The organism is Pseudoalteromonas sp. S2721 (assembly GCF_005887425.1).
Lineage (GTDB): Bacteria > Pseudomonadota > Gammaproteobacteria > Enterobacterales > Alteromonadaceae > Pseudoalteromonas > Pseudoalteromonas simplex.
This window is the reverse complement of sequence record NZ_PNCZ01000004.1, coordinates 115,343-199,274: the sequence shown is the minus strand read 5'-3', so window position 1 is coordinate 199,274 and position 83,932 is coordinate 115,343. Positions and strand designations below refer to the sequence as shown.

Below are 83,932 nucleotides of genomic sequence, written 5' to 3'. Positions count from 1 at the left end.
GAAGGTAAATGTGGCGCAGACAAAAAGAAAGCTAAAGAAGGTAAGTGTGGCGAAGGTAAATGTGGTTCTAATCACTAAGCGCTCATTTAGCTTTTAAAAGGGCCGTAAAGGCCCTTTTTAGTAGGAGGTAGTATGTTAAATGAATCAGTAGCTGATTTTGGGCTGATTGGCTTAGGTTTGCGCCGAGAAATGCTTGATGAAATGCTCATTGATGTTCCTAAACCTATTGAGTTTTTAGAAGTTGCACCTGAAAACTGGCTAAAGCTTGGGGGGCGTTTTGGTAAACAATTTAAACAGCTTACCGAACAACATGCCTTTGTTTGCCATGGTTTATCGTTATCGATTGGCTCACCAGCAGCGCTTGATATTGAATTTGTGCAATCGCTTAAAACCTTTTTTAAAGAGCATAATATTCGTTTATTCAGCGAGCACTTAAGTTACTGCTCGGGCGAAGGACATATGTACGATTTAATGCCTATACCATTTACTGAAGATGCTATTAAACATGTTGCTTCTCGTATTAGGCAAGTACAAGATATTTTAGAACAGCCAATTGCTATTGAAAACGTGTCTTACTATGGCGCCCCTGGGCAACAAATGACAGAACTTGAATTTACTAATGCTGTTTTAGAAGAAGCTGATTGTAAACTGCTGCTCGACGTGAATAATATTTACGTTAATTCGATTAATCATGGTTATAACGCTGAGCAATTCCTAGCTGAATTACCAACAAAACGGATTGCCTATGGGCATGTTGCGGGCCATTACACTGAGGCTGAAGATCTACTGGTTGATACCCATGGTGCGCCAGTTATCGATCCTGTTTGGCAATTGCTTGAAAAAGCTTATGAAGTTCATGGCGTATTTCCCACCTTATTAGAGCGTGATTTTAATATTCCGCCGATGAGTGAGTTGTTAACCGAGCTAAAAACCATTGAAGCACTGCAGCAAACAGCGAGCAAGCAAAACCAAGCAAGGGTGAAACACAGTGCCTGAACATTTTACTCAAGTACAGCAAGCGTTTATGGCGCATATCCGCGACCCCCAGCAACATGCTAAGCCTAGCGATGTTGAAGAGCGCCGGATGGCGATTTACCGCGACTTATTTTTTAATAATGTGGATGGCTTTGTTAGCTCTGCGTATCCAGTACTAAAAAGTTTATATTCAGAGCAAGCTTGGCATGCCCTCGTTAGACAGTTTTTTAGTCAGCATGATTGTAAATCTCCTTATTTTTTAGATATTGCAGGGGAGTTTTTGGCTTTTCTTGCTAATGACTATGAAGTGCAAAGCGATGATCCCGCGTTTATGTTAGAGCTAGCGCACTATGAATGGGTTGAGCTTGATGTATCGGTTGCTCAAGAGGTGGCAGAAGAAGTCAGTTTATCGGCTCATCAAGTGACAAGCTCTGCATTATTCTTAAGTTCACTTGCCCGTAACTTGAGTTACAGTTTTCCTGTTCATACCATCAGTGCAGATAATCAACCAAGTGAACCGGTAGGACAACCCAGTTACTTTGTGGTCTATCGTGATAGCGATGACGAAGTACAATTTTTATCGACAAATGCGATGACCGCATTACTTCTTAATATCATAGAATCTCAGCCAGGTGCCGATTTAAATGATGTATGCCAAGCAGTTGCAGAGCATGCGCCTCAATTTAGCCAAGAGCAGCTGTATCAGGGAGCGCTCAATACCTTAAGTGCAATGGCAGAACGCGGCATTGTGGTTTCTAATACCTTGGTTTAAAAATCAGCTAAAAGTCTTTATTGATGTATTTAGTTCGACTATTATGAGCGCCTTATTTTGTCGTGCTTAAATAAAGGTAGTAATTATGTCGAATGATAAAGACTTTAAAGATCCGTTCAATGCAACTTATTTCATTGCGTTTTTAGCTGTATTCGGTGGCATTGGCTGTCTAAACGCTATTCTTGGTTGGATCACTTCTTTATCTTAATCTGCGTAAGCAAATTAAAGACAATAGGCTGCATTATGCAGCCTTTTTTATAGCTGATATTTCTTGTTAAGTGATTAATTTCGAAACTTGCTACCGACTTTCTACTAAGGTGATGTTATACTCTCGAGCTTTGTTAGATAAACTTTTTGAGCAGTATAATTATGACTCAAGCAACTTCAACGCTCATCAAACAGAGCATTGCAACGATCGCTGATTACCCAAAGCCGGGCATTATGTTCCGCGACGTAACTACTTTAATGGCTAATGCTGACGCATTTAAAGCAACCATCGACAGCTTTATTGCAGCATATAAAGACCAAGGTTTTACAAAAATCATCGGTACTGAATCTCGTGGTTTTATCTTCGGTGCACCACTTTCTTACGCACTAGGTATTCCATTCATTCCAGTTCGTAAACCAGGCAAACTTCCTCGCGAAGTGATTTCACAAAGCTACCAATTAGAGTATGGTGAAGATATTCTTGAGCTTCATACAGACGCAATTGTCCCTGGTGATAAAGTGTTACTGGTAGATGATTTACTAGCGACAGGTGGCACAATCGAAGCAACTGCAAAATTAGTTGCTAAACTAGGCGGAAACGCAACTGATGCCGCATTTGTTGTTTCTTTACCTGAGCTGGGTGGTGAGCAACGAGTTGCTGATATGGGCATCAAAATCTTAAAGTTGGTTGAATTCGAAGGCGAATAATTAATGAGTTATCAGGTTCTAGCAAGGAAATGGCGACCACAAACCTTTCACGAGTTAGTGGGGCAGTCTCATGTTAAACAGGCATTGGTTAATGCATTAACACAAAATAGACTCCATCATGCTTATCTCTTTACTGGAACCCGTGGGGTGGGTAAAACAACCATCGCACGTATATTCGCTAAAAGCCTCAACTGCGATAAGGGTATCTCTGCTGAGCCATGCGGCCAATGTTCAAGTTGTACTGACATTGAAGCAGGCCGTTATATCGATTTATTAGAAATCGATGCGGCATCACGTACCAAAGTAGAAGATACCCGCGAAATCCTTGATAACGTTCAATACGCACCAACACGTGGTCGTTACAAGGTATACCTAATCGATGAAGTTCACATGCTGTCAAAGCACAGTTTCAATGCATTACTTAAAACATTGGAAGAGCCGCCAGAGCATGTGAAGTTTTTATTAGCGACAACCGATCCGCAAAAACTGCCAGTGACGATTTTATCGCGTTGCTTACAGTTTAATTTAAATGCTTTGTCGCAATCAGAAATTCATGATCAGCTTGCCCATGTTCTTAATCAAGAACAGCTAAGTTTTGATGATAAATCATTGTCTATTTTAGCTAAGGCTGCCGATGGTAGTATGCGTGATGCATTGAGTCTTACAGACCAAGCAATTGCGCAAACCAATGGCAATATTAATCATCAGGCTGTGCAAACTATGCTTGGCTTGATGGATACTCAATATAGCCAAACCATGTTAGCAGCGTTATTGTGCCAAGATGGCGATGCATTACTTCAAGAAGTAAAAGCGGTCGTTAGCCGAAACCCTAACTTTGTAGCCTTGCTCGACGATTTAATTGCCCTGACGCATCTTATTCAGCTTGTGCAACTTGTGCCTAGTGCAGCGGCACTTGATGATACTAACCGAGATTTTATTGAACAGGTGGCACAAACCACTGATGCACAGCAGATGCAGGTTTACTACCAATTGCTACTCAATGGTAAAAAAGATTTGCAGTGGGCACCCGATGCTAAACTTGGCTTTGAAATGATCATGTTGCGACTGCTTGCATTCCAACCTACGCAATTTGCACAAAGCCAAACACCAACGAATACCCAGCAACAGGTTAAGCCAAGTGGTGCCGGTGCATTGCGTGATATTTTGAAAAAATCTACGGCGCAACGTGAACAAGCAGCTTCAGAGCAAGCACCAGTTGCACATAGCTCTGCACAGACAACTGCTGTTCCTTCAGAGCCTCAGCCAACACAAGCTGAGCCTATTCAAGCAGCCAAGGCAGAAACGGCACATAGCCATGAGCCTGCCCAGCAAGTTGAAGCAACAGCAGTAGAGCAGCTTGATGTTGGTCAACAGCCTCAGCAATCAGTTGAAACTGCAATGGCCGCTGAAGTTCAACCTGCGCCACAACAGCAAGAGCCAAGCCACTCAGAGCAAGTGCCTGCAGCTGAGTACTCATCACCAGAGTATTCTTCGCAAGATTACATGGACGATAATGATGCGCAAATGGACTCATCACTTGCAGCGCAATACGATGATGTGATGAATAGCGCCTATGATCAGGGCTTTACTGCCAATGAAGCATCTGCGCCTCAGCAACAGCAAACAGCACCAGCACAATTACAACAGCAGCAAAGTCAGGCGCAATCGGCTATCGCACGTATTTTACAAGATCGCAATATTTCAGGTGCTGGGCGTTTAAGTGCTGCAGCAACGCAAACTCATGCTAAAGCAGAACCACAGCCTGAAGCTAAGCCCAAAGCAAAGCCGCCAGTGCAACAAAGCACAGCCGCGACCAACATTCAGCCTCAGCAGCAAGCAATGGCTGCTGAAGTAAAAAAGCCCATCCCCCAGCAAACGGGGGAGAGCAGTAGTAAAGTAAAAAAAGTCGACTTTCGAGAAAAGCATCAAACAATCACCGAAAACTTAGCGCCAGAGTTACTTGAGCAGATCAATCCACAAAAAGCGCCAGAGCCAGTAGTTGAAGAAGCCAGTATTCCGATACCTGATGATTTTGAAAGCCCGATCAGCAGTATTAAATTTGCACACGAACAAGACGAATGGGCGTATTTAATTAAACGCATGGGACTGGGTGGTCGCATGCGCCAATTTGCGCTGCATTCAATCTTTACCAAGCAGAATAATCAGCTGCACATTGAAGTTGATTCATCACAGCGCCATTTAGATAGCGCTGTGCTTAGACAAAAGCTCAATGCTGCATTAAGTGAAATTTACGGCCATAATGTAGAGCTTAGTATCGAGTTTGCTGATGGCGTAATTGATTCACCGTATTTGATTCAACAAAAAATTGATGCGGGACGTCATCAACAAGCGATTGATGTAATAAATAGTGATGAAAATATAGTGCAATTTCAGCAGTTGTTTAGCGCTATAATCGATGAAAACAGTATTCAGGCATTGTAATTAGTTACAATAGCCCTTATCTTCATGCCAATTAAAGTAGTTTAGAAAGAGAGACAGTTATGTTTAAAGGTGGAATGGGTAACATGATGAAGCAAGCGCAGCAAATGCAAGAGCGCATGCAAAAAGCCCAAGAAGAAATCGCAAACCTTGAAGTTGTAGGTGAAGCAGGTGCAGGCCTAGTTAAAGTAACTATGCTTGGTAACCACAATGTTCGTCGTGTTGAATTAGATGACAGCCTAATGGAAGACGACAAAGACATGATCGAAGATTTATTAGCGGCAGCGTGTAACGATGCTGTACGTCGTGTTGCTGAAGAAACACAAGAGCGCATGAGCAAAGTAACTGGCGGTATGCAATTACCACCAGGTATGAAAATGCCATTCTAAGTGATTTTGTATGCAACTATCTCCTAGTTTAACACAGCTAATTGAAGCGCTACGATGCCAGCCGGGCATAGGCCCTAAGTCGGCACAGCGCATTGCTTTCCATTTGCTTGAGCGTGACCGTCAAGGTGGTAAACAGCTTGGCCATGCATTAACCAAAGCAATGGATGAAGTAGGGCATTGTCAATCTTGTCGTACTTTTACAGAGCAAGCGGTATGCGATATTTGTTCAAGTGTTAAACGCCAAGATAGTGGTTTATTGTGTGTGGTCGAATCACCAACCGATGTACTCGCGATTGAGCAAACAGGTCAATACCAAGGTCTTTACTTTGTTTTAATGGGTCACTTGTCGCCAATTGATGGCATAGGGCCAAAAGAAATTGGCCTTGATATTCTTGAAAGCAAGTTGCAACAAGGTGGCATTAATGAGGTGATCCTCGCAACCAATCCAAGTGTTGAAGGTGAAACCACAGCCCACTACATTGCTGAGCTTTGTCATAAGTATCAGGTAGGTGCATCTCGTATTGCTCACGGTGTCCCTGTTGGTGGAGAGCTCGACTTACTCGATGGTATGACATTGATGCATGCATTTAGCGGACGACGCGCCGTAAACCAAAACTAATATCTGATATGGTATCAAAAGCCTGCTTTAAGCAGGCTTTTTTGTTTGCAGGTCGTAACTTAACTGGGTACGGTTTAATTTGTATTTTAATTGTAGTATTGTCTTATCAAATGGTTTGATAAGGATTTTAAACAATGAAAATACTGATATTACTTAGCTTCTTAATTCCATTCTCTTCAGCTGCATTTGCTACAAATACAAAATGCCATCAGGTTAATCAGAAACCTGAATTTTACAAAGAATGCCCATTAAAACTTTTGGCTACTGCTAAAAATACATTTATGGTTGAGGGTGAACATGTAAATGAAGAAAATAAATTTATCATAAAATACTTTTTCACAGTTACTACAGAGTCTAAGTCAAAAGGCGCTTGGTTAATTAGTAATAGAGAAAGTATTAAGTTAAGCAATGTTAATATTGAAGTACCACTTAAAAACTGTGTACTCAGTGAATGTAAATTTTCAGATTATATTAATTACCTAGAGGTAAATTATAGCAACTTAAAGTCATTTGAAAAATCAATAGCTAATAATATGGATAGACAAGAATTTATTAAAAAAGTTGATGGGAAGCTAGTTGAGTTAGGATCTGAGCTTACCCCTTCTGATGTGCAAACCTCGCTGGATATTTTCTTAAAAGAATCAAACAAACCAGTGTTTTTTAAGTTCCTAGACTCGCAAGGGGGTTTTACTGCCTACTTCAGGTACAATAGTGACTCTGACGGAAAAATGTATCCTTCTGAATTTATATATAAAGTTTATAGTCAAGGTGATAATACTTGGCTAGGTAACCGAAATTATGACCTTGAAGCAAGTCTTGCAATGTGGACTTTTCTAGGTCAGAAAAATTTAAGAAGAGTTAAAGAGTGTTCTCATTTGAACGTTTCTGTATTGCACTTGAATAAAGAATTACAGACCTTACCTGCTACTCAGTGCTCATATTTTTGATGCAATTGCTAATTCATAAATAGAATAAATATCAATTAGAGATCATGTTTAAGGTTGGAATCAGTGTCAAACCCTCCAATGTTAATATCTTAAATAGAATTGATAAATTTTACTCGTAACTGCCGATATGAAAGTTACTAATTAATTGGAGCAAACCGAATTTAACCTTAAATTTAAATTTTTGCCTTGAAGTTCAAAAAGCCTGCCCCATATAAAGAGTCATAGTGCAGATTAGACACTTTGTTAATTGGAGATTTACACAATGACTGCAGCACAAAAAGAAACATTAGGCTTTCAAACAGAAGTCAAACAACTATTAAACCTGATGATTCATTCTCTTTACTCTAATAAAGAGATTTTCCTACGTGAGCTTGTATCAAACGCGTCAGATGCGGCAGATAAATTACGTTTCCTTGCGCTTTCTAATGGCGATTTATACGAAAACGATGCGGAACTAAAAGTACGTATCAGTGCCGATAAAGAAGCAAACACGGTCACCATTACTGATAATGGTATTGGTATGAGCCGTGAAGATGTGATCAATTCACTAGGTACAATTGCAAAATCAGGCACCGCAGAATTTTTCCAAAACCTAACTGGTGACCAAAGCAAAGATTCACAATTGATTGGTCAATTTGGTGTTGGTTTTTACTCAGCGTTTATCGTTGCTGACAAAGTAACAGTGCGTACGCGTAAAGCAGGTGAAAGCCAAGGTATTGAATGGCAATCTGCAGGCGAAGGTGAGTACACATTACAAGAGATTGATAAACCATCACGTGGTACTGAAATCATTCTTCACCTTCGTGAAGACGAAACAGAATTTGCTGATGAGTTCCGTTTACGTAGCATCGTAACTAAATATTCAGACCATATTTCTATTCCAGTTGAGATGTATAAAGCAGAGGTACCTGAATCTGAAGGTCCTGACGGCGAGAAAATTCCAGCACAGCCAGGCGAGTGGGAAGGTATTAACCGCGCGACAGCACTATGGACCCGTGACAAGTCAGAAGTAACAGACGAAGAGTACAAAGAGTTTTATAAGCATATCGGTCACGATTGGGAAGAGCCACTAAGCTGGGCACATAACAAGGTTGAAGGTAAAACAGAATACACCAGCCTGTTATACATCCCGAAAAAAGCACCTTTCGATTTATGGAACCGTGAGCGTCAATCAGGTTTAAAACTGTATGTACAACGCGTTTTCATCATGGATGACGCTGAGCAGTTCATGCCAAGCTACTTACGTTTTGTGAAAGGTTTACTTGATTCAAACGACTTACCACTAAACGTGTCGCGTGAAATCTTACAAGACAACAAAGTAACACAAGCAATCCGTAAAGGGTGTACGTCGCGCGTACTTAAGATGCTTGAGCGTATGGCGAAAAACCGCGAAGAAGATTACCAAACGTTCTGGAACGAGTTTGGTCAGGTGTTAAAAGAAGGCCCAGCTGAAGATGCGGCTAACAAAGAAGCCATTGCTAAGCTACTGCGTTTTGCTTCTACACACACTGATGAAAGCACACAAAATGTATCGCTTGAGCAATATATTGAGCGTATGAAGCCAGAGCAAGACAAGATCTACTATGTAGTTGCTGACTCATTCGCTGCAGCGAAGAACTCACCACACTTAGAGATCTTCCGTAAGAAGGGCATCGAAGTATTGCTATTAAGCGACCGTGTTGATGAGTGGATGATGAGCTACTTAACAGAGTTCAACGAAAAATCATTCCAGTCAATTACTCGTGGTGACTTAGATTTAGGCAACATGGATGACGAAGAAACTAAAAAAGCGCAAGAAGAGTCAGAAAAAGAAGTTGCAGGCCTAGTTGAGCGCATTAAAACTGCACTAGGTGATAACGTTAAAGACGTACGCTTTACGCACCGTCTAACTGACTCTCCTGCATGTGTTGTTGCAGATGAGCACGATATGAGCTCGCAAATGCAAAAGTTAATGGAATCAGTTGGTCAAACAGTGCCTGAGCAAAAGCCAATTTTTGAGCTTAACCCAGAGCATCAGCTTGTTAAACACTTAAATGTTGAACAAGATGAAGACAAGTTTGCCCAGTGGTCACAAGTGCTTCTAGATCAAGCATTACTGGCTGAGCGCGGTACGTTAAAAGACCCTGCAGGCTTTGTAACTCGTTTGAACAAACTTATGCTAGATTTAAGCAAATAAGCGTTTTAGCGCAATGAGTTGAAAAAGGGAGCAAGGCTCCCTTTTTTATTGCCGCTAATATAGGCAATTGGTATAAGTTACTTGAGGTATAGCCTTAGTTGTGGAAGAATTCAGGCTCTAAAAACAAAACTCCACTGATCGACCATTTTTAAGATTAGTATCACACAGAGGACAATGATATGCGCATTATTCTTTTGGGCGCGCCGGGTGCAGGTAAAGGTACTCAAGCTCAGTTTTTGATGGACAAATACGGTATTCCACAAATTTCTACGGGCGATATGCTGCGTGCAGCAATCAAAGAAGGTACACCACTTGGTCTTGAAGCTAAAAAAGTAATGGATGCAGGTCAATTAGTATCTGACGAAATTATTATCGGTCTAGTTAAAGAGCGCATTGCTAAGCCAGATTGCGAAAAAGGTTTCTTACTAGACGGTTTCCCTCGTACTATTCCTCAAGCAGATGCAATGAAAGAGAATGGCGTGGTGGTTGATCACGTTATCGAATTTGACGTTGCTGACGAAATCATCGTTGAGCGTATGGGCGGCCGTCGCGTACACCCTGGCTCTGGTCGTGTTTATCACGTTGTTTATAATCCACCTAAAGTTGATGGCAAAGATGACATCACAGGTGAAGACCTAATCATTCGTGATGACGACACTGAAGAGACAGTACGTAAGCGTTTAGGTATTTACCACGACCAAACTAAACCATTAGTTGATTACTACCAAGCAGAAGCAAAAGCGGGTAACACTCAGTACCACAAGTTAGACGGTACTCAAGCTGTTGAAGCTGTTAGCCAACAACTTGGTGAGCTTTTAGGTTAATAGCCTAATTGCTGATATGAAAAAACCGCCTTGGGCGGTTTTTTTGTGTTTGTATCACTGCAAGTTAAAATTGCGCTTTTACAGTTTCTTTAATGCCGCAATAGCACTGTCGTAATCAGGCTCTTTTGAAAGGTTATCGACAAGCTGCTTGTAAACGATGTTATGGTCTTTATCGAGCACAAATACGGCACGGGTTAACAAGCCCATATCTTTGATAATCAAACCGTAGTTCTTACCAAAGTCACGCCATACAGAGTCAGATAAGGTCACTATTTTGTCTATATTCTCGGCTTTACAAAAACGCTTCTGTGCGAACGGTAAATCTGCGCTTAAGGTCAGCATCGCCACACTTGGGTATTCTGAAGCTACTTTTTCATTGAAGTGTTTGGTTTGAATACTACATACACCTGTGTCTAAACTTGGCACAACGCTTAAAAGCACGGCTTGGCCTCGATAGTTGTCTAGTGTGACGGGGGTAAAGTTGCCATCTACTACTTTAAAATTAGGCGCTTGTTGGCCAACTTCAACACCTTGCCCTAGTAAAGTAACCGGTTTAGACTGGGCTGAAACCTTACCTGCGTCTAAACTATTTTCTGATAAATCACCTGCATAACTAAACGTGCACACAGCGCCTAATGCAAACATTAGCGGACGTAACATAATAAAATTCCTTTAAATTAACGCATTTAACTTCAGTGTATTATACTCATGAAGTGGCTCCAAGGATTAGTACAATTTAAAATTGTAAATAACCATTAGTTTGATTAACATGTGCCTGTGACCCTATTTTTTACATATAAAAATAAGAATAAAGTTACTAGTTAATGTTTTTGCTAGTTAGAAAGTGTGGATTTAGAGAGAATATATGTCAACATCGGTATTAGTTTGTGATGATTCAAAGTTAGCACGTCGACAATTAGCACGCTCTTTACCCGATGATTGGGATATAAAAATTGAGTTTGCTGAAAATGGTGTTCACTGTATTGAGCAAATCAAAAAAATTCAGCCGGAAATTTTATTTCTCGATTTAAACATGCCTGAAATGGATGGTTACGAAGTACTGCAAGCCATTCAAGAACAAGACCTTCATGTTCTCACTGTTGTTGTATCTGGAGACATCCAACCTAATGCTCATCGACGTGTGCTTGAGTTAGGCGCAATCGACTTTATTCAAAAACCTTGTTCCGCCGAGAAACTAGCGAGTATTATTGAACATCATGGTATTAAAGATAAAGCCATGCGTGAGCGCCTTGCTAATAAGCTAGGTGAGCAAGTTGATCCCGATGTGCGTGATATCTACCAAGAACTCACCAATGTCGCAATGGGGCAAGCTGGAGACTTATTAGCGCGTCTTCTTAATGTATTCGTAAAGCTTCCTATTCCTAATGTAAATGTTTTAGAAGTCAATGAACTAGATATGGCTTTGCGCTCGATTGATGCCAATGCCGCAACCTCAGGTGTATGTCAGGGTTTTATTGGCGGTGGTGTTTCTGGCGAAGCACTATTGCTGTTAAATGATTCAAGTTTTAAAGAAATCGCCTCGTTAATGAATTATGAGGGTGAGCTCAACGATAAAGTTGAATTAGAGCTATTAATGGATGTGAGTAACATATTAATAGGGGCTATTCTGACAGGACTGTCGCACCAATTAGATATGCGTTTTAGCCAAGGTCATCCTGTGGTGCTAGGACAACACTGTGATGTATCTGATTTAGTAAAGGCGAATAAATCTCGCTGGCAACGAACGCTGGCGATTGAGATCAGCTATGGCATCGAAAATCACAATATTAACTGTGATTTGATGTTGCTGTTCACCGAGGACTCATTAAAAACCCTTAAGTACAAAGTAGCTTATTTATTAGAAGACTAAACTATGCCTGCAGCCGATTTTAATATGAATGAACTCCATTGGTTAATGGATATGTTTAATACCGTTGATGTAGGCCTAGTGGTGCTCGATAGAGACTACAAAGTATGCATCTGGAATGGGTTTATGGAAAACCATTCTGGCCTATTGCCAAGCGCGGTGAAAGATAAAGACCTGTTTGATTTGTTTCCATCAATCGATGAAAAGTGGTTTCGCAGCAAATCTGAGTCTGTGTTCATTTTAAATAATCGCTCATTTACTATTTGGGAGCAGCAGCCATATATTTTCCGTTTTAAGAATTATCGCCCAATTACCGGTAAAGCGGATCATATGTATCAAAATGCCACTTTTATTCCACTGACGACGACCACAGGTGAAGTATCGCATATCTGTATCATTATCTATGATGTAACCGATGAAGCGGTGAATAAAAAAGAGCTAGAAGAAGCGAATAGCAAGCTTGAACAAATGAGCCGTACCGATGCACTTACTAAGCTTACTAACCGTGGTTATTGGGAAGAAAAGCTACGCAAAGAATACATGCGCATAGTGCGCAGTGGCGGGTGCAGCACCTTGTTAATGTTTGATATTGATCACTTTAAAAAGGTCAATGATGAACATGGCCATCGCGGCGGTGATGAGGCGCTGCGTCATATTGCAGACTTACTGCGTAAAACTCTGCGTGAAACAGACTTAGCAGGTCGCTATGGCGGTGAAGAGTTTGCGGTAACCTTGCTTGATACTGATCATGAAGGTGCACATATATTTGCTGAGCGATTAAGAACACTGATTGAGAACTCATCAATTTACTTTGATGGCAAACAAATTCAACTGACGGTCAGTATTGGCTTTGCCTGCTTCGACGAGAAGTTTGATCGCTACGAAAAGTGGGTTGAAGCCGCCGATAAAGCCTTATATCACTCAAAAGAAAACGGCCGTAACAAGGTTACAGCTTACACAGATTTATAAACAAACAAGGGGCAATTAAGCCCCTTTTTCATAGTAACTCTATTCAGTTAAGCAAATTAAACCCCAAGTGGCGGTAAAACAAGAATATCTGTTTTAAGTAGCTTCATGACTTTTTCGGCGGTATTACCAATTAAATGACCTTTAATACCTGTATTACCCACCGAACCCATAATCACTAAGTCAGCATTTAATTTAGCTGCAACACTTGGGATCACTTGCTCAACCACACCGGCTTTGATTTTAAGCTTGTCTTTTAAGTCGTGCGCTTCGATTAAGGTTCGCTGTGCTACGGGTAGCTTTTCAAAGGCGTTAATCACTTGCTCATCTGAAAATACAATGCCTAAATCACGTAAAAACGGTGATACATGTACGGTATAACAGGCATAAAACTCGCTGTCGTAGTCTTTTGCATAGGCTAAGCCTGCTTTGATAATTGCTTCGTTTAAACAGTATTTAGTCGCCTTCTCACTGCCTAAATCAAGGGCTGCCAGCACATTGGTATTGTTACGCCATTTGTTATCGGCGGCCAAATAAAGTGGCAGCGGGCTAAAGCGAATAAGCTGCCAGTCTAGCTCTGTAAATTGCGTTTCTTCGTCGATGTGGCGAGTTTTAATCACCATTTCATAATCTGACGTATCAAGCTCATTGGCTAGCCATTGTACTGGGCTTTCATGCCACAGGGTTTGCAAAGTATAGCTACCATCATCTAAATACTCGCTGATAAGTGGACCAAGTGCTGCACGTACTTTAGCAAGCTCTTTGTCTTGAATAGCCAGCGCTTCATCAGGTGGAATAGAGAATAAAATGTTATTGGTGTCTTCGTAGCTAAAAGCAACAATATCAATATGCTTCATGCCTTTGGCTTTTTGTCTTGCATGTAATATAGATGTTTTAGCATCGGCCGTTGAGTCGATGATCACCAATATCTTTTTATTCATTTTTGGTTACTCTGTTGTGTGTCGGGCATCACTGCTTGGGCATTCACCCAATAATGAAACTTCACCTGTTGCGCTTTCTTGTTCCAGTTTTACCTTAAAGCCCCATAGCCTGTAAAGGTGTTTTAGTACTTCATCTTTAGACTTGTTTAAAGGAATATTGTTATGGGGTACATAACGCAGAGTAAGTGAACGATCTCCTCTAATATCAACATTATAGACTTGAATATTTGGTTCGTGATTACTTAGGTTGTATTGTGCCGACAGGGTTTCACGAACTTGGTGATAACCCATTTCATCATGAATGGCACCGACATTGAGGGTTGGCTCTTTTTCATGATCAATAATGGTAAAGAGCTTAAAATCACGGATAATTTTTGGCGATAAAAACTGGCTAATAAAGCTCTCGTCTTTAAAGTTTTGCATTGCAAAGTGCAAGGTTTCTAACCAATCACTGCCGGCATACTCTGGAAACCACTTCTTGTCTTCTTCTGTTGGGTTTTCGCAAATACGGCGAATATCAACCATCATGTTAAAGCCAAGAGCATAGGGGTTGATGCCTGAATAATAATTGCTGTTGTAGGGCGGTTGATACACCACATTGGTGTGACTTTGTAAAAACTCGAGCATAAAGGCATCGGTGAGCTTACCTTCGTCGTACAGATGGTTCAAAATGGTGTAATGCCAAAACGTAGCCCAGCCCTCATTCATCACTTGAGTTTGTTTTTGTGGGTAAAAATATTGCGAAATTTTACGCACAATTCGAATTATTTCTCGTTGCCATGACTCTAGCAGCGGCGCATTTTTTTCGATGAAGTACAAAATGTTTTCTTGTGGCTCTTCTGGAAAACGGCGTTCTCGTTTTTTTGACTCTTGCTGCGAAGTAGGGATTGTGCGCCACAACTCGTTGACTTGAGATTGTAGGTAGTCTTCACGTTCTTGTTGGCGTTTTTGCTCTTCATAAAGAGAAATACGTTGCGGGCGCTTGTAGCGGTCTACACCATAATTCATTAATGCATGACATGAATCAATCAGGTTTTCGACCTCGGTAATACCGTATTTCTCTTCGCACTTGGCAATGTAGTTTTTGGCAAATAATAAGTAATCGATAATTGAGCTGGCATCAGTCCAGGTTTTAAATAAGTAATTGCCTTTAAAAAATGAGTTGTGACCATAACAGGCATGGGCCATTACCAAGGCTTGCATTGGCAGGGTGTTTTCTTCCATTAAATAGGCAATGCAAGGATCTGAGTTAATGACAATTTCATAAGCGAGGCCCATCTGCCCTCGCTTATAATTCTGCTCTGTTTGAATGAATTTTTTACCATACGACCAGTGGCTATAGCCAATCGGCATACCCACACTCGAATAGGCATCCATCATTTGTTCAGCAGTGATCACCTCAATTTGATTAGGGTAGGTATCGAGTTTATAAATTTTCGCTACCCGTTCAATCTCAGTTTGATACTCTGTTAGTAGATCAAATGTCCAATCAGGACCGTCGCTAATACGTTTATCGGCCATACTTTACCTCACTGGCAAGGCTATGCGGCGCCTTGCTGCTGACGATTCTTTTTAAATAATTCACGGAAAATAGGGTAAATGTCCTCAACGCCACGAATGTGTTGCATGGCAAAATTGTCGTGGGTTTGCACTATTGATTGATACTCTCGCCATAAACTTTGATGAGCACGGGCTGTAATTTCGATATAGGCGTAATAGCGCACCGCCTTTAACAGTTTATTACGTAAAATTTCGCCACAGTTTGGCGAATCATCAGCCCAGTTATCACCATCAGAGGCTTGCGCTGCGTAAATGTTCCACTCTTCAGGGTTATAACGTTCAGCGATGATTTCGTTCATCAGTTTTAATGCACTTGATACTATGGTGCCACCCGTTTCTTGAGAATAGAAAAACTCTTGCTCATCAACTTCTTTCGCTTGGGTATGATGACGAATATAGACAACCTCTATATTTTTGTAGCTACGAGTTAAAAATTGATAAAGCAGAATATAAAAGCGTTTTGCCATGTCTTTCGTGGCTTGATCCATCGAGCCAGACACATCCATTAAACAAAACATCACAGCTTTGCTTGTTGGGTGTGGTTGCTTTTCATAATTACGAAAACGTAAGTCGTAATTATCAATAAATGGCACTGCTTTTATGCGGTTTTGCAGCTCCTCAATCTGACGTTCAAGTAAAGCAATGGCTGCCTTGTCTGGCTGCTCTTCAGCTTGTAGCAGAGCGAGCTGACCTTCAAGCTCTGCAAGGTGACGTTTTTTGCCTGCAGTCATCGCCACTCTTCGAGCAAGCGAGCCTTGTAATGAGCGAACAATATCAATATTGCTTGGCATGCCGTCGTTACAAAAACCAGCGCGATGGGTTTTCATTTGCACCAGTTTATCGAGCTGGTTTTGTTGCAGGTTGGGCAGTTCAAGATCTTCGAACAGTAAATCTAAGTATTCATCTTTTGAAATAGAAAATACAAAGTCGTCTTGTCCTTCACCAGAGTCACTGGCTTCACCTTCGCCGCTACCACCCCCTTGACCGCCTCCTTGCGGGCGCTTGATTTTGTCGCCCGTAGAAAACTGGTCATTGCCTGGGTGGATCTGTTCACGGTCGCCACCACGTCCTTGATGAAAAATAGGCTCACTGATATCACGTTGCGGAATAGAGATACTCTCGCCGCTGGTGGTATCGGTTACGCTGCGCTTATTAATGGCATCAGATACCGCTTCTTTAATCTGTTTTTTATAACGCCTGATGAATCGTTGACGATTCAAGGTACTTTTGTTTTTTCCATTCAGGCGTCGGTCAATAAAATGCGCCATAACAACCCCCTTAAAACAAACGTTTTTTACTGCGATTTTCTAACGCGTAAATACCATTCAGAAAGTAAACGTACTTGTTTTTGGGTATAGCCTTTCTCAACCATACGATTGACAAAGTCTTCGTGTTTTTTCTGATCTTCTGCAGAGGTTTTCGCATTGAAGGAAATAACCGGCAGCAGATCTTCGGTATTTGAGAACATTTTCTTCTCAATAACTGTGCGAAGTTTTTCGTAGCTGGTCCAAAGCGGATTCTTGCCTTGATTGTGGGCACGCGCCCGCAGTACGAAGTTAACTATCTCATTACGGAAATCTTTAGGGTTTGAAATACCCGCAGGTTTTTCAATCTTCTCAAGCTCTGCGTTAAGCGCAGCACGGTCAAATAACTGGCCAGTATCTGGGTCGCGGTATTCTTGATCTTGGATCCAGAAATCTGCATAAGTGACGTAGCGGTCAAAGATGTTTTGCCCATATTCAGAGTAAGACTCTAAATAGGCTGTTTGTAACTCTTTCCCGATAAACTCTACATACTGAGGAATGAGGTAGCCTTTTAAGTGGCTTAAGTAACGCTCTTCAACATCGGCGGTAAATTGCTCTCGCTCAATTTGCTGTTCAAGAACATAAAATAAGTGCACTGGGTTGGCTGCCACTTCAGTGGTATCGAAGTTAAATACCCGCGATAGGATCTTAAACGCAAAGCGGGTAGAAAGCCCGGTCATGCCCTCATCAACACCCGCGTAATCGCGGTATTCTTGATACGACTTCGCTTTCGGGTCAGTATCTTTTAAGCTTTCGCCGTCATACACCCGCATTTTTGAATAAATACTTGAGTTTTCAGGCTCTTTAATACGCGAAAGAGTGGTAAATTGTGCCAGTGTTTTTAATGTGCCCGGTGCACAAGGTGCATCATGTAATTCACTGTTTTCAAGAAGTTTATTGTAAATTTTGACTTCTTCAGATACACGTAAACAATAAGGCACTTTGACGATGTAAACACGGTCTAAAAATGCTTCATTGTTTTTGTTATTCTTAAATGTTTGCCACTCAGATTCATTTGAGTGAGCTAAAATCATGCCATTAAACGGCAGGGCACTAATGCCTTCTGTACCGTTGTAATTGCCTTCTTGCGTGGCTGTAAGCAGTGGATGTAGCACCTTGATTGGCGCTTTAAACATTTCCACAAACTCCATTAAGCCTTGGTTTGCTAAGCAAAGTGCACCTGAGTAGGCGTAGGCATCAGGGTCGTTCTGCGCAAAGTGCTCAAGCTGGCGAATATCGACTTTACCCACTAACGCTGAAATGTCTTGATTGTTTTCATCGCCGGGCTCAGTTTTCGCAATCGCGACTTGATTTAAAATAGATGGGAAGCGCTTAACCACTCTAAATTGGCTAATATCACCGTTAAATTCACTTAAGCGTTTTGCAGCCCACGGTGACATCACCGTTTTTAAATAACGCGGTTTAATGCCGTATTCTTTTTCTAAAAGCTCAGCGTCTTCATTTGGGTCAAATAACGCTAAAGGGTGGTCGTTAACAGGCGAGCCTTTAATTGAGTAAATAGGTACCTGCTGCATTAAGTATTTTAGTTTTTCAGCAATGGATGATTTACCGCCACCTACTGGGCCAAGTAAATACAGTACTTGCTTACATTCTTCTAAGCCTTGCGCAGCATGTTTTAAATAAGAAACGATTTGTTCAATGGCATCTTCCATACCATAAAAATCGTGAAATGCAGGGTAGCGTGCGACTACGCGATTAGAAAACAGCCTGCTTAAGCGCGCATCGGTTGAAGTGTCGATAATCTCCGGCTCACCGATGGCCATCAATAGCCGCTCTGGTGCGCTGGCATAAGCTGATTTATCCTTCTTACAGATCTCGAGAAATTCCTCAATACTGTATTCTTCTTCTTGCGCTGCTTCGTATCGTGATTGGTAATGCTCAAAAATACTCATAGAGACCTCCGAAAACCCGCTAAAATGACGTGTAATTAGATTAAGAGAAAAGCAAAGGCTAATTAAAGCTTAGTCACGATTTTGAATTTTTGCGCAAGAAAATTAAGAATTTAATTGAAAAAAGCTCATCTTGATTACGCTTTTTGGCTGAGGGCTTGGCTGCGACTTAGAAGGGGCGTGCACTGGCAATAAAAAAGACGCCGAAGCGTCTTTTTTTGATTACTGCTAGTAACAGAAGATTAAGCGAAGTTAGCGTTCGCGAAGTCCCAGTTAACTAATGCCCAGAAACCTTTTAGGTAATCTGGACGAACGTTACGGTAATCGATGTAGTAAGCGTGTTCCCAAAGATCCACAGTTAGGATTGGAGTAACACCTTCATCAGTTAATGGCGTTGCAGCATTTGATGTGTTAACGATATCAAGAGTGCCGTCAGCTAGTTTAACTAACCAAGTCCAGCTTGAACCGAAGTTGTTTACTGCTTTGTCGTTTAACGCTTCTTTGAATGCGTCGAAAGAACCCCATTTAGCGTTGATCGCGTCAGCGATTGCGCCTGTAGGCTCGCCACCACCGTTTGGAGATAGGCTGTTCCAGTAGAACGTGTGGTTCCAGATTTGTGCAGCATTGTTAAATACGCCACCTTCTGAAGAACATACGATTTCTTCTAGAGATTTGTTTTCGAATTCTGTGCCTGGGATCAGACCGTTTAATTTCACAACGTAAGTGTTGTGGTGTTTACCGTGGTGAAACTCTAGAGTCTCTTTTGAAATATGTGGCTCTAATGCATCGATTGCGTATGGTAGTGACGGTAGTTCAAATGCCATTTTTTATCTCCATCTTCTTGGTTGATAGTCCACTCAGTTATAGGTAATAGCAAGGTAAACAGCGTACTTCCCTATACCAAGTGGTATTATAGTGTTACTATAATTGTTGAGTATTTTACTCAAGTTTTAGCAAACAGCAATGCTATTGCTAAAGACTATTTAAAATTGTGGCTACGAATGCCGATTTTAAGTTATATATCTGAGGCCACAGTGAAACTTTTTCAAGGCCAATGTAGTAAGCCAATGTCTTTTTTGAGGTTGTAAATGGAAACCATCGATAAAATTAAACAGCAAATTTCTGAAAATCCAATTCTTCTTTACATGAAAGGATCACCAAAGTTACCTAACTGTGGTTTTTCTTCACAAGCATCACAAGCACTTATGGCGTGTGGTGAGCAGTTTGCTTACGTTGACATTCTACTTAACCCAGATATCCGTGCAGAGTTACCTGCATACGCAAACTGGCCAACATTCCCACAGTTATGGGTAGAAGGCGAACTTATCGGTGGTTGTGACATTATTATCGAAATGTTTCAACGTGGTGAATTACAGCCACTAATCACTGAAACAGCTGCAAAGTACAAAGAAAAAGACGCTGATTAATTATATTTAGTGTTGAAAGAAGCCGCTGATTGCGGCTTTTTTGTATCTGTTGTATTACGCGGGCAGCAAAACATGCACGCTTAATCCACCTTGCTCGCGGTTATGCAAGCTAATTTGCCCGTGGTGCGCTTCAACTATTTCCCTGCAAAGTGCTAACCCTAGGCCACTGCCTGTTGCTTTAGTGGAGTAAAAGGGTATAAGTGCGTTAGCCATTACAGCTTCACTCATACCTTTACCTTTATCACTCACCGTGATGTGAGTGCCACTTGCTTCTTGTTGCACTGTTAAGCTGACATCTTCGGGGTTTGACCCTGACTCATAGGCATTTTTTAATAGGTTTATAAGTAACTGTTCGAGCTGAGTGTGATCAGCATCAGTTGTCACTCGCTCATCAAGTGAGACCTCGACCTGCCACTGACTTTTTAATTGCTCAATCAGCGTCGGCCAGTTAATCGTTGATAGTTGAGGGGTGGGTAACTTGGCAAATTTACCATAGCCTTGCACAAACTCATTAAGGTGTTTTATGCGCTCTCCAATGGTGGTAAATACCCGTTTTAAGCGTGGCTCGTCAACTTCTTTTGTTAAAAGTTGCGCGCTATGAAGCATAGACGACATTGGTCCAAGGGAGTTGTTAAGCTCATGGCTAATAATACGAATAACTTTTTTCCAAACCTCTACTTCTTGGCGGCTTAGTTCACGGGTCAGTTGTTTAAAAACATACAGTTGGTGAAACTGATTATTAAGTAATAATCGACCTGTTGCCATATGCCAAGTTTGTGATTCTTGATCTGCTTTGTCGAGGGTAAATAAGCCATCAACGCCTTTGTGAATGGCACGCGTTAATTGCTCGCAGCTTGAATCTAATAAATGTTCAAGCTTGGCGCCTTCAAGGGCTGATTTAGCATCGAGTAAACTGCGAGCACTGTGGTTGCTATACACAATAAAGCCTTGGTCGTTAGTCAAAAGTACAGCTTGTGGCGAGCTTTGCAGTACTTTGTCGAGCATTAGCTCACGCTGATAAATCCATTGCTTTTCTTGGCGAAGCTGTTTTGCGGTTTGGTTATAAAGCCGGCATAAATCACCTAGCTCATCACTGCCATCATAGGCTAATAATGTAGCCAGCTCACCATCTTTAAAATTAAGCAGCCCGGTTTCGAGCGAGTTCATGCCATCAATGAGCGGAGCTGATAATTGCGCGGCAAAAAATCCGCTGATCAAGGCGCAAGCACTCAGGGCTAATAGGCTGTAAAGCAAGTTTATGCCCGCAAAATAACAAACCAATATAAGCGGCAATGCAGACGCTGCAATACACAAAGTTATGATTTTATATCGAAACGAAAAACGCATTAGTATTCAATCTTAAATTTATCAAGCCTGCGATAAAGTGCTTGGCGGCTTAAGCCAAAATGGCGAGCCACTTTAGCAATCACACCTTTGTATTCGCGCATGGCAAGCTCAATCTCTTGTTTGTTAGGCTCTGCTCTTGTTTGTGTTGGGCTGTTTGTTTCAACTTGTAAGCCAAAATCAGCAAGCTCAATCACCCCTGTGGGTTTTAAAACGCCAGCGCGTTTACAGGCATTTTCAAGCTCACGAACATTACCCGGCCAACTATGGGCGAGCAGGGCTTTTTCTGTACTTAGCGACAGTGTGCGCTCAGGTAAAAAGTGTGCGACTAAAGCTAAAATATCATCTGGGCGATGGGCAAGGCTTGGTAAATTTAACTCAATCACATTTAAGCGGTAGTAAAGGTCTTCACGAAATTGACCTGTTTTAATTGCATGGCTTAAATCTTCATTGGTAGCTGAAATCACCCGCACATTCACTTTACGAGTTTGTGTTGAACCTAAACGTTCAAATTCACCGGTTTGTAAAATGCGTAATAATTTCATTTGCCCAGAAAGTGGTAAGTTACCAATTTCGTCTAAAAATAGGGTGCCACCATCGGCCGCTTCAAAACGGCCAATGCGTTGTTTAGTAATACCGGTGTAGGCGCCCGCTTCGGCACCAAATAATTCAGCCTCAATAAGCTCGCTTGGCAAAGCACCCGCATTAACAGTGATAAAGGGTTTATCAGCTAATAATGAATTAGCCTGTATTATTTGCGCAATTCGCTCTTTACCACTGCCGTTGGGGCCTGTGATCAGCACTGAAATATCCGATTTAGCCACTTGAACCGCAAGATTAACAATGTGCTCCATAGCGGTACTTTTATAAACCAAGCCCACCAAATTTGCTTGTTGCACAGATGCGTCACGCTCTTGCTGGTGGCGTGTAAAGGTTTCGTTTTGCTGTTTTGCTTTACCTAGCTCGATTAGGTTATTTACACAAGTAAGTAGCTTGGCATCGTCCCATGGTTTTGGTAAATAATCAGCAGCCCCTGCTTTGACAAGTTCAACGGCAGTAGAAAGCTCTGTCCATGCGGTGATCAAAATAATCGGTATGTGAGGATTAATGTCTCGTAAGGCATAAAAAAGTTCTTTGCCTTCTTCGCCGGAAGTGGTGTCGGCGGTGAAGTTCATGTCTTGAATAACAAGCGCTATGCGTTGGTATTGTACGGCTTGAATTGCCTCAAACGGGTTACTTGCTGTAACAACATCAAAACCGTGAATTTCGAGTAATAACGACAATGCATCCAAAATTGCTGGGTTATCGTCGACGATAAGTATTTTTTCCATATTATTGTTTTAGTTATTTTCCTAATAAGGGTGCAAGATGAATGCTACACTGTTAATCCAGTGTAGCATAGGTTGGGAGAACTAAATTGTTCGAGTTGCAATGCTCGGTGAGATATTCGCCGCCCGTTTTGCAGGTGCAAGTACTGCTAATAAACTCATAACAAACACTGCCAGCGCCGTAGCAAGCACGTAGCTAATATCAAGCTGAGCTATTGAAAAGTGCTGCATGAGCACCTGGCCTAAATACACGGCAGCAATCACACCAATCACTAAACCAACTATACATATCATGGCGTTTTCAACTAAGAAGTAGCTGATGATGGCCGATTTTCTGGCCCCTAAAGCGCGGCGAGTACCTATTTGTTTAGTACGCTTACTAATATTGAACAGCGTTAGGCCGAAAATACCCAGAGCCGTCACCAACACTAAAATAGTAATAAGTACAATCAGCATGCGCATCATTAATGTATCTTCAGCCATGTATGACTCTTTATCGTCATCTAAGCCACGAATGCGAGAAATTACACGCTTGTTGTAGTTTTTCAGCATGGCTTCTTCAACACGGTTCATGACTGATTGACGTTGACCTGGCTCTGTTCTAACCACAAAGCGTGCATTTGTACCAGGCTTAATAAAAGGCAGCAGTGCTACGTTATCTGGGCGGCTGTCTTTAAGCCATGGGCCTTTCATCAGTTCAACAACACCAATTACTTTCATTGGAATGTCACCAAAATAGACAGTTTGACCTAAACCATTGCCGTCAGGGAACAGCTCATCGAGTAGAGTTTTAGTAACAACGGTTACTTTTGAAAGCTCATCATAGTTATCGGTAACGATCACTTCGTCTTCAGTGTAGTTACGCCCAGCAATGAGTTTAACGCCATAGGTATTAATGCCATGCTCATCGATAAACATGTAAGAGCTACGCGCTGATTTACTCTCTTCAGGTGCTGGCTTTAAACTAAAATCTGACGAAGAGCCACTGCCCGAAAGCGGTGTATTACTTGAATAAGCAGCATCAACTACACCAGGTATTTGACGAAGCATGGCTTCATCAAGCTCATATTGCTGTGACGGCGACACATCTTTGCCAAACATCATGACATTAAAAACGAAAATGTCTTGTTCAGGATAGCCAGTCTCTTGGCTTAAATAGCTAATTCTGTCTTGAATAATAAACGCTGCGTTACTGACAATCGCAGTGGTGATGGCAATTTGGATCAGTAATAAAATAGCGCCAACTTTTGAGCGACATAAGGCGTGAAAGATAGGTTTAATTTCTAACATGGGTGTCTTCCTTATTGGCTCTTAAGATAAATAGCAGGGTTGGTTTTACATACCAGCCAAGCAGGGTACAGACCCGCTATCACACAGGTGCTAATAGCAATCACAGGTGCGCTGAGTAGCATGGTTAAATCCATAGTGGCTAAGCTTTGGTAGTAGCTATAGCTTTGACGTACGCCTAATAAGCCCACTTGCGCCAAAATAATACCCAAGATGCCACCTAAGAAACCTAACATCGCGACCTCAACAATATGTTGAAAGAATATTTGGCGTTTACTAGCACCTAATGCACGGCGTACACCGACCTCAGGAGCGCGGCGTAAAAACTTCGCTAGTAACAAACCTAAAATGTTGGCAAGGCATACCGCTAAAAACATAAAGCTTAAGCCAACCAGAATTTCGTTGTCTTCGCTAACGACATTGTTGTACTGCATCCACTCATTTACATCGCGTAAGGTGGCGGTTAATTTTTCGCGGTTAAAACGACCTAGCTTTTGTTGCTCTTGCATATAGGCCATTAAAAAGTCTTGGTAAGCTTGCTTTTCTGCAGGTGTTTTTAGTTCAACCCAAAATTGTAACCACACCATTTCAGAATTGAGCTTATCGTTAAAGGTATTGGTTTTTTCGTGCTTCCAACCATTGGTATTACCCCAGTTTTCAAGCTGGCGTGCTTTCATTAGGCTAAATGGTAAAAATAGTTGCTCGGTCTTATTAAATGCACCGTTGTTCAGATCATAGTATTTGGTGGTGATATCCCAATCATCAATCACGCCAATAACTTCGTAGCTGGCATCATCAAGGTACACCATTTTGCCTACTGGGTTTTCACCTGCGAATAGTTTGTCGTTTAATTCTTTATTGATCACCACAACAGGGGCGGCATCGGCTTCTTGTTGCGCGCTCCAAACCCCACCGTAAATAAACGATAGGTTAAACATATCGAAAAAATCAGGCGTGATTAGGCGAGCTTGACCAATAAATGGTTTAACTTTATCTGAGTCTAAATAAACCGAAAAACCCGTTCTAACCATAGTGACACGTTTGCCACCCGCATTTGCTTGATTAAGATTAACGGCATCCTGATAAGTTAATTGCAGTGGCATGTTATCGACTGTCCACCACGTACGGCCTTCATCCATGGTTTGTAACTGCACAGAATAAAGGTCACTACTTTTTTCAGGAATAGGGTCTGCCGACATCATGTGATACACAGATAAACTGGTCATGGTTACGCCAATACCAATGGCAATGGCCAGTACCATTAAAAAGCTCACAAGTGGCGTGCGCTTAAAGCTGCGCCAGCTTAAATCTAAATAATGAAGGAACATGGTTACACTCCAGCCGCTTTAAGGTTTTGAGTGCCTTGATATAAGGTGAAGTCAGCTAATTGGCCGTCAACAACTTGGATATTACGTGGTGCTCTGCGAGCAAGTTCAGGATCATGGGTAACCATGATGATAGTTGCGCCATCCCGGTTGATTTGCTCAAGTAGCTCCATCACTTGACGCGCCATTAAACTATCTAAATTACCGGTTGGCTCATCGGCAAGTAAAAAGCGCGGTTCACCTGCAAGGGCTCTGGCAATAGCCACACGTTGTTGTTGACCACCAGAAAGTTGTTGCGGTAAGTGTTTAGCGCGTGAAGCTAAACCAACTTGCTCTAGGCATTGCTCGATTCGGCGCTTACGCTCGGCGGCTTTGATACCGCGATAACGCAGTGGTACTTCAATATTTTCATAGAGGTTCAAATCTGGAATAAGGTTAAAACCTTGGAAAATAAAACCAATTTTTTGATTACGAAGATCTGCACGCTGGTTGTCGTTTAGCTTACCCACATCGATACCGTCTAACATGTATTGGCCTTCGCTAAAGGGTTCTAACATACCGGCGATGTTTAAAAATGTGGTTTTTCCTGAGCCACTTGGGCCCGTTACGGCAATAAATTCACCTTCTTCTACTTGAAGATTAAAGTCACGAAGGGCATGTGTTTGTACCATATCTGTTTGATACACTTTGCTGATGTTGTTCATTGTAAGCATGTTGATTATTCCTTTTATTTGTTAGCGTAAAACCAGTGTGGGTGCTTTTTTAAAGCGATCGTAGTTCGAGATAATTAACTTATCGCCAGGCTCTACGCCTTCAATTATCTCGACAGCATTGATACTGCTTGCACCGGTTTTTATATCGATTAAATAAGCCATGTCACCGTCAACTTTATAAGCATGGGTGCCACCTTGTTGTAAGAATGCGCCGCGTTTTACTTGTAATACATCGTCGCGATTTTCTAGTAAAATACGTGCGGTTAAGCGTTGGTTTTGGCGAATGCCAGAAATCTCATTGTCAAAGCGTACGCGGGTTGTGACCTCGCGATTATTTACTTCAGGTGATATAGCCGATAGCGTGCCTGTGACATGACGAGCACCTAAAGTAAGCTCAACTTGCATACCAAGACCCAGCTCATTGGCGTAGCTTTCTGGTACTTGCAGTTCTGCTTCAAAGTTACTTAAATCGACCAATGTCATTAGTGGTTGGCTTTGTGTGACCGCTTCTTTTTGTTGCACTAATAAGTTACCCACAATGCCGCTTACACTCGCGGTAATAGTGAGTTCATTTACTTGTCTGAGTAAGTCATCAACAATTAGTTGCTGACGAGCCAGATCACGCTCTGCTGCTTTTAGCTCAAATGCGAGGGTGTCTTTAGCTAAGCTGACTTCTTGCTCGGCGTGCTTATAAGACAGCTTGGCACGGGCTAAGTCATCAACGGCTTTTTCTAAATCTATTTGGCTAATTAAATGTTTTTCGATTGAGATTTTAGCTCGGCGGTTTTCTCTATCTGCAGCATTGAGTTCAACTTGCGCTAAATCGAGCGCTTTAGTCAGGCTTAGTTTTTGTCTACGCGCTTCAAGTTGCTTGCGCTGTAACTCGCCTTCTAATCTCGCTAATACTGATTGTTGTTGTTTTAGCTCGTTGGTTAGCTCAGGGCTGGTTACGGTTGCGATCACTTCATTTACTTCAACGCTGTCACCGGCTTTAACTTTTAAATCGACAAAGCCGCGTTCAGGGCTGTAAACCTTTGGCGCATTAGCTGCAACGATTTTACCGCTTGCTGCTACATCTCTGGTGAGTGTCTTTTGGCTTACTTCACTAATTTGTAGGCTTGCTGCATCAACCGAGATGCTGCCATCGTTACTGGCAAACAATGCTTTAAAGCCGAGTGCACCAACAAGTATTACACCTGCTGCTAGTATAAGTGGCTTTTTAATGGTGTTTTTCTTGGCCACTGTAATATCTTGGGCACTGGTATCCTTAATCATCATAACTCCTTACGATTCTCAAAACACACAATCATGAAGCCAACGGCAAGCATGGTAAGTGGAGAAGCCATAAACAAACTGATAGTGAACATTTTGAAATCCTCAATTTCGCTGATGTCTTATCTATACCAGTAGCGTGCCAGTTTTTAATTTATTGATTTTTAATTATTTTATGTTTTAACAGTGAGTTAATGTCTGTCCGCGGACAGAAAAAGTGTCCGCTGCGGACACTTTTAAATTGCTGATTGTTGACGCAAGGGTAAAGAACTCAGTCATTGCGACTAAGGTTGTCTGCTCAGATACGTAGTTTGTAACTATGCTAAAGCCAAGAGTAAATAATGATGCAGTTAGGCTAGGCGAGACCCCGTAAAAAACTGCATTGATATTCATATTTTGAATAATTATTCAAAACAAAGCGCAGTTTACGTTAACGTAAATCGGCGGGTTTTTAGATTGTTTTTTACAAGTTGTTAAATTTGACACCAGTGTCATAAAAAAATAACGGGTAAAATACGACTAAATGTAAAAAAATAGCATAGAATTTAAAAAGTACCTTAAGTGAGAAATATTCATGAATATGAATATGTATTCAAAACTCTATTGACTCATGAGGTATTTGGCGATAGTTTTGTTCGTCTGCTAGCACTGTCACAAAAGACTGAACCGCTAGTCGTTGTAGCAAGGGGAGGGGTCTATGTTATACGACTCAAAATTAGAAAAAGATAATTGTGGCTTTGGCTTAATAGCCCAGGTCAATGGTCAGGCGAGTCACCGCTTGATTCGAACAGCAATCACTGGCTTAGATCGCATGGAGCACCGTGGGGGTATTTCTGCAGATGGTAAAACAGGTGATGGCTGTGGTTTATTAATGCAAAAACCTGATAGCTTCTTTCGTGCTATTGCCAGCGAACATGATTGGCACCTAGGAAAGAACTACGCCGTTGGCATGGTATTTTTAAATGCCGATCCTGTACTTGCGCAAACAGCTAAAGATGTGTTGAGTGAAGAACTCGAAAAAGAAACCTTGAGCATTCAAGGCTGGCGCGTAGTACCTACCGATGCGTCATGTTTAGGGCCAATTGCAAAAAAACAACTACCCGGCTTTGAACAAATTTTTGTAAGCGCACCAGAAGGCTGGCGTCCAAAAGATTTAGAACGTCGCTTGTATGTAGCGCGTCGTCGTGCTGAAAAACGCCTCGAAAACGATGAACATTTTTATATTGCCAGCTTATCTGGTTTAGTTACTGTCTATAAAGGCTTAATGATGCCTGTAGACCTACCTAACTTTTATTTAGACCTAGCTGACATCCGCATGACCAGTGCGATTTGTGTATTCCACCAACGTTTCTCTACTAATACACAACCTCGTTGGCCACTGGCGCAACCATTCCGCTATCTAGCACATAATGGTGAAATTAATACGATTCAAGGTAACCGCCAATGGGCTCGTGCCCGTGCGTATAAGTTTGCCTCACCACTTATTCCTGATTTGCAATCAGCAGCGCCTTTCGTGAACGAAAGCGGCTCAGACTCTTCTAGCTTAGATAATATGCTTGAGTTGTTCTTAGCCGGTGGCATGGATTTATTCCGTGCAATGCGTATGCTTGTGCCGCCAGCATGGCAAAAAAACCGTGCTATGGATGATGACCTACGTGCATTCTATGACTTTAACTCAATGCATATGGAACCATGGGATGGCCCAGCTGGTATTGTCATGTCTGACGGTCGTTTTGCTGCTTGTAACCTTGACCGTAACGGTTTACGCCCAGCGCGTTATGTAATTACCCAAGATGGTTTTATTACCCTTGCATCAGAAGTCGGTATTTGGGACTACGCGCCAGACGAAGTGGTTGAAAAAGGCCGTGTTGGCCCTGGTGAGTTATTAGTTATTGATACTCATCAAGGTAAAATTTGGCATTCAGATGAGATTGACCAAGATCTTAAGTCACGCCATCCATATAAAGCATGGCTTGAAGCAAACGTTAAGCGTTTAACGCCATTTGAACAGTTATCTGAAAAAGATGCGGGTAACCGTTCTTTTGATGACGAAACACTGCTTAAGTATCAAAAAATGTTTGGCTACACCAACGAAGAACTTGATAGCGTGATTCGTGTAATGGGTGAAAATGGTCAAGAAGCAACAGGTTCAATGGGTGATGACACGCCATTTGCGGTACTGTCAGAAGGCCATCGCTCACTGTTTGATTACTTCCGACAAAAATTTGCGCAAGTAACCAATCCACCAATTGACCCACTTCGTGAAAATCACGTTATGTCACTGGCAACCTGTATTGGTAGTGAGCAAAACGTATTTAACGAAACAACCGGCCACGCTAAGCGTTTACAGTTTGATACGCCGATTTTGATGTACGCTGATATGCAACAGCTGATCAATGCTGACGATGAGCATTACAGCTACTGTAAAATTGATATCACTTACACACAAGAAGAAGGCTTAGAAAACGCAATCACACGTATTTGTGATGAAGCACAAGAAAAAGCAGCGTCAGGCTGTGTCATGCTTATTTTAAGTGATCGTAACTTTAGCGAAACGCATTTACCGATCCCGGCTGCGATGGCGGTTGGTTCAATTCAAAGGCGTTTAGTCGATAATAACTTACGTTGTGAATCTAATATCATCATCGAATCGGGTAGTGTCCGTGATGCGCATCAGTTTGCGGTATTACTTGGTTTTGGTGCAACGGCAATTTATCCGTACCTTGCATATGAATCATTAGTTGCAATGAGTGACAAAAAGATTTTAAACAAGAGCTATTGCGAAGTAACGCTTGCTTATCGTAATGCGATCAACAAGGGTCTGTATAAAATCATGTCGAAAATGGGGATCAGTACTGTCGCTTCGTACCGCTGCTCGATGTTATTTGAGGCAGTTGGTTTATCAGATGCGGTTGTAGAAACCTGCTTTAACGGTGTAGCTAGTCGTATCAAAGGGGCGTGTTTTACTGATTTTGATGATGACCAACGTAAACTTCATAAGCTGGCATTTAGTAAACGTAAGTTATTAAGCCATGGTGGCTTACTAAAATATGTTCACGGTGGTGAGTACCATGCTTATAACCCTGATGTTATTCAAACACTGCAAAAGGCAGTGCGCTCTGGGGATTATAAAGACTACTTGGCTTATGCTGATTTAGTAAATAACCGCCCGATCACCAATTTACGTGACATGTTGGCGGTGAAAATTCCTGATAGCGGTGTGAGTGTTGATGACGTAGAGCCAGCAACTGAGCTTTACAAACGTTTTGACTCAGCAGCAATGAGTATTGGTGCATTATCGCCAGAAGCACATGAAGCACTCGCGATTGCAATGAACCGCTTAGGGGGTTGTTCAAACTCTGGTGAAGGTGGTGAAGACAAGCTTCGCTACGGTACAGAGAAAAACTCACGTATTAAGCAAGTTGCTTCGGGCCGTTTTGGTGTTACACCACATTACTTACGTAGCGCTGATGTCATTCAAATTAAAGTGGCGCAAGGTGCAAAACCAGGTGAGGGTGGTCAATTACCGGGTGAAAAAGTAACGCCGTATATTGCAAAATTACGTTACTCAGTGCCAGGTGTGACCTTAATTTCGCCTCCGCCGCATCACGATATTTACTCGATTGAAGATTTAGCCCAGCTTATTTTCGATTTAAAACAAGTAAACCCAGATGCACTGATCTCGGTGAAACTCGTTTCTGAGCCGGGTGTAGGTACTATCGCAACTGGCGTAGCTAAAGCCTATGCAGATTTAATTACCATTGCTGGTTATGACGGTGGCACAGGTGCAAGCCCGCTTACCTCTGTTAAGTATGCAGGTAGCCCTTGGGAGCTTGGTCTTGCTGAAACCCAGCAAGCGCTGGTAGAAAATGGTTTACGTCACCGTATTCGTTTGCAAACAGATGGTGGTCTTAAAACGGGTCTAGATATCATTAAGGCGGCTATTTTAGGTGCTGAAAGCTTTGGCTTTGGTACTGGCCCTATGGTGGCACTTGGTTGTAAATATTTACGTATTTGTCACTTAAACAACTGTGCGACTGGTGTTGCAACGCAAGACGATACGCTGCGCCAAAAGCATTATCATGGCCTACCAGAAATGGCGATGAACTATTTTAAGTTTATAGCCGAAGAAGCTCGCCAAATTATGGCAAGTTTAGGTGTAACTCGTTTAACAGATTTAATTGGTCGTTTGGACTTACTTGAAGCAATCGAAGGCAACACAGAGAAACAAAAGAAAGTCGATCTGTCGTCTGTGATTGCTGTGCCTAACAACCCAACGGGTGAAACACTGTATTGTAGTGCGCCAAATAGCTCACACTACTTAGGTCAGCTAAATGAAACCTTGCTTGAAAAAGCTAAACAAGCAATTGATGAAAAATCAGGTATCTCACTGGTTAACCGTATTTGCAATACAGACCGTTCAGTGGGCGCTATGTTATCTGGCTATATCGCTTCTAAACACGGTAACCAAGGTATGGCTGCTGATCCTGTCTCTGTTGAGCTTCATGGTACAGCGGGTCAATCATTTGGTGTATGGAATGCAGGTGGCCTTGAAATGACACTGGTTGGTGATGCCAATGACTATGTTGGTAAAGGCATGGCTGGCGGTAAGCTAGTAATTCGCCCACCGCTGGGTTCATCTTTTGAAAGTCACAAAGCGACCATTGCCGGTAATACCTGTTTATATGGTGCAACAGGCGGTAAGTTATTTGCTGCAGGCTGTGCCGGTGAGCGTTTTGCAGTGCGTAACTCGGGCGTACAAGCGGTTGTAGAAGGTGTTGGTGACAACGGCTGTGAATACATGACAGGTGGTGTGGTTTGCGTACTTGGCAAAGTGGGTATTAACTTTGGCGCAGGTATGACAGGGGGATTTGCGTATATTCTTGATGAAGGCAACGACTTTGAAAAACGCATTAACCCTGAGCTTGTTGAAATTGTTACCCTTGAAGGGTTGGCGTCGCATCAAGAACATTTACGCGGACTCATCGCTGAGCATTTAGAGCTTACCGGCTCAAACCGCGCTGAGCAGATTTTAGCTAACTTCGATTTATACATGCCAATGTTTAAATTAGTTAAGCCAAAGTCTAGTGATGTAAAAAGTTTACTCGGACACCGAGCGCGCAGCAGCGCAGAGCTTCGTGTTCAGGCTCAGTAAGGGGGTAGTATGAGCGAAAATGTATACCAGTTTATCGATGTACAACGTGTTGATCCGCGCAAAAAGCCAATTTCAGCACGTAAACAATCTTTCGTAGAAATCTACGAGCCGTTTTCTGAGACACAAGTTAACTCACAGGCGGATCGCTGTTTAGATTGTGGTAATCCATACTGTGAATGGAAATGCCCAGTGCATAACTATATTCCACAATGGTTAAAACTCATTCGTACTGGCCGTATTTTAGAAGCGGCAGAGCTGTCTCACCGTACAAACAGCTTACCAGAGGTGTGTGGTCGAGTGTGCCCACAAGACCGCTTGTGTGAAGGCTCTTGCACACTTGAAGAAGAGTTTGGTGCTGTCACTATCGGTAATATCGAAAAGTACATCACTGATACGGCATTTAAAATGGGCTGGAAACCAGATATGTCGTATGTGGTATGGTCTGACAAAAAAGTGGCTATCATAGGTGCTGGCCCTGCTGGTTTAGGTTGTGCGGATATTTTAGTACGTAACGGTGTTAAGCCTGTGGTGTTTGACCGTCACCCAGAAATCGGTGGCCTTCTTACGTTTGGTATTCCTTCATTCAAACTTGAAAAAGAAGTAATGCAAAAGCGTCGTGAAATTTTCACGGAAATGGGAGTTGAGTTTAAGCTAAACACTGAAGTTGGCGTTGACATTACCCTTGATGAAATTTTGGCTGAATATGATGCCGTATTCTTAGGGGTGGGTACCTATCAAAGTATGCGTGCAGGCCTTGAGAATGAAGATGCAGAGGGTGTGTTTGATGCACTGCCGTTTTTAATTGGTAACACTAACCGTGTTATGGGCTATGCAGAAGACAAGCAAGCTTATATCGATATGGCGAACGAAAAAGTTGTCGTGTTAGGCGGTGGTGATACAGCAATGGACTGTGTGAGAACCTCTATCCGACAAGGCGCTACACAGGTTACCTGTGCGTATCGTCGTGACGAAGAAAACATGCCAGGCTCAAAGCGCGAAGTTAAAAATGCTCGTGAAGAGGGCGTTGAGTTTACCTTTAACGTTCAGCCAAAAGGCATTGTGGTTGACGAGCAAGGGAAAGTTGCTGGTGTTAAGATGGTGAAAACCCAACTTGGTGAACCGGACGAAAATGGTCGTCGTCGTGCTGAAGAAGTTGCGGGTTCTGAGCATGTTATTGAAGCAACTAAAGTGCTCATGGCGTTTGGTTTTAAACCTCATAAAATGGATTGGTTAGAACCGTACGGTGTTGAAATCAATCATTGGGGTGGTATCAATGCACCAGAAAAAGGTGAATTTACTCACCAAACAACCAACCCTAAGATTTTTGCCGGTGGCGATATTGTCCGCGGCTCAGATTTAGTGGTAACGGCTATTTTCGAAGGCCGAAATGCCGCAGAAGGGATTATGGATTACTTAGACGTTTAATTCTAAGGCGCCATTCAACACTTTTAAAAGCAAGCTACCGAGCTTGCTTTTTTATTGCCTATCATTTTATTGATACGAAAATTTAACCTAGTTTTAGAAAAATAATGAAAAAATAGCGCTTATTACCTAAAATTTAGGAATGAATCTAACTGTTGAACAGAAAAAATTCATTATTTCGTACTAACTCCATATTTGCTCCATATTGTTGCGTTTTAATATTTAGTAGAGGCAGAAGCCCATCTTAATATTTGATGCTAACAACATGGATAAAAAGAAAATGTTTTGCGAACACACAAATGACGAGCAGTTAAGCTTTTTTCAGCCAAATTCGAAATCTGAAAATGATTTACTCAATGAGGTTATGAATAGTGAAGATCTGCACGATATTCTGACTATGGTTTTATTAGATGAAACCTTATCAGATACGCTTAAAGCGATGGTGAAGCAACAACTTAGAACAATAAAAAAAATATAAACGGAAATAGAAATGCCGCAGATATTAGTCGTTGAAGACGACTTAGATATTGCAGAACAAGTGCTGTTGTTCTTCAATGCATCTGGCTTTACCACTCACCACATCACTGATGGCAGTGCTGTGATGTCGTGGGTTAAAGAAAAGAATCCGGATGCGATAATTTTAGATGTAATGTTACCCAATTTAGATGGCGTGGAGTGCATGAAGCAGATCCGCGCTTTTTCTATGGTGCCGATTATTATGGTAACCGCGAAAGTCGAAGAGGCTGACAGGTTAAAAGGATTGGAACATGGTGCCGATGACTATGTTTGTAAACCTTTTAGCGGTGCAGAGCTGGTGATGCGTGTTAAAGCTATTTTAAGGCGTTGTGCGTCAGCACCTAGTACCGATGTAGTAGTGCAAGCGACTGATGCAATTTGCTTAATAGAAGATGCGCTTGAAGTTGAAATTAAAGGTGTCTCTTTAGGTTTAACAAAAGTGGAATTTGACGTATTTAAACTTTTGTACAAAGCCCCAAAGCGTGTTTTTTCTAGGCAGCAGATACTTGACCATATCCAACCAAACAACTTTGATATTACCGATCGGGTAATCGACAGCCATATTAAAAATATTCGCAAAAAGCTTAAGAGTTTAGATTTCTCTCCTAAGATAGTCGCTTCCGTTTATGGTGCTGGCTATCGCTATGATGAACGTCAAATCAATTGATTTGGCGTTCATCGCTTTCTAAATTACATACTGTTCGATCACCTTTTCGAATCGAATGGCTAAACACATACACTGATAATTCCCTCGTTTTGATATCTTGCCAAATGCGTTTGCTAGCCACAGGGCATAAAGCGTAATGTAAATATTGACTCAAAGCTTCACCTTCTAGAGCAATTTTGCTTGGCGTTTGCACATACACCTGAATTGCATCAGATGAGTAGTTAATTTTATTTAAGCGCCATTGCCCCAGTAAAAACTGTTTGGCAAAAAATTGCGAGATACGCTGTTTCGCCGCTGCAGATAACGGTGGATACTCTTTCGGTTTTTCATAGCTCGCATAATAAAACCCAGCACTCAATAGCACACAAGCAAGCGCGGCGCAGATAGGAAGAGGTGATTTTTTGGTTTTTTTAACTTTGCTTTGGCGGTGTTTACGCTCAACAGATTTTGCCCATTGAGCATGCTTTAATGACTCTGACATGGTTCCATTCCACAGTAGTTTATTATGCTATTTAAGCAATAAAATATGGTGGAAAAATGGAGAAGCTTATTTATTGCTTAAAGGCAGTAAAATTCGGATACATAATCCACCCGACTTACCCGGTAATGCACTGATACTGCCAGACATTAATTCGACAAAACTCTGGCAAATTGATAGCCCCAAACCTGAGCCTCCTGATGCGCGGCTTCGAGATTCTTCAACACGATATAAACGGTCAAAGAGTTTGCCTATATGGGCTTTACCTACACCCGGAGAAGTATCATCGACTTGAATAAACAGCTCTTGCTTGTTAGTTCTCACTTTGAGCCGAACATGACCAGGGCTGTCGGTATATAGGCAGGCATTAGTAAAAATATTATTAAGGATCTGATCGAGCTTTTGTTTATCTACCGTGATCTCTACATCTTTAGCAATAATAATGTCTGAAAAAAATGTCAGGTGGTGGCTGCGAACATAATGACGCATGTCTTGCTCGTACTCAGCAAAGACATTTGCAGCATTTAAGCGTTGGAGATTTAGCGCGAGAGTCTTGTTTTCTGCTTGAGATAACTGATACACATCTGAAATTAGGTTGTTAAGTTGCGCTATTTTGCCATTAATTTTGCTATAGGCTAGATCGCGGTTTTCTTGAATATCGAGCTCAAGTGCTTCTATATGCAGTTTTAATACGCTTAAAGGGGTGCGTAATTCATGGGATATATCAGCAAGCATTTTGTCTTTTTCAAGCAGGTTATATTGATAAAGTTTTGCTTTAAATAGCGCTTTTCGATGCTTGAAGTAATAAAGCACGAGCGCAAGAGTCGTGAACAACAAAACAATACCCGCAGACAATAACCAAATCTGTTTTTCTAGTCGTTGGTTATTCATTTGTGCAGTAGTGAGCTTATTTTTTTGCACTTCATCATCAATACGTTGCTGTTGCTCGATTGCTGTTAATTGCTTTTTGTTTTTTTCAACGGCTTGATTTAAATGTTCTTCAAACAAAGACTCGGCTAGTTTATTTTCAAGCTTCAATTGCTCAGTTGCGAGTTTGTAGTCACCGATAAGTTCGGCATAAACTGCGGTGTAGCCATGCAGCTTTTTATTTAGTAACCGATTATCAATTCCTTCGATAAGTTCTTTTGAACGACTCAAATAGAGGTCAATCAATTGTGAGTTCTTAAGTGGCAGGTGGAGTTCAATTAAATTGAAATATGAATATATTTGACTCAATGCTGAGCCAGATTTAAGTGCTGCTCTGAGGCCTGAATCTGCACTACTTAAAGCCATATGTTTATTTTCGAGCTTTAAATATAGTTGCATTAGCGTATGCTTTGCTGTTGCCATTCCTTCATAAGCATTTAAATCAGCTAAGCGTGAGTAGGCATTTTTTAATAAGGGTAAAGCTTGCTCATAGTCACCACGTTTATAAACTAACTTTGCCAACTGTAAGCTGGTATCTGCAATGTTTATTTGATTTTTTGTTTTAATATCAAACTCAAGTGCTTTTTTGTAGAAGTATTCAGACTGAGCAAGATCATCTAGGCGATGAGAAAGGTTTGCTAAATTATAAAAATTGGTGGCGATTAACTCATTATCTTTACTGCCAATTAAAAGCTTTTGTGCTTTTAATTGCTGAAACATAGACTGGTCTAGATCATTCAACGTGTCATATAAGGTACCCAGATTACTATGGCTTTGTGCCTGTTTGTTTTTATCCTTTAACTCGTAAGCTAGTTTGAGTGCTGCCATATAATGCTGCTGAGCTTGGGTCGTTTTAACTTGACGTCTGTAATTGATACCAAGCTCTTTTTGGATTTGATAATGCTCTTCTTTGGATAACTCAGCAATATGCTGTAAAGGTAAAAGTAACTCTATTGCAGCCTCGTATTGCCCTTGTTTTCTTAATATGGGGGCTTTTATCAAATCAATCGTTGATTTTGCGACAGGCGTGTTCTTGCTTTGTAGTTGTTCAATTAACAATAGTGCTTTTTTTAGGTTTCCTTTCTGCTCTAAGGCAAATATTTCTTCTATCTGCGGTATGTGATCTGTATTAGCCATACAAGGAAGAGAAAGAAGAGCAAGAATTAAAGTTACAGTTAGCTTCATTAAATATTTCGGTGACCAAGTTTGCCGTTATGCTACTGAGAAAATGTGTGGAAAATATGGAGCAGTAAGAATATTAAAACATTGAGAATATAGAAAATCAGAAGTTATTAGCCATTGTCAATACTAAAGTGTGTTTTACATAATTGGTGCTAATTGTTATGTCTGTTTTTATAATAAATCGAGACAAATCAGTAATTTCTGATTGTGTTTGAACTGTAGCGAAATAAAATTATTGCGTACAAAATTTAAACGTAATGGCCTGATGCTAAAGCAGTAATTTAATTATTTTTATTAATTATTTTAGTTAGTCGGCCTAATTTTTAGGTGTAATAATATGAAAAAATCGCTACTTTCAGTTCTTGCAGTCACAAGTGCTTTATCTACAAATGTAGTCGCTAATGAATGTACGGGTGAGTTGTATGGAATTAATTCTGGTCGCGGCCATCTAGGCATTGTTTTTTCTTTAAATGAGCAAGAGCAAACAGCCGCTATTCACTCAAAAGCAAAGTTTTCTTCTGCTGCTATGGCCTATGATAGTGCAAGGGATCGATTATATTATGTTTCAGCTCCTCGACCGCTAACTTACAAACTTGATCCTAGTGATTTGAACTTATCTGAAGATGAGTTAAAAGATCTGCCAATTAAGGGGGCTAAATACAAATATACTCAGCTTGCTTATGTTGATATGGCAACTGGTGAACACACAGTAGTTTCTCGATCTAATCCAATGACTCGACTGGCTTATGACGCTAATACTGACATGATGTATGGCTCTAAAGGAAGCAAGTTATATACTGTTGATCCTGTATCAGGAAAAACTACATTACTTGGTAACTTAACTGGCTATGGCGACAGCTCAGATATTTTACGCGGTGATATGGTTTTTAAAGATGGCCAACTATTTTTGATCAGTGCTACGAGTATTTTTTCCGTTAATTTGAACACATTGGAGTTAACGAAAAAATCAGAGCATGGCTTAATTGCTGTTACAGGTGCTGCGCTTGATCAAAATGGTGAGCTATTAATTTCTAGAGAAATTATAAACGATCAAGGTCACTATAATACTACCAAGTTATATAAAGCATCGATTGAGACTGGCAAAACGTGTGCAATGGGAACCTACCCGATGCGCATAAATGATTTGGCGCTAAATACAGCAAAACCAGTTGCTTGCTATGCTCAAGCTACATGTAGTGTAGAGCCAGACTCTTTTGTTGTTACAAGTATTGATATGCAAAGAAAAGCAACGTGGCAAAATTATACACTAAATGGTCACTTGATGGATAAACCACTTGCGAAGCTTTTAAGTACAGAAAACTTTGGTGAACAGGGAACTGTTTATAAAACAGTATCTGTAAATCATGATTTTGCAGCGGCAAATTCGATTACTGAAGCTGCGATAGATGCTTATGGCACCGATGTTTTCTTTATTGGTAGTTTCCACAAAAGCGACTTCACAGACAGCGAATTAAATGAAGCTTACAACTGGTCTAAAAAGCAGGGAAATGTTGTAATCATCGCAGCAGATTCTGATATGCCAGATGAAAAAGTATATGCTAAATGGGGCTATACAGTAACTCGCAATGGTTATGTTGATGGTCCAAATACACAAAACCCAGAAGGAGTGGGTAGTGCAGCTCAAGAGGCAATCTTTGCAGGACCATTTGGTGAAGTATCTCGCTTTTTCCAAGCTGGTGGCGCAAAAGGCTACTTCTCTGAAATGCCTTCAGGGACTCAAGTCTTAGCTGTAAATCAGGATGGCTTGCCTACAATTGTTTTAGATGCTGCAACAGGCGACATAATACTTGCTGATAGCGGTATGCTGACAACACAAAATAAAGAAGACAACTTTACTGATGGTACCGAGGTATCGAGCATGTCAGACCGTTTATTTATGAACTTAATCAATTATGCGAGTGAAATCGATTAATTGTAATTTTAGACGCTAATTGAAATCGCGAGGCTTATGGCCTCGCGATTTTGTTTGTGAGTTTTATACCAATTTCGTTCAAAATTCTAAGGAGGATAGTAATAAAGTTGAACAGGAAGTGAGTTATTTTTACATTGAAAGGAATTTAAAATGAAAAAGTTTTTATTATCTACAGTTAGCCTTTTAGGCTTAATACCTGCTGGCCTTAGTGCGTCTGAATGTACGGGTGAGTTATATGGAATCAACTCAGGGAGAGGGAGCTCGGGCTTCGTTTTTTCTTTAGATGAGCAAGCGCAAACGGCTAACATTCATTCTGCTGCAAAGTTCTCATCCGCAGCAATGGCTTTTGATAGCTATCGAAATAGACTCTATTATGTTTCAGCCCCAAGACCTTTAACTTATAAACTGGATACGAGTGTTCTCAACTTATCAGATGAAGAGTTAAATGATCTGCCTATAAAAGCCGACAAGTATCGATTTACACAACTCGCCTATGTTGATATGTCTACAGGCAAACACACTGTAGTGGCACGTACTAACCCTATGACCCGTCTTGCTTATGACCCTAACAAAGACGTTATTTATGGCTCTAAAGGGAGTAAGCTTTACCAGGTTGCTATTGATTCAGGTGAAACTCAGTTCTTAGGCAATATGAAGGGCTACGATAGTAGTTCAGATATTCTGCGTGGCGACATGGTTGTTAAAAATGGTGAGGTTTACCTCATCTCTGCCACAAGCATTTTTTTATTGGATCCGGAAACACTGGAGTTAACAAAAAAATCTGAACATGGTTTAACGACGGTAACAGGTGCTGCTCTAAATCAAAATGACGAATTGGTAATTTCCCGTGAAGTCATTAATGATCAAGGTAATTTTAATATTACTAAATTATATAAAGCATCAATCGAAACGGGTAAAACATGCACATTGGGGACATACCCAGTGCGAATAAACGATTTAGCACTAAATACTCTAAAGCCTGTTGCATGTTATGCGCAGCCTACTTGTAGTACAGGAGTAGAGTCGCTTGTAATTACGAGTATTGATAAGCAAAGAAAGGCACGATGGCAAAACTACACATTAAACGCTTACTTGTTTGATTTACCGATGGCTAAACTTGCAAGTCCAGAAAATTTTGGTGAAAGTGGGGTTGTAGCTAAATCAGTATCGGTTAATCATGATTTTGCGGCATCAGGCTCAATTACTCAGGAAGCGATTGAAAGCTATAACACTGATATCTTCTTTATGGGTAGTTTTTACAACAGTGATTTTACTGAAACAGAAATTGCAGAGCTATATAATTGGTCAGAGAAGAAAGGAAATGTTGTCATCATAGCATCAGATTCCGATATGACTGACGAGAAGGTGTATTCAAAGTGGGGTTATACAGTAACCAGAGAAGGCTACATAGATGGACCAAATACCCAAAACCCAGAAGGTTTAAACTCTCAAATACAACAAGCTATATTTGCAGGTCCTTTTGGAGAGGTTACACGCTTTTATCAGGCTGGTGGTTCAAAGGGGTACTTCTCAGTAATGCCAGAAGAAAGCCAAGTGTTAGCTGTCAATCCAGATGGCTTACCGACAGTGGTTTTTGACTTGAAATCGGGTGATATATTACTCGCAGATAATGCAATTATTAACTCTCAAAATAAAGTTGGTAATTATACCAATGGTACCGGAGTTAGTAGTATGACAGACCGTTTATTTATGAATTTGATATATTTAGCTAGCGAAATCGAATAACGCTAATCAGCAAATAAGAACTAAAATCGCGAAACGTGCTGTTTCGCGATTTTTTTTGCAGCCAAAGTAATTTCATTACCAGCAACTAGTAAGTGAATTTTTTATCCTGTTAGTGTGTTGTTTAACCAATAAATAATTAATGCCAACAAGCAATGAATGAATACCTGCAAACACAACTAACCATGATGAAAGCTCAGCTGTTAGATGATTAACCATTATCAGGCTAGCTAACATGATGACCAATGAATAATTTAATACTGTTTGTAATAATTGCTTAAATCTTAAGTGCTTCCAGCGACTCCATAGAACCAGCAACAATGTAGTTGAGGGCAAGACAAACAAAATACATTTAAATAAAGCAACGAATAACTGCGTATCGTTATAGGGTGGTTCAACCACTGCGCCAAACGAATGCCCTGAGTTAAGTATTATTAAGGCAAGACCCAAAGCTGTAAGTATATTTTTATTTTTCATTTATAAACTCTATACCATCAAATTCATCAACAATCTAAGTTTCATAGCTAAAAATGGGTTATGCGTGTGCGCTTATAAGCTCTTTGGCATTTGCTCTAGCCATTTTACTGATATTGTCACCGGCAAGTAGTCGGGCAATTTCATCAATACGGCCTTCTTTAGATAGCTTATTCATTTGAGTGTAGGTTTCGCCGTTTGCAATTTCTTTAGCTACAAAAAATTGCTGATGTCCAGAGCTTGCAACCTGCGGCAAGTGAGTTACACAAATAACTTGAGTTGATTTACCTAATTGGCGTAAAAGCTTGCCAACTGCAGAAGCGGTTGGTCCAGAAATACCCACATCTACTTCATCGAAAATAAGAGTCGGCGTTGTAACACGCTGAGCAATAATGACCTGAATAGCTAAACTAATTCGCGATAACTCACCACCAGAAGCCACTTTAGACAGTGCTTGTAACGGTTGACCTGGGTTGGTAGATACTAAAAACGACACCGTATCAAAACCCATTGCACTTGGCGCTTTATCGCTAGTTTGTTGAATATCAATCGCAAACCTGCCGTTTTCCATTGATAAGTTAGCCATGCTATCACTAATTAATTGATTAAGCGTATCTGCGTATTTATGGCGGCTTTCACTTAACAGTTTTGCTGCTTGTTTATATTGCTCAAGGGCATTGTTAATTTCGCTTTCGAGTGCAACAAGGCGGTCGCTGTTATAACTAATTGATGCTAACTCTTCTGCGATTGACTGATGAAATTCTACCAGCTCTTCTGGTTTTATATGATGTTTACGGGCAAGGTCCATAGCACCTGTTAAACGCGTTTCAACTTCGTCTAACCGGGCAGGGTCTAAATCAGTTACATCAACATAGCTGCGTATCTCGCGGCTAGCTTCTTCAACTTGAACGGCAGCTTCACTCAGTAATGATGCTATGCTAGATAAGCTTTCATCGTAGCTTGCCAGCTCTGTAAATTGTTGGGCGCTATGTTGCAGTAATGAACACGCACTTTGCTCATCACTTTCGTATAAGTGTTGTAGCTCACGTTGGCATGACTCTAAAATAGTCTGGCTATGGCTTAGTTTATGATGCTCAGCTTCAATCTCTTCGAACTCACCCGGTTGCAGGGCAAATTCATCAAGTTCAGCTACTTGATACTCTAGTAATTGCTTTTGAGCTGCTTGTTGCTGCTGTTGTTGTTCAAGTTGATTAAATTCTTTAATTAATGCTTGGTAGGCTTTAAAGCGCTCTTTAACATCAGCTAATAGCTGGTTGTGGCCGGCATAGGCATCAAGCAGGTGCAACTGATGTTCAGCTTTTAATAAATGCTGATGGGCATGTTGCCCGTGAATAGAAATTAAGTACTGACCTATCTCTTTTAATTGTGCAGCGGTAACTGAGCTGCCATTAATGTAGCTCTTGCTGCGGCCATTTTTGCAAATAACACGGCGTAGTAAACATTCGCCTTCACTGTTTGAGAGTAAATGTTGCTCTAAAAAGTGCTGGGCAAGAGGGAGTTGGCTAATATCAAATTGTGCACAAATTTCTGCACGATCCGTACCTGGGCGAACAGCACCTGCATCTGCACGCTCGCCTAAACATAATGACAGGGCATCAATTGCAATTGATTTACCCGCGCCCGTTTCACCTGTAATAGCTGTCATACCATTGTGCCACTCAGTACTTAAATTACTTACAATGGCAAAGTTTTTAATTTCTAACCCGATTAACATACTGTTTATCCATCCAGTCAATTAACTGTTAATTTATACAGTGTTTTCGGGTTTTGCAAATTAAATTTTTAAGCTTTGCTTAATTCTGGCAGTTGATTTTCTTGGACTGATTCATTTTCAGCTTGCGTACTCTGGGCTAGCGGCTGATCGTCCTGTAAATCGGTGGGGGGCTGATATTTAATTACTTCAATCAGCGATGGTAAGGCTTCTTGATAAAACGCTTTATTGTACTCGATGCCGTTGTAAGGCAATTCAGCCATAAAATACTGTAACCTGTCAGCGAGCTGATCAATTTCCTCAGGGCTTTGCGCTTTACTGGCTTCCATTATGATTGTGTTGATAAGCAAATCGCTAATGAATTCGAGGTAAGTGAGATTTTCTTCATTGTGCGCTTGCACTACAAAGTAATTGCTGGTGATCATATTTAGGCGCGAAATATTCTTAGGGCGGATAATTTTGCCTTCGCTAAAATCAATTAATTTATTTTTAAAGTCATTATTGATTTCTTTGACTCGTTGATTAAAACGTTTTTTTTCAGCTTCAATAGCTTTACGACGATTGCTCTCAACCACCCAGTAACAACCTAGTAAGGTGATAAGTAATAATAGAGCAAGAAAAACGATATAACTCATTTCGCCTTAGAATCCTTTAAAAAATACAGCTTTTAGTCTTATTATTTTGCGCTAATCAATACGCCTTGGCAATTAGCTTGAGATAAAAAAAGCCACTTAAAATAAGCGGCTTCCCCAATTTAATTTTTTTCTTAATACATTGTAGTAAGAGTATTCCTTTGGATGAATCAAACGTAGATGCTTGTCTGCTTTTTTAATCACTACTTCGTCACCAGGTAATACAGCTAAAACTACGTGACTATCACAGCTGACTTGTAGGCTGTCGGTATTTTCGAGGCTAAGCTTTAAACGTACTTCATTGTCAGCGTCAACCACAAGAGGACGGCTTGATAATGTGTGCGGGAACATAGGAACTAATGAAATCGCATTCAGCTCAGGGGTTAAAATAGGCCCGCCGCCAGATAATGAATAGGCTGTTGAGCCAGTTGGTGTTGAAACGATTAATCCATCAGAGCGTTGAGAGAATACAAAGTCGTTATTAATAAAGGCCTCAAACTCGATCATATGCGCAACTTTATCAGCATGAAGTACCGCTTCATTCACTGCCAAGTTTGCACTTTTCAGTTCGGCATGGCGATATACTTCAACTTCAAGCAAGAAGCGTTTTTCCTCAAGGAACTGGCCACTTAACACTTGTTCTAGGCTCGCTTCAAAACCTTCTGGGTTTAAGTCAGTTAAAAAGCCTAAGTTGCCACGGTTTACGCCAATCACAGCGACATCAAAACGCGCTAATACTCGAGCTGCGCCAAGCATATTGCCATCACCACCGACGACTATGGCTAAGTCTGCTCGTTCACCTAAATCTACCAATTTAACTAGGTTTTCTTGAGGAAGGTCTTCAAGTTGACGGCCAGTGCGCTGTTCTACTAGCACTTCGAAACCCAAGGCTCGCAAAAATGTGTGCAGGCGAGCAAGTGTGGCAGCTGCCCCGCTGTGATTAGGTTTGCCAATTAAACCTATGGTTTTAAACGGTGAATCCATGTTATTTGCACTTAAACTTTCATATCGATAGATTACATTAAAAATTAATGCTTTGAAAATAACTTGAAATAAACTTGCTGCGCCCAAATATCCACTGGCAAGAAGCAAGATGTATGAATTATGAAATTAAATCCGCGCGATCAACAAATTTTTTCAGCTGTGATGAGCCTTTACTGTAACGGGGAAGGTCAGCCTGTAGCCTCTACCCGAATTGCCAAACAAAAAGGCATGGCAGTATGTTCAGCTACAGTGCGTAATGCTATGGCACGGCTAGAAAAAGTGGGCTTACTCTATTCGCCGCATACTTCTGCTGGCCGCGTACCAACCAATGCCGGTTTTGATTATTGGCTTGCTGAGTTTTTTGCTCTACCTGAAATCGCACCATATTGGCAGCCTGAGCAAGCACAATTAGTCGAGCTAGCCCATGGTTTGAGTCAGCGCTATAAAGTGTGTTGTTGTGTGGGCTTACCTCAAGTCAGCTCACAGTTGGTCTTTCGAGTAGAGGTGCTTGATTTTGATGGTAGCAATTGGCTAATTCTACTAATAGATAGAGCAGGGCAAAGCCATAACATTTGCATTACCAAACCTGAAGATTCATCTGATGCCGTTCGTTACCAGTTTGCTACTTGGCTTAATACCGTGTTTAGTCAGCAAACCTTAATGGAAGGCTTATATCGTATGCAGGCAATGGCAGCCACTGCACCACATAATTGCCATGACTCTTTAACACAATGGACTCGGCAATTAAGTCAAAAACTCGGTTCAGATAACAGCATTGTGGTAGGTGAAAACTACCTTTACCGCCAAGTTGATTGCCAAACCAGTTTAAACATTGGTGTATCGTTTTTAAATTTTGTTGAAGATAAACTCGCATTTAAAAATGGGTTATCGGTGTTAAACACAGAACAATTGCCATTTACAGACTGTAATGAGTTGATGGTGATCAGCGTTCCTTATTTTAATAACCATGAATACCAGAGCCGATTTTGTGTAATTTGTCCAAAATCAGCGCAAATAGAAGCAATCATCCAAGAATTTAAGTTAATCGGCTCATCAGCCTCTTGAATCTTTTAATTCAATCCCCATAATTACCGCAGTTGTAAAGAATTGGAGCATGTAAGCTATGTCTGAGCAGACAAAATCACCAGAGCAAGAAGTTGAACTAAACGAAGAATTTGAACAAATGCAAGCTGAAGTAGAAGCTGCAGAAAAAGCGGCTGAACAAGTTGACGGCGAAGAAATGAGCCCAGAAGCTGAAATCGCACTATTACACAGTGAATTAGAAGCGGCTAAACAAACTATTAACGATCAAAAAGACAGTGTTGTTCGTGCTGCTGCAGATGTTGAGAACATGCGTCGTCGTGCCGCTCAAGATGTAGAAAAAGCGCATAAGTTTGCACTTGAAAAGTTTGCTAACGAATTATTACCAGTTATCGATAACCTAGAGCGCGCAATTGAGTTTTCTGATAAAGAAAATGAGCAGCTTAAACCTGTGCTTGAAGGTATCGAAATGACTGTTAAGAGCTTTAATGATGCGGTATCAAAATTCGGTGTTGAAATTGTTAACCCACAGGGTGAGCAATTTAACCCTGAATTCCATCAAGCAATGTCAATTCAACCAAGCAATGATGTAGCACCTAATACTGTTCTTGCAGTAATGCAAAAAGGTTATACATTAAATGGCCGTTTATTACGCCCTGCAATGGTTATGGTATCAAAAGAAGCTGAATAAGCTTTAAAGAAAAATAAAAAAATGCCTGTTAATTACAGGCATTTTTTTTGTCCAATTTTCGATGCCAAAGCTGCACGAATATGATAAGTATCAGTGCGCAGAACATCATCGCAGAAAATGGAATAGCACTTTGTGGGTGAACAAAAGCAAGAATAGGCCCAACGAGAGCGCCACTGCCGAATCTCAGGGTACCAATAACAGCTGTTGCAGTGCCTGATTTTTCCTCAAATTGCATCAGTATTAATGAGTCTGCATTACTCGCTACAATACCCAAGCTCATCATCAATGGTGCGATGCTTGCTACAATAAAATACAGCGATAGATGCATCACACTGAATAACAACAATGCCCCACCAGACACAAAGCCAATACCTAGCCCAATAAATAACAGTTTACGAGAACCTAAGCGCGGTACTAAACGTGTATTCATAAAGTTACCGAACATTAAAGCCAGCACGTTAAAGGCGAATAACACACCGAACAATTGCTCATCTACTTTGAAGAAATCGAGATATACATAAGGTACCGATGTTAAAAAGCAAAAGAATGCGAATGAGGCAAACATGGAACTGGAAATATCGGCAAGGGCACTACGACGAGAAAATACCGTTTTATAACTATTAAAGAACAGTGCCAAACCACGTTGCTGACTCTTAAAGATTGGAATATCGATTAAATGAATTTGCACCAAGGCTAAAATAGCGAAACTGTAGGCCGCCAATGCAATAAAAATAACCTGCCATGTCGAAATTCCCATGATTAATGAGCCTAGAGTAGGGGCAATTAACGGGGCAACCATCATAATCATCGAGACATAAGACATGCCTTTGGCTGTGTTCTCTCGATAAATATGACGAATAATACCCGGCACTACAACGGTTGCAGCAGCGCCAGTGAATGCTTGCACAGCTCTTAAAGACCAAAATAATTCGATGTTAGTACAAAATGCTAGTGCTAATGAGCTGATACCAAATAGCGCTAAACCCACCTTAGCGAGTAATCGCCTGCCAAGTTCATCGGCAATCGGGCCAAAAAAAAGCATGCCAAGAGCATAACCTGCTAAATAAATGCTGAGTGATATTTGCACATTTGGCATGGTTGTTTGCAAGTCGTTGGCAATCACCAACATCGCTGGTAAATATAGATCAATTGCCAAAGGCGTAATCGCGACAATACTTGCCAGTAAAGGTAATAAAATGCGTTTATTTAAAGTCTCAGGGGAAGGCATTGTTTACTCAATAATCAAATAGTAGGTCACTATTGTAGCAGTGTGAGTCACTGTGGTGAACTTAGTTTGCCTGCTAAGTAAAAGAATTAACTAAATGGTAACAACTGAGTGGGTGATTGTTCATTTTCATATAAAATTAAGCAATGCTTTGCTATATTAGCCTCAATTACACAAAGTATTTGAAGGACTAGTATGAAAAAGTTAATCATGGCAGTGTTAGCCACCGCTGTTTTAGCTGGCTGTAAAACCTCTCCTACGGGACGTACCCAAATCGCACTTTATTCAGATCAACAAATGAGCCAAATGGGTCAAGCAAGCTTTGCTGAAATGAAAAAAACACAGCCTGTTAATACTGATCCAGGTGTTAATGCTTATGTAAAGTGTATTGCCGATGATGTTATTGCGGTTTTACCTAACGAGTATGCCAAGCAGTCTTGGGAAGTTGTTGTATTTGAAGAAGATTCAGCAAATGCATTTGCATTACCGGGGGGGTATATTGGTGTTCATACAGGTTTATTAAAAGTCGCTGTAAACCAAGACCAATTGGCTACAGTACTAGGTCACGAAGTTGCACATGTTATTGCTGAGCACTCTAATGAGCGTGTATCACAAAACGCACTGTTACAAACAGGCCTACAAGTTGGTGGTGCAGCACTTGATATGGGTAATGTTCAATATCGTGGCGAAATTATGCAAGCCTTAGGCTTAGGCGCACAGTATGGTGTTGTTTTACCATTTAGCCGCTCACATGAATCAGAAGCAGATATTGTTGGCTTAGATTTAATGGCAAAAGCAGGGTTTAACCCAGAGCAATCAGTGTCACTTTGGCAAAATATGAGTGCAGCTGGCAGTAGCGGTACCCCTGAGTTTATGTCGACTCACCCAGCACCGGGTAACCGCATCAAAGAGCTTCAAAAGCATATGTCGGAAGCATTAAAAGCCCAACAAGCGGCGCGAGCAAAGGGTAAAACCCCGCAGTGTAAACTGTAAAGAATATCTATAGAAATTAAAAAAGCCTGTACTCAGTGATGACTACAGGCTTTAATTTTTTCAGCTTTCAGCTTATTAGAACGTCCACTCAACGTGAAGTTGTGGTACTGACTCAGTTGTGTCTGTACCTAGCTTGTTGTGCCAGTATTGCCACTCAAGGCCTAGCAGTAAGGTGTTTTCTTTCATGCTCATTGCGTGACCTAAATCCCACGTAATGATTGGCTGCGCTAAAATCCACGCTTTAACATCTTCGCCAAATTCATTTTCACGCTCTGCAATGTATTCAACATGGCCTGTTACGTTGAACTTTTGTGAGCCAATAGTGAATGGGTAGCCCCAAGCAACATCAATCATCCAGCTGTTCGTTTCAGTTGGAGCACCACCGCGTGCTACACCTTCACTGTCATCGATGTAAGCGGTAAATAAAGTAGATAAAAAGCTAAAGCCAGGTGCTTGCCAGCTTAGTTTTACACCCGGTAAATACTTAAGAACTTTCGAATCGCCTGCGGCATTAAAACCTGCCGTTAAACCTACATCAGTAATTGCGCCGTATGAGAAATCACTGCCAGAGATTTTTGATAAACTGAATGTTGAATACCATTCGCCGTAAAAGTCTTTATCTTGATAACCATCTTGACGGTCGTCATTGCTGTAATCAATAAAAAAGAAGTTGTCGCCATAGTCATAACCAGATGCATGCTGTAGTGATACAACCGTGGTGTTTGACTTAGTCAATGAAAACGGGTTTTTGTGTTCACCGTTATTAACGTGTAATTGCGTAGAGCTCCAATTAGCGGCATAGCTCGAAGTACTTACTGCACAAAGCGCAGCAACAGAAAGGATCTTTTTCAAGTTCATATCTCAATATTGATGGTGTAATGGGGGATATAAAGTGAGGATTATAGCAGATACGCCCATATTTGGGCGTATCGAGAGAAAAAATTATTTAACTTATGCTTTATTTCGGCGTAAGCAAATTACTGCAACGGCAGTAAAGGCAAGAATAAAGCAGTAATAAGAAGAGGTAGAGACTTCCCATGGGCTAATTTTGAAGGTTGCGCCCAGTAGAAGTGCTTGTGCGCCATACGGCAATGAGCCTTGCGTAACACAAGCAAAAATATCAAGTAAGCTTGCTGAACGCTTGCCTGTAATTTCACCATCATCCGCTAATTTTTTAGCAATCGGGCCTGCAACTATAATAGACACGGTATTATTAGCGATGCATAAGTTACTGGTCATAACCAGTGCTGCAATCCCTAATTGATCTGCAACTTTACGGTGCCATTTTGCAACGATTTTTGTAATTGCTTGAATTTTGTTAGCAATATAATCAAGACCACCATTAATACGGATAAACTCTGAAAGGCCACCAATAAACATCGATAGCAAGAAGATTTCCTGCATATCAGTAAAGCCTTTATAAATATCTTTAACAAAGCTTGCACCTTCATAGCTGCCAGTAAAGCCCATGAGTGCGGCAAAGATAATACCACTAAACAGCACCACGAATACGTTAAAGCCCATTACCGCGAGCACTAAGATAAAGGCATAAGGTAACACTAATAAAATATCGAAGTCTTGTGTCTCTACAGCTTCTGCTGCAGGGGTTAAGAAGAACAACAAGCCGATAGTTAATGCCGCAGCAGGTAAGGCGATTTTTAAGTTCTCACGGAATTTATCTTTCATTTCACAGCCTTGCGTGCGGGTTGCAGCAATAGTTGTGTCCGAGATGATTGATAAGTTATCACCAAACATGGCACCCGATACAATCGTGCCTGCCATCAGAGATGGATCAATGCCTGTTTTTTGGGCGACGGCATAAGCAATCGGGCCAATCGCACCGATAGTACCCATTGAAGTGCCCATCGCAGTCGACACAACCGCAGCGATTAAAAATAATCCAGGTAGTAACAGAGCAGGTGGAATAAGTGATAAACCGGCATTAACAACGGCATCAACACCACCGGTTGCACCAGCAACCGCAGAAAACGCACCAGCAAGCAGATAAATCAAACACATAGTGATGATGTTGCTATGGCCAGCACCTTTAATAAAGGTTTCAACACTGTGGTTGATGGTATTTTTATTTAAGATAAACGCCAGCATGATGGCAGGTAAAATTGCCACAGGAGCAGGCAATTGATAGAAGGCGTAATCGACACCTTGAGACTGTAAGTATAAGCCAGCGCCTAAAAATAAGCCGACAAACACCAAAAGCGGCAGCAAAGAAAGTTTTGCTTTTGTTTTATTAAATGATGGCTGCATCATATTCCTCGTTAGATAACCAATAACACAGCCAAACACTTCTTTTAGCTGTATTTAGTTGTGTCTAAAAGACAACAACAGCGCCCGCAAGCCAAAGACCAAATCGGCGCAAAGGAAGAAGTTTAAATGTATAGATGGCTAAATGCAAAGACTATCTGTTATTATTGTTGTTCTATTAATAAATCTAAAATTAGTTCTGTATTTTTTATAAGCTAACCTGACTATTACATGAGTTTTCGATAAAATCCAGCCAGCTAAGAAGAATAGATAAGGTAACTATATGAACCGCATAGGTGTATTTGGCGCAAACGGCCGCATGGGACTTGCACTTTTAGAAGCAGTCTCAAAAAAAGATGACGCAACATTAACGGGCGCGTACGTACGCGAAAACTCACCACTTTTAGATAGTGCGGTTAATCAATTAAACAGCGCTGCATCAGCAGATGTTTCATTTAGTAAAGAAACAGACGTAAAAGATGCAGATGTATTGATAGATTTCACCTTACCTCAAGGCATGCGCAACCACTTAAAAACAGCGGTCGAAAAAAATATCGCGATGGTAATTGGTACTACGGGCCTTAACCAAGATGATCTTGATGCCCTTAATGAAGCGGCGAAACACATTCCGATTGTTTTTGCCCGCAACTATAGCGTAGGTGTGAATTTACTGCTTAACTTAGTGCAGACTGCGGCTGTGAAGTTTGGCGATGATATGGATATCGAAATTTTTGAAGCTCATCATCGTCATAAAATCGATGCGCCATCGGGAACTGCATTGGCAATTGGTGAAGCGATTGCTGAGGCAAAAGGCTGGCAGCATGATGAAGTCGCGCGTTTTGATAGAAGCAATGACGAACACGCAAAATCGCAAAATGAAATCGGTTATTCAGTCATGAGAGGCGGAGATATAGTAGGTGAACACACCGCATATTTCGCAACTTCTGGCGAAAGGCTAGAATTAACTCATAAAGCAAGTTCAAGAATGACCTTCGCATTAGGTGCTGTAAGAGCTGCGGGCTGGTTGAAAAATAAACCAGCTGGACTTTATGACATGCAAGATGTGCTTGACTTGAAGTAGTTTAGTTTCTTTTTTGGCAGTTTCAGTGAATTTTTAGTTAATAACGCTTATTTTTACTGTTTTATTAATTAAGATTAGATCTGAAAGCTAAATTACTGTAGAATAGCGCCAATTTGCCAAAAATTCATAAATGCGTGTTTCCAATCGCTTTAAACGGGCAGTAGAGCAAATGACTTTACTCCCGTTTTTTACTGTTAGGAGGTTAACTTGACTAAATCCGCTCTGTTAGTCCTAGAAGACGGCACAGTGTTTCGCGGTACTGCAATCGGCGCTGACGGCATGTCAGTCGGTGAAGTAGTATTCAATACGTCTATGACTGGTTATCAAGAAATTTTGACTGACCCTTCATACGCGGAACAAATCGTAACTTTGACGTACCCACATATCGGTAATACGGGTACTAACAGCGAAGACGAAGAAGCGGGTCAAATCTGGGCTAAAGGCCTAGTGATCCGTGATTTGCCACTGCTAGCAAGTAATTTCCGTAACGAGCAATCGTTAAGTGATTACTTAAAAGAACGCAATATTTTAGGTATTGCCGACATCGACACTCGTAAATTAACACGTATCTTACGTGATAAAGGCGCTCAAAATGGTTGTATCATTGCAGGCGACGAGTTAGATGAGAATAAAGCGCTTGAAGCTGCGCAAGCCTTCCCAGGCTTAAAAGGCATGGATTTAGCAAAAGTTGTCTCAACCAAGGAAAATTTTGAGTGGCGCGAATCAAGCTGGACGTTAGGTTCAGGCTTTAAAACGCTAGAAGCAGCAGACGAGAAGTTCCACGTTGTTGCTTATGACTTCGGTGTTAAACGTAATATCTTACGTATGTTAGTTGACCGCGGTTGTAAATTAACCGTTGTTCCTGCACAAACATCTGCAGAAGACGTACTGGCATTAAACCCAGACGGTATCTTCTTATCAAATGGCCCAGGCGACCCTGAGCCGTGTACTTACGCGATTGAAGCAATTAAAACTTTCCTAGAAACAGACACGCCAATCTTTGGTATCTGTTTAGGTCACCAATTACTTGCACTTGCTTCAGGTGCACAAACGGTGAAAATGAAGTTTGGTCACCACGGTGGTAACCACCCAGTTAAAGACCTTGACCGCAATGTTGTAATGATCACAGCGCAAAACCACGGTTTCGCAGCTGACGAAGCAACATTACCAGCGAATTTACGTGCAACTCACGTTTCTTTATTCGATGGCACGCTACAAGGTATTCACCGCACAGATAAGCCTGCATTTAGCTTCCAAGGTCACCCTGAAGCAAGCCCAGGTCCACATGATGCGGCGCCATTATTTGACCACTTCATCGACCTGATGCAAGCACGTTCTAACTAATTTAACCGGAGTAACAATGCCAAAACGTACCGACATAAAAAGCATTCTTATCTTAGGCGCGGGCCCGATCGTAATCGGTCAAGCTTGTGAATTTGACTACTCTGGTGCACAAGCGTGTAAAGCACTACGAGAAGAAGGCTTTCGAGTAATTCTTGTAAACTCGAACCCTGCAACTATCATGACTGACCCTGAAATGGCGGATGCGACGTACATCGAACCAATTCACTGGGAAGTGGTAGAGAAAATCATTGAAAAAGAAAAGCCAGATGCAGTACTACCTACTATGGGTGGTCAAACAGCATTAAACTGTGCGCTTGATTTAGACAAGCACGGTGTACTGGCAAAACATGGTGTTGAGCTAATCGGTGCAACTGCTGATGCAATCGATAAAGCTGAAAACCGTGAGCGTTTTGACGTAGCAATGAAGAACATTGGCCTTGAGTGTCCACGTGCAGAAATCGCTCACTCAATGGAAGAAGCACACGATGTACTTAGCCGTATCGGTTTCCCATGTATCATTCGTCCATCATTCACTATGGGTGGTACCGGTGGTGGTGTTGCATACAACCAAGAAGAATTTGATGAAATTTGTGAGCGTGGTTTAGATTTATCACCAACAAATGAACTTCTAATCGACGAATCGTTAATCGGTTGGAAAGAGTACGAAATGGAAGTTGTTCGTGACAAAAACGACAACTGTATCATCGTATGTTCTATCGAAAACTTTGACCCTATGGGTGTTCACACTGGTGACTCAATCACGGTTGCACCAGCGCAAACACTAACTGATAAAGAATACCAAATCATGCGTAATGCATCGATGGCGGTACTTCGTGAAATCGGTGTTGAAACAGGTGGTTCAAACGTACAGTTTGGTGTGAATCCAGTTGATGGCCGTATGGTTATCATCGAGATGAACCCACGTGTATCGCGTTCTTCAGCACTAGCATCAAAAGCAACCGGTTTCCCAATTGCGAAAATCGCTGCAAAACTAGCAGTAGGTTACACCCTTGATGAGCTTCAAAACGACATCACTGGCGGTAAAACACCAGCGTCTTTCGAGCCGTCAATCGACTACGTTGTTACTAAGATCCCACGTTTTAACTTCGAAAAATTCGCAGGTTCAAACGACCGTCTTACAACACAGATGAAGTCTGTGGGTGAAGTGATGGCGATTGGTCGTAACCAACAAGAATCACTGCATAAAGCATTACGTGGTCTTGAAGTTGGCGCAACGGGCTTTAACCCAATTGTTGCCCTTGATGATCCGAAAGCAAAAGAAAAAATCATCCGTGAATTACGTGAGCCAGGTGCTGAGCGTATTTGGTACGTTGCTGATGCAATGCGTCACGGTATGAGTGTAGAAGACGTATTCGAATTAACTAAGATTGACCCTTGGTACCTAGTACAAATCGAAGACATCTTAAAAGACGAAGCAACAATCAGCGAAGTAGGTATGGCTGGTTTAAATGCTGAGTTTTTACGCAAGCTTAAGCGTAAAGGTTTTGCTGATGCGCGTATCGCTGAAATTGCCGGTGTTTCTGAAGCAGAAATTCGTAAGAAGCGTCACCAGTTAGATATCGTGCCTGTATATAAGCGCGTTGATACCTGTGCTGCAGAGTTCAGCTCAGACACAGCTTACATGTACTCATCTTATGATGAAGAATGTGAAGCGAATCCATCTGACAAAGATAAAATCATGGTAATCGGTGGTGGTCCTAACCGTATCGGTCAAGGTATCGAATTCGATTACTGTTGTGTTCACGCAGCATTAGCTTTACGTGAAGACGGCTATGAAACAATCATGGTTAACTGTAACCCTGAAACTGTTTCAACTGATTACGATACATCTGATCGTTTATTCTTCGAGCCAATCACGCTTGAAGATGTATTAGAAATCGTACGCGTTGAAAAGCCAAAAGGTGTTATCGTTCAGTACGGTGGTCAAACACCACTGAAACTTGCTCGTGAGCTTGAAGCGAATGGCGTGCCAGTTATTGGTACTTCACCAGATGCAATCGACCGTGCAGAAGACCGTGAGCGTTTCCAACAGCTTGTTGAGCGTCTAAACCTTCTTCAACCAGAGAATGCAACGGTTACTTCTTTAGAAGAAGCGATTGTTAAGTCTGCTGAAATTGGCTTCCCACTGGTTGTACGTCCTTCGTACGTACTAGGTGGTCGCGCAATGGAAGTGGTTTATGATGAAGACGATTTACGTCGTTACATGACTGAAGCTGTATCAGCGTCAAATGAAGCGCCAGTACTACTTGACCACTTCTTAGATAATGCAATTGAAGTTGACGTTGACGCTATCTGTGACGGTGAGCAAGTAATCATAGGTGGTATCATGGAGCACATTGAGCAAGCAGGTGTTCACTCAGGTGACTCAGCGTGTTCATTACCAGCTCACTCACTAACTACTGAAGTACAAGACGTAATGCGTAAGCAAGTGACAGATATGGCACTAGAGCTTGGCGTAGTAGGTCTGATGAATACACAGTTTGCAGTGAAAGACGGTAAAGTTTACTTAATCGAAGTAAACCCACGTGCTGCGCGTACAGTACCGTTCGTTTCAAAAGCGACAGGTATCGCACTTGCTAAAGTAGCGGCACGTTGTATGGCAGGTCAGTCGCTAGCAAGCCAAGGTATTACAAAAGAAGTAATACCTCCTTACTACAGCGTAAAAGAAGTGGTACTGCCATTTGCTAAGTTCCAAGGTGTTGACCCAATTCGTGGCCCAGAAATGCGCTCAACGGGTGAAGTTATGGGTGTTGGTGAAACTTTCGCCGAAGCATTCGCAAAAGCACAATTAGGTGCAAGCAACACTTTACCACGCGGTGGTCGCGCGTTACTATCGGTACGCAACAGTGACAAACCACGTATCGTTGAACTAGCTAAAACCATGACTGATCTTGGTTTTGAGCTAGATGCAACAGGTGGCACTGCAAAAGCACTTGAAGAAGCTGGCATTGCAGTTCGTCGCGTGAACAAAGTATACGAAGGTCGTCCTCATATTCTTGATAGAATTAAAAATGGTGAATACAGCTACATTGTAAACACTACTGAAGGCCGCCAAGCGATTGAAGATTCGAAGGTGTTACGTCGTGGTGCGTTACAGCATAAGACTAACTACACAACGACTCTGAACGCGGCATTTGCTAACTGTACTGCAAACCAAGCAGATGACCGTAGCAAGGTGACGTCAGTTCAGGAACTACACCAGCGAATGAACTAAGGAAATGTGCCAAGGGCGAGGCAATCGCTCTTGGGATTAAGTGAGAATAATATGCAATCAATTCCGATGACAGTTCGTGGTGCAGCATTACTGCGCGAAGAACTTAACGAATTAAAAACAGTTACCCGTCCAAAAATCGTTGCTGATATCGCTGAAGCACGTGAGCACGGTGATTTGAAAGAAAACGCTGAATACCACGCTGCTCGTGAGCAACAAGGTTTCTGCGAAGGCCGTATTCAAGAAATTGAAGCGAAGCTTTCAAATGTGCAAATCATTGATGTAACTAAAATGCCTAACACAGGTAAAGTTATTTTTGGCACAACGGTCACTATCGTTAATGTTGAAACCGATGCTGAAGTAAAATACCAAATCGTAGGCGATGACGAAGCAGATATCAAAAACAACCTGATCTCTGTTAACTCACCAATCGCGCGTGGTTTAATTGGTAAAGAGGTAGATGATGCCGTTATCATTAAAACGCCAAACGGTGAAGTAGAGTACGAAATCATTGAAGTTGAGTATATTTAGTAGCTTAACCAAGCATTGAGAAAAACCGCAGTTCACACTGCGGTTTTTTTATGCCTGTTTACAGGCGTGGATTTATTCGGTACGTTGGCTACAAACTGTTGCAATGAAGGAGTAATAATGGCGAAAATTCAGTATCCTAAACCACTTGTTCAAGGTGATAAAATAGCCATATGTGCTTTTTCATCAGGTGTTGATAAAGCCTTTCATGAGCGCTTAGACATAGTACTTAATGGCTTAACAGCCAAAGGTTTTATTGTTATTGAAGGTGCCTGCTTACGTCAGTCACACAATAGTGCAAAGCAACGTGCTGATGAGCTCATGCAGTATTTAACTGATGATTCAATCGCAGCCATCATGCCGCCATGGGGGGGCGATCTCACCATGGAAATTTTACCGCTTCTCGATTTTAATGCGATAAGCAAAGCAAAACCTAAATGGTTGGTTGGCTTTTCAGATATCAGCACGTTTGCATGTGCATTAACCACTCGTTGTGGCTGGGCAACCTTGCACGCTGCGAATTTAATGCAAATTCACCCTGACGATCCCGATGTTTATTTAGCAAATATATTCAGTGCCATGTCACTTGAAGAAAAACAGCAATTGCATCAAGTTGCTTCGCCTTTTTATCAGCAAAAGCAAATTGATTATAAAGCTAAGCCTGAGGCTCAATTTGACTATACTGCTCCTAGCCAATGGCGCTGTATTAACTATAAAGATAAACGCCAAATTGAAGTGTCTGGTCGCTTAATTGGCGGCTGTTTAGATACCTTAGGTCTGTTGTTACCCTCTAATTATTATGCATTGCATGAATTTAAAAAGCAGTATGCGCCTGAGGGGTTAATTTTATACCTAGAAAATGCAGAGCTTAGTCCGATGGCTCTTGCACGTTGTTTGTTATCGTTAAAGTTGAATGATGTTTTTACTGATGTAAATGCGGTGGTATTTGGCCGCAGCCCTGCAATTAATAACGACTGCTACTTTGATGAATACCAAGCAATAGAGCTCGCATTTAAAGGCAATTTGTTCCCAGTTATTGTTGATGCCGACATTGGCCACGTAGCCCCTAATTTAGCATTAATTAATGGTGCTGTTGCCACAATAACTGCAGATTTGTGTGAAGGTATGGCGAGTAATGTGGTTGTGAAGACAATATGTAATTAAAGGAAGCTCTGATTGGCTAGAACTAGGTGACCAAGTTTGGTTTTGGGAGATATTAGTGTGAAAGTAAAATTATTATTGCTTGGCATGATATTACTTTTGTCCTGTTCAACTGCGAAAAGTGCTCTTTATGTAAATTCTGAAAGTTGTACAGTGAAGTTAAATAACACAGAAAAAAAACTGGGGTTAATTACTCCATGCAGTTTAGTGAAAGTTCATGATAATTTATTGAATTTTAAGAAATATGGTGAAACAGAGGTTTATATTATTTCTGGGGCACCATCACCGTTAGATAAGCTGTCGAGATGGTCCGTAACAAAAGAAGATAACTGTTCACTAGAATATCAAGCTGTTATTGTTAATAATGAAACACTATCATTATCAAAGGTGAAGGATGAAACCTTGGTTTGCCCTAATTTAGGCTTGGATGAAAAAGTGTATAGGCAGTTTCTATCTGATTAAAAGCTTATAAGCTCATTTATAATAGCCATTTAAAGTTACGCCTACATTAAAAGGCGTAACTAATAAGGTTTGTTAAACAATCTTAATTACAGAATTTTTATCTAAACGCGATTTTGGTAATGCAGCATTATAGTCTTGCTCTGGCTCGTGATAACCAATAGCGAGTGCCACCTCACAAACATAGTCGCCTAATTCATCTGCAAAAAGCTCTCCGAGTAAATCTTTATCGACACCTTCCATCGGTGTTGAGTCTAAACCTAAACGAGCCACTGTATGCATGGTATTACCTAAGGCAATGTAGGTTTGCGCTTTAGTCCAAGCAGCGTTAACACCTTGCTCATCAGTATTTAAATCAACAAAGGCGAAGGCGCCAAATGCTTGCTCTTTGTTTTCTGCTTTTGTACGGCCATTAGCAATATCGGCATCAATTACTTTTTCATAATCAGCACGTTTATAGCTTGGGTTATAAGCAAATAAAATGGTGTGTGATGCCGCTTTTGCATGAACTTGGTTAAACTGAAACTTATTTGCAAAACTATCATGCAGACGCTGTTTACCTTGCTCTGATTCAATGACCACAAACTTCCATGGTTGAGAATTAATAGACGATGGCGATAAACGTAATGCTTCTAAAATTACAGCTAAGTCTGCTTGGCTAATTTGTTTTGAAGCGTCGTAACGTTTACTAGTATAACGGCGTTGTAAGTCAGAAATGATTGGGTGTGTCATGATTTGCTCCCGCATGTATAACAATTAGGTGCAGTTTACGCCTTGCATACTTTGCGATAAAGCGCATAATCGAATAAACATTATCAAAAATTTTTAGTTAATATGCTGGTTGAAGATCTTAAATTAATCCTCAAGGTGGCTGAATTTCGCAGTATTACAACCGCGGCAGCCAAATTAGACATGCGAGCTGCTACCGCCAGTGCGGCAATTAAACGTGTTGAAGCAGCGCTGGGGGCTGAGTTATTTGTTAGAACTACTCGTCATTTGCGTTTATCTGCGGCAGGGGAGCGCTTTTTACCTCAGTGTCAGCAAGCAGTGCTCATGCTAGACCAAGCCACACTCGCGTTAAAAGGTGAGCATGATGAAATTGAAGGAGAACTAAGAGTCGCATTATCTTCAGATTTAGGCCGCAACATCATTATCCCATGGTTAGATGAGCTACTTGATGAGTATCCAAAGCTGAGTATGCGCCCGCATATTAGCGATAGTAATGTCGACTTTTACCGAGACTCCGTTGATTTTGCGCTTAGGTATGGCTCGCCATCCGACTCAAATTTGTATGGCTTTAAAATTTGTAATGTTCCGCGGCTGTTATGTGCAACCTTGGAGTACATTGCCGAACATGGCGCGCCGACACATCCCGATGAATTAAATCAGCATCAAGGCCTATTTTATCAACTGCAAGATATCATCAATAATGTCTGGGAATTTACCGATGGAACCGAGCGTTTTAAGGTGAAAATGCAAGGCCGCCGAGCATCTAATGATGGCGATTTGGTAAGGCGTTGGTGTGTGGCTGGTAAAGGCCTAGCGGTTAAATCTTGCATTGATATCAGTGATGATTTACTAAGTGGGCGGGTAGTGCCCGTGATGCAAAATTATCCTCACTTATGTGCTGAGCTTTGGCTAATATGCCCAAGTCGACAGTCCATTACACCCGCGGTTCGTCTAGTGCGTGATATATGCCGAGAAAAAACCAAGGCGATCCTCAATCAACTGATTGAAAAAGGCATATTAGATAAGCGGGTACTCGATAACTAATTACTTTAGGTATAGAATAGCTTGGCTTATTCATCTTATTGATTAAGCAACATTCTCAGGGCGGGGTGAAATTCCCCACCGGCGGTATACTTTGAAATTAAGTGAGCCCGCGAGCGCTTTAACTTTGGTTAGAGGTCAGCAGATCTGGTGAGAGGCCAGAGCCGACGGTGATAGTCCGGATGAAAGAGAATATAGTTTATCTATAAAACAGTAATTGGCTGCCTGCGGGTGGTCTTTTTTGCTGTGCCTTTCAATGTCCTGAATCTTTTCATATTTAATTTAATAGGTATTAAAAATGATGATTCAGTCTTCTTTACTTAGCCAATTTGGCGAACCACTTGAACGCGTTGAACGTGCTATTGCTGCCTTGCAGCAAGGTGAAGGCGTACTTGTAGTAGATGACGAAAACCGTGAAAACGAAGGTGATTTTGTGTATTCAGCACAGCACCTGACCACAGAGCAAATGGCCATGATGATCCGTGAAGGCAGCGGTATTGTGTGTCTTTGTATGGGCGATGAGCGTGTTAAACAGCTAGATTTACCACAAATGGTTGAACATAACACCAGCCAGAACAAAACAGCTTACACAGTGACCATTGAAGCTAAAACGGGCGTGACAACTGGCGTTTCAGCAACTGATCGTGTAACCACCATTAAAGCGGCAACAGCTGACAATGCAAAGCCTGAAGATTTGTCTCGTCCAGGACATGTGTTTGGGCTGCGAGCACAAACGGGTGGTGTATTAGTTCGTCGTGGCCATACCGAGGCATCTGTTGATTTAATGCTGTTAGCGGGTTTAACACCGTTTGGTGTTATTTGTGAATTAACGAATCCAGATGGTTCAATGGCTCGCTTGCCTGAAGTAAGCAAGTTTGCCAGTGAGCACAACATGCCTGTTGTATCGATTGAAGATTTAGTTGCCTATATCCAAGCAACGCAAAAACAGGCTTGTTAAAAGCTTTAAGCCGTAAGTAAAAAATAAGGCCACTCTTGTGGCCTTTATTTATTGTAATTTCTCAATAGCGTGTTTAGCACTTTCACTGTCAGGATTAAGTTTTAGCGCACTTTTGTAACTTGCTAATGCTTTTTGTTTATCACCAGCTGCTAAATATGCTTCACCTAAACTGTCAAACGTATTTGCTGAATCTGGATAAGATTGATTGTTGAGTTCAAACACCGTGATTGCGGCGTCTAGCTCATCCATCTGCATTAATTCATAGCCAAAGTAGTTTAGCGACCTTTCTCTAGGCGTATTACCCTCACTCACCATTTGCTGATAGGTATTCTTTAACCCTGCAATACCTTCACGTTTAAATGCGTTATAAAATTTACTATCTGCATGCTCTGTCGCTTTTTCGTAGGGTTTGCCATAGTAGATTGCAAGTAAGCCATTAGTCATGGGTGTGAGTGGCGCACCACCGGTGTTATTTAAAATAATAACCAGTAATTTGTCTTCGATTATTCTACTTATAAATGCATTAAAACCATTAATACCACCGCCATGTTGGATACGTGTTAGGGGTTTTCCGTAGGTGCTTTTATCAAGGTTTGTAACTTCCCAGCCAAGCGCATAATTTCTTTGCTCAGAAACTTGATACATCTGTTTTTTATATTCGTTGTTCAATAACTTATCTGTGTAGAGAGCGTGATCCCATTTTAGTAAATCTCGTGCTGTTGAATACATTGACCCAGCAGCATACGGGATAGACATATCTAAATAATCAGTATTGCTATAACCTGCTAGGCCATTGTCGTAACCCGATACGCGAAATTTAATGATTTTATTGTGAGAATCATAGCCTGTATTCTTCATATCGAGTGGATCTAAAATATTCTTCTGCAATACGTCTTGATATTTCTGACCTGTTACCTTTTCGATTACCGCACCCAAAATAAAATAGCCAGAGTTGCTATAACGAAACTCAGTGCCAGGCTCGAACACTAGATCATCACTACATAATAAGCGAATAAATTCATCAACACTGTAAGGGTTTCGGCTGTACTCATCACGAAACGATTTTGCTTGAGTATAATTACCAAGACCAGAGGTGTGATTAAGTATTTGCCGAATGGTAATTTTAGTGGCTATATCTTGTCTGTAATCAGGGAGGTATGTTGCAAGGTGATCATCGAGTTTGAGTTTACCATCTTGTGCCAATTGCAGAATTAACATGGCGGTAAACTGTTTGGTAATTGAACCAATTCTAAATTTACTTTTATTACTATGTTTTATATCCCATTCAAAGTTGGCATAGCCAACGCTTTGTTCAAACAGTACTTTTCCACCCTTTGCAACTAACACATTGCCATTAAACTGCTTAAAGTTATGAAAGCCATTAATAAAGTCAGCCATCTCTGCTTGCATGTTTTGGCTATGTGCGAGGCTTGAAATTGCGACTAAATAAAAAACTACAAGCAACCTTAGTTTATTAAAGAATATGTTCATTGCTTTCCTTGTTATTTGTTGGTTACATTAATTGATGTAAAACTTCATTGCGCATGGCTTGATTGATAAGGCTGACCATTCTGGTGTGGTCTAAATTACTGTAATGCACTATGGATACACTCTTATTTTGAAGTGCTTGCCAATAACTAGCGGGGCTTATTGGGTCAGCGTTACTGACATAGAGTGTGGTTCTATTAGCTGATTGTTTGCTGTTCAGTAGGGCGAATAAATCAAGCTGTGTTTCATCAATAGCACTGTCTTGAATTACATCTTTTGCTGCGTTTTTAAAATCATTATCTTTGACAAAGTAGCTTAAGGTGGGGTGATAACTTTTAGCTACGGACATTAATGCGGTGTCAAAATGCACTATTGGTGCAACCATTATCTGTTGCTTTACATTAGGCATTTGCTTTGCAAGTTGCATTGCGGCAATACTGCCCATTGAATAACTTAAAATATCAATTTGTTGGTATTGGTTGGTATTTAAAAAATGCTTTAATACATCAAGACTATTTAGACCAAACTTGAATTCACTATATTGATTGCTCGCAGGCATTAGGATGACATCTTTGCCAGTAAAATGGCTTAGCCAATGAGCTTGAAAGCTATAAATCAAACTACTCACACCATAACCTGGGAATAGTATAATTGCTGAATCGTTTTTCTGTTTGGCACCATTTATAGAGGTCAAAGTTGTTTCAAATGTTTCCATTTCCTCTTTTGATTTAAGTTGAAAAGTTATGCCAAATTGTTCACCTTGCTCAAAATATTCGATTAAATCATTATGGGAAAATATTCTAACTGCTAAACATTCATGTGTAGTGTTACATGTTTTTCGAGGTATGCCTTCGTAAACGGTATTCAACATTGGGTCGTCAGGGCCACCGTAAGATATCTCTTCTACAGGTTGAGTGATTTGATAAGCAATAAAACTCTGACAACCACTGAGGACTGAAATATAAAAAATGCAGAGGATAAAGCGCATAATTCCCTTTGTTGTTATTGTAGTACCTCCATTAATCACAACAACTTACCAATCAAGCAGCAATAATGCAATCGGATAATATTTGAACAAGGGTTGTACGAGGATTGTATTACCACCTAGCGGTAAATCCACGGTTATCTATGTGAACAAAACCACCGTGGTGGGAGGCGGGTTTATAGCGGCCAATACCGCCATTATAGCGACTCTGTTTTTGGAACTTTTCAAACACTTTATAAAGCACATCTACATCAGCAATCGTTAGTTTACCATCGCCGTTTAAATCGTCCATTCGGCCATCACCATCTTCGTCTACATATAGGTCAAAGGCATCGCCGTATTGGTGTCGGCTGTGTTTGCCATTACCAATTGAGCGATTGTAATGGGGTGTTCTATAGCCGCTGATAAAGGCAAATTTGCTTACTTTAATCCCTTCATTTTGTACAAACGAGAGCAGATCTTCGAGCATCATCAAGCCATCGTTGTTGACATAAAGATACTTTGGAAAGCCACTCACTTGCTTACAAATTACATTTTTAACTTGCACATGAGGAGTCAGTTGGCGTGTTAGGTCTTTCTCAAAAATTTCTATAAACCCGTTTGGCGCACTGTATTGTGTATAGCCTTTATAAGGCGCAGGGTAGAGGCCGATTTGGTAATTATTCAATTGCTTATTGTTAGCATTGAATGGTTTTTTCACTATAACGAGTAAGCGTTTGCTCGTTTTGTTGTTACTCAGTACTAGGCTATAAAACCCTGCATTTTCTGGCGCATAAACGGCAATGCTATTTGGCCCTAATCGCTCTGTCTCAACATCTGAAACTTCAGTTGGAGTAAAATCAGCCGTGTTATCAATTGTTAGCACTTGTTTTGCATCAAGTACAAGGCTGTGCAGCGAATCAGTTAATTCAATGGCAGCAACAGAGCATGTAGTTAACGCTAAGCACACACTAAAAATAATACGGCTGAAATACATAGTGACCTCTAAATTGTATTGTTTGCTAATGGTGTGGTGAGTGCTTTTAATAACGCGCCATCACGATTATAAACGTCGGTATAAAATTGTAGGCCCTCGTCGTTACCCGCAACGGTCCAATACATTAAAAGTACATCCAGCGGTTTTGATAAGCTGACTTTTTTAGTTTCTTTTGCAGCAATGGCGTCATCAATTTCACTACGGCTCCAATTATCTGAGGTTTCTAATATTTTCTCAGCTAAGGTGAATGGGTCATCAACTCTTACACAGCCGTGGCTAAATGCACGTTGGTCTTGCTGGAATAAACTTTTTGCAGGGGTATCGTGCAAATAAATTGAGTATTTATTTGGGAACATAAACTTGATTTGCCCTAATGAATTATTCTCTGAAGGCTGTTGTACAAACCAATACGGGAAGTTTTTGCGGCTAGCATTCGGCCAATCAATACTCTCGCTATCAACTGGGTTACGGCGACTATCAACCACAACAAAGTCTTTCTCGTTTAAGTAATTTGGGTTTTCTTTCATTTTTTTGATGATGCCACCTGAAATACTCCGCGGTACTGTCCACGTTGGATTCATCACGATATAACTCATTTGCCCTTTAAATATTGGGGTTTTGGTGTAGTTTCTGCCTACAACTACGTTGGTTTGCCATTTCAATTTGTTGTCTTCAAACAAATACAGCAAGTAGCCTGCGATATTTACCACTAAGAAGCGCTCTGTGAGCGTGTTATCAACCCAACGAATGCGCTCTAGGTTTACTAAAATATCATTAACGTACTCACTGTAATCTTTGTTGAGTAGTTTTAACGTCGCATTGCCAATCACACCATCATCAGCAACTTGATGGGCATTTTGAAAGCGTTTAACTGCTGCGACTAGATCATCGTTATAATCAGTGGCATCACTGTTACTGCCGTCAAAATACTTTAGTCGTTTTAACTTTTGTCTTAAATGCGGTACTGCTGGGTCTGATTGTCCGGGTTTTAATACCTTATTTTGCAGTGCGAAGTCAGGTAACTCGCCAGTGGCATCAAGCTCTCGATAAAACACAAGAGCGGCTTTTAAGCGCTTATAATGAGGCAAAACAGGTTTTAGGTTTTCAAGTCCTTTATCAAGGCTTTTTGATTTTACATGTTTGAGTAATGAGGCCGCTGCGGCATCTGGGCTGACATCAAACTGTTCATAGTTCCATGTGGCTGCCAATTGTTTTGGGTTTACCTTTCCGCGTATTAGGTGTTTTGCATAGGTCATGACGGCATCTGTCATCAGTACATCAAACTGGGCTTCGACGGCATCTGCTCCGCGTTTCTCTATTTCGTTGGCCAGCGCCATTAATGTATCAAAGTGATAGTCGTTAGGAGATAGCCCTTCAAGTTCTGCTTGCGCAATTAAATTGAGCGCTTGTTTGGCATATTTGTTGTCATCCCATACTCGTTCAAAACTATTTGCTTTATAGGTGGCAACAGTCATTTCAGGGGAGTGGATATGCTGTCCTTCTATACTGTGAGATTCACCAATCAGAATAGGTTCAAGCTGTTGTTGCAAGTATTGGTTCTCAGCAAGCACTGGCATACAAATTGATAAACAACTGAGCAAAGCTGTGTAGTGCAGAATTTTCATAGCTATGTCCTTATAACGTATTTAGTTATTTTTTGAATTGTATCTTTTTTGCTCATTTAAGCTTAGCAAAACAACAGGATTTATAGGAACATATTTTTAAATAAAAAACGCTTGGCAAATAAGCTTGCCAAGCGCTCGGTTGGGTTTTTGAGAGGGGTTTAATTACTGGTTGTTTGTAATTTTGCTTCTGGCTCTGCTTTTTTACCTCTTAGCTTGCCAATTAAGCGTTTGAAGTCTTCTAACGCGACGTACTGACAAGGGATTAAAATAAGCGTAATGACCGTTGCAAATAACACCCCGAATGCTAGAGATACAGCCATTGGGATAACGATTTTTGCTTGTAAGCTTGTTTCCATAATGATTGGTAATACACCAATAAAGGTTGTAATCGAGGTCAGTAATATTGCTCTAAAACGACGCGCACCGGCTTGCATTACCGCTTCTTTGATTGCAACACCTTCGGCGCGGGCTTTATTGACAAAGTCGACCATCACTAGCGAGTCGTTTACGACAACACCTGCAACAGCGATGATACCGAATACTGATAGGCTACTCATTGTCATACCTAAGATCATGTGGCCAAACATTGCACCAATGACACCGAATGGAATAACCGACATGATGATAAATGGCTGTGAGTACGAGCGTAGTGGAATAGCAAGTAACGCAAAGATAATCATCATTGATAAAGCAAAGTCACGTACTTGTTCTGCAACACTGTCCATTTCTTCTTGAATACGACCTGCCACATTACTTTCTACACCAGGGTAGCTTTTCAGTAGGCTAGGTAAGTATTCGTCACGAATTTCTTTTGCAATGGCAAATGGTTCAGCTTGGTCAGTATTAACCGCAGCCCACACGTTTACAGTACGTTTAGCGTTCTCACGGCGAATACGGTTTACACCATCTACAATGTTAACTTTAGCAACTTCAGCAAGCGGTACTTCAACACCCGTTGGCGTGATGATACGCGCATCTGTGATGTCACTTACTGCGTTACGCGATTCACGAGGGTAGCGGATCATTACTTTGATCTCTTCACCGTCACGTAAAATACGTTGTGCTTCAAGGCCGTAATAGCTAAAACTAACTTGTGATGCCACATCTGAAAGGGTTAACCCTAAGCTGTAAGCAAGTGGTTTAAGTTCAAGTTGAACCTCGTCAGTTGCAGATTGTAGTGAGTCATTTACATCGCCTACGCCTTGCATGCTATTTAGCTTTTCTTTTAACTTAGCAGCCACTTCTTTGAGCTTATTGATATCTTTACCTTCTAAGCGAAAGCTCACATCACCGTCATCACGACCACCGTTCATGATACTGTCTTCAATATTCAGCGTTTTCACACCTGGCAGTGGTGGCATTTGCTCACGCCACATTGCACTTAATTGGAAGGTATCAATAGGGCGTAAGTCTGGTTCAACCAAAATCGCCATAATGCGTGCACTTGTACGACCGCGTAAACTAACCGATAAATCGCGGATCATTGCTTGACCATATTGCTCTTCAAGTTGTTTATCGACATCTAAAATTAGCTTTTCAATTGTTTGCGCTGTCTCAAGGGTCGCTTGCTCAGACGAAGATAAGTTCATTTCAACCGAGATACGTGGGAAATCATGTGGAATTTTAGGGTTCGCAACAAATTTCACTAAGCCACCAGCGAACATACCGCCACTAACAATAAGTACACAGATAAAGCCAACAATCACGGTGTAACGGTAATGAATACAGCGACCAATAAATGGTGTGTAGTAATTATCAACAAAGTTCTTGAGGCCTTTATCCATTCCTAAGCGTAAGCGATGTAATGGATTTTTAGGGTTCGCAGGTTTATTTTTCATTGCCGCTAAGTGAGCCGGTAGAATCAGTTTTGACTCAATTAGTGAGAAAATTAAACATAGGATAATTACACCACCAATGGCTTTAGAAAACGCAGAGCCAGGGCCTGATGCCAGTGTTTGTGGTAAAAATGCGGCAATTGTAGTTAACACCCCAAAGGTAGCAGGAATAGCAACGCGTTTTACGCCGCGGACTACGTTATCTAGGCTATGACCGTGCTTTTCAATTTCAGCACTGGCAGACTCACCGACGACAATAGCATCATCAACGACTATCCCGAGCACCAGTATAAATGCGAATAAAGAAGCTAAGTTAACAGTGATATCAATAAAGCCAAGTGGCATCATTAAAAATGCACCTAGGAATGACACAGGTAAGCCCATCATTACCCAAAACGCTAAGCGTAGTGGTAAAAATAGCGCCAGTACCACCATCACTAAAATACCACCCCAAATCATGTTGTCGATCATCATGTTTAGACGACCTTCAAGGTAGTAAGTTAAATCAACAATCGGTGATAGTTTTACACCTGCTGGTAACTGTGGTGCTTTATCTGCTAGGTATTTTTTTAATACCGCAGCAACTTTAGTGATGTCTTGATCTTTCGAAGCATTTACTTCAAAAGTCAGTGAGTTTTTACCGTTGTACTTAGAGTATTGTAAGCCTTCTTCAAAGCCGTCGTTAATTGTTGCTACATCACCTAAGAAAACTTGAGCGCCATCAGGTAAGTGTAATAAAGGCAGATTTTCGAACTCTTTACCACGATATGCTTGGTTTTCAACACGCATTGAAATGTAGCCATTTTCAGAGCGAATTTGACCTGCAGACATATTGGCAGAAAAGCTGCGAACGGCTGTGGCAATATCAAGGAAAGTTAAACCATACTCACGTAGCTTATCTGGGCTAATTTCGATGCCAATTTCGTAGTTTAAGCCACTGTAAAAGTTGACCAAGTTAATTTGTGGTAAAGCTTGTAGCTCATCTTTAATATCATTACCAAGTTCTTTGAGCTGGTAGTTACTCATATCGCCATACAGCGCGAGTATCATCACTTCTTGCTCAAACTTTTCGCGGCGAACAATTGGGCGTTCCATCTCAGCAGGGAAGGTATTGATTGAATCAACCTGCATCTTGATTTCATCGAGTACTTCCTGCGGGTCGTACTTTTCTTCGATTTCGATCCAAGCTTGTGAAAAACCACGGTTCGAATAGGTAATTAAACGTTTAATGCCTTCGAGACCTTCTAAAGACTCTTCGACCTTAATGGTGATGCCTTCTTCTACCTCTTGCGGCGCAGCCCCTGGGTAGACAGCTTGAATACTGATCCAGTTACTCTCAAATTGTGGGAACATTTGCTTACGCACCGACATTGCCGTCAATAAGCCACCCACTAAAATGAAAATCATAAGTAAGTTTGCAGCAACTGGGTTGCGAGCAAACCAGGCAATAAGCCCTTTTTCTCTGTGCGTGGTCATGGCTTATTCCTCTTTTAACGCTAACTGCGTTGTTGGCACATTCAGTGTTGCGTCATCTAACTTGACCGCCATGCCTTCAGTTGGGTATTCAAGTGCCGAGGTAATCAGTTGCTCACCGTTAGCAAGGCCATTATCGGCGATCACCATGCCATTTTGTTCGCGAACGATGTTAAGTGTTTTAAAGGTAAGCGTTTCGCCATCTTGTAAAACAGCGACTTTTTTATCTTTAACTAAATGGTGCGGAACAACAATCGCGTTGTCTAACGCTCGGCCTTCGATAGTGGCGTTAATGTATGAGCCAAAACGTAATGGCTGCTTTTGCTCATAAGGCGTTGCTACTTGTGCTACTAAGTAATTCATGCGGCTACGTTGGTCAACAACTCCTTCGCTACGAACAATAGTTGCTTGCCACGTTGTTTGTTTACCTGCAAATTCAGCATTAATTGATACGCTTGCACCAATTCCTTGGTTATTTAGGTATTGCAGATCTTTATCAGCAACAGGTAAACGAATTTCAGCCAGTGACGTTGAGCTCAGGCTACCAAAGCTGTTACCTGGGTTTACCACACTACCTAGACTAATCAGGCGTTCGTCGATAATCGCATTGTAAGGCGCTTTAATATATGTGCGCTCAAGATTACGTTTTGCGCGTTTTACACTCGCTTGCGCAGCACGATAACTTGCAAGTTTTTCAGCAAGTTGTGGTTTACGTAAATAAAGCTCAGAAGGGATAACTTGATTTGAGTCACCTTTGATGCGGTCCCACTCAGCTTGCGCAACTGACACCTGTGCACGTTCTATCTCAAGTGCAGAGCTTGCTTGGGCTAGTCCTGCTTCAGCTTCAATGAGTGCTGCTTCGTAATCATTTGGGTCAATACGTGCTAGAATGTCGCCTTGCTTAACAAATCCACCTTGTACAAATTGATCTGATAACGACACAACCTGACCACTTACTTGCGCAACAAGCTCAGTTTGGTTTTTAGGTTTAACGATACCGTATGATTTTACATCAAGGGTAATGGCATCAAAGCTTAACGGTTTGATTGATACAAGCGGGCGCAGATCTTGTTCTGGTTTTTCTACTGGCGGTTGCTTCATTGAGGCAAATGCGAATGCCATTCCAAGTCCGCCGACTAATACGGCGATAGGGAGAATGATTTGTTTTTTACTAGCCACGGGATAGTCCCTCACGGTTGACGGTAATTAAAAATAAATTTGATAGGCTAAGCATACGCAATAAAGTGTTTACAAGGCGTTTGAAGATGTAACAAACCATTACACATATTACAAAGGCGCTACAAAGGTTCTATAAGAGGTACTCAATGACAGATCAAATGGCATGCAGATTAGGCTGTGGCGCCTGTTGTATTGCACCCAGTATTAGCTCACCGATCCCAGGAATGCCCAATGGGAAAGCAGCGGGAGAGCGCTGTATTCAGCTTGATGATAATAACCTATGTAAATTATTTGGTGATGAATCAAGGCCTAAGGTGTGTAGTGACTTTTCTGCCACTATTGATGTGTGCGGCACGACAAATGAGCAAGCGTTGTATTTAATTACCGAGCTTGAGCAGATGACTTAATGTCTTAAGGAAACTTTTAGGTATGTAATTTTATTTGCTGCTTCATTTATTAAGTTGAAGTACTAGGCATACTTTTTTAATTGCTCTTTCATTCCTATGAGTTTAACGTTAATGGATGACATTAGTTTAAAGGATTAAATAATGGTCAATTCAATTTCAGCTTTTCTTTGCTTTATCTGTTTTCTTTTGCCTATTACATGTAATTCTTCATCTACAGAGACAGTATCAGTTGATGTAACTATGGGCTATAACAATGGCTATTATGGGGACTCGATAGATGATTCAGAAAGCCTTTTTGATGATATGCTTGTTTTCATTAATGGTGATTTTGTCGGTGAAATGGTTGATACGGTTAATATCACACTCAATGTTGATCCAACTATAAAAAATACAATTTCGTTAATTGGTAAAGTATCTTCATTTGGTGAGGTGACTTTAACTGAAGAAAACTACCAAACTAATTCAGTGTATATTCCCCTTAATGAAAATCATGGCTATGCTGAGTGGGCAAATATGTCTGTCTCCAGTATTACAGAAAATACGATTGATAAAAACTTTTCGAGTTTTGATATTTCGTTCTCACATAATAAATTACCGATAGACATAGATGAAAACCCCTCTTTTATCATTGAATTAGCCAGAGTTGACGGTGGAGAAATAAATCTAGAAAAACAACCATCTGTTGATATATCACATTATTTCCATGTTGTGGATGGCATACTTAAACCTAAGTCTTTCGAGGAGTTTAAATCATTTTTTAGTTCAAGGGCTATATTTGGCGAACTCACTTTAATGGTTTCTGCTAGAGGTAAAGAGGTGGACGTAGACGTAGATTATTATGGTGAAATTAATTTCTATTTGGACGCATTTTTATTAAATGGAAAGCTGAACCCACCACACTATAATAGCAATGTATCTGTTGCTAATGTTGAAATCGAATTCTCTTATTTATTAAATAATAAAAAGTTAGTAAAAAAAGTCATTACTGATGAGTCAGGTTATTTTATTATAAAATTACCCCGCGCTAATTTGTCTTTTTTAGCCAAGAAGTTTTATGAAAATACAGAGTATATTTTAAAAGGAGAAATCTCCGCTGAGCAGTCACGCAGTAACATTCATTTTAACCTTTTGGCCGCGAGCGATAAAAATGTGAAGGCTTCAAGTAACCCGAAGTTAGAGATAGTTATTAAAAAGTCTTCTATATATGAACCAAGCTTCTATCGTTCGCTTAATAGAAATCGAAGAAGTCATTTTATAGATGCTTGTAGAATGAATAATCATGAGTATGGCTATATTTTTAAGTGCATGGATAGCAGCAAGCCTTAATTTGACGCAAATGGCCGCCAAACTCTCAAAATAAGTGAGCTTGTTATCAGCTATTATGCATTCTTTATAGAGTAACAATTTTTGGACTATTAATTGTGATGCCTAATTCTAAAATACTAATAAAAAATGTTTCGGAGATTGAAAGTTATGATGTTCTTGCATCGGAATCGAGCCTAAATATAGTCCCATACGAACAAGTTCTAAAAGATTATTGGCATGAGGTTATAGCAGATGCGCAAAGCGCAGGAACTGAAATTTGGGATGGGCAGTATTATCGATTAGAAAATATTGATGAAATACAACGAGGTTCATTGCAATTAAAGCTGAGCACTATCTCATATTCTACAACTCGCTCTTTAATGAAATTAAGCCAACAGCAGAATTTAGCGAGTTGCTACTTTCCATACCATGTAAATACAGGGGCGTTAATATCGACAAGTGATGATTTTTTTGTGTTTGGTCAAAAAACAACAAAGTCAGGTACTTATTATCTTGACCTTATCGGCGGTGGGCTTCAAAAAGATGAGTTGGATGTGCAGCAGGCTATTGATATTAAAAACAATATACTAAAAGAAGCATTTGAAGAGGCGAATATAACCAGTTCAATGATTGATTGGGTAAACCTTAATTCACTTATACTAACTAACACGATGAGTGTCGTTATATTATTTAATATCAAGCTTAATGTAGATAAAGGCCTGTTGTTAAAATCATTCGAAGATAGAGTTGAAAATGAGCTTTCAGGCTTACAATTTTTTGATCAACAAAGTGTGAAAGAATTTAGCTACAAAGAAAATACCCTCTCTTATTTGAGCTTAATACCGAAGCTTGTGAAAAATTTTAGCTAGATAATGTTATTCATGAATAGTAATAATGCCAGTCAATTGACTGGCATTGTTGTTTTTGTTTACCACGTATAAGTAGCGCTAAGAGTATATTGCTCGCCGCGACCAGGGGTACCCGGGACTTCTTCGAATGATTCATCCCAAATGTTGTCAGCTGCAAAGGTTACAAATACATTATCAAGCTGGGCAGGGGTGAACTTTAGCGTTAACTGCGTGAAGAAGGCTTCATCATCAGAGCTACGTAGGCGGTTACTGTGTTGTTTACGCCATTCGTTATCGATACGTAGCTCAAGCACATCCATTGGTTGCCATACTGCACCCAGTGTTACACGGTGATCAGGGTAGTTAAGCGCATAAAAGCTCGCATCAATATCTGCCGTGCCGTAGTCTTCTGACTTTTCTAAATAGGTGTAGCTGGCAATTAACTCAGTGCTTTCAAACGATTTATTCGCTAAAAACTCAACGCCTAAGGTGTCTATATCAACCGGATTTGCAAAACGAGCTGAGGTTGCATCAAAGCGATATGTCCAATCTGTCAGGTTTTTATCTTTACGGTAGAAAATAGCTGAATCTAAACGCCATGAAGACTGCTCAATCAGTAAACCTAGCTCAAGGTTATCGGTTGTTTCGCGCTCAAGGCTGTAGTTACTTCTGAATAATCCGCCCGTTTCACTGCCGCCAATAGCGGTATAACCGGGAACTTGTGTTGCCTCGGCGTATGATGCATACCAAGTATGTTCACTGCCATTTTGGTTAGCTACCTTAAGGCTTGCATCGGCAATAAAGGAGGTATCTGAGCTATCACGGTTCGTATCATCAAATGTAGCACCAACACGTACAGTAAGTTCTTTGTTCGCTGTAAGGGCTGATTTGTACTCAGGCAAGATACTTAGCTTAGTGTAATTGCGTGATGTAAAGTTGTTTTCAAGAGACGTTGATTCAATTGCATCAGCAATAAATTGCCCTGCATAATTAATTGCATAGTGGTCATTTAAACGGTGACGTCCAGAGAGTGCCAATGACTTAACGGTGGTTTCGTGAAACGCTTCAAAAATAGCTGGGTTTTCACGAGACAAAACGTAATGGTCGTTATGTTTACGATAATAGCCAGTCACTTCAAAGGTATTGCTCTCACCATACACTTGCTTGTGGTTAAGCATGAAAAGCTTGGTTTCCAGATCTTCGGTTTCGTTAAAATTAAATGGCGTGTAAAGGTTTGGCCAACCAAAAAACTTCTCTTGGCGTCCGAACATTAAATCAGTTTGTGAGGTAGAGCTTGCAAGTTGAATACGCGCTGAAGCACGTTCAAAGTCGTGGTCGCCATTATCAATTGAGCCATCACTTTTTGAGTGCGAGTATTCCCCTTCAATGCCTAATCGCCAATCAGGTTTACTATCCAGCTTTTGGCTATGGGCAGCATGAATGCTTTGTAAATTAAAGCCATTCGTACCTGTGCCAAGTGAAACGCTGCCAGTGCTTGTGATAGGGCGCCAGCCAAATGAAACTGTGCCAACCGAACTATTCATACCATAAAGGGCATTATCAGCCCCTGTAAGCACTGAAGGGCCTGTTAGCATTTGTGGCGCAATGGGAATTTCAGCAAAGTAGTGACCAGATTGCGGGTCGAATAATGTACTGCTACCAACACGAAAGCCAGTATTTTCAAAGATACCACCGCGAATGGTGACATCAGCTTGTGCTTCAGCCATATTGCGCGATTGTAAATCGACACGTGGGTCATATTCTAAGTTTGATACCGGCGCATCAAAGGTACCAACAGGCTCTTTATTTGCGGTTGCAGAAACTTCAACGGTGATTTGTTCAATATTGTTGGTGTCTTCTGCTAGCACTGAGCAAGTGACGAATAATGCGGGAAGTGTAAGCTGTACTGCGCGTACCATCTAAAACTCTCTATTATTTTGATTAACTCGTTGCAGTGGCCGTTAAGAGCACACTGGAAATTGCAGGTATTGTATCTGAATCACTGAGTTATACCACTCCAACCAGATTTCAGCTGGTAACAAAAAAACCGCGCTAAGGCGCGGTTGTGCAATAAGAGCTGTGTCTATTTATTATTTAAAAAAGATGTGTGTTTCAGTTTGATTTTTTATTTTTAACCGCATCATATTTACCAAAGAAAGTAATGATGAGAGCAACAAAAATACCCATAAATCCAATGACCGAAAAAGCTAGGCTATATTCAGCTTTAATATTAAAAATATTAAGCAAACTAGTTATTAACAATAGAGAAATACCGGAAATTTTTAAAATCGTCTGTGTTTTATTTAAGCAAAACCATGCTTGACAAGAAGGGCATTGATTTTCAATGAAGAGGCTGTTTGTATTAACCTTTTTTATATCTTTAGTCGCAATTATGGTTTTACAGTTTGGGCAAGTTAATTTCATTTTATTCCTTTTTGGATCTTTTCTCTAAGACCCCTAATTCCATTTAGAGTTATTTAAGTTAAAGCATCATAGCAAACTTTGATCTTCACAAACAAAAAAGCTCACAATTTGTGAGCTTTTCAAAATTATGTAAAAGGCTTATTGCTGAGGTTTTGGTGGGAAGTTACTTAGAATGTTAGCAACAGTCTCTTTGATAACTTCAGTGCGCTTTTCAGGTGATTGGTTCTTTTGCAAACGACCTTCTTTCGCACCACGCCAAACTAATTGGTTAGAAGCACGGTCTACCACGTCTAGAATTAACGTACCCACTTCGTATTCGCGAGCAGTTGTTTGCGTGTTATAACCCATACCCCAGTAATTCCAGCGTGCACCGTAACCTACGTTGAAGGTATCTACATCAATTTTAGTATCAACAGAGGCATGGTAGTTAATCAGCACATCTGCTTGTGCTAAATCAACTAGCTTCATACCGTTTTTTTCAAGTTCAGCATTAACGGCTTCACGAACCCGTTTTTCCATTAAAGGACTAATTTGGTAGTTCGATACATTTTTAGTCAAGCTGGCATTCGGTACCCAAGAGAAGGTTTTATAATTACTAAAATCGGCTGATTTGTCGTAATCCCAATCAGGCGTTTTAGCACAGGCTGCTAAAAATAGTACAGCCGTCGCGATTAATAAGTTCTTCATATTGTTTGCTCCTTGGCAAAATTTCCACTACTTGATTGATAACATAACACAAAAAATACTCAACTGAATGATTATTTAAAAACTATGGCACATTTACAAAAAAGTACTGTAATAGTTTGTAATTAAGCACTGTGTTCCACTTCTATCCAGTCTTTTTCATCGACCCAGTTTTGTGCGCCATCTTTAACAGTGCGAATAGGGACGATGTAATCACAGCTAACTTGTGGTTTAACTGAGGCAAAAATCGGCACAAAGCCAAAGCTAAGCGCGGTTTCGATAATTGCTTTTTGGTTTTGTGGGTCGATATCGGCTGCTTCATCGATATAAATCGGAATACGATACAAGTTTTGTTCTTGATCACTTAATAAGTAACGAATAAACAGCATACCGCAAAGTAACTTAATGGTAATACGCGTACCGTTAGAACCAGCTGAATCGATTTTTTCGAAGTGCTCAGTTTCACCAGCACGGTTTACGACTTCAAAACGAATATCGAATAAGTCGGTCAGTGTTAAACCAGCTTTTTCAGAGGCAAGCTTAATCAAATGATCTTTCGCTTCGTTTACTGCAGATTCGCTATAAGGCTCTTGGCTTAATAGGTCTAGGGTATCGCCTTGCTCAAACTGATTTGAGGTACTAATAATGGTATCAATGCTATCAACCAACATCTTGCGAGGAATAACATTAATTTTAAATGCTTGAAGGTTAGAGATACGGTGCTGACTAATGCCTTTATTAAAGCTGTTCATTTCGCGGCGTAGGCGGTCTAAGTCTTCGCGCAAGCCTTTAATGGTGGCGGCTACTTCAGTTAACGCAACTCTGCCTTGACGTTCAACCGCATCGCGCTCGTTATCAATGTTATGAAACGCGCTAATAAGCTTTTCGTATTTAGTAAACTCATCGTTTTCGTTATCAAATTTAGTAATACCTGCATTGTAAATATGCAGGTAGGTGTTACGTACGTTGATATCAAAGTTACGTAACTCTTGGCAGTCTTTATTGAAGTGGTGAATGAGGTCACTTAAGTTATCAAAATCAATACTGATTTCAATCATGTACGGAGTGACTTTGCCTGAGTAAACATCAAGGGTGTGATCGATACGTTCAGATTTAACTTGGCGTAAACGGTCAGCTTGGCGGGCAAGCAGATCTTTTTTCGACTTGATAATTGAGCGACGATCGCTGATTGAGCCACTATTCTTTTGAATATCTTGCAGGTAGTCGTCAACTTGCTCGCGTTCTGCATTTAACTGCTCTTTTAGCAGGGTTTGTGCATCGACAGATTGCTGCATCACTTCAAATTGTTCAAAACGTTTTAATGCTTCTTCTGAGGCCATTAACTCATCATACAAGGCATCTTTTTCTTTTTGCTTTTCGGCGACATTTGCGGCGACTTCGCGCTGTTGTTTAAACTCTTTCAGTGAGTTTTCAAGAGCAGCAAGTTGCGCAGTTAATTGCTCTTTATTTTCGCCAGTTTGCATTTGCACTGGGCTTAGCTTTTTAAGTTTAATCGTCGCACCTGGCAGAGTCAGTACACCGCCTTTCACGTTAGCCGATAACTGCTCTAAGAACTCCCCAAAGGCATCTTCGTCTGTGATCTCAACATCACCATTGCTGGTGGTGGCAAACGATAAGATATCTGGGTTCAGAATACGCGAAATCTCTTCAACTTCTTTCAAAGATAAATCTTCACGCATACGGGTGAATAAATTGAACTCGAGGTTCTTTAACTGCAGTTTTAAGCTCTTGATTTGCTTTTGTGTTTCGCTAATACGGTAATCAAGGGTGTGCAAGCTTTGCCCTTGAGCACTGCTTAATGAATGCGATAGCGATTCATAATCTTGTTTAAGCTGAGTAAGGCTGACTTTTAAAGTGGCTTTATTAACCAACTCAAACTCAGATTTAAGCGCACGATAGTCTAAAAACCATTGTTCAATTTGAGTTTGTTTACGCTCAATATCGCGCGATTGCTGGATATACAGCTGCTGCTTTTGTTCGAACTCGTGCTTTTCGTGTTCGATATCCTCAAGGGCAATATTTAGCTCAGTGAGTTGCTCTTGTTGATAGGTTTCAAAGTCAATCAGTGCTTGGTCAATTTTTGGCGCATAAGCAGCAAGCTTACCTTTTAAAACCGTTTGGTTTTCAAGCATAGATTCAAGAGCTGCAATTGGCTCTTGCATTGACTCAAGGGCTTTTAATTCACGTTTAGCGCGATTCACTTTATCAAATGAACGTCGCCAAACCTCATAAAAATCAACCCGTGAGTTTGACATATGGCGCTCAAATACACGTAGCATAAAGCGTTTAACATCACTGGCACCTAACTTATGCAAGTTAAGGATACGTCGGAAAATTTCTTTGTAAATCGCTGAATCTTGCACGTTATTGAGGGGGATCATCTTTAAGTTGATATCGCCATCAAATGGGGTTGCGCCGCCAGTGAGTAGGGCGTTTAGCTCTTGCGCTTTTAATTCAATTGGATTGAAACCTTGCTCTTTTAAGTGATTAAAAAGCTTGGTGAATTTTACAATGGTTTTGCCTTGCGTGTAGTGTTCAAGGTTCAACTTACCAGGGTAGCAAAAAAACTGATGCGCGTAACCGGCTATTTTACCTAGGCCGGCAACACCAATCACCACAGGGCCATTAGGCAGGTCAGCTTCGAGCAAAATATAGGATTGATCTGACGAAAAGTAGAATTTTCGGGTTTCGTCTAAATCATGGCCATCCCATTCTGTTAAACGTAAATCATTAATCAGTGGAAATTGCAGGGCATTAATTACCGAGCTTTTACCGGTATTATTCGGTGCACAAATAGAGCTACTTTTATCCAGCGGGATCACGCATTTTGCATAGCCAGCGGTATTTAAAAGCGCAAGTTTGCTGAGTCCGTATAGGCTTTGGCTTTGCATTATTCGTCATCTCCTAGGTAGGTTTCTTCGTTTACTTCCATCAATGCATCGATATAACGATAAATAGGTGCTTGCAGCATAAAGCCGTTTTCTACTTCGCGAGCTAGACCTAAACGCACCATACGTAGGTAAACGTCTTTGCGTAAATCTGAGCCTGAGAAGATTTCTAATTGATCAAACAAATGCTTGTTGATTTGCACTAAGGTTTGCATTAGTTCAAGGTCGTTTACTTCGTCAAACAAGGCACGCATTGGATCTTTACCGGTATTGGCATAGTGCTCAATCAAGATGTAGATAGTCAGTGCGATGGCACGCGAAATTTTACCCATATTTGGGGTGCTTTCGTCGCTACCAAAATAGTAAAAGCCACGGCTATCATGTTGTAGGTCATGGCCAAGGGCGTTAAATAACGCGCGATAAGCATCAATGTGTTGATCAAGCTCTTGCCACATCAGCGTGTCTTGTTCGCTAATGTGGTAGCCTGATGTGAGCTTTTTATTAATAGCTTGCAGATGCGTTAAATCATCTAAATTAATATCTGTCATGGTTATTGCTCTGTTGCTTTTTTATCGTCAGCAATCGATGAGTTAAATGGATAAAGAGAGAAGTGTTGCTGGGCAATTTTTATTTTTACTTTCTCTTGGCTTTGGCTGATTTCAAGGTCGCCATCGCTAATCAATTTTTGATACAAGAACAGCATTTCGTCAGCTTCTAAATCTGGGTAACTTTCATCTAAGAAACTAAGCAGCGGCTGAGCTTTTTTGCTGGCTTTTTTAAAGCGTTTTCTAAATTGTGTTTTAACGTCGTTGTAATCAGGAATATGTGGGCTTTGGTAGGCGGGCACATCATCATGTTCAGGTAGTTGATATTCATCGTGCTCAAAGTCAACTAAGCCTGCCATATAGGCCACAATATGACGTTGCTGACCAAGTGAAAAACGTTGCGCGTCTGAGACAAAGTTAGGCTGTACTGCACTTAACATGTTATCGACGCCATTTTTACGCACTAAACCAAGCACTTTAGCCGCTTGACGCGTAATTAGGTTGTTACGGCGTAACTCTTCACGCAGTGGCATCAACATATCGGCGCTTTTACGTAAACTTTCACGGCCAACTAAATGCATTTCTAGAATACGAGTACGTAATTGTTCAAGCATGCGTTTGTCTTGGTATGACTTACCAAGGCGGTCAATTTGCTCTATTTGCGCGCTAATTTGCGCTTCGATGGTATTAAAGCAAGCGTGGAAGTCACCTCGAATATCAACCATTTCAAGCATAGGCTCGATGTATTCATCGAACGCTTCAATTACAGCCTTATAGCGTTTTTGCAGTGATTGCACTGCGTTATCTGCTTTCGCTTGCTCAACAATATTTAAAATCGCGTTTTCGTTGTGGGCAAACAATTTCATTATTTTGCGTACCCGATCATCCATAATACGGCTGAAGCGGCGAAGCTCGTCGTAATCTTCAATTTCACCCGCTTTAGCAAGGCGATTACCAAGGCGAGCTAAATCATCAACAAGCACACTAATTTCTTGGGCAAGACCTAAGTGTTCTTCTTGTAGCAAGAAAGTCGCAAAATCGGCGATCGCACGGTTGATTTCTAATTGCGATGATTTTGCCAGTGGAATGATAATATCTTGATTCAATAAACGATTTGTTTCTTTATAAATGCGTTCATTTGACCATGAAGGTTGTTTTTGTTTTATCGCATTTTGTACGTCTTTTAAGCTGAAATCAGCCATCTTAAAACGTTTAAATAGCAGTTCTAACACCCCCCAATGTTCAGTAAGGGTATTTAATAACTTTTTAGCTGGGATCATAAAGCTCCAGTAAATTCAGACTTTGGTGTTGGCGATTAGTAGTAAATTATGTAATTGAGAATAGTTTTATGCTTTCTATGCTGCTAGAATCCGCGCCGAAACACTCGACTTACAATTTTTACATTATTATAAAGGTTGTTCAAACACCATGGTAACCCCACTTATCCTAACCCTGATAGCGGTGGCATTTTTGCTTATCGTTATAGAGGATATTATCCATGTAAACAAGGCCAAAACGACGCTTTTTTTTGGCACTTTATGCTGGATTATCTTATTTATCTCTCCAATTCATGGGCAAAGCCCAGAAACCATACAACATCAACTGGATCACAACATATTAGAAATCGCGACTTTGTGGCTATTCTTAATGGCTGCGATGACCTTTGTAGCGTATTTAAACTCTAAAGGCTTTATCCAGAATATTGTTCATAAAATTATGCCAAATCAAATCAGTGAACGAAAGCTGATGTTTCTGATTGGTGGTTTTGCGTTTTTATTTTCATCTATTTCAGACAACATAACGGCAACTTTAATCTCGCTTGCGGTGGTGATGTCACTTAAATTAGATCCTAAAAAATTAATAAAATATGCAACCTTAATTGTATTTAGTGTTAACTCGGGTGGGGTGTCGTTGATCACCGGTGATGTGACAACCTTGATGATTTTCTTAGACGAAAAAGTCACCATTGCTAATCTACTATTGTTAATTGCCCCTGCACTGACAAGTGTTGCACTGCTGGCGGCAATGTTGTCGGTGGGTATGTCGGGTAATGTTGTGTTTGAAAAACAAGCTGCCCGTCGTATCGAAAAAACAGATATTACCATTGCGGTTATCTTCTTCTCTACCATCATAGCCACGTTAACTTTAAGCGTACTTTACAGTGTACCACCGCTATTAACCTTTTTATTTGGTTTATCACTTATGTTTTTGGTTGCGCAATTTTTAATGCGCAAAAAAGACGTCAACAAAAAAATCATCGATTATATTCGTGAAATTGAATACGACACCTTATTGTTCTTCGTCGGTGTGTTATTACTCGTTGGTGCATTAAAAGAAGTGGGCATGCTTGCTAAATTTACTCACTTATATGAGTTGATGGCACCGGAATATGCCAACTACCTGATGGGGCTATTATCAGCGGCGGTAGATAACGTACCTCTAACTGCAGCACTTTTAAAAGCTGATATTGTGATGAGCCCTCAGCAATGGCTGTCGTTTACTTACGCAACTGGGGTCGGTGGCTCAATGCTTATAATCGGCTCTGCGGCAGGTATTATTGCCATGAGTAAGGTAAAAGCACTAACCTTTATGAGCTATCTTAAAATGTCGGTTTATTTATTAATTGCTTATACCGTTGGTTATTACGGTTCGCACTTAGCGGGCAGTTTAATTTCATAAAACAACTTGACAGCTAGACGTCTAAACGTTAACTTTCGAAGCCTGCTTTTAACAGCAGGCTTTGTTATTTTAACCAGGTGTTAACTTAACATTCAGAAGAGGTGCGATACTTAGGTAATTAATGTGAGGTGACGAACGCCGATGACCATTAATGAGGGAAGTACTCGCCGAGAAAATTAACCGGACGTCACGGTTATTTTTCGGTTTATGGGGCTGAATCCTCAAAACTGTCACCAAACTAGGTGGAGAGCTTCTGGCATGGACTACTCTTTATTTTCAAAGCACCCCCTTGCCGAGTTCTTCTTGAATTACTGTGGATAGTTTTCCACAAAAGGAGACGACATGAATACCCAATTAGCCGCCAACACAAAATCAGATTACGTTGTTGCAAAATTTGGTGGCACCAGTGTAGCTAACTTTGATGCTATGAGCCGCTGCGCTGAAATCATTTGTGCTGATAATCAAGTACGTATTGTTGCTGTGAGTGCCAGTGCAGGCGTGACCAATCATTTAGTTGCATTGTGTAAAGCTGATTTGAGTGCGGCTGAGCGTGACGAGCACATTACTGGTGTAGTCGCCATTCAAGAAGCAATCTTGGCAGAGCTGTCGCTTGATGCTGATTTAGCACATGGCTTTAATGAAACGCTTAAGGCTTTTCAAAAGCTAGCATCAGACGGGGC

The 83,932-nt window shown here is 41.0% G+C and carries 70 protein-coding genes and 2 riboswitches (1 of these 72 only partly in view); of the genes, 36 read left to right on the top strand and 34 right to left on the bottom strand.

Translation table 11 applies throughout. From position 1 onward, the window contains the following. From CWC02_RS21110 to adk, 11 genes are all read left to right on the top strand, one after another. Positions 1-78 (top strand): HvfA family oxazolone/thioamide-modified RiPP metallophore (locus tag CWC02_RS21110; protein ID WP_502705390.1); only part of this gene is annotated, 78 nt, incomplete at its 5' end. A 54-nt stretch (positions 79-132) separates the two neighbouring features. Further along, complete coding sequence (locus CWC02_RS01380) at positions 133-996, top strand: HvfB family MNIO-type RiPP peptide maturase (protein ID WP_138616016.1); 864 nt, start codon at positions 133-135, stop codon at positions 994-996. Next, positions 989-1,747: an HvfC family RiPP maturation protein gene (locus tag CWC02_RS01375; RefSeq protein ID WP_283235066.1), complete on the top strand. Its 759-nt coding sequence runs from the start codon at positions 989-991 to the stop codon at positions 1,745-1,747. The genes CWC02_RS01380 and CWC02_RS01375 overlap by 8 nt, the downstream gene beginning before the upstream one ends. Positions 1,748-1,832: 85 nt before the next feature. Further along, on the top strand, positions 1,833-1,955 hold the full coding sequence (locus CWC02_RS21035) for a hypothetical protein (RefSeq protein WP_254907726.1): 123 nt from the start codon (positions 1,833-1,835) through the stop codon (positions 1,953-1,955). 161 nt (positions 1,956-2,116) lie between these two features. Beyond that, entirely contained in the window at positions 2,117-2,662 is a 546-nt protein-coding gene (apt, locus tag CWC02_RS01370; protein ID WP_054551549.1) for an adenine phosphoribosyltransferase, read from the top strand. A 3-nt stretch (positions 2,663-2,665) separates the two neighbouring features. After that, complete coding sequence (dnaX, locus tag CWC02_RS01365) at positions 2,666-5,104, top strand: DNA polymerase III subunit gamma/tau (protein WP_138616007.1); 2,439 nt, start codon at positions 2,666-2,668, stop codon at positions 5,102-5,104. Between the two features lie 59 nt (positions 5,105-5,163). Beyond that, positions 5,164-5,490, top strand: a complete 327-nt coding sequence (locus CWC02_RS01360; RefSeq protein WP_054551547.1) for a YbaB/EbfC family nucleoid-associated protein — start codon at positions 5,164-5,166, stop codon at positions 5,488-5,490. Positions 5,491-5,500: 10 nt separating this feature from the next. Continuing rightward, on the top strand, positions 5,501-6,109 hold the full coding sequence (gene recR, locus CWC02_RS01355) for a recombination mediator RecR (RefSeq protein WP_054551546.1): 609 nt from the start codon (positions 5,501-5,503) through the stop codon (positions 6,107-6,109). A gap of 134 nt (positions 6,110-6,243) precedes the next feature. Further along, positions 6,244-7,056 (top strand): hypothetical protein, encoded by an 813-nt coding sequence (locus CWC02_RS01350; RefSeq protein ID WP_138616005.1) that lies wholly within the window; start codon positions 6,244-6,246, stop codon positions 7,054-7,056. Positions 7,057-7,318: 262 nt separating this feature from the next. After that, the gene (gene htpG, locus CWC02_RS01345; protein WP_138600431.1) at positions 7,319-9,232 is read left to right on the top strand and encodes a molecular chaperone HtpG; all 1,914 of its coding nucleotides are present in this window, start codon (positions 7,319-7,321) and stop codon (positions 9,230-9,232) included. A gap of 179 nt (positions 9,233-9,411) precedes the next feature. Then, on the top strand, positions 9,412-10,056 hold the full coding sequence (gene adk / locus CWC02_RS01340; RefSeq protein WP_036967590.1) for an adenylate kinase: 645 nt from the start codon (positions 9,412-9,414) through the stop codon (positions 10,054-10,056). A gap of 78 nt (positions 10,057-10,134) precedes the next feature. Here the strand turns inward: adk and tpx are convergent, their stop codons facing one another. Then, positions 10,135-10,716, bottom strand: coding sequence for a thiol peroxidase (gene tpx / locus CWC02_RS01335; RefSeq protein WP_138616003.1), 582 nt, complete (start codon positions 10,714-10,716; stop codon positions 10,135-10,137). A gap of 205 nt (positions 10,717-10,921) precedes the next feature. Between tpx and CWC02_RS01330 the strand changes: the two genes are divergently transcribed. Continuing rightward, positions 10,922-11,926, top strand: a complete 1,005-nt coding sequence (locus tag CWC02_RS01330) for a response regulator (RefSeq protein ID WP_054551543.1) — start codon at positions 10,922-10,924, stop codon at positions 11,924-11,926. Positions 11,927-11,929: 3 nt separating this feature from the next. Beyond that, complete coding sequence (locus tag CWC02_RS01325; RefSeq protein WP_054551542.1) at positions 11,930-12,892, top strand: sensor domain-containing diguanylate cyclase; 963 nt, start codon at positions 11,930-11,932, stop codon at positions 12,890-12,892. 56 nt (positions 12,893-12,948) lie between these two features. Here the strand turns inward: CWC02_RS01325 and CWC02_RS01320 are convergent, their stop codons facing one another. The 5 genes from CWC02_RS01320 to CWC02_RS01300 form a co-directional block, all read right to left on the bottom strand. After that, positions 12,949-13,830, bottom strand: a complete 882-nt coding sequence (locus CWC02_RS01320) for a universal stress protein (protein ID WP_054551541.1) — start codon at positions 13,828-13,830, stop codon at positions 12,949-12,951. Between the two features lie 6 nt (positions 13,831-13,836). Then, entirely contained in the window at positions 13,837-15,351 is a 1,515-nt protein-coding gene (locus tag CWC02_RS01315) for a SpoVR family protein (RefSeq protein ID WP_138616001.1), read from the bottom strand. Positions 15,352-15,371: 20 nt separating this feature from the next. Then, complete coding sequence (locus CWC02_RS01310) at positions 15,372-16,658, bottom strand: YeaH/YhbH family protein (RefSeq protein WP_130167088.1); 1,287 nt, start codon at positions 16,656-16,658, stop codon at positions 15,372-15,374. Positions 16,659-16,684: 26 nt separating this feature from the next. Beyond that, on the bottom strand, positions 16,685-18,607 hold the full coding sequence (locus tag CWC02_RS01305) for a PrkA family serine protein kinase (protein WP_054551538.1): 1,923 nt from the start codon (positions 18,605-18,607) through the stop codon (positions 16,685-16,687). A gap of 239 nt (positions 18,608-18,846) precedes the next feature. Continuing rightward, positions 18,847-19,428 (bottom strand): superoxide dismutase, encoded by a 582-nt coding sequence (locus CWC02_RS01300; protein ID WP_054551537.1) that lies wholly within the window; start codon positions 19,426-19,428, stop codon positions 18,847-18,849. 264 nt (positions 19,429-19,692) lie between these two features. Here CWC02_RS01300 and CWC02_RS01295 point away from each other — a divergent pair, with 264 nt between their 5' ends. After that, entirely contained in the window at positions 19,693-20,031 is a 339-nt protein-coding gene (locus CWC02_RS01295; RefSeq protein WP_138615999.1) for a Grx4 family monothiol glutaredoxin, read from the top strand. A 54-nt stretch (positions 20,032-20,085) separates the two neighbouring features. Here the strand turns inward: CWC02_RS01295 and CWC02_RS01290 are convergent, their stop codons facing one another. The 6 genes from CWC02_RS01290 to CWC02_RS01265 all read right to left on the bottom strand — a co-directional run bounded on the left by CWC02_RS01290 (position 20,086) and on the right by CWC02_RS01265 (position 27,303). After that, positions 20,086-21,378: a sensor histidine kinase gene (locus CWC02_RS01290; protein ID WP_138615997.1), complete on the bottom strand. Its 1,293-nt coding sequence runs from the start codon at positions 21,376-21,378 to the stop codon at positions 20,086-20,088. Continuing rightward, on the bottom strand, positions 21,378-22,706 hold the full coding sequence (locus CWC02_RS01285; RefSeq protein ID WP_138615995.1) for a sigma-54-dependent transcriptional regulator: 1,329 nt from the start codon (positions 22,704-22,706) through the stop codon (positions 21,378-21,380). The genes CWC02_RS01290 and CWC02_RS01285 overlap by 1 nt, the downstream gene beginning before the upstream one ends. Positions 22,707-22,787: 81 nt before the next feature. Next, positions 22,788-23,993: an ABC transporter permease gene (locus CWC02_RS01280; RefSeq protein WP_054551530.1), complete on the bottom strand. Its 1,206-nt coding sequence runs from the start codon at positions 23,991-23,993 to the stop codon at positions 22,788-22,790. Positions 23,994-24,004: 11 nt separating this feature from the next. Next, a complete protein-coding gene (locus tag CWC02_RS01275) occupies positions 24,005-25,318 on the bottom strand; it encodes an ABC transporter permease (RefSeq protein ID WP_138615993.1) in 1,314 nt (437 codons plus the stop codon). Positions 25,319-25,320: 2 nt separating this feature from the next. After that, positions 25,321-26,028, bottom strand: a complete 708-nt coding sequence (locus tag CWC02_RS01270; RefSeq protein ID WP_054551528.1) for an ABC transporter ATP-binding protein — start codon at positions 26,026-26,028, stop codon at positions 25,321-25,323. Between the two features lie 21 nt (positions 26,029-26,049). Next, positions 26,050-27,303 (bottom strand): efflux RND transporter periplasmic adaptor subunit, encoded by a 1,254-nt coding sequence (locus CWC02_RS01265; RefSeq protein WP_138616030.1) that lies wholly within the window; start codon positions 27,301-27,303, stop codon positions 26,050-26,052. Between the two features lie 694 nt (positions 27,304-27,997). Here CWC02_RS01265 and gltB point away from each other — a divergent pair. From gltB to CWC02_RS01245, 4 genes are all read left to right on the top strand, one after another. Continuing rightward, the gene (gene gltB / locus CWC02_RS01260) at positions 27,998-32,455 is read left to right on the top strand and encodes a glutamate synthase large subunit (RefSeq protein WP_138615991.1); all 4,458 of its coding nucleotides are present in this window, start codon (positions 27,998-28,000) and stop codon (positions 32,453-32,455) included. Positions 32,456-32,464: 9 nt separating this feature from the next. Beyond that, positions 32,465-33,880 (top strand): glutamate synthase small subunit GltD family protein, encoded by a 1,416-nt coding sequence (locus tag CWC02_RS01255; protein WP_138615989.1) that lies wholly within the window; start codon positions 32,465-32,467, stop codon positions 33,878-33,880. Between the two features lie 262 nt (positions 33,881-34,142). Then, positions 34,143-34,355, top strand: a complete 213-nt coding sequence (locus CWC02_RS01250; protein ID WP_228290467.1) for a hypothetical protein — start codon at positions 34,143-34,145, stop codon at positions 34,353-34,355. Between the two features lie 12 nt (positions 34,356-34,367). Beyond that, positions 34,368-35,060 carry a response regulator gene (locus tag CWC02_RS01245; RefSeq protein WP_138615987.1) on the top strand — a complete coding sequence of 231 codons (693 nt, stop codon included), beginning with the start codon at positions 34,368-34,370 and terminating at the stop codon, positions 35,058-35,060. Here CWC02_RS01245 and CWC02_RS01240 read toward each other — a convergent pair. Continuing rightward, complete coding sequence (locus tag CWC02_RS01240; protein WP_138600461.1) at positions 35,053-35,541, bottom strand: hypothetical protein; 489 nt, start codon at positions 35,539-35,541, stop codon at positions 35,053-35,055. The genes CWC02_RS01245 and CWC02_RS01240 overlap by 8 nt on opposite strands. A 66-nt stretch (positions 35,542-35,607) precedes the next feature. Then, complete coding sequence (locus CWC02_RS01235; protein ID WP_138615985.1) at positions 35,608-37,650, bottom strand: ATP-binding protein; 2,043 nt, start codon at positions 37,648-37,650, stop codon at positions 35,608-35,610. Between the two features lie 334 nt (positions 37,651-37,984). Between CWC02_RS01235 and CWC02_RS01230 the strand changes: the two genes are divergently transcribed. Both CWC02_RS01230 and CWC02_RS01225 read left to right on the top strand, forming a co-directional pair. Next, entirely contained in the window at positions 37,985-39,580 is a 1,596-nt protein-coding gene (locus tag CWC02_RS01230) for a hypothetical protein (protein ID WP_138615983.1), read from the top strand. Between the two features lie 150 nt (positions 39,581-39,730). Continuing rightward, positions 39,731-41,326: a hypothetical protein gene (locus CWC02_RS01225; RefSeq protein WP_138615981.1), complete on the top strand. Its 1,596-nt coding sequence runs from the start codon at positions 39,731-39,733 to the stop codon at positions 41,324-41,326. A gap of 75 nt (positions 41,327-41,401) precedes the next feature. Here the strand turns inward: CWC02_RS01225 and CWC02_RS01220 are convergent, their stop codons facing one another. From CWC02_RS01220 to nadK, 4 genes are all read right to left on the bottom strand, one after another. Further along, positions 41,402-41,800, bottom strand: coding sequence for a hypothetical protein (locus CWC02_RS01220; protein ID WP_138615979.1), 399 nt, complete (start codon positions 41,798-41,800; stop codon positions 41,402-41,404). 58 nt (positions 41,801-41,858) lie between these two features. Continuing rightward, positions 41,859-43,532: a DNA repair protein RecN gene (gene recN, locus CWC02_RS01215; RefSeq protein ID WP_054551518.1), complete on the bottom strand. Its 1,674-nt coding sequence runs from the start codon at positions 43,530-43,532 to the stop codon at positions 41,859-41,861. Between the two features lie 68 nt (positions 43,533-43,600). Next, a complete protein-coding gene (locus CWC02_RS01210) occupies positions 43,601-44,164 on the bottom strand; it encodes a hypothetical protein (RefSeq protein ID WP_212751470.1) in 564 nt (187 codons plus the stop codon). Positions 44,165-44,260: 96 nt separating this feature from the next. Then, positions 44,261-45,145, bottom strand: coding sequence for an NAD(+) kinase (nadK, locus tag CWC02_RS01205; protein WP_138615977.1), 885 nt, complete (start codon positions 45,143-45,145; stop codon positions 44,261-44,263). Positions 45,146-45,265: 120 nt separating this feature from the next. Here nadK and CWC02_RS01200 point away from each other — a divergent pair, with 120 nt between their 5' ends. After that, the gene (locus CWC02_RS01200; protein WP_138600471.1) at positions 45,266-46,210 is read left to right on the top strand and encodes an HrcA family transcriptional regulator; all 945 of its coding nucleotides are present in this window, start codon (positions 45,266-45,268) and stop codon (positions 46,208-46,210) included. A 58-nt stretch (positions 46,211-46,268) separates the two neighbouring features. Further along, complete coding sequence (grpE, locus tag CWC02_RS01195; protein WP_054551515.1) at positions 46,269-46,877, top strand: nucleotide exchange factor GrpE; 609 nt, start codon at positions 46,269-46,271, stop codon at positions 46,875-46,877. 28 nt (positions 46,878-46,905) lie between these two features. On the opposite strand, the gene CWC02_RS01190 is transcribed toward grpE, so the two are convergent. Next, positions 46,906-48,105, bottom strand: a complete 1,200-nt coding sequence (locus CWC02_RS01190) for a Bcr/CflA family efflux MFS transporter (protein WP_138615975.1) — start codon at positions 48,103-48,105, stop codon at positions 46,906-46,908. A 192-nt stretch (positions 48,106-48,297) separates the two neighbouring features. Here CWC02_RS01190 and CWC02_RS01185 point away from each other — a divergent pair, with 192 nt between their 5' ends. Then, complete coding sequence (locus CWC02_RS01185) at positions 48,298-49,095, top strand: M48 family metallopeptidase (protein WP_054551513.1); 798 nt, start codon at positions 48,298-48,300, stop codon at positions 49,093-49,095. 75 nt (positions 49,096-49,170) lie between these two features. Here CWC02_RS01185 and CWC02_RS01180 read toward each other — a convergent pair whose 3' ends face one another. Together CWC02_RS01180 and CWC02_RS01175 are read right to left on the bottom strand one after the other, a co-directional pair. Then, a complete protein-coding gene (locus CWC02_RS01180; RefSeq protein ID WP_054551512.1) occupies positions 49,171-49,953 on the bottom strand; it encodes an outer membrane protein OmpK in 783 nt (260 codons plus the stop codon). A 93-nt stretch (positions 49,954-50,046) separates the two neighbouring features. Continuing rightward, positions 50,047-51,360, bottom strand: a complete 1,314-nt coding sequence (locus CWC02_RS01175) for a Na+/H+ antiporter NhaC family protein (RefSeq protein WP_054551511.1) — start codon at positions 51,358-51,360, stop codon at positions 50,047-50,049. Between the two features lie 280 nt (positions 51,361-51,640). Here CWC02_RS01175 and dapB point away from each other — a divergent pair, with 280 nt between their 5' ends. The 6 genes from dapB to CWC02_RS01145 all read left to right on the top strand — a co-directional run bounded on the left by dapB (position 51,641) and on the right by CWC02_RS01145 (position 59,165). Beyond that, positions 51,641-52,438 carry a 4-hydroxy-tetrahydrodipicolinate reductase gene (dapB, locus tag CWC02_RS01170; protein WP_138615973.1) on the top strand — a complete coding sequence of 266 codons (798 nt, stop codon included), beginning with the start codon at positions 51,641-51,643 and terminating at the stop codon, positions 52,436-52,438. 207 nt (positions 52,439-52,645) lie between these two features. Then, the gene (gene carA, locus CWC02_RS01165; protein WP_055020805.1) at positions 52,646-53,782 is read left to right on the top strand and encodes a glutamine-hydrolyzing carbamoyl-phosphate synthase small subunit; all 1,137 of its coding nucleotides are present in this window, start codon (positions 52,646-52,648) and stop codon (positions 53,780-53,782) included. 16 nt (positions 53,783-53,798) lie between these two features. Then, positions 53,799-57,017, top strand: coding sequence for a carbamoyl-phosphate synthase large subunit (carB, locus tag CWC02_RS01160; protein ID WP_138615971.1), 3,219 nt, complete (start codon positions 53,799-53,801; stop codon positions 57,015-57,017). A gap of 51 nt (positions 57,018-57,068) precedes the next feature. Then, a complete protein-coding gene (gene greA / locus CWC02_RS01155) occupies positions 57,069-57,545 on the top strand; it encodes a transcription elongation factor GreA (RefSeq protein ID WP_054551507.1) in 477 nt (158 codons plus the stop codon). Positions 57,546-57,662: 117 nt separating this feature from the next. Then, the gene (locus CWC02_RS01150; protein WP_138600478.1) at positions 57,663-58,706 is read left to right on the top strand and encodes a S66 family peptidase; all 1,044 of its coding nucleotides are present in this window, start codon (positions 57,663-57,665) and stop codon (positions 58,704-58,706) included. A 57-nt stretch (positions 58,707-58,763) separates the two neighbouring features. Continuing rightward, positions 58,764-59,165: a hypothetical protein gene (locus tag CWC02_RS01145; RefSeq protein ID WP_138615969.1), complete on the top strand. Its 402-nt coding sequence runs from the start codon at positions 58,764-58,766 to the stop codon at positions 59,163-59,165. A gap of 72 nt (positions 59,166-59,237) precedes the next feature. Here CWC02_RS01145 and CWC02_RS01140 read toward each other — a convergent pair whose 3' ends face one another. Then, a complete protein-coding gene (locus CWC02_RS01140; protein ID WP_054551938.1) occupies positions 59,238-59,894 on the bottom strand; it encodes a nitroreductase family protein in 657 nt (218 codons plus the stop codon). A gap of 102 nt (positions 59,895-59,996) precedes the next feature. Here CWC02_RS01140 and CWC02_RS01135 point away from each other — a divergent pair, with 102 nt between their 5' ends. Further along, complete coding sequence (locus CWC02_RS01135) at positions 59,997-60,935, top strand: LysR family transcriptional regulator (RefSeq protein ID WP_138615967.1); 939 nt, start codon at positions 59,997-59,999, stop codon at positions 60,933-60,935. 47 nt (positions 60,936-60,982) lie between these two features. Further along, a riboswitch (FMN riboswitch) is annotated at positions 60,983-61,130 on the top strand. 106 nt (positions 61,131-61,236) lie between these two features. Beyond that, positions 61,237-61,890 (top strand): 3,4-dihydroxy-2-butanone-4-phosphate synthase, encoded by a 654-nt coding sequence (gene ribB / locus CWC02_RS01130; protein WP_138616028.1) that lies wholly within the window; start codon positions 61,237-61,239, stop codon positions 61,888-61,890. Positions 61,891-61,938: 48 nt separating this feature from the next. On the opposite strand, the gene CWC02_RS01125 is transcribed toward ribB, so the two are convergent. From CWC02_RS01125 to CWC02_RS01100, 6 genes are all read right to left on the bottom strand, one after another. Continuing rightward, positions 61,939-63,381, bottom strand: a complete 1,443-nt coding sequence (locus CWC02_RS01125) for a serine hydrolase domain-containing protein (protein WP_138615965.1) — start codon at positions 63,379-63,381, stop codon at positions 61,939-61,941. A gap of 22 nt (positions 63,382-63,403) precedes the next feature. Continuing rightward, positions 63,404-64,405 carry an alpha/beta hydrolase family protein gene (locus CWC02_RS01120; RefSeq protein ID WP_138615963.1) on the bottom strand — a complete coding sequence of 334 codons (1,002 nt, stop codon included), beginning with the start codon at positions 64,403-64,405 and terminating at the stop codon, positions 63,404-63,406. A gap of 70 nt (positions 64,406-64,475) precedes the next feature. After that, positions 64,476-65,339 carry a D-Ala-D-Ala carboxypeptidase family metallohydrolase gene (locus CWC02_RS01115; protein ID WP_138615961.1) on the bottom strand — a complete coding sequence of 288 codons (864 nt, stop codon included), beginning with the start codon at positions 65,337-65,339 and terminating at the stop codon, positions 64,476-64,478. 8 nt (positions 65,340-65,347) lie between these two features. Next, positions 65,348-66,964: a L,D-transpeptidase family protein gene (locus CWC02_RS01110; RefSeq protein WP_138615959.1), complete on the bottom strand. Its 1,617-nt coding sequence runs from the start codon at positions 66,962-66,964 to the stop codon at positions 65,348-65,350. 158 nt (positions 66,965-67,122) lie between these two features. Next, positions 67,123-70,275: an efflux RND transporter permease subunit gene (locus tag CWC02_RS01105; protein WP_138615957.1), complete on the bottom strand. Its 3,153-nt coding sequence runs from the start codon at positions 70,273-70,275 to the stop codon at positions 67,123-67,125. Between the two features lie 3 nt (positions 70,276-70,278). Continuing rightward, positions 70,279-71,451 carry an efflux RND transporter periplasmic adaptor subunit gene (locus CWC02_RS01100; RefSeq protein ID WP_138615955.1) on the bottom strand — a complete coding sequence of 391 codons (1,173 nt, stop codon included), beginning with the start codon at positions 71,449-71,451 and terminating at the stop codon, positions 70,279-70,281. Positions 71,452-71,609: 158 nt separating this feature from the next. Here CWC02_RS01100 and CWC02_RS01095 point away from each other — a divergent pair, with 158 nt between their 5' ends. The 3 genes from CWC02_RS01095 to CWC02_RS01085 all read left to right on the top strand — a co-directional run bounded on the left by CWC02_RS01095 (position 71,610) and on the right by CWC02_RS01085 (position 74,032). Further along, the gene (locus CWC02_RS01095; RefSeq protein WP_054562006.1) at positions 71,610-71,858 is read left to right on the top strand and encodes a YkgJ family cysteine cluster protein; all 249 of its coding nucleotides are present in this window, start codon (positions 71,610-71,612) and stop codon (positions 71,856-71,858) included. Positions 71,859-71,999: 141 nt separating this feature from the next. Next, positions 72,000-73,184, top strand: a complete 1,185-nt coding sequence (locus CWC02_RS01090; protein WP_138615953.1) for a hypothetical protein — start codon at positions 72,000-72,002, stop codon at positions 73,182-73,184. Positions 73,185-73,279: 95 nt separating this feature from the next. Then, complete coding sequence (locus CWC02_RS01085; protein ID WP_138615951.1) at positions 73,280-74,032, top strand: hypothetical protein; 753 nt, start codon at positions 73,280-73,282, stop codon at positions 74,030-74,032. A gap of 59 nt (positions 74,033-74,091) precedes the next feature. Here the strand turns inward: CWC02_RS01085 and CWC02_RS01080 are convergent, their stop codons facing one another. The 6 genes from CWC02_RS01080 to CWC02_RS01055 all read right to left on the bottom strand — a co-directional run bounded on the left by CWC02_RS01080 (position 74,092) and on the right by CWC02_RS01055 (position 81,853). Next, positions 74,092-75,930: a TonB-dependent receptor plug domain-containing protein gene (locus CWC02_RS01080; RefSeq protein ID WP_138615949.1), complete on the bottom strand. Its 1,839-nt coding sequence runs from the start codon at positions 75,928-75,930 to the stop codon at positions 74,092-74,094. 193 nt (positions 75,931-76,123) lie between these two features. Further along, positions 76,124-76,435 (bottom strand): hypothetical protein, encoded by a 312-nt coding sequence (locus CWC02_RS01075; protein WP_138615947.1) that lies wholly within the window; start codon positions 76,433-76,435, stop codon positions 76,124-76,126. A gap of 138 nt (positions 76,436-76,573) precedes the next feature. Continuing rightward, a complete protein-coding gene (locus tag CWC02_RS01070) occupies positions 76,574-77,122 on the bottom strand; it encodes a DUF4136 domain-containing protein (protein ID WP_138615945.1) in 549 nt (182 codons plus the stop codon). Between the two features lie 122 nt (positions 77,123-77,244). Beyond that, a complete protein-coding gene (locus CWC02_RS01065; RefSeq protein ID WP_138615943.1) occupies positions 77,245-80,031 on the bottom strand; it encodes an Mks condensin complex protein MksF in 2,787 nt (928 codons plus the stop codon). Continuing rightward, positions 80,031-80,576, bottom strand: coding sequence for a condensin complex protein MksE (locus CWC02_RS01060; RefSeq protein WP_063705788.1), 546 nt, complete (start codon positions 80,574-80,576; stop codon positions 80,031-80,033). Before CWC02_RS01060 ends, CWC02_RS01065 begins: the two co-directional genes overlap by 1 nt. 2 nt (positions 80,577-80,578) lie before the next feature. Then, complete coding sequence (locus CWC02_RS01055; RefSeq protein ID WP_138615941.1) at positions 80,579-81,853, bottom strand: MksB family condensin complex protein; 1,275 nt, start codon at positions 81,851-81,853, stop codon at positions 80,579-80,581. 148 nt (positions 81,854-82,001) lie between these two features. Between CWC02_RS01055 and nhaD the strand changes: the two genes are divergently transcribed. Beyond that, positions 82,002-83,252: a sodium:proton antiporter NhaD gene (gene nhaD, locus CWC02_RS01050; RefSeq protein WP_054551492.1), complete on the top strand. Its 1,251-nt coding sequence runs from the start codon at positions 82,002-82,004 to the stop codon at positions 83,250-83,252. Positions 83,253-83,340: 88 nt separating this feature from the next. Then, a riboswitch (Lysine riboswitch) is annotated at positions 83,341-83,513 on the top strand. A gap of 81 nt (positions 83,514-83,594) precedes the next feature. Beyond that, positions 83,595-83,932, top strand: partial view of a lysine-sensitive aspartokinase 3 gene (gene lysC / locus CWC02_RS01045; RefSeq protein WP_055020817.1) — the 5' end (the start) only. 1,042 nt of this gene lie beyond the right edge of the window; 338 of the gene's 1,380 nt are visible here — the first part of the coding sequence; its start codon is at positions 83,595-83,597; the stop codon falls past the right edge of the window.

What these genes read in the sequence shown, in the direction of transcription:
- CWC02_RS01380 (WP_138616016.1), top strand. Translation starts at nt 133, where the DNA reads ATGTTAAATGAATCAGTAGCTGATTTTGGGCTGATTGGCTTAGGTTTG.
- CWC02_RS21035 (WP_254907726.1), top strand. Translation starts at nt 1,833, where the DNA reads ATGTCGAATGATAAAGACTTTAAAGATCCGTTCAATGCAACTTATTTC.
- apt (WP_054551549.1), top strand. Translation starts at nt 2,117, where the DNA reads ATGACTCAAGCAACTTCAACGCTCATCAAACAGAGCATTGCAACGATC.
- dnaX (WP_138616007.1), top strand. Translation starts at nt 2,666, where the DNA reads ATGAGTTATCAGGTTCTAGCAAGGAAATGGCGACCACAAACCTTTCAC.
- CWC02_RS01360 (WP_054551547.1), top strand. Translation starts at nt 5,164, where the DNA reads ATGTTTAAAGGTGGAATGGGTAACATGATGAAGCAAGCGCAGCAAATG.
- recR (WP_054551546.1), top strand. Translation starts at nt 5,501, where the DNA reads ATGCAACTATCTCCTAGTTTAACACAGCTAATTGAAGCGCTACGATGC.
- CWC02_RS01350 (WP_138616005.1), top strand. Translation starts at nt 6,244, where the DNA reads ATGAAAATACTGATATTACTTAGCTTCTTAATTCCATTCTCTTCAGCT.
- htpG (WP_138600431.1), top strand. Translation starts at nt 7,319, where the DNA reads ATGACTGCAGCACAAAAAGAAACATTAGGCTTTCAAACAGAAGTCAAA.
- adk (WP_036967590.1), top strand. Translation starts at nt 9,412, where the DNA reads ATGCGCATTATTCTTTTGGGCGCGCCGGGTGCAGGTAAAGGTACTCAA.
- tpx (WP_138616003.1), bottom strand. Translation starts at nt 10,716, where the DNA reads ATGTTACGTCCGCTAATGTTTGCATTAGGCGCTGTGTGCACGTTTAGT.
- CWC02_RS01330 (WP_054551543.1), top strand. Translation starts at nt 10,922, where the DNA reads ATGTCAACATCGGTATTAGTTTGTGATGATTCAAAGTTAGCACGTCGA.
- CWC02_RS01325 (WP_054551542.1), top strand. Translation starts at nt 11,930, where the DNA reads ATGCCTGCAGCCGATTTTAATATGAATGAACTCCATTGGTTAATGGAT.
- CWC02_RS01320 (WP_054551541.1), bottom strand. Translation starts at nt 13,830, where the DNA reads ATGAATAAAAAGATATTGGTGATCATCGACTCAACGGCCGATGCTAAA.
- CWC02_RS01315 (WP_138616001.1), bottom strand. Translation starts at nt 15,351, where the DNA reads ATGGCCGATAAACGTATTAGCGACGGTCCTGATTGGACATTTGATCTA.
- CWC02_RS01310 (WP_130167088.1), bottom strand. Translation starts at nt 16,658, where the DNA reads ATGGCGCATTTTATTGACCGACGCCTGAATGGAAAAAACAAAAGTACC.
- CWC02_RS01305 (WP_054551538.1), bottom strand. Translation starts at nt 18,607, where the DNA reads ATGAGTATTTTTGAGCATTACCAATCACGATACGAAGCAGCGCAAGAA.
- CWC02_RS01300 (WP_054551537.1), bottom strand. Translation starts at nt 19,428, where the DNA reads ATGGCATTTGAACTACCGTCACTACCATACGCAATCGATGCATTAGAG.
- CWC02_RS01295 (WP_138615999.1), top strand. Translation starts at nt 19,693, where the DNA reads ATGGAAACCATCGATAAAATTAAACAGCAAATTTCTGAAAATCCAATT.
- CWC02_RS01290 (WP_138615997.1), bottom strand. Translation starts at nt 21,378, where the DNA reads ATGCGTTTTTCGTTTCGATATAAAATCATAACTTTGTGTATTGCAGCG.
- CWC02_RS01285 (WP_138615995.1), bottom strand. Translation starts at nt 22,706, where the DNA reads ATGGAAAAAATACTTATCGTCGACGATAACCCAGCAATTTTGGATGCA.
- CWC02_RS01280 (WP_054551530.1), bottom strand. Translation starts at nt 23,993, where the DNA reads ATGTTAGAAATTAAACCTATCTTTCACGCCTTATGTCGCTCAAAAGTT.
- CWC02_RS01275 (WP_138615993.1), bottom strand. Translation starts at nt 25,318, where the DNA reads ATGTTCCTTCATTATTTAGATTTAAGCTGGCGCAGCTTTAAGCGCACG.
- CWC02_RS01270 (WP_054551528.1), bottom strand. Translation starts at nt 26,028, where the DNA reads ATGCTTACAATGAACAACATCAGCAAAGTGTATCAAACAGATATGGTA.
- CWC02_RS01265 (WP_138616030.1), bottom strand. Translation starts at nt 27,303, where the DNA reads ATGATTAAGGATACCAGTGCCCAAGATATTACAGTGGCCAAGAAAAAC.
- gltB (WP_138615991.1), top strand. Translation starts at nt 27,998, where the DNA reads ATGTTATACGACTCAAAATTAGAAAAAGATAATTGTGGCTTTGGCTTA.
- CWC02_RS01255 (WP_138615989.1), top strand. Translation starts at nt 32,465, where the DNA reads ATGAGCGAAAATGTATACCAGTTTATCGATGTACAACGTGTTGATCCG.
- CWC02_RS01250 (WP_228290467.1), top strand. Translation starts at nt 34,143, where the DNA reads ATGGATAAAAAGAAAATGTTTTGCGAACACACAAATGACGAGCAGTTA.
- CWC02_RS01245 (WP_138615987.1), top strand. Translation starts at nt 34,368, where the DNA reads ATGCCGCAGATATTAGTCGTTGAAGACGACTTAGATATTGCAGAACAA.
- CWC02_RS01240 (WP_138600461.1), bottom strand. Translation starts at nt 35,541, where the DNA reads ATGTCAGAGTCATTAAAGCATGCTCAATGGGCAAAATCTGTTGAGCGT.
- CWC02_RS01235 (WP_138615985.1), bottom strand. Translation starts at nt 37,650, where the DNA reads ATGAAGCTAACTGTAACTTTAATTCTTGCTCTTCTTTCTCTTCCTTGT.
- CWC02_RS01230 (WP_138615983.1), top strand. Translation starts at nt 37,985, where the DNA reads ATGAAAAAATCGCTACTTTCAGTTCTTGCAGTCACAAGTGCTTTATCT.
- CWC02_RS01225 (WP_138615981.1), top strand. Translation starts at nt 39,731, where the DNA reads ATGAAAAAGTTTTTATTATCTACAGTTAGCCTTTTAGGCTTAATACCT.
- CWC02_RS01220 (WP_138615979.1), bottom strand. Translation starts at nt 41,800, where the DNA reads ATGAAAAATAAAAATATACTTACAGCTTTGGGTCTTGCCTTAATAATA.
- recN (WP_054551518.1), bottom strand. Translation starts at nt 43,532, where the DNA reads ATGTTAATCGGGTTAGAAATTAAAAACTTTGCCATTGTAAGTAATTTA.
- CWC02_RS01210 (WP_212751470.1), bottom strand. Translation starts at nt 44,164, where the DNA reads ATGAGTTATATCGTTTTTCTTGCTCTATTATTACTTATCACCTTACTA.
- nadK (WP_138615977.1), bottom strand. Translation starts at nt 45,145, where the DNA reads ATGGATTCACCGTTTAAAACCATAGGTTTAATTGGCAAACCTAATCAC.
- CWC02_RS01200 (WP_138600471.1), top strand. Translation starts at nt 45,266, where the DNA reads ATGAAATTAAATCCGCGCGATCAACAAATTTTTTCAGCTGTGATGAGC.
- grpE (WP_054551515.1), top strand. Translation starts at nt 46,269, where the DNA reads ATGTCTGAGCAGACAAAATCACCAGAGCAAGAAGTTGAACTAAACGAA.
- CWC02_RS01190 (WP_138615975.1), bottom strand. Translation starts at nt 48,105, where the DNA reads ATGCCTTCCCCTGAGACTTTAAATAAACGCATTTTATTACCTTTACTG.
- CWC02_RS01185 (WP_054551513.1), top strand. Translation starts at nt 48,298, where the DNA reads ATGAAAAAGTTAATCATGGCAGTGTTAGCCACCGCTGTTTTAGCTGGC.
- CWC02_RS01180 (WP_054551512.1), bottom strand. Translation starts at nt 49,953, where the DNA reads ATGAACTTGAAAAAGATCCTTTCTGTTGCTGCGCTTTGTGCAGTAAGT.
- CWC02_RS01175 (WP_054551511.1), bottom strand. Translation starts at nt 51,360, where the DNA reads ATGCAGCCATCATTTAATAAAACAAAAGCAAAACTTTCTTTGCTGCCG.
- dapB (WP_138615973.1), top strand. Translation starts at nt 51,641, where the DNA reads ATGAACCGCATAGGTGTATTTGGCGCAAACGGCCGCATGGGACTTGCA.
- carB (WP_138615971.1), top strand. Translation starts at nt 53,799, where the DNA reads ATGCCAAAACGTACCGACATAAAAAGCATTCTTATCTTAGGCGCGGGC.
- greA (WP_054551507.1), top strand. Translation starts at nt 57,069, where the DNA reads ATGCAATCAATTCCGATGACAGTTCGTGGTGCAGCATTACTGCGCGAA.
- CWC02_RS01150 (WP_138600478.1), top strand. Translation starts at nt 57,663, where the DNA reads ATGGCGAAAATTCAGTATCCTAAACCACTTGTTCAAGGTGATAAAATA.
- CWC02_RS01140 (WP_054551938.1), bottom strand. Translation starts at nt 59,894, where the DNA reads ATGACACACCCAATCATTTCTGACTTACAACGCCGTTATACTAGTAAA.
- CWC02_RS01135 (WP_138615967.1), top strand. Translation starts at nt 59,997, where the DNA reads ATGCTGGTTGAAGATCTTAAATTAATCCTCAAGGTGGCTGAATTTCGC.
- CWC02_RS01125 (WP_138615965.1), bottom strand. Translation starts at nt 63,381, where the DNA reads ATGAACATATTCTTTAATAAACTAAGGTTGCTTGTAGTTTTTTATTTA.
- CWC02_RS01115 (WP_138615961.1), bottom strand. Translation starts at nt 65,339, where the DNA reads ATGTATTTCAGCCGTATTATTTTTAGTGTGTGCTTAGCGTTAACTACA.
- CWC02_RS01110 (WP_138615959.1), bottom strand. Translation starts at nt 66,964, where the DNA reads ATGAAAATTCTGCACTACACAGCTTTGCTCAGTTGTTTATCAATTTGT.
- CWC02_RS01105 (WP_138615957.1), bottom strand. Translation starts at nt 70,275, where the DNA reads ATGACCACGCACAGAGAAAAAGGGCTTATTGCCTGGTTTGCTCGCAAC.
- CWC02_RS01095 (WP_054562006.1), top strand. Translation starts at nt 71,610, where the DNA reads ATGGCATGCAGATTAGGCTGTGGCGCCTGTTGTATTGCACCCAGTATT.
- CWC02_RS01090 (WP_138615953.1), top strand. Translation starts at nt 72,000, where the DNA reads ATGGTCAATTCAATTTCAGCTTTTCTTTGCTTTATCTGTTTTCTTTTG.
- CWC02_RS01080 (WP_138615949.1), bottom strand. Translation starts at nt 75,930, where the DNA reads ATGGTACGCGCAGTACAGCTTACACTTCCCGCATTATTCGTCACTTGC.
- CWC02_RS01075 (WP_138615947.1), bottom strand. Translation starts at nt 76,435, where the DNA reads ATGAAATTAACTTGCCCAAACTGTAAAACCATAATTGCGACTAAAGAT.
- CWC02_RS01070 (WP_138615945.1), bottom strand. Translation starts at nt 77,122, where the DNA reads ATGAAGAACTTATTAATCGCGACGGCTGTACTATTTTTAGCAGCCTGT.
- CWC02_RS01065 (WP_138615943.1), bottom strand. Translation starts at nt 80,031, where the DNA reads ATGCAAAGCCAAAGCCTATACGGACTCAGCAAACTTGCGCTTTTAAAT.
- CWC02_RS01060 (WP_063705788.1), bottom strand. Translation starts at nt 80,576, where the DNA reads ATGACAGATATTAATTTAGATGATTTAACGCATCTGCAAGCTATTAAT.
- CWC02_RS01055 (WP_138615941.1), bottom strand. Translation starts at nt 81,853, where the DNA reads ATGATCCCAGCTAAAAAGTTATTAAATACCCTTACTGAACATTGGGGG.
- nhaD (WP_054551492.1), top strand. Translation starts at nt 82,002, where the DNA reads ATGGTAACCCCACTTATCCTAACCCTGATAGCGGTGGCATTTTTGCTT.